The 110,116-nt window shown below is 64.4% G+C and carries 120 protein-coding genes, 2 tRNA genes and 1 pseudogene (2 of these 123 cut by a window edge); 95 read left to right on the top strand and 28 right to left on the bottom strand.

The genetic code is table 11. The features are described 5' to 3' along the window. The 5 genes from ccoP to ccoS all read left to right on the top strand — a co-directional run. Window positions 1–868: the 3' portion of a cytochrome-c oxidase, cbb3-type subunit III gene (gene ccoP, locus G579_RS0100855; protein ID WP_028988679.1), read on the top strand. The gene continues 41 nt to the left of window position 1, outside the view; 868 of the gene's 909 nt are visible here — the last part of the coding sequence; the start codon falls outside the window, past its left edge; the stop codon is at window positions 866–868. A 173-nt stretch (window positions 869–1,041) separates the two neighbouring features. Continuing rightward, window positions 1,042–2,463 (top strand): cytochrome c oxidase accessory protein CcoG, encoded by a 1,422-nt coding sequence (gene ccoG / locus G579_RS15050; RefSeq protein WP_051180664.1) that lies wholly within the window; start codon window positions 1,042–1,044, stop codon window positions 2,461–2,463. Further along, the gene (locus G579_RS15045) at window positions 2,464–2,961 is read left to right on the top strand and encodes a FixH family protein (protein ID WP_051180663.1); all 498 of its coding nucleotides are present in this window, start codon (window positions 2,464–2,466) and stop codon (window positions 2,959–2,961) included. 15 nt (window positions 2,962–2,976) lie between these two features. Continuing rightward, the gene (locus tag G579_RS15040) at window positions 2,977–5,526 is read left to right on the top strand and encodes a heavy metal translocating P-type ATPase (protein ID WP_211218617.1); all 2,550 of its coding nucleotides are present in this window, start codon (window positions 2,977–2,979) and stop codon (window positions 5,524–5,526) included. Next, a complete protein-coding gene (gene ccoS / locus G579_RS0100835) occupies window positions 5,523–5,759 on the top strand; it encodes a cbb3-type cytochrome oxidase assembly protein CcoS (protein WP_028988678.1) in 237 nt (78 codons plus the stop codon). Before G579_RS15040 ends, ccoS begins: the two co-directional genes overlap by 4 nt. Window positions 5,760–6,010: 251 nt before the next feature. On the opposite strand, the gene G579_RS17980 is transcribed toward ccoS, so the two are convergent. Continuing rightward, entirely contained in the window at window positions 6,011–8,617 is a 2,607-nt protein-coding gene (locus G579_RS17980) for a CHASE domain-containing protein (protein WP_051180662.1), read from the bottom strand. Between the two features lie 268 nt (window positions 8,618–8,885). On the opposite strand from G579_RS17980, the gene G579_RS0100820 reads away from it, so the two are divergent. Continuing rightward, window positions 8,886–9,218, top strand: coding sequence for a hypothetical protein (locus G579_RS0100820; protein ID WP_155989686.1), 333 nt, complete (start codon window positions 8,886–8,888; stop codon window positions 9,216–9,218). Window positions 9,219–9,225: 7 nt separating this feature from the next. Here G579_RS0100820 and G579_RS15030 read toward each other — a convergent pair whose 3' ends face one another. The 5 genes from G579_RS15030 to ftsY form a co-directional block, all read right to left on the bottom strand. Continuing rightward, window positions 9,226–10,185, bottom strand: a complete 960-nt coding sequence (locus G579_RS15030; RefSeq protein WP_051180661.1) for a M23 family metallopeptidase — start codon at window positions 10,183–10,185, stop codon at window positions 9,226–9,228. A 281-nt stretch (window positions 10,186–10,466) separates the two neighbouring features. Next, window positions 10,467–11,324 (bottom strand): RNA polymerase sigma factor RpoH, encoded by an 858-nt coding sequence (gene rpoH / locus G579_RS0100810; protein WP_028988676.1) that lies wholly within the window; start codon window positions 11,322–11,324, stop codon window positions 10,467–10,469. 98 nt (window positions 11,325–11,422) lie between these two features. Then, window positions 11,423–12,325 carry a permease-like cell division protein FtsX gene (ftsX, locus tag G579_RS0100805; protein WP_028988675.1) on the bottom strand — a complete coding sequence of 301 codons (903 nt, stop codon included), beginning with the start codon at window positions 12,323–12,325 and terminating at the stop codon, window positions 11,423–11,425. Then, entirely contained in the window at window positions 12,322–12,990 is a 669-nt protein-coding gene (gene ftsE, locus G579_RS0100800; protein WP_028988674.1) for a cell division ATP-binding protein FtsE, read from the bottom strand. Before ftsE ends, ftsX begins: the two co-directional genes overlap by 4 nt. Before the next feature lie 5 nt (window positions 12,991–12,995). After that, entirely contained in the window at window positions 12,996–14,225 is a 1,230-nt protein-coding gene (ftsY, locus tag G579_RS0100795; RefSeq protein ID WP_038017376.1) for a signal recognition particle-docking protein FtsY, read from the bottom strand. A 167-nt stretch (window positions 14,226–14,392) separates the two neighbouring features. Here ftsY and G579_RS0100790 point away from each other — a divergent pair, with 167 nt between their 5' ends. The 5 genes from G579_RS0100790 to G579_RS0100770 all read left to right on the top strand — a co-directional run bounded on the left by G579_RS0100790 (window position 14,393) and on the right by G579_RS0100770 (window position 18,579). Then, complete coding sequence (locus G579_RS0100790; RefSeq protein WP_051180660.1) at window positions 14,393–15,787, top strand: M16 family metallopeptidase; 1,395 nt, start codon at window positions 14,393–14,395, stop codon at window positions 15,785–15,787. Beyond that, window positions 15,777–17,102, top strand: a complete 1,326-nt coding sequence (locus tag G579_RS0100785; RefSeq protein ID WP_028988671.1) for a M16 family metallopeptidase — start codon at window positions 15,777–15,779, stop codon at window positions 17,100–17,102. Before G579_RS0100790 ends, G579_RS0100785 begins: the two co-directional genes overlap by 11 nt. After that, complete coding sequence (rsmD, locus tag G579_RS0100780) at window positions 17,099–17,662, top strand: 16S rRNA (guanine(966)-N(2))-methyltransferase RsmD (RefSeq protein WP_028988670.1); 564 nt, start codon at window positions 17,099–17,101, stop codon at window positions 17,660–17,662. The genes G579_RS0100785 and rsmD overlap by 4 nt, the downstream gene beginning before the upstream one ends. A gap of 25 nt (window positions 17,663–17,687) precedes the next feature. Next, a complete protein-coding gene (gene coaD, locus G579_RS0100775) occupies window positions 17,688–18,212 on the top strand; it encodes a pantetheine-phosphate adenylyltransferase (protein WP_038017370.1) in 525 nt (174 codons plus the stop codon). A gap of 112 nt (window positions 18,213–18,324) precedes the next feature. Beyond that, the gene (locus G579_RS0100770) at window positions 18,325–18,579 is read left to right on the top strand and encodes a YfhL family 4Fe-4S dicluster ferredoxin (RefSeq protein ID WP_028988668.1); all 255 of its coding nucleotides are present in this window, start codon (window positions 18,325–18,327) and stop codon (window positions 18,577–18,579) included. On the opposite strand, the gene G579_RS15025 is transcribed toward G579_RS0100770, so the two are convergent. From G579_RS15025 to hemA, 5 genes are all read right to left on the bottom strand, one after another. After that, on the bottom strand, window positions 18,576–20,588 hold the full coding sequence (locus tag G579_RS15025; RefSeq protein ID WP_081662482.1) for a dynamin family protein: 2,013 nt from the start codon (window positions 20,586–20,588) through the stop codon (window positions 18,576–18,578). The two genes, G579_RS0100770 and G579_RS15025, sit on opposite strands and share 4 nt — an antisense overlap. A 48-nt stretch (window positions 20,589–20,636) precedes the next feature. Next, a complete protein-coding gene (gene mutM, locus G579_RS0100760) occupies window positions 20,637–21,449 on the bottom strand; it encodes a bifunctional DNA-formamidopyrimidine glycosylase/DNA-(apurinic or apyrimidinic site) lyase (protein ID WP_028988667.1) in 813 nt (270 codons plus the stop codon). Window positions 21,450–21,896: 447 nt separating this feature from the next. After that, the gene (gene prmC / locus G579_RS0100755; protein ID WP_230973763.1) at window positions 21,897–22,793 is read right to left on the bottom strand and encodes a peptide chain release factor N(5)-glutamine methyltransferase; all 897 of its coding nucleotides are present in this window, start codon (window positions 22,791–22,793) and stop codon (window positions 21,897–21,899) included. 15 nt (window positions 22,794–22,808) lie between these two features. Continuing rightward, window positions 22,809–23,903, bottom strand: coding sequence for a peptide chain release factor 1 (gene prfA, locus G579_RS0100750; RefSeq protein WP_038017366.1), 1,095 nt, complete (start codon window positions 23,901–23,903; stop codon window positions 22,809–22,811). Then, on the bottom strand, window positions 23,900–25,162 hold the full coding sequence (gene hemA / locus G579_RS0100745) for a glutamyl-tRNA reductase (protein WP_028988664.1): 1,263 nt from the start codon (window positions 25,160–25,162) through the stop codon (window positions 23,900–23,902). The genes prfA and hemA overlap by 4 nt, the downstream gene beginning before the upstream one ends. A 237-nt stretch (window positions 25,163–25,399) precedes the next feature. Between hemA and G579_RS15020 the strand changes: the two genes are divergently transcribed. The 27 genes and pseudogenes from G579_RS15020 (at window position 25,400) to G579_RS18850 (ending at window position 47,164) form a co-directional block, all read left to right on the top strand. Next, complete coding sequence (locus tag G579_RS15020) at window positions 25,400–27,172, top strand: tetratricopeptide repeat protein (RefSeq protein WP_155989684.1); 1,773 nt, start codon at window positions 25,400–25,402, stop codon at window positions 27,170–27,172. Beyond that, complete coding sequence (lolB, locus tag G579_RS0100735; protein ID WP_162142945.1) at window positions 27,169–27,840, top strand: lipoprotein insertase outer membrane protein LolB; 672 nt, start codon at window positions 27,169–27,171, stop codon at window positions 27,838–27,840. Before G579_RS15020 ends, lolB begins: the two co-directional genes overlap by 4 nt. A 6-nt stretch (window positions 27,841–27,846) precedes the next feature. Further along, window positions 27,847–28,701: a 4-(cytidine 5'-diphospho)-2-C-methyl-D-erythritol kinase gene (ispE, locus tag G579_RS0100730; protein WP_028988662.1), complete on the top strand. Its 855-nt coding sequence runs from the start codon at window positions 27,847–27,849 to the stop codon at window positions 28,699–28,701. Between the two features lie 38 nt (window positions 28,702–28,739). Beyond that, window positions 28,740–28,814 (top strand) — tRNA-Gln (locus G579_RS0100725). Window positions 28,815–28,953: 139 nt separating this feature from the next. After that, a complete protein-coding gene (locus G579_RS0100720; protein WP_028988661.1) occupies window positions 28,954–29,901 on the top strand; it encodes a ribose-phosphate pyrophosphokinase in 948 nt (315 codons plus the stop codon). Window positions 29,902–30,004: 103 nt separating this feature from the next. Further along, entirely contained in the window at window positions 30,005–30,616 is a 612-nt protein-coding gene (locus tag G579_RS0100715; RefSeq protein ID WP_028988660.1) for a 50S ribosomal protein L25/general stress protein Ctc, read from the top strand. A 15-nt stretch (window positions 30,617–30,631) separates the two neighbouring features. Beyond that, complete coding sequence (pth, locus tag G579_RS0100710; RefSeq protein ID WP_028988659.1) at window positions 30,632–31,210, top strand: aminoacyl-tRNA hydrolase; 579 nt, start codon at window positions 30,632–30,634, stop codon at window positions 31,208–31,210. A 14-nt stretch (window positions 31,211–31,224) separates the two neighbouring features. Continuing rightward, complete coding sequence (gene ychF / locus G579_RS0100705; protein WP_028988658.1) at window positions 31,225–32,316, top strand: redox-regulated ATPase YchF; 1,092 nt, start codon at window positions 31,225–31,227, stop codon at window positions 32,314–32,316. A 45-nt stretch (window positions 32,317–32,361) separates the two neighbouring features. Then, window positions 32,362–32,438 (top strand) — tRNA-Met (locus G579_RS0100700). 838 nt (window positions 32,439–33,276) lie between these two features. Further along, window positions 33,277–34,188 carry a polysaccharide biosynthesis/export family protein gene (locus tag G579_RS15015; RefSeq protein WP_038017476.1) on the top strand — a complete coding sequence of 304 codons (912 nt, stop codon included), beginning with the start codon at window positions 33,277–33,279 and terminating at the stop codon, window positions 34,186–34,188. 14 nt (window positions 34,189–34,202) lie between these two features. Beyond that, complete coding sequence (locus G579_RS0100690; RefSeq protein WP_081662479.1) at window positions 34,203–36,617, top strand: polysaccharide biosynthesis tyrosine autokinase; 2,415 nt, start codon at window positions 34,203–34,205, stop codon at window positions 36,615–36,617. A gap of 158 nt (window positions 36,618–36,775) precedes the next feature. Further along, entirely contained in the window at window positions 36,776–37,693 is a 918-nt protein-coding gene (gene galU / locus G579_RS15010; protein ID WP_051180658.1) for a UTP--glucose-1-phosphate uridylyltransferase GalU, read from the top strand. A 72-nt stretch (window positions 37,694–37,765) separates the two neighbouring features. Beyond that, window positions 37,766–38,659 (top strand): glucose-1-phosphate thymidylyltransferase RfbA, encoded by an 894-nt coding sequence (gene rfbA, locus G579_RS0100680; RefSeq protein ID WP_028988656.1) that lies wholly within the window; start codon window positions 37,766–37,768, stop codon window positions 38,657–38,659. Between the two features lie 514 nt (window positions 38,660–39,173). After that, window positions 39,174–39,722: a dTDP-4-dehydrorhamnose 3,5-epimerase gene (rfbC, locus tag G579_RS0100675; RefSeq protein WP_028988655.1), complete on the top strand. Its 549-nt coding sequence runs from the start codon at window positions 39,174–39,176 to the stop codon at window positions 39,720–39,722. A 483-nt stretch (window positions 39,723–40,205) separates the two neighbouring features. Beyond that, the gene (locus G579_RS0100670; protein ID WP_028988654.1) at window positions 40,206–40,670 is read left to right on the top strand and encodes an REP-associated tyrosine transposase; all 465 of its coding nucleotides are present in this window, start codon (window positions 40,206–40,208) and stop codon (window positions 40,668–40,670) included. A gap of 511 nt (window positions 40,671–41,181) precedes the next feature. Continuing rightward, the gene (rfbD, locus tag G579_RS0100665) at window positions 41,182–42,057 is read left to right on the top strand and encodes a dTDP-4-dehydrorhamnose reductase (protein ID WP_028988653.1); all 876 of its coding nucleotides are present in this window, start codon (window positions 41,182–41,184) and stop codon (window positions 42,055–42,057) included. Between the two features lie 262 nt (window positions 42,058–42,319). Continuing rightward, window positions 42,320–42,520 carry a DUF2283 domain-containing protein gene (locus G579_RS0100660; protein ID WP_028988652.1) on the top strand — a complete coding sequence of 67 codons (201 nt, stop codon included), beginning with the start codon at window positions 42,320–42,322 and terminating at the stop codon, window positions 42,518–42,520. Between the two features lie 252 nt (window positions 42,521–42,772). Then, complete coding sequence (locus G579_RS0100655; RefSeq protein ID WP_028988651.1) at window positions 42,773–43,000, top strand: type II toxin-antitoxin system Phd/YefM family antitoxin; 228 nt, start codon at window positions 42,773–42,775, stop codon at window positions 42,998–43,000. A gap of 50 nt (window positions 43,001–43,050) precedes the next feature. Continuing rightward, window positions 43,051–43,383 (top strand): annotated as a pseudogene (locus G579_RS15005) (type II toxin-antitoxin system VapC family toxin); the annotation flags it as partial. A gap of 44 nt (window positions 43,384–43,427) precedes the next feature. Beyond that, window positions 43,428–44,534, top strand: a complete 1,107-nt coding sequence (gene rfbB, locus G579_RS0100645) for a dTDP-glucose 4,6-dehydratase (protein WP_028988650.1) — start codon at window positions 43,428–43,430, stop codon at window positions 44,532–44,534. 138 nt (window positions 44,535–44,672) lie between these two features. Continuing rightward, complete coding sequence (locus G579_RS0100640) at window positions 44,673–44,972, top strand: nucleotidyltransferase domain-containing protein (RefSeq protein ID WP_028988649.1); 300 nt, start codon at window positions 44,673–44,675, stop codon at window positions 44,970–44,972. Continuing rightward, the gene (locus G579_RS0100635; protein WP_028988648.1) at window positions 44,969–45,463 is read left to right on the top strand and encodes a hypothetical protein; all 495 of its coding nucleotides are present in this window, start codon (window positions 44,969–44,971) and stop codon (window positions 45,461–45,463) included. Before G579_RS0100640 ends, G579_RS0100635 begins: the two co-directional genes overlap by 4 nt. Next, complete coding sequence (locus G579_RS19565) at window positions 45,460–45,582, top strand: hypothetical protein (protein ID WP_269137040.1); 123 nt, start codon at window positions 45,460–45,462, stop codon at window positions 45,580–45,582. The genes G579_RS0100635 and G579_RS19565 overlap by 4 nt, the downstream gene beginning before the upstream one ends. After that, a complete protein-coding gene (locus tag G579_RS0100625) occupies window positions 45,569–46,090 on the top strand; it encodes a nucleotidyltransferase family protein (protein ID WP_211218616.1) in 522 nt (173 codons plus the stop codon). Before G579_RS19565 ends, G579_RS0100625 begins: the two co-directional genes overlap by 14 nt. Continuing rightward, complete coding sequence (locus G579_RS0100620; protein WP_028988646.1) at window positions 46,087–46,485, top strand: HEPN domain-containing protein; 399 nt, start codon at window positions 46,087–46,089, stop codon at window positions 46,483–46,485. Before G579_RS0100625 ends, G579_RS0100620 begins: the two co-directional genes overlap by 4 nt. 149 nt (window positions 46,486–46,634) lie before the next feature. Further along, window positions 46,635–46,934, top strand: coding sequence for a nucleotidyltransferase domain-containing protein (locus G579_RS0100615; protein ID WP_028988645.1), 300 nt, complete (start codon window positions 46,635–46,637; stop codon window positions 46,932–46,934). Further along, on the top strand, window positions 46,931–47,164 hold the full coding sequence (locus G579_RS18850; protein ID WP_155989683.1) for a hypothetical protein: 234 nt from the start codon (window positions 46,931–46,933) through the stop codon (window positions 47,162–47,164). Before G579_RS0100615 ends, G579_RS18850 begins: the two co-directional genes overlap by 4 nt. On the opposite strand, the gene G579_RS0100610 is transcribed toward G579_RS18850, so the two are convergent. The 4 genes from G579_RS0100610 to G579_RS0100595 form a co-directional block, all read right to left on the bottom strand. After that, window positions 47,124–47,393 (bottom strand): type II toxin-antitoxin system RelE family toxin, encoded by a 270-nt coding sequence (locus G579_RS0100610; RefSeq protein WP_028988644.1) that lies wholly within the window; start codon window positions 47,391–47,393, stop codon window positions 47,124–47,126. The two genes, G579_RS18850 and G579_RS0100610, sit on opposite strands and share 41 nt — an antisense overlap. Further along, window positions 47,377–47,604: a type II toxin-antitoxin system RelB family antitoxin gene (gene relB, locus G579_RS0100605; protein ID WP_028988643.1), complete on the bottom strand. Its 228-nt coding sequence runs from the start codon at window positions 47,602–47,604 to the stop codon at window positions 47,377–47,379. The genes G579_RS0100610 and relB overlap by 17 nt, the downstream gene beginning before the upstream one ends. A 106-nt stretch (window positions 47,605–47,710) precedes the next feature. Next, a complete protein-coding gene (locus tag G579_RS0100600; protein WP_028988642.1) occupies window positions 47,711–48,109 on the bottom strand; it encodes a type II toxin-antitoxin system VapC family toxin in 399 nt (132 codons plus the stop codon). Continuing rightward, window positions 48,106–48,351: an AbrB/MazE/SpoVT family DNA-binding domain-containing protein gene (locus tag G579_RS0100595; RefSeq protein WP_028988641.1), complete on the bottom strand. Its 246-nt coding sequence runs from the start codon at window positions 48,349–48,351 to the stop codon at window positions 48,106–48,108. Before G579_RS0100595 ends, G579_RS0100600 begins: the two co-directional genes overlap by 4 nt. A 213-nt stretch (window positions 48,352–48,564) precedes the next feature. Here G579_RS0100595 and G579_RS15000 point away from each other — a divergent pair, with 213 nt between their 5' ends. The 14 genes from G579_RS15000 to G579_RS0100550 are packed head-to-tail and all read left to right on the top strand — an operon-like array spanning window position 48,565 to window position 62,488. Next, a complete protein-coding gene (locus tag G579_RS15000; RefSeq protein ID WP_230973761.1) occupies window positions 48,565–49,050 on the top strand; it encodes a MarR family EPS-associated transcriptional regulator in 486 nt (161 codons plus the stop codon). A gap of 18 nt (window positions 49,051–49,068) precedes the next feature. After that, window positions 49,069–50,067 carry a UDP-N-acetylglucosamine 4,6-dehydratase (inverting) gene (gene pseB / locus G579_RS0100585; protein WP_028988640.1) on the top strand — a complete coding sequence of 333 codons (999 nt, stop codon included), beginning with the start codon at window positions 49,069–49,071 and terminating at the stop codon, window positions 50,065–50,067. A gap of 3 nt (window positions 50,068–50,070) precedes the next feature. Beyond that, window positions 50,071–51,231, top strand: a complete 1,161-nt coding sequence (pseC, locus tag G579_RS0100580; RefSeq protein WP_028988639.1) for a UDP-4-amino-4,6-dideoxy-N-acetyl-beta-L-altrosamine transaminase — start codon at window positions 50,071–50,073, stop codon at window positions 51,229–51,231. Further along, on the top strand, window positions 51,228–51,923 hold the full coding sequence (gene pseF / locus G579_RS0100575) for a pseudaminic acid cytidylyltransferase (RefSeq protein WP_028988638.1): 696 nt from the start codon (window positions 51,228–51,230) through the stop codon (window positions 51,921–51,923). Before pseC ends, pseF begins: the two co-directional genes overlap by 4 nt. Next, window positions 51,920–53,044 carry a UDP-2,4-diacetamido-2,4,6-trideoxy-beta-L-altropyranose hydrolase gene (pseG, locus tag G579_RS0100570; RefSeq protein WP_028988637.1) on the top strand — a complete coding sequence of 375 codons (1,125 nt, stop codon included), beginning with the start codon at window positions 51,920–51,922 and terminating at the stop codon, window positions 53,042–53,044. Before pseF ends, pseG begins: the two co-directional genes overlap by 4 nt. Window positions 53,045–53,079: 35 nt before the next feature. Continuing rightward, window positions 53,080–53,562 (top strand): UDP-4-amino-4,6-dideoxy-N-acetyl-beta-L-altrosamine N-acetyltransferase, encoded by a 483-nt coding sequence (gene pseH / locus G579_RS0100565; protein WP_081662498.1) that lies wholly within the window; start codon window positions 53,080–53,082, stop codon window positions 53,560–53,562. A gap of 9 nt (window positions 53,563–53,571) precedes the next feature. Then, complete coding sequence (gene pseI / locus G579_RS0100560) at window positions 53,572–54,630, top strand: pseudaminic acid synthase (protein ID WP_028988635.1); 1,059 nt, start codon at window positions 53,572–53,574, stop codon at window positions 54,628–54,630. Window positions 54,631–54,649: 19 nt separating this feature from the next. Then, window positions 54,650–55,936, top strand: a complete 1,287-nt coding sequence (locus G579_RS0100555; protein ID WP_155989682.1) for a lipopolysaccharide biosynthesis protein — start codon at window positions 54,650–54,652, stop codon at window positions 55,934–55,936. Then, window positions 55,933–57,102 (top strand): hypothetical protein, encoded by a 1,170-nt coding sequence (locus tag G579_RS18845; RefSeq protein ID WP_155989681.1) that lies wholly within the window; start codon window positions 55,933–55,935, stop codon window positions 57,100–57,102. Before G579_RS0100555 ends, G579_RS18845 begins: the two co-directional genes overlap by 4 nt. Beyond that, entirely contained in the window at window positions 57,099–57,773 is a 675-nt protein-coding gene (locus tag G579_RS18440; RefSeq protein ID WP_081662475.1) for a class I SAM-dependent methyltransferase, read from the top strand. The genes G579_RS18845 and G579_RS18440 overlap by 4 nt, the downstream gene beginning before the upstream one ends. Window positions 57,774–57,789: 16 nt before the next feature. Further along, entirely contained in the window at window positions 57,790–58,872 is a 1,083-nt protein-coding gene (locus G579_RS18435; protein WP_081662474.1) for a glycosyltransferase family 2 protein, read from the top strand. Continuing rightward, on the top strand, window positions 58,859–60,133 hold the full coding sequence (locus tag G579_RS18840; protein ID WP_155989680.1) for a hypothetical protein: 1,275 nt from the start codon (window positions 58,859–58,861) through the stop codon (window positions 60,131–60,133). The genes G579_RS18435 and G579_RS18840 overlap by 14 nt, the downstream gene beginning before the upstream one ends. A gap of 60 nt (window positions 60,134–60,193) precedes the next feature. Next, a complete protein-coding gene (locus G579_RS17975; RefSeq protein ID WP_051180657.1) occupies window positions 60,194–61,186 on the top strand; it encodes a glycosyltransferase family 4 protein in 993 nt (330 codons plus the stop codon). Beyond that, window positions 61,187–62,488 carry a glycosyltransferase family 4 protein gene (locus G579_RS0100550; protein WP_028988633.1) on the top strand — a complete coding sequence of 434 codons (1,302 nt, stop codon included), beginning with the start codon at window positions 61,187–61,189 and terminating at the stop codon, window positions 62,486–62,488. Window positions 62,489–62,672: 184 nt separating this feature from the next. On the opposite strand, the gene G579_RS17970 is transcribed toward G579_RS0100550, so the two are convergent. Further along, window positions 62,673–63,095, bottom strand: a complete 423-nt coding sequence (locus tag G579_RS17970) for a nucleotidyltransferase domain-containing protein (RefSeq protein WP_051180656.1) — start codon at window positions 63,093–63,095, stop codon at window positions 62,673–62,675. 293 nt (window positions 63,096–63,388) lie between these two features. Between G579_RS17970 and wbaP the strand changes: the two genes are divergently transcribed. Continuing rightward, entirely contained in the window at window positions 63,389–64,897 is a 1,509-nt protein-coding gene (gene wbaP / locus G579_RS0100540) for an undecaprenyl-phosphate galactose phosphotransferase WbaP (protein ID WP_155989679.1), read from the top strand. Between the two features lie 334 nt (window positions 64,898–65,231). On the opposite strand, the gene G579_RS0100535 is transcribed toward wbaP, so the two are convergent. After that, on the bottom strand, window positions 65,232–65,519 hold the full coding sequence (locus G579_RS0100535; RefSeq protein ID WP_028988631.1) for a BrnA antitoxin family protein: 288 nt from the start codon (window positions 65,517–65,519) through the stop codon (window positions 65,232–65,234). Then, window positions 65,503–65,805: a BrnT family toxin gene (locus G579_RS0100530; RefSeq protein WP_028988630.1), complete on the bottom strand. Its 303-nt coding sequence runs from the start codon at window positions 65,803–65,805 to the stop codon at window positions 65,503–65,505. The genes G579_RS0100535 and G579_RS0100530 overlap by 17 nt, the downstream gene beginning before the upstream one ends. Before the next feature lie 582 nt (window positions 65,806–66,387). Here G579_RS0100530 and G579_RS0100525 point away from each other — a divergent pair. The 11 genes from G579_RS0100525 (at window position 66,388) to lnt (ending at window position 74,820) form a co-directional block, all read left to right on the top strand. Continuing rightward, window positions 66,388–66,621, top strand: coding sequence for an antitoxin MazE family protein (locus tag G579_RS0100525; protein ID WP_028988629.1), 234 nt, complete (start codon window positions 66,388–66,390; stop codon window positions 66,619–66,621). Continuing rightward, window positions 66,618–66,944, top strand: coding sequence for a type II toxin-antitoxin system PemK/MazF family toxin (locus G579_RS0100520; protein WP_230973760.1), 327 nt, complete (start codon window positions 66,618–66,620; stop codon window positions 66,942–66,944). The genes G579_RS0100525 and G579_RS0100520 overlap by 4 nt, the downstream gene beginning before the upstream one ends. 512 nt (window positions 66,945–67,456) lie before the next feature. Continuing rightward, the gene (locus G579_RS0100515) at window positions 67,457–67,747 is read left to right on the top strand and encodes a nucleotidyltransferase family protein (protein WP_028988627.1); all 291 of its coding nucleotides are present in this window, start codon (window positions 67,457–67,459) and stop codon (window positions 67,745–67,747) included. Window positions 67,748–67,755: 8 nt separating this feature from the next. Then, a complete protein-coding gene (locus G579_RS0100510; RefSeq protein WP_038017358.1) occupies window positions 67,756–68,109 on the top strand; it encodes a HepT-like ribonuclease domain-containing protein in 354 nt (117 codons plus the stop codon). Window positions 68,110–68,423: 314 nt separating this feature from the next. After that, window positions 68,424–68,714, top strand: coding sequence for a nucleotidyltransferase family protein (locus G579_RS0100505; RefSeq protein WP_028988625.1), 291 nt, complete (start codon window positions 68,424–68,426; stop codon window positions 68,712–68,714). Then, window positions 68,711–69,028: a HepT-like ribonuclease domain-containing protein gene (locus G579_RS14985; protein WP_408033208.1), complete on the top strand. Its 318-nt coding sequence runs from the start codon at window positions 68,711–68,713 to the stop codon at window positions 69,026–69,028. Before G579_RS0100505 ends, G579_RS14985 begins: the two co-directional genes overlap by 4 nt. Window positions 69,029–69,464: 436 nt before the next feature. Then, entirely contained in the window at window positions 69,465–70,829 is a 1,365-nt protein-coding gene (gene miaB, locus G579_RS0100495; protein ID WP_038017465.1) for a tRNA (N6-isopentenyl adenosine(37)-C2)-methylthiotransferase MiaB, read from the top strand. A 36-nt stretch (window positions 70,830–70,865) separates the two neighbouring features. Next, on the top strand, window positions 70,866–71,858 hold the full coding sequence (locus G579_RS0100490; RefSeq protein ID WP_038017355.1) for a PhoH family protein: 993 nt from the start codon (window positions 70,866–70,868) through the stop codon (window positions 71,856–71,858). Then, the gene (gene ybeY, locus G579_RS0100485) at window positions 71,830–72,363 is read left to right on the top strand and encodes an rRNA maturation RNase YbeY (protein ID WP_155989695.1); all 534 of its coding nucleotides are present in this window, start codon (window positions 71,830–71,832) and stop codon (window positions 72,361–72,363) included. Before G579_RS0100490 ends, ybeY begins: the two co-directional genes overlap by 29 nt. Continuing rightward, entirely contained in the window at window positions 72,360–73,235 is an 876-nt protein-coding gene (locus G579_RS0100480; RefSeq protein WP_028988621.1) for an HlyC/CorC family transporter, read from the top strand. The genes ybeY and G579_RS0100480 overlap by 4 nt, the downstream gene beginning before the upstream one ends. A gap of 76 nt (window positions 73,236–73,311) precedes the next feature. Further along, window positions 73,312–74,820: an apolipoprotein N-acyltransferase gene (gene lnt / locus G579_RS0100475; protein ID WP_162142944.1), complete on the top strand. Its 1,509-nt coding sequence runs from the start codon at window positions 73,312–73,314 to the stop codon at window positions 74,818–74,820. Window positions 74,821–75,624: 804 nt separating this feature from the next. Here the strand turns inward: lnt and G579_RS14975 are convergent. Both G579_RS14975 and pmbA read right to left on the bottom strand, forming a co-directional pair. Beyond that, window positions 75,625–76,167: a hypothetical protein gene (locus G579_RS14975; RefSeq protein ID WP_051180654.1), complete on the bottom strand. Its 543-nt coding sequence runs from the start codon at window positions 76,165–76,167 to the stop codon at window positions 75,625–75,627. Between the two features lie 451 nt (window positions 76,168–76,618). Then, a complete protein-coding gene (gene pmbA / locus G579_RS0100465; protein ID WP_028988619.1) occupies window positions 76,619–77,962 on the bottom strand; it encodes a metalloprotease PmbA in 1,344 nt (447 codons plus the stop codon). A gap of 236 nt (window positions 77,963–78,198) precedes the next feature. Between pmbA and G579_RS0100460 the strand changes: the two genes are divergently transcribed. From G579_RS0100460 to tatC, 22 genes are all read left to right on the top strand, one after another. Next, a complete protein-coding gene (locus tag G579_RS0100460; protein WP_028988618.1) occupies window positions 78,199–79,023 on the top strand; it encodes an ABC transporter ATP-binding protein in 825 nt (274 codons plus the stop codon). Then, entirely contained in the window at window positions 79,004–79,804 is an 801-nt protein-coding gene (mlaE, locus tag G579_RS0100455) for a lipid asymmetry maintenance ABC transporter permease subunit MlaE (protein WP_081662472.1), read from the top strand. The genes G579_RS0100460 and mlaE overlap by 20 nt, the downstream gene beginning before the upstream one ends. 73 nt (window positions 79,805–79,877) lie before the next feature. Then, window positions 79,878–80,375, top strand: a complete 498-nt coding sequence (gene mlaD, locus G579_RS0100450; protein ID WP_028988616.1) for an outer membrane lipid asymmetry maintenance protein MlaD — start codon at window positions 79,878–79,880, stop codon at window positions 80,373–80,375. Beyond that, window positions 80,372–81,724 (top strand): TolC family protein, encoded by a 1,353-nt coding sequence (locus G579_RS19560; RefSeq protein ID WP_028988615.1) that lies wholly within the window; start codon window positions 80,372–80,374, stop codon window positions 81,722–81,724. Before mlaD ends, G579_RS19560 begins: the two co-directional genes overlap by 4 nt. Before the next feature lie 123 nt (window positions 81,725–81,847). After that, a complete protein-coding gene (locus G579_RS14970) occupies window positions 81,848–82,477 on the top strand; it encodes an MlaC/ttg2D family ABC transporter substrate-binding protein (protein WP_038017349.1) in 630 nt (209 codons plus the stop codon). Beyond that, complete coding sequence (locus G579_RS0100435; protein ID WP_038017346.1) at window positions 82,474–82,809, top strand: STAS domain-containing protein; 336 nt, start codon at window positions 82,474–82,476, stop codon at window positions 82,807–82,809. Before G579_RS14970 ends, G579_RS0100435 begins: the two co-directional genes overlap by 4 nt. An 18-nt stretch (window positions 82,810–82,827) precedes the next feature. Beyond that, the gene (locus G579_RS0100430) at window positions 82,828–83,739 is read left to right on the top strand and encodes an ABC transporter ATP-binding protein (RefSeq protein ID WP_028988613.1); all 912 of its coding nucleotides are present in this window, start codon (window positions 82,828–82,830) and stop codon (window positions 83,737–83,739) included. Further along, the gene (locus G579_RS0100425; protein WP_230973759.1) at window positions 83,736–84,563 is read left to right on the top strand and encodes an ABC transporter permease; all 828 of its coding nucleotides are present in this window, start codon (window positions 83,736–83,738) and stop codon (window positions 84,561–84,563) included. The genes G579_RS0100430 and G579_RS0100425 overlap by 4 nt, the downstream gene beginning before the upstream one ends. 95 nt (window positions 84,564–84,658) lie before the next feature. Beyond that, window positions 84,659–84,904: a BolA family protein gene (locus G579_RS0100420; protein WP_028988611.1), complete on the top strand. Its 246-nt coding sequence runs from the start codon at window positions 84,659–84,661 to the stop codon at window positions 84,902–84,904. A 54-nt stretch (window positions 84,905–84,958) separates the two neighbouring features. After that, window positions 84,959–85,276: a Grx4 family monothiol glutaredoxin gene (gene grxD, locus G579_RS0100415; protein WP_028988610.1), complete on the top strand. Its 318-nt coding sequence runs from the start codon at window positions 84,959–84,961 to the stop codon at window positions 85,274–85,276. A 73-nt stretch (window positions 85,277–85,349) separates the two neighbouring features. After that, window positions 85,350–86,606 carry a UDP-N-acetylglucosamine 1-carboxyvinyltransferase gene (gene murA, locus G579_RS0100410; RefSeq protein ID WP_028988609.1) on the top strand — a complete coding sequence of 419 codons (1,257 nt, stop codon included), beginning with the start codon at window positions 85,350–85,352 and terminating at the stop codon, window positions 86,604–86,606. Next, window positions 86,603–87,250, top strand: a complete 648-nt coding sequence (gene hisG / locus G579_RS0100405) for an ATP phosphoribosyltransferase (protein WP_028988608.1) — start codon at window positions 86,603–86,605, stop codon at window positions 87,248–87,250. Before murA ends, hisG begins: the two co-directional genes overlap by 4 nt. Then, window positions 87,247–88,545 carry a histidinol dehydrogenase gene (gene hisD / locus G579_RS0100400; protein WP_028988607.1) on the top strand — a complete coding sequence of 433 codons (1,299 nt, stop codon included), beginning with the start codon at window positions 87,247–87,249 and terminating at the stop codon, window positions 88,543–88,545. Before hisG ends, hisD begins: the two co-directional genes overlap by 4 nt. Next, a complete protein-coding gene (gene hisC, locus G579_RS0100395) occupies window positions 88,542–89,624 on the top strand; it encodes a histidinol-phosphate transaminase (protein ID WP_028988606.1) in 1,083 nt (360 codons plus the stop codon). The genes hisD and hisC overlap by 4 nt, the downstream gene beginning before the upstream one ends. Then, window positions 89,621–90,214, top strand: a complete 594-nt coding sequence (hisB, locus tag G579_RS0100390) for an imidazoleglycerol-phosphate dehydratase HisB (RefSeq protein WP_028988605.1) — start codon at window positions 89,621–89,623, stop codon at window positions 90,212–90,214. The genes hisC and hisB overlap by 4 nt, the downstream gene beginning before the upstream one ends. Before the next feature lie 2 nt (window positions 90,215–90,216). Beyond that, window positions 90,217–90,885: an imidazole glycerol phosphate synthase subunit HisH gene (hisH, locus tag G579_RS0100385; RefSeq protein ID WP_038017342.1), complete on the top strand. Its 669-nt coding sequence runs from the start codon at window positions 90,217–90,219 to the stop codon at window positions 90,883–90,885. 55 nt (window positions 90,886–90,940) lie between these two features. Further along, entirely contained in the window at window positions 90,941–91,672 is a 732-nt protein-coding gene (gene hisA, locus G579_RS0100380; RefSeq protein ID WP_028988603.1) for a 1-(5-phosphoribosyl)-5-[(5-phosphoribosylamino)methylideneamino]imidazole-4-carboxamide isomerase, read from the top strand. Next, window positions 91,673–92,428, top strand: a complete 756-nt coding sequence (gene hisF / locus G579_RS0100375; protein WP_028988602.1) for an imidazole glycerol phosphate synthase subunit HisF — start codon at window positions 91,673–91,675, stop codon at window positions 92,426–92,428. Next, a complete protein-coding gene (gene hisIE / locus G579_RS0100370) occupies window positions 92,428–93,135 on the top strand; it encodes a bifunctional phosphoribosyl-AMP cyclohydrolase/phosphoribosyl-ATP diphosphatase HisIE (protein WP_028988601.1) in 708 nt (235 codons plus the stop codon). The genes hisF and hisIE overlap by 1 nt, the downstream gene beginning before the upstream one ends. A gap of 70 nt (window positions 93,136–93,205) precedes the next feature. Further along, complete coding sequence (gene tatA / locus G579_RS0100365; RefSeq protein ID WP_028988600.1) at window positions 93,206–93,436, top strand: twin-arginine translocase TatA/TatE family subunit; 231 nt, start codon at window positions 93,206–93,208, stop codon at window positions 93,434–93,436. A gap of 32 nt (window positions 93,437–93,468) precedes the next feature. Next, window positions 93,469–93,861, top strand: coding sequence for a Sec-independent protein translocase protein TatB (gene tatB, locus G579_RS17965; RefSeq protein WP_051180653.1), 393 nt, complete (start codon window positions 93,469–93,471; stop codon window positions 93,859–93,861). 71 nt (window positions 93,862–93,932) lie between these two features. Beyond that, the gene (tatC, locus tag G579_RS0100355; protein ID WP_028988599.1) at window positions 93,933–94,820 is read left to right on the top strand and encodes a twin-arginine translocase subunit TatC; all 888 of its coding nucleotides are present in this window, start codon (window positions 93,933–93,935) and stop codon (window positions 94,818–94,820) included. A gap of 61 nt (window positions 94,821–94,881) precedes the next feature. On the opposite strand, the gene G579_RS14960 is transcribed toward tatC, so the two are convergent. Continuing rightward, complete coding sequence (locus G579_RS14960; protein WP_051180652.1) at window positions 94,882–96,099, bottom strand: Do family serine endopeptidase; 1,218 nt, start codon at window positions 96,097–96,099, stop codon at window positions 94,882–94,884. A gap of 315 nt (window positions 96,100–96,414) precedes the next feature. Here G579_RS14960 and petA point away from each other — a divergent pair, with 315 nt between their 5' ends. The 7 genes from petA (at window position 96,415) to G579_RS19555 (ending at window position 103,063) form a co-directional block, all read left to right on the top strand. Further along, entirely contained in the window at window positions 96,415–96,996 is a 582-nt protein-coding gene (petA, locus tag G579_RS0100345; RefSeq protein WP_028988598.1) for a ubiquinol-cytochrome c reductase iron-sulfur subunit, read from the top strand. A gap of 24 nt (window positions 96,997–97,020) precedes the next feature. Then, window positions 97,021–98,217, top strand: a complete 1,197-nt coding sequence (locus G579_RS0100340; RefSeq protein ID WP_230973758.1) for a cytochrome b — start codon at window positions 97,021–97,023, stop codon at window positions 98,215–98,217. Further along, on the top strand, window positions 98,217–98,912 hold the full coding sequence (locus G579_RS0100335; protein WP_028988596.1) for a cytochrome c1: 696 nt from the start codon (window positions 98,217–98,219) through the stop codon (window positions 98,910–98,912). The genes G579_RS0100340 and G579_RS0100335 overlap by 1 nt, the downstream gene beginning before the upstream one ends. Before the next feature lie 145 nt (window positions 98,913–99,057). Continuing rightward, window positions 99,058–99,642, top strand: coding sequence for a glutathione S-transferase N-terminal domain-containing protein (locus tag G579_RS0100330; protein WP_230973757.1), 585 nt, complete (start codon window positions 99,058–99,060; stop codon window positions 99,640–99,642). 14 nt (window positions 99,643–99,656) lie between these two features. Further along, window positions 99,657–101,411 carry an AMP-dependent synthetase/ligase gene (locus G579_RS0100325; protein WP_028988594.1) on the top strand — a complete coding sequence of 585 codons (1,755 nt, stop codon included), beginning with the start codon at window positions 99,657–99,659 and terminating at the stop codon, window positions 101,409–101,411. Between the two features lie 108 nt (window positions 101,412–101,519). After that, window positions 101,520–101,720, top strand: a complete 201-nt coding sequence (locus tag G579_RS0100320) for a DUF2905 domain-containing protein (RefSeq protein ID WP_028988593.1) — start codon at window positions 101,520–101,522, stop codon at window positions 101,718–101,720. Between the two features lie 2 nt (window positions 101,721–101,722). Beyond that, window positions 101,723–103,063, top strand: coding sequence for a CCA tRNA nucleotidyltransferase (locus tag G579_RS19555; protein WP_269137039.1), 1,341 nt, complete (start codon window positions 101,723–101,725; stop codon window positions 103,061–103,063). A gap of 52 nt (window positions 103,064–103,115) precedes the next feature. Here G579_RS19555 and G579_RS0100310 read toward each other — a convergent pair whose 3' ends face one another. Further along, window positions 103,116–103,379: a hypothetical protein gene (locus tag G579_RS0100310; RefSeq protein WP_051180650.1), complete on the bottom strand. Its 264-nt coding sequence runs from the start codon at window positions 103,377–103,379 to the stop codon at window positions 103,116–103,118. Window positions 103,380–103,906: 527 nt separating this feature from the next. Between G579_RS0100310 and G579_RS0100305 the strand changes: the two genes are divergently transcribed. Together G579_RS0100305 and G579_RS14950 are read left to right on the top strand one after the other, a co-directional pair. Next, window positions 103,907–105,292 carry a sigma-54 dependent transcriptional regulator gene (locus G579_RS0100305; protein ID WP_051180649.1) on the top strand — a complete coding sequence of 462 codons (1,386 nt, stop codon included), beginning with the start codon at window positions 103,907–103,909 and terminating at the stop codon, window positions 105,290–105,292. Window positions 105,293–105,455: 163 nt separating this feature from the next. Continuing rightward, the gene (locus tag G579_RS14950; RefSeq protein ID WP_051180648.1) at window positions 105,456–106,538 is read left to right on the top strand and encodes a hypothetical protein; all 1,083 of its coding nucleotides are present in this window, start codon (window positions 105,456–105,458) and stop codon (window positions 106,536–106,538) included. 88 nt (window positions 106,539–106,626) lie between these two features. On the opposite strand, the gene G579_RS0100295 is transcribed toward G579_RS14950, so the two are convergent. The 6 genes from G579_RS0100295 to G579_RS0100270 form a co-directional block, all read right to left on the bottom strand. Then, window positions 106,627–107,550: a hypothetical protein gene (locus G579_RS0100295; RefSeq protein ID WP_028988590.1), complete on the bottom strand. Its 924-nt coding sequence runs from the start codon at window positions 107,548–107,550 to the stop codon at window positions 106,627–106,629. A 448-nt stretch (window positions 107,551–107,998) separates the two neighbouring features. Then, window positions 107,999–108,355 carry a hypothetical protein gene (locus G579_RS0100290; protein ID WP_155989677.1) on the bottom strand — a complete coding sequence of 119 codons (357 nt, stop codon included), beginning with the start codon at window positions 108,353–108,355 and terminating at the stop codon, window positions 107,999–108,001. Between the two features lie 81 nt (window positions 108,356–108,436). Beyond that, window positions 108,437–108,922 carry a hypothetical protein gene (locus G579_RS0100285; RefSeq protein ID WP_028988588.1) on the bottom strand — a complete coding sequence of 162 codons (486 nt, stop codon included), beginning with the start codon at window positions 108,920–108,922 and terminating at the stop codon, window positions 108,437–108,439. A 13-nt stretch (window positions 108,923–108,935) separates the two neighbouring features. Then, window positions 108,936–109,643 (bottom strand): C39 family peptidase, encoded by a 708-nt coding sequence (locus G579_RS0100280; protein ID WP_211218614.1) that lies wholly within the window; start codon window positions 109,641–109,643, stop codon window positions 108,936–108,938. 42 nt (window positions 109,644–109,685) lie between these two features. Further along, window positions 109,686–110,033, bottom strand: coding sequence for a hypothetical protein (locus tag G579_RS14945; protein ID WP_155989676.1), 348 nt, complete (start codon window positions 110,031–110,033; stop codon window positions 109,686–109,688). A gap of 74 nt (window positions 110,034–110,107) precedes the next feature. Then, window positions 110,108–110,116: the 3' end of a hypothetical protein gene (locus G579_RS0100270; protein ID WP_028988586.1), read on the bottom strand. It continues 897 nt past the right edge of the window; 9 of the gene's 906 nt are visible here — the last part of the coding sequence; its start codon lies off the right edge, out of view — the gene reads right to left on this strand; the stop codon is at window positions 110,108–110,110.

Raw genomic sequence — 110,116 nt, 5'->3', positions numbered from 1 at the left:
CGTGTGGGACGGGGATCTGGCGGAGTACAACAACCCGCTGCCCACCTGGTGGGTGTGGGCCTTCTACGGCACCGTCATCTTCTCGATTGTGTACTGGTTCATCTTTCCGGCCTGGCCCATTGGCAAGAGCTTCACCCCGGGCCTGCTGAAGGAGACGGTGCAGGTGAATGGCCAGGAGGTCACTTCCCACTGGAACACCCGCATCGCCCTGATCAAGGACATGCAGAAGGGTCGGGAGCAGCAGGCCAAGTTCTACAACCAGATCAGCGGCATGACTCCGCAGCAGATCAGCAAGGATCCGCAGCTCATGGGCTTCGTGCAAAGCGCCGGTGCCGTGCTGTTCGGCGACAACTGCGCCGCCTGTCACCGCGCCGGCGGCCAGGGTACCCCGGGTGTGGCTCCCGCGCTGGTGGATGACGATTGGCTCTACGGCGGTACCCTGGACAAGATCCAGGAGACCATTACCAACGGTCGCCACGGTTTCATGCCCGCTTTCGGCCAGGCCCTCAAGCCACAGGAAATCGCGGCCCTCGCCGAATACGAGCTCAGCCTGTCCGGCCACTCCACCGATGCCAACCTGGCCAAGGCGGGTGATGCGCTCTTCCACAGCGACAAGGTGGGCTGCTTCGGTTGTCACGGCGTCGAGGGCAAGGGCAATCAGATGATCGGCTCGGCCAACCTGACCGACAACATCTGGCTCTGGGCCAAGGTGGATCCCAAGACCGGCGCCCCCAGCCGCGCGGCTCTGGAAAACGTTATCAGCAACGGTCTGAATCGCGGTGTGATGCCCGCCTGGGCCGGTCGTCTGAGCCCCGATCAGATCAAGATCCTCACCGTGTACGTGCACGAATTGGGCGGCGGCCAGTAAGCGGCAGCTGGAACCCTATCTCCTGTAAGTTGGAACTGGCCCGGGTTGCTTCCTGACCTGGGCCTTTTTTGTCATTGCTCCCCCCTCGAAATTTTAAAATCAGTCTCTGCTTGGAAGAACATTAGCTTTTGATGAATGTCTAATAACAAGACTTGCTTTGCTGGAGATGCAATATGGCTACCGAACAGCCGCTTGTTTATTTTGAAAAGCGTCCGAAAATCTATCCGCGCTCCATCAAGGGCCGTTTCCGGGACATCAAGACCGCCATCCTGGGGCTCGCCTATGCCGTCTTCTTTCTGTTGCCCTTCGTGCGCTGGGATCGTGGACCCGGCTTTCCGGACCAGGCGGTGCTCTTCGATTTGCCGGGGCGGGCTTTCTACATTTTCGGCCTGACCGTATGGCCGCAGGAAATCTTCTGGCTGGCCATCCTCCTGCTTTTCGCCGCGGTGCTGCTGTTCTTCGTGACCGGCATGGCCGGGCGCGTCTGGTGCGGCTACTTCTGCTTTCAGACCCTGTGGACCGATCTCTTCTTCATGATTGAGCGCTGGATCGAGGGCGAGCGGCCGGCCCGCATGCGGCTGGACAAGGAGCGGCTCAGCGTCCACAAGATCGGACTGAAGGTTACCAAGCATTTGCTGTGGCTGCTGGTCGCCTTTGCCACAGCCTTCGCCTTTACCGGCTACTTCACCGACAGCCTGCAGCTGGCACAGGAGTTCTTCTTGCTGGAGGCGGCGGTACCGGCCTATGTGACCATTCTGATCCTGAGCGCGACCACGTACACCATGGCCGGCCTCATGAAAGAGCAGGTGTGCACCACTTTTTGCCCCTATGGCCGTTTCCAGAGCGTGATGTTCGATGAAAACACCATGATCGTGGCCTATGACAAGGTGCGCGGCGAAGGGAGCAATGGCCGGCACAAGCCGCAGAAGGGCGTCACTCACGAGCAGCGCCAGGCGGCGGGCTACGGCGACTGCATCGATTGCGGGTTGTGCGTGCAGGTCTGTCCGACGGGTATTGATATTCGCAACGGCTTGCAGTACCAATGCATCAGTTGCGCCCTATGCATCGATGCCTGCGATACCATCATGGACAGCATCAACCAGCCGCGCGGCCTGATCCGCTACAGCTCGGAAAACGAGTTGGAGCACAAGCCGACCAAGCACTGGACCCCGAAGAACATCGCCTATGTCGCCGTGCTGAGTCTGGCGGTGCTGGTCTTCGGCTACAGCATGGCGACGCGCAGCCACATGGTGGTGGACGTGCAGCAGGAGCGCCAACCGCTCTATGTGCAGCTTTCCGATGGCCGCATCCAGAACAAGTACATCGTGAAGGTGACCAACAAGCAGGCGCAACCGGCTGCGTACCGGATCCAGATGACGGGTTTGCCGCAGGCTGAGCTGCAGGTGAATCAGGAGCAGTTGGCCGTGGCGCCCGGCAAGACGGCGAAAGTCAACGTCTTCGTGCGCGTTCCGCCGCAGGCGCTGCACGAGGAAAAGCAGCACTTCGAGTTCAAGATCACAGACCTGAGTGGCCGCGAGGAGAAGATCTACACCATCGACTTCTATGCGCCGGAAAGCTTGGTGAGGGATAAATAAATGCTGAAAAGTACCGCCTTTCGGGAGTGGCGCCCCTGGGTCATCGTTGGCGGCCTGCTGTTCGTCATGGTGGTCAATGCCGGCCTGCTCTATATCGCCAACAAGGACTTCCCGGGTGTCGTGGAGAATGATTACTACGACAAAGGCATGTATTACAACGAATACTTGTCGCGCATGGAGCAGCAGCGCCTCCGCGGCTGGAAGCTGAATCTCGGTTGGGTGCAGGAGCCGCAGGTGGGCGAGCCCGCCACGCTGCGCTGCCTGGCGGTGGACAAGCAGGGCAAGCCCCTGAGCGGCGCCAAGGTGGAGGTGAAGCTGCTGCGTCCGGGCGAGCCCAAAGCGGATCAGCGGCTCGTCCTGCATGAAGTAGCCCCCGGCGACTACCAAGGCACGATAAACTTGCCGCGGCCAGGCAACTGGGACCTGCTGCTGCAGATGCAGCGTGGCCAGGACACCCATGAACAGCAGGCGGAAGTGTGGGTGGTTCCCGCTGGTTAGCTTAGGAGCGCTTGAGTGAAAACACTGAGTGCGTCAGCGGCCGAGCGGACGGCGACGGCAGCTCCGGTCGCTGCCGGGGAGGCCTGCTTCCACTGCGGTTCTCCCAATCCGGCCGGCAGCCCGTACCGTGCCCGCGTGGACGGGCAGGAGCGTGAGTTCTGCTGTGCCGGTTGTCAGGCCGTGGCCGAGGCCATCGAGCAGGCCGGACTGGGGGACTATTACCGCTACCGCACCAAGCCGGCGGACCGCGCCGACAGCGTGCCCGAGTTCCTGCGCAATCTCAGCCTCTACGACGAGCCCGCGGTGCAGAAAAGCTTCGTCCGCAGCACGGGGGAGCACGTCAAGGAGGCGGCCCTGATCCTGGAGGGCATCACCTGCGCCGCCTGTGTCTGGCTCAACGAGCGCCACCTGCGCACCGTGCCGGGCGTCCTGGACGTCACCATCAACTATTCCACCCAGCGCGCCACGGTGCGCTGGGACGACAGCCAGATCAAGCTCTCCGAAATCATCGCCGCGGTGGCCGCCATCGGCTATCGTGCTCACCCCTTCGATCCCGGCAAGCGCGAGCAGGTCATGGAGCGCGAGCGCCGGGGCATGCTGCGCCGCCTCTTCGTGGCCGGCCTGGGCATGGCCCAGGTGATGATGCTGGCGGTGGCCCTCTATGCCGGGGATTACTACGGCATCAGCCCCGACATGGCGGAGTTCTTCCGCTATGTCAGCCTGCTTTTCACCCTGCCGGTGGCGCTGTACTCGGGCTGGCCCTTCCTGGTCGGCGCCTGGCGCGATCTGCGGCGCCTGCAGCCGGGCATGGATGTGCCGGTCAGCCTCGGCATCATCGCCGCCTTCGCCGCCAGCGTGTGGGCCACGCTGAGCGGCCAGGGGCCGGTCTATTACGACACGGTGACCATGTTCATCTTCCTGCTGCTGGGTGCCCGCTTCCTGGAGATGAGCGCCCGGCGCAAGGCTGCTCACGCGTTGGACGTGCTGAGCCGGGTTATTCCCGCCTTGGCGCGGCGGGAGCGCGAAGGGACGGCGGACTGGGTGCCAGTGGCCGAGATCGTGCCCGGGGACATGCTGCTGGTGCAGCCTGGCGAGACCATCCCGCTGGACGCCGAGGTGGTCGAGGGCTGCAGCGACGTCAACGAGTCCCTGCTGACCGGTGAAAGCCGGCCGGTGCCGAAGCGGCCCGGCGCGCAGGTGATCGGCGGCACGGTGAATGAGGACGGGCCGCTGCGCATCCGCGTGCTGCGCGTGGGCGAGGATCTGGTCATCAACGGCATCGCCCGCCTGCTGGAGCGCGCCCAGGCCGAGCGGCCGCCCATCGCCTATCTGGCGGATCGGGCCTCGCGCTGGTTCGTGTCCATCGTGCTCCTGCTCGCCCTGGGCGCGGGCTTGTGGTGGTACCAGATCGATCCGGTGCGAGCCTACTGGATCGTGGTGGCGGTCCTGGTGGTGACCTGTCCCTGCGCCCTGGGCCTGGCGACGCCGGTGGCGGTGACGGCGGCCACCGGCCGCTTGGCGCGCGAGGGGGTGGTGAGCACGCGCGGGCATGCCCTGGAGAGCATGGCGCGGGTCACGCACGTGGTCTTCGACAAGACCGGCACCTTGAGCGAAGGGCGGCATCGGGTGCGCCACGTCCTGCCGGCGCCCGACGGGGATGAGGCAGCATTGTGGACCGTCGCTGCCGCGCTGGCGCAGTTGTCCGAGCACCCGCTCAGCCTGGCCCTGCTGGCGCATGCCAAGGAGCGGGGCATTGCTGTCGAGCCCGCGCGCGCCGGCCGCAATGTGCCCGGATCCGGCATGGAGGCGACCCGGGACGGGGAGGTGCAGCGCCTGGGCAAGCTGGACTTCGTGGGCGAGATCGCCGGCGAATTGCCGGCCGACTGGCGCGCTCTGGTGGCGGCCTGGCAGGCGGAAGGACTGAGTCTGGTGGCGGTCGGCCGGCACGGCGCCTGGCTCGGCCTTTTCGCCTTGGGCGACAGTTTGCGCCACGAGGCGCGGCAAACGGTGGCGGATCTGCAGGCGGCGGGCTACGAGGTCTGGCTGCTGAGCGGCGATCACGCGGGCGCGGTGGCCTTGGCGGCAGCGGATACCGGCGTTGCCCATTGGCGGGCGGGCTTGCGGCCCGAGGACAAGCTGGCGCAGTTGCGCGCCCTGCAGGCGGCGGGCGCGGTGGTGTGCATGGTGGGCGATGGGGTCAACGACGGTCCGGTGCTGGCCGGGGCGCAGGTGAGCATGGCCATGGGCGCCGGCACGGCGGTGGCGCACGCGGGCGCCGACATGATCCTGCTCTCCAACCAGTTGCAGCAGATTCCGGCCACCTTGCAGCTGGCCCGCGACACGCTTCGGATCATCCGGCAGAACCTGGGCTGGGCGGTGGGCTATAATGTGATCTCTCTGCCGCTGGCCATGACCGGCGTGCTGACGCCGTGGATGGCCGCCATCGGCATGTCGGCCAGTTCGCTCATCGTGGTGGCCAACGCCATGCGCCTGGTGCGCAGCGAGGCGGGGGAGCTGGGCGCGGCCCGGCAAGGCACTCTGCTCAAGGAAAGGAGGACCGCATGAACGTCCTGTATTTTTTCATCGGGGCTGCCGTCGTGGGTGCCATCGGTGCGGGTCTCGTGTTTTTGTGGGCCATGAAGTCCGGTCAGTTCGATGACCTGGAGGGGCCCGCCTACCGCATTTTATACGATGATGACGATCCCATGATCCCGGCCAACCGCAGGCGCAGTCAGGGCGAAGCCGGGGCCGGCGAGGCGCAGGCCGACGAAGTTGACTCCGGAAAGGCGGGCACATAGACTAACGGGGTTTGTGATTTTAAATTTCGTTTGCATTGGGGAGCTTGCATGTTCAGACAGTTGCCTTTGATGATCGTGTTCGCGCTGGTCGCGTTTTCCTGGTTCAGCCTCGCTTCGGTGCTGGTCGCCGGCTAAGCGCCCGCTTCGCGATACCTTGACGCCCCGCCCGGCTACAAAGCCGGGTGGGGTGTCTGCTTTTTGTGTATGCAGCGTGCTTGCCGTGTGCATCTGCGGTATGCGGGGCATAGCCGTCAGCCGGGCTGCTCCGCCATGCCTTGGCGCGTGTGCCCGGGTTCCGGCGTGGCGGGCAGGGTGAAGTAGAAGGTGGCGCCCTGGCCGACGGCGCCTTCGGCCCAGATGCGGCCGCCGTGGCGATCGATGATGCGTTGCACGATGGCCAAGCCGATGCCGGTGCCCTCGAACTCGCCGGGGCCGTGCAGGCGCTGGAAGGGACCGAAGAGCTTGCCGGCATAGGCCATGTCGAAGCCTGCGCCGTCGTCGCGTACGAAGTAGACCCGCTCCCCGGCTTCCTCCCGCGCGCCGAATTCGATGTGCGCCCGCTCGTGCTTGCCGGTGAATTTCCAGGCGTTGCCCAGCAGATTCTCCAGCAGAATTTCCAGCAGCTTGGGATCGCCATGCGCCGTCACCCCCGGAGCGATGGCGAAGCTTGCCCGGCGCTCCGGGTGGTCGGCTTGCAGCGTTTCGGCAATTTCTTGCGCGAGTTCGCTGAGGTCGACTGCCTCCCGGTGCATTTCGCTGCGGGTGATGCGCGACAGGTTCAGCAGGTCGTCGATGAGCTGGCCCATGCGCTGGCTGGCCCGGCGGATGCGTGCCAGGTAGTCCCGGCCAGCGGTATCGAGGATACCGTCGTAGTCTTCCAGCAGCACCAAACTGAAGCCGTCGATGGCGCGCAGCGGCGCGCGCAGGTCGTGCGATACCGAGTAGTTGAAGGATTCCAGTTCGGCGGTGCGTTCCCGCACCCGCTGTTCGAGCCCGGCGTTGAGTTGGCGGATTTCTTCCTCAGCCCGCTTGCGTTCGGTGATGTCGGTGAAGGAGACCACCGTCCCGTGCGGGGCGGGCTCCGACCCGCGGAACAGGGGCTGCGCGTTGACGGAGAGCCAGACGAGGGCGCCATCCGGCCTGCGCACGCCCATGACCGTGGCCTCTTGGGGTTGTCCGCTACGCAACGCAATCATGGCTGGGTGGCTGTCGCCCGGGAAGGGGGAGCCGTCCTCATGGATGACTTGCCACTGCGGGTCGGTGGAACTGCGGCCCATGAGCTGTGCCATGCTCAAGCCGAGGAGGCGCGCCGCGCTGGCGTTGCAGTCCACGATGCGGCCGCTGCGGTCGTGCAGGACGATGCCCTCGGTCAAGGCGGTGACCACCGAGCGGTAGCGGGCCTCGCTTTCGCGCAGCGCCGCCTCCGCCCGCTTGCGCTCGGTGATGTCTTCGACCACGGCGATGACATAGGCGGGCCGGCCGGCGCTGTCGCGCACCAGCGAGCGGGATTTGTGAATCCAGATGACCGTGCCGTCCTCGCGCAGGTAGCGCTTTTCCTTGACATAGGAGCTGCTTTCGCCGATCAGCAGCCTGTGCATGTCGGCCAAGTCGGCCGCCAGATCGTCGGGGTGGGTGATATCCTGGAAGCGCCTCTCCAGGAGCTGTCCGCAGGCATAGCCGAGGATGTCGCAAAGCTTCTGGTTTACCTGCAGAAAGCGGCCGTCCAGGGCGATTTCGGCAATGCCCGCCGCCGCCTGGTCGAAGGCGGCACGAAAGCGCGCCTCGCTGGCCTGCAGGGCGGCAGCCCGGCTCCGGGTGAGGGTCAGCGCGCCAGTCAGGACGAAGAGCAGGCCGCTCGTAACCAAGCCGCCGAAAAGGACGATGAGCGGTTTGCGGGTGTCGATCGTCGCTTCGAAGGCGGAGCGGCTTTTCATCTGCAGCGTCCAAGCATGCCCGGCAATCTCCAGCGGTATGGTGCGGGTGAAGACAGGCGGGGGGCGATGCGCAGCGGGGGTGGGGTCGGGCCGATCGTCGTACATCATGGCCCCTGGGGCCGTGTTGCGACCGTCGAAGATCTCCAGGTCCACGTCGCGGGCACCCTCGCCTAGCACCCCGCGCATCAGGTCGTTCATGCGAAAGGGGCTGTAGACGAAGCCGGTGATGGCTTCGCGACGTGCTTCGACGGTGTCGGGCTCCTGCCCGTGGCGGTAGACGGGGAAGTACATCAGGAAGCCGGCCTGCTGCTGGCGCTGGCCGGTCTCCTGCACCAGGGTGACCTTGCCCGACAAGGCCGGCTTGCCCGTGTCCCGGGCCCGGGCCATGGCGGCACGGCGCACCGGTTCGGCGAACATGTCGTAGCCGAAGGCCTGCAGGTTGCGCCCGGCGAAGGGCTCCAGGAACGAAATGGGATAATACACCGGCCGCTCGCCGGCCGGCTTGACGGCATAGTCGGGAAAGCCTTCCGCCCGGACGGCGTCGACGTGCCGCGCCAAGGCCGCTTCCGGCACGCGCACGGCGAAGCCGATGCCTTCGATGCCGGGATAGTTTTCCAGGGTCTCCAGGTTGTCGACGTAGGCATGCCATTCCGCACGGGTCACCTTGTCGGAGGCGGCAAAGAGGGCGACGCCGCCACGCAGGGCCTGGCCGTAGTGCTGCATGCGGGTCTGGATGGCCGAGCGGATCTGCTCCACGCGGCTGTCGAAGCGGATGAGCGCGGTTTCCAGCACGTCCTGCCGGGTCAGATACCAGGCCCATGCCGTGATGGCCAGGGAAACGGCGAGCACCAGCCAAGCCGCAGGCACCCGCAGGAAGTGGCGCACGGACAGGCCGCCATTGCCGGCTTGGCGGGATCCGTTCATCCGGGCACCATCATCGGGGACATCGGCCGGCCGCGGCTGCCGGGAGCGGGGTAATGGGCATGGAAAGGGTGCTTGCTGGCCAGGTTGGATGCGGTTGTACGGGGATGTGGCATGGACAAGCAGTATAGCATGCCGATGCCCGGCCTTCATGGATTCGCGAAAGCCCCGCGCGGACGGCCCTCGACCAAAGGAGCATGACCAGGCGAGGGGGTGGTTTTATGATGCGCTGAGTCCTTTCACGTGTACGGTGATGGCCAGAGGCGCAGCCATGACGGCGTATCGGAAATTGCTGCTGGAACAGGAGATATGCACCGCTATCCGGCAACGGCGGGTGCTGCGCTTTCGCTATGCCCGGGAGTTCACTTACCGTGCCTTCGAGCCCTACGTGGTCTACCGCTCCGGTACCGGCCGCATCGTCGTCAGCGGCATGCAGACGGCCGACGACGCCAAGCCGCAACGGGAGCCCGAGCCGCGCAAGTTCGAGCTTGGGCTGATCCGCAATCTGCACGTGACCGGGCAGTGCTTTGAGACGGTCGAGGGGTTCAGTTCCTACGGACCGGAGTTCGGTGGTCAGGTCCTGTGCGCCGTCGACCGGCGCTGACCCGGATTCATTCGGCGCGGGGGCGAGCGCCGTCCGCGGCTTTGGCGCCGCTGCCGGTGGACGGCTGTCCACTATCGGGCAGCGCGGCGCCGGCTTCCTGGGCAGCCAGTTGGCGGGCGGGATTCCGGTAATCGGCGTAGAGCACTTCGCCCGCCGCCGGCACGAAGGTGCCCCGGTCCGCGGTATAGAACTGGAACGGCAGCGACACCACCTGGTTGCCCGCGTTTCTTTGCACCGAGAAGTGCAGGTGCGGCCCATCCGAGTAGCCGCTGGTGCCGGCCAAGCCGATGAGCGCGCCGGCTTCGACCCGCTGGCCGGGAACGACCGGGATGCTGTCGCGCAGCAGGTGGAAGTATTCGGCCCAGGTGCCGTCGTCGTGCAGGATGCGCACGTAGTTCGCCTTGTCCCGGAATTCCTCCGCCTTGCGGCCGTCGCCGTAGCGGCTGACCGCATCCATCACGATGCCGCCGCGCGCCGCGAGCACGGGGGCGCCTTTGGGCATGGCGATATCCACCGCGTAGCGGGAGTCGGGCGTGTCGTGGGTGATGACCGGGCCGCCCGGGGCCTGGGTCAGCTTGTACTGCTCGCCGTCGGCGAAGGGCAGCCGGTAGACGGCATCGGCGGCGGGACTGGCCGCCGGATCGCCGATGCACCAGTCGTACTTGTAATCGTAGGACCAGGGACGGCTGGGCTCGGCGCGGGCGATGTCGGCGACCCGGACGCTGCTTTGCGGCGGCACCAGGAAGTCCAGGATGCCCCCGGGGGCGACCGAGGCGTTTTGACTGCCGGTAAAGGTCAGCTTCAGCTGCACCGGAGCCAGGCCGGTGTTGGTGGCGACGATGGCGGCGCGGTCTTCGGCTTTTTGGGTTTCGATGCTGAAGGGATAGCCGGCGGCGCCGGCGCTCAGGGGCAGATGACACAGGCCCATGAGCAGGGCGAACTGCAGGGGGAGGGTTCCGAACTTCATGATGCAGCAAACTCCAACAGCTTTTTATTCGGGTCGCGCCGCTCGGCGGCGCGGGTTCGTTCAGGGAAATAGCCCAGCTTCGGTCAAATGCAAGGCGGGTTCGTCAAAAAATTGACGATGCTGGCGCGTCGCAATGGAGCGCCGGAAAAGCGCGGTGTCCCCAGGCCAGCCCGCCCTCCCGGCAGTACCGTCCCGTGGGGAAAATAAGCAACCCCTCGGCCCGGACGGGCGGAGGGGTGTCGGCAAGACGCCGCTGGGACGCCTGAACCGGGCGCGCGGGATCAGCCTTCCTGCAAGGGGCCCAGGTACTGCTTCAGCTTGCCCATGGCCTGCTTTTCCAGCTGGCGCACGCGCTCGGCGGAGACTCCCAGCTCGTCTCCCAGCGCCTGCAGGGTCTTGGGCTCTTCCCGCAGCCAGCGGTTCTGGATGATCACGCGGTCGCGTTCCGGCAGATGCTCCAGGGCTTCCGCCAGCGAGGCATGCTGGCGTTCGTCCCAGTCCTTGGCGGTGAGCTGCTCGACCGGGGACGGCGACTCGTCCACCAGGTCGGCCACATAGGTATAGCCCGGCGCGTCGCCGTTTTCGTCGGGCTGTTCCAGCGGCAGGTCGCGCCCGCTGAGGCGGGACTCCATCTCCAGCACTTCGGCCGGGCTGACCCCCAGCTCGGCGGCCAGCGCCTGGCTCTCCTGCTCGCCGATCCAGCCCAGCTTCTGCCGACTGCTGCGCAGATTGAAGAACAGCTTGCGCTGGGACTTGGTGGTGGCCACCTTGACGATGCGCCAGTTGCGGATGATGAACTCCTGGATTTCCGCCTTGATCCAGTGCACGGCGAAGGAGACCAGGCGCACGCCGCGATCGGGATCGAAGCGCCGCACCGCCTTCATGAGGCCGATGTTGCCTTCCTGGATCAGGTCCGGTTCCGGCAGGCCGTAGCCCCGGTAGCCGCGCGCGATGCGCACCACGAAGCGCAAGTGGCTCATGATGAGCCGGTAGGCGGCGTTGAGGTCGTTGTGGTCGCGCAGGGCGCGGCCCAACTGGATTTCTTCTTCCAGGCTGAGTATGGGTTGGCTGTTCACCGCGCGCAGATAGCTGCTCATGTCCTCGGCAGACGGCGCAAGCGTGATAGGCAATGTGTTCATCGATACCCTCCCACTCCCATAAGCTGAGCTTCTTAGACCGGCGAGACTATCAAAAGTTTATATCGTACCAACAGGTCCGCTTTGTTGATCATGCCCCATCATTGAATCGCCCGCAAGTGCCGCTGCGCGGCCAGCGCCGAGCCCAGCCAGCCGAGCAGGGCGCCGCCGAGCACCAGGGCGCCGCCCTGCTCCGGCGATAGATAGCGGAGCCGGAAGATGGCGCCGTAAAGATTGGCCAGGTGCGCCGTGGGATCCTGCAGGAGCGCGATGCCGATCACCACGGTGGCCCAGGCCAGGGCGCCGGCCAGCGCTCCCTGGATGAAGCCGTGGTACAGAAAGGGCAGGCGCACGAAGCTGTTGCTGGCGCCCACCAGCTTGGCCACGGCGATTTCCTCGCGGCGATTCATGATGTTCAGGCGGATGGTGTTGCCGACGATCAGCACCACGCCGACGGCCAGCAGCACGGCGAGGATGCTGACGGCGCGCTCGGCCAGATCCAGCATGGCCTGCAGGCGCGCCACCCAGTCGAGATCGTACTGGGCCGTGTCCACCCGCGGGTCCTCGGACCAGCGCTGCACCAGCGCCTGGATCTGTTGCGGGCGGTAATGAGTCGGATCGATGCCGACCACCAGGGAAGCGGGCAGGGGATTGTCCTCCAGCGCATCCAGGGCGTCGCCGAAGCCGGACAGCTGTTTGAACTCCTGGCGGGCCGCCTCCTTGTCCACGTACTTGACCTCCCGGATGCCCGGCAGGCGGGCGATTTCGGCCCGCAGCGCCTGCGCTTCTGCCGTGGAGACCTCGTCTTTCAGAAAAAGCGAGACCTGCGCCTGCTCCTCCCAGGCCGACAGCAGATTGCCGGCATTGTGGAGCAGGACATAGAGCCCGGCGGGCAGGGCCAGTGCGATGGCCAGCACGCTCAGCGTCATGAGGCTGCCCACGGGATGGGTCACCAGATGACGCAGGGAGCTGCCGAGGGCGTCCCAGTGGCGGTACAGGCTCATGGGCGGGCCTCCTGATTTTGCAGGCGGCCATGCTGCAGGGCATAGACGGGACAATCCAGACGCTCCACCTGGCCGAGATCGTGGGTGGCGATCAGCAGGGTCATGCCGTGCCGGTTGAGATTGCGGAAAAGGTCCATGATTTCGCTGCTCAGTTGCGGGTCCAGGTTGCCGGTCGGTTCGTCGGCGATGAGCACCTTGGGGCTATGGACGATGGCGCGGGCGATGCCCACCCGCTGCTGCTCGCCGCCCGACAGGCTCAGGGGCGAGTCCTGCTCCCGCCCGCTCAGGCCCACCTGATCCAGGGCGGCGCGCACCCGGCTTTTGATATGGGCGCGCCGCACCCCCGCCACCTGCAGCGTCAGCGCCACATTGGCGAAGACGCTGCGGTCCGCCAGCAGCTTGTGGTCCTGGAACACGATGCCCAGCTGGCGGCGCAGTTGCGGGATGTGGCGCCGCTTGAGCTTGGCCAGATCCTGGCCGTCGAGTAGCAGGGTGCCGCGGCTGACGGTCTCGATGCGGGCGATGAGCTTCAGGAGCGTGCTCTTGCCCGCTCCCGAGGGGCCGGTGAGGAAGGCCATCTGCCCCTTGGGCAGATGCAGGTCGATTTCCTGCAGCACGTTGCGGCCGCCGGGATAGTGCTTGCTGACGTTGATGGCGCGGATCATGGAGCTCACTGCCGGGTGGTCGTGCTGAACAGGGCCTCGACGAAGGCCTCCGCGTCGAAGGGGCGCAGATCCTCGGGCTTTTCGCCGACGCCGATGTAGCGGATGGGGATGGGCAGCGCCTTGGCGATGGCGGCGATGACGCCGCCCTTGGCCGTGCCGTCCAGCTTGGTGATGCAGATGCCGGTCAGGCCCACGGCTTCGTGGAACTGCTTGGCTTGGTTGATGGCATTCTGGCCCGTGCCGGCGTCGAGCACCAGCCAGATCTCGTGGGGCGCCTGCGGATCGAGCTTGCCGAGCACGCGCTTGATCTTTTTCAGCTCCTCCATGAGGTTGCTCTGGGTGTGCAGGCGTCCGGCGGTGTCGGCGATCAGCACGTCCGCCTGCCGGCTCTGGGCGGCGGCGAAGCCGTCGTAGACCACCGAGGCGCTGTCGGCGCCGGTATGCTGGGCAATCACCGGCACGCCGATGCGCTCGCCCCAGCGCTGCAGCTGCTCCACGGCGGCGGCGCGGAAGGTGTCGCCGGCCGCCAGCACCACCTTGCTGCCCTGCGCCTGCCAGGCGGCGGCCAGCTTGCCGATGGTGGTGGTCTTGCCGGCGCCGTTGATGCCCACCATCATCAGCACCCGGGTGCCTTGGCCGCGGGGCGGCTGCCAGGGCTGCGCCCGCGGCCGCAGGATGTCCAGCAGCGACTGGCGCACCGCCTGCGCGAGGGCGGCGGGGTCGGTCAGGTCCTTGCGCCGGACGCGCTCGGTCACGTTGCGGATGATTTCATTGGTGGCCTCGACGCCGATGTCGGCGCTCAGGAGCAGGCCTTCCAGGTCCTCCAGCAGTTCGTCGTCGATCTGCTTCTTGCCGAAGGTGAGGCGGTCAATGCCGTTGACCAGCCCTTCGCGGGTGCGGGTCAGGCCGTCCTTGAGGCGGGCGAAGAAGCCCTTCTTTTCGTTTTCCGCCGCCGGCTCGGCCGGCGCGGCTTCGGGAGGCGGCGCCTTCCGGAACATTCCCCGCAGTCCCGGCTCGGCCGCCGGTGCGGCTGCCGCCTCCTCCGGCTCGGCGGGCGCGCTTTCCGGCTCGGGTGCCGGGGCTTTCTTGAACAGGCCGAAGAGGCCCTTCTCCGCTTCAGGCGCCGGCGTGTCCGCAGGTTGCTCGGGAGCTTGGGGCGCCGCTGCCGGCGGCTCGGACGGCTCGGTTCCGCTCTCCGGTGATTTGCCCTTGTTGCGCTTGAAGAAGTCGAACATATGAATTTTCCGTAGCCAGGCTTGTCAGTGTCGGGGTGATTGCGGCTAATATAGCCGCCAGGGCGTGCGCAGCCAGTCTGGAAAAGCGCCGGGGCCGGCGTGGGCCGGTCGCGGGCGATGGAAATCGGTGCTGTGGCTGGTCGAACACATACACATTGAGGATCACTATGACGCAAAGACGGAAAATATCAAGACCTCATGTCGCGGCGGCCTTCGGCCTGTGGCTCGGCCTGGCGCTCGGCGGCGGTGCCGCCGCCGAGCCCGTGACCGAATTCACCCTGCCCAACGGGCTGCGGGTGCTAGTCAAGCCCGACCACCGGGCGCCGGTGGCCACCGCCCAGATCTGGTACAAGGTGGGCTCCAGCTACGAGAGCGGGGGCTATACGGGCCTGTCGCACGTGCTCGAGCACATGATGTTCAAGGGCACCACCCAGCTCGGCCCGGGCCAGTTCTCCCGCATCATCGCCAGCCAGGGCGGACGCGAAAACGCCTTCACCGGGCTCGATTATACCGCCTATTTCCAGCAGTTGGCCGCCGACCGCCTGCCCATCAGCTTCCGCCTGGAGGCGGACCGCATGCAGAACCTGCTGCTGCGTCCCGAGGATTTTAAGAAAGAAGTCGAAGTGGTCAAGGAGGAGCGGCGTCTGCGCACCGAGAACAATCCCCGGGCCAAGACCCAGGAGATGCTGATGGCCACCGCCTACGTGGCCAACGGCTACCAGCATCCGGTCATCGGCTGGATGGGCGACCTGGACAGCCTGCGGGTGACCGACCTGCGTCCCTGGTATCAGCAATTCTACGCGCCCAACAACGCGACCCTGGTGGTGGTCGGCGACGTCAAGCCGCAGCAGGTCAGGGCCCTGGCGGAGCGCTACTACGGTCCGCTGAAGCCGCGCCGGGTGCCCGAGGTCAAGCCCAGGCCCGAGCCCCGGCAGCAGGGAGAACGGCGGGTGCAGGTAAAGGCGCCGGCGCAGCTGCCCTATCTGCTGGTGGGCTATCACGTGCCCAACCTGCGCCGGGACGGCCCCAACGAGGAAGCCTACGCCCTGGAGGTGCTGGCCGGCGTCCTGGCGCAGGGCAAGAGCGCGCGCCTGGAGCAGGACCTGGTGCGCAAATCCCAGGTGGCCAGCAGCGTGGAGGCGGGCTATGATCTGGTCAGCCGCGATCCGGGACTCTTCTACCTGGGCGGCACGCCGGCCCAGGGCAAGCGCCCCGCCGATCTGCTGGCCGCGCTCGATGCGCAGATCCAAACCCTGCAGGAGACCCCGGTCGGCGAGGCCGAGCTGGAGAAGGTCAAGACCCAGCTGGCGGCGCAGGAGGTCTATGGGCTGGATTCGGGCTTCTATCAGGCCATGCGCCTGGGCACCTACGAAACGGTGGGCCTGGACTGGCGCATGGTGGATCAGTACGTGCCCGGCATCCGCGCCGTGACGCCGGCCCAGGTGCAGGCCGTGGCGCGCAAGTACCTGGTGCCGGCCAACCGCACCGTGGCCGAGCTGGAGCCCTTGCCCATCGACCCGAACACCCCGCCCGCCGAGGGAGATCTCAAGCATGCGCATTAAGTTTTTCGCCTTCCTGCTGCTCTGCCTGCCGTTGCCCGCCCTGGCGGTCGATATCCAGACCTGGCGCCTGGACAACGGGGCGCGGGTGCTCTTCGTGGAGAACCATGAAATTCCCATGGCGGCCATGCGCGTGAGCTTCGATGCCGGTTCCGCCCGCGACCCGGCGGCGCTGCCGGGCCTGGCTTCCTTTACCGCGGGCCTGCTGGAGGAGGGCGCCGGCAAGTTGAGCGGCGACGCCCTTGCCGAAGCGCTGGACCGCACCGGCGCGCAATTGAGCGCCTTTGCCGATCGCGACCAGGCGGGCATTCAGCTCAAAACCCTGAGCGATCCCAAGCTGCGCAATGCCGTAGCCGAACTGGCCGGCCTGATCCTGACCCAGCCCACCTTCCCCGAGGATGCCCTGCAGCGCGAGCGGCAGCGCACGCTGGCGGCCATCGCCCAAGGGGAAGAGGACCCGGATACGGTGGCGGAATGGAAATTCTATGAGGCCGCGTACGGCCAGCATCCCTACGCCCATCCGGTGATCGGCACGCGCGCCGCCGTGCCGCAGTTCAGCCGGGCGGCGGTGGCGGAGTTCTACCGCCGCCATTACACCGGCGCCAGCGCGGTGGTGGCCGTGGTGGGCGACCTCAGCCGGGCCGAGGCGGAGGCCTGGGTGCGCCAGGTGGTGGGAAGCCTGCCCAAGGGCGAGCCGCTGCCGGCTCTGCCGAGCGTCCCGTCCTTGGCGGCGGGCAAGCTGCTCCACATCGCCATGCCCGTGAACCAGACCTATGTGCTGATGGGGCAGCCGAGCATTGCGCGCCTGGATCCCGACTACTTTCCCATGCTGGTGGGCAATTACACCCTGGGCGGCGGCGGCTTCAGTTCGCGGCTCATGGAGGAGGTGCGCGAGAAGCGCGGCTTGTCCTACAGCGTTTACAGCTACAATTTGCCCCTGCGCCGGGAGGGGCCCTTCCAGGCCGGTCTGCAGACCGCTACCCAGCAGGCCGGCGAGGCCTTGAAAGTCATGCGCCAGGCCATGAGCCGCTACATCCAGAGCGGCCCCACGCCCGCCGAGCTGAAAGCGGCCAAGGACAACCTGACCGGCGGCTTTCCCCTGCGCATCGATTCCAACGCCAAGATTCTGGAGTACTTGAGCCTCATCGGCGTGTACGGGCTGCCGCTCGACTATCTGGACACCTTCCGGCAGCGGGTGGAAGCGGTGAGCGCCGAGGACATCCGCCGGGCGCTCGCCCGGCACCTGGACCCGGCGCGCATGGTGGTGGTGGCCGTCGGCACCCAGCCGCCGGGGCCGGACTTCGTCGCCGCCAAGTGAGCCTGCGCATCATCGGCGGTCAGTGCCGGGGCCGGCGCCTGAAGACCCCGACCGGTCGGGGGGTGCGTCCCACCGCCGACCGGGTGCGCGAGACGCTGTTCAATTGGCTGGCGCCGCGGCTGCCCGGCGCCCGGGTCCTGGACCTCTTCGCCGGCAGCGGCGCCCTGGGGCTGGAGGCCCTGTCCCGCGGGGCGCGGGAAGCGGTGCTGGTGGAAAGGGACCGGCGGCATCTGGCGGTGCTGCAGGAGAACGTCGGCCTCTGCGCCCTGCCCGGCGCCGTGGTGAAGGCCATGGATGCGCTGGCCTACCTGAAAGGGCCGGCCACGTCCTTCGACATCGTGTTCCTGGACCCCCCCTACGGGCAGAACTGGATTCCGCGGGTGGCGGCGCTGCTGGAGCAGGGCGGCTGGCTGGCTCCGGAGGCCATGATCTATGTGGAGCTGGAGGCGGAGCGGACGGCCGAACTGCCGCAGCTCGTGCCGCCCACCTGGCGGCTCATCCGGGCCAAACGCAGCGGCGGGATCGGTTATAATCTGTGTGAGCGCCAGCAGGTGGGCTGACGGCGCCGATCATGCGGGAGGATAGTTGAGCGAGAGCAAAGCCGTGCAGCGTGCCCTGTATCCCGGCACCTTCGACCCCATCACCAACGGCCACGAGGACCTGGTCCGGCGCGCGGCCCGGCTCTTCGAGGAGGTGGTGGTCGCCGTGGCCAAGGACACGGACAAGCAGCCCGTGTTCCCGCTGGCGCAGCGGGCCAGCCTGGCGGCGGCCGTGCTGGCGGACCTGCCCAACGTGCGGGTCCTGACCTTCGAGGGACTGCTGATCGACTGCGTGCACCGGGAGGGCGCCAACGTGATCCTGCGCGGCCTGCGCGCCATCTCCGATTTCGAGCACGAGTTCCAACTGGCCTCCATCAACCGCCGCATGGACCCGCAGATCGAGACCCTGTTCCTGATGACCAGCGATCAGCACACCTTCCTGTCGTCGAGCCTGGTGCGGGAGATCAGCCGCCTCGGCGGCGACGTGAACGCCTTCGTTCACCCGCTGGTGGCCGAGGCGCTGCTGGCCCGCTACCGCCAGGTGGCTGATAACGCGCCCTCTTTGATGTAAACTGTCTGCACTTGCTCTGCGGCGTGTGGCGCAGTCACCCGAAGCCGCGGCGGCAGGTCGGCCCGCCCGGCGGGCGTTTGTCTGCTACCTGTTGCGCTGGAGAGGAAAGCCCATGGCCCTCATGATCACCGATGAATGCATCAACTGCGACGTTTGCGAGCCGGAATGCCCCAACGGGGCCATTTCGCAGGGGGAGGAGATCTACGTCATCGATCCCAATCTGTGCACCGAATGCGTGGGGCACTACGATACCCCCCAGTGCGTGGAGGTGTGCCCCGTGGAGTGCATTCACGTCAGCCCTGACCACAAGGAAAGCAAGGAACAGCTTCAGCAGAAGTTCCTGGTGATCACGGGGCAGGCGGGCTAGCCCGCGCTGCCTCCCTGGACAGCGGCGGCCTGCGGCGGGACCGAGGCGTTGCCGGGGCCGGGCTGTTCTTCCAGCAGTTGCTTGAGCGGCGCGTAGGCCGCCTTGAGTTGGTTTTGTTGCTTGCGCTTTTGCGCGATTTCCTCGATCACCTGGCCGATGCGCGTGTCCAGGCTGCCCAGGACCTGCTCGATCTGCTGCAGATTCTGCAGCTGCTGCTGCACCCGCTGGGTGTGCAACTCCAGCTGCTTTTCCATCACCGTGATGACCTCGTCCACCCACACCTGAGCCTGGCTCAGCGTTTCGGCCACGAAGTCCCGGACCCGCTGCGCCACCGTCAGGAATGCCTTGCGCACCACCGCGCTCTGGGTGTTCACCGCGATCTCCAGCCGCTTGCCGAAGCTTTCATAATGCTCTGCCATCTCCATGAGCTCGGCCCGGCGCGGCATGATGGCATAGGGCAAGGCATTCAGGTGGGGCAGGCCATAGCGGCTTTCCAGGTCGCTGTAGCTGATCAGCATCAGCGTGTTCAGGCGCTCCGCACCGTGCAGGGCCTTTTCGAAACGGCTCAGGGTCTCCGTGAAGAACTGCCGCAGGCGCTCCTGGATGCCCGCCGTCGTCCAGGCGCTCAGCATTTCGTTTTTGGCGTTGCTGATCACCAGGTCGATGGCGACCGGATCCAGCAGGGAGAACAGCAGGTGCTCGGCCTGGGAGAGAAAGTCGCGCTTTTTCTGCTCGAAGCGCAGGCGATCCTGCTCGAACTGGGTGATGGTCTGCCGGTGGGCGGCCAGCAGCTTGGGCACTTTGTCCTCGGTCTGGTCCTTGAGGGCGAAGAGGGAGTGGTGGTTCTGTTCCAGATCTTTGATCTGGTTGGTCAGGAGCATCTGCTGGTCGGCGAAGATGCGGTCGATGGTGGTCCGCACCTCGTCGCAGATCTTGCGCCGCTTGGCCGGGATCAGGTTGTGGGCGATGGCCAGTTCCAGCGCCTCGATCCGGCTCTTCTCCACCAACTCCTCGTTCTGCTTGATTCGACCGAGCAGGGCCTTCTGCGCCGATACGGCGAGTACCTGGGCGGTGTCCACGCCCAGGCGCTCCGCGGTCCGCCGGACCTGCTCCTGGATTTCCTCCTCGATCTCCTCGGGGTCCTTGAGCTCGTCCCACAGGGTGTCGATCTTGTTGAGCACCACCAGATGGTTCTGGCGCGGGTTGCGGGCCAGGTAGTTCTCCCAGATGTCCAGGTCGCTCTGGGTGACGCCGGTGTCCGCGCCCAGGATGAAGACGATGGCGTTGGCCTCCATCAGCATGGCCAGGGTCAGCTCCGGCTCGGCCCCGATGGCGTTCAGGCCGGGCGTGTCCAGGATGGTGAGCCCGGCGGCCAGGACCGGATGGGGCAGGCAGATGATGCCGTGGCGCCAGCGCGGAATCTGCACCTTGCCCAGGCCGCAGGGGGGGCAGACGGTATTCAGCCGATCCTTGCGGGTCTGGTTCAACGGCGGGCACAGGCCGATGCGGCGCGCCTCCTCCACCCCCACGCAAATGGTGTCGGTCAGGTGCTGCAGGGCGGCGGTGCGCTGGCTGGCCTGTTCCAGCGGCAGGGGAAACTTTTGCCAGATGCTCTGGTTCTTTTTCAGGTCCTTGATGGTGTGATCGAGGCCGCGGCTGGCGATGGGCAGCAAGCGCATGCCGGGCACGCCCATGGGCGCATGCTGGATCTCGACCGGGCACATGGTGGTCTGGCCCGAGGCGGAAGGCAGCAGACGGCCGCCGTAGTTGCTGAAGAAAAGGGCGTTGATCAGTTCCGACTTGCCCCGGGAGAACTCGCCCACGAAGGCCACGCGCAGCTGGTCGTTGGCGATGCAGTGGGCCAGGTTGCCCATGCGCAGCAGGGCACTGCCCGGCAACAGACCGCTGTCGGCGATGAGACGTTCGAGAGTTTGGATCTGCGTGGCGACGGCGTTGCGCCATTGATTGAAAGCGGCAAGCTGGACAACGATGGGCTGTTGCTCTTCCATGGGCACCCTGTGTGGCGTTCGTCTCGTTATTCTGGTGTTGTCGTTCTTCTAGTGCTGGCAGCGGGCACAAAAAAAGCTGCTGCGCTGCCCGATCCGCTGCTGGCGGACGGCGCCGCCGCAACGGGGGCAGGGCAGATCCGCCCGGCCGTATACCTGTAGAGATAGAACAAAGTAGCCCGGTTTGCCACTCGGGTCGGTGAAATCGCGCAGAGTCGTGCCGCCGGCGGCGATGGAGGCCTCCAGTACTTCGCGGATGGCGGCGGCCAGGCGTCCATAGCGCTCCCGTCCGATGCGGCCGGCGGCACGCGCCGGATGGATGCCTGCCCGGAACAGGGCCTCGCTGGCGTAGATGTTGCCGACGCCGGTCACCACCCGCGCATCCATGATGAAGTTCTTGACCGCCTGCTGGCGCCCTTGGGCGCGCTCATACAGGTAGTCCCCCGTGAACGCCTCGTCAAAGGGTTCCGGGCCCAAACCGGCGATGAGCGGATGGCTGCGCCAGTCGGCGGTCCACAGCACGGCGCCGAAGCGGCGCGGGTCGTTCAGGCGCAGCATGCGGCCGTCATCCAGCATCAGGTCCACATGGTCGTGCGGACGGGCGGGACTGTCGCCCGGCAGCACCCGCAGGTTGCCGGACATCCCGAGGTGGATGAGCAGGGCGCCGGCATCCAACTCCAGCACCAGGTACTTGGCGCGCCGCCGCACCGCCTGGATCTGCCGGCCGCGCACCCGCTCGGCCAGGTCGGCGGGCACCGGCCAGCGCAGATTGGGGTTGCGGACGGTGACATCTGCGATGCGCCGGCCGGTCAGATGCGGCGCGATGCCGCGGCGGGTGGTCTCGACTTCGGGCAGTTCGGGCATGGGCGTTTGGCTTTGCTCGCGTAAGGAGGTGCGGGGAATTGTGGAAGGAGTGAGGGGTGGCTGCAAGCCGGAGCGGCCAGACCCGCGATGCTCGGGCGGCCGGCACGGCGGATTGCGAGCAAGCTCGCTCCTACGATCCTTGTGCGCGCCGGTCCGGCGCGACGCCGAGGTGGAGCTCCCCCTGCCATCCCGCTGTCGCCGCCGGCCATAGGGGCGGACTGGCTCGCGATCCGCCGTGGCGGCCGCCCGTTAATCGCGAGCAAGCTCGCTCCTACATCCTGCGCCCGCCGCGCTCCCCGGAGAACCTCTTCCGCCCGGAAAGGGCAAGGTACGGGCCGTGGGAGCGGGCTTGCCCGCGATAGCGCGCCGGCCGGCTGGGTGATCGCGAGCGAGCTCGCTCCTGCAATTTGCGGCGGCTGCCTGGCTTGGCGAGGTGTCGCATGCGTTTCAGCCTTGGCGCTCCCCCTGCCAAACCCCGCCGCTCACCCGCTCCCGCCCTCCCAGGTCCCGCCAGGTCTCCACCTCGGCAAAGCCGCGCTGCGCGAGCAGAGCCCGCACGGCGGCTCCCTGCTCCCAGCCGTGCTCCAGCAGAAGCCGGCCGCCGGGGTGCAGGCGCTGGGGGGCGTGTCGAATGAGGTGGCGGATGTCGTCCAAGCCGTCCGGGCCGCTGACCAGGGCTGCCTGCGGCTCGAAGCGCAGTTGCGCCAGGTGCGGGTCGGCGGCGGCGATGTAGGGGGGGTTGCTCAGGATGAGATCGAAGCGCAGCTCGGCGGGCAGGGGACTGAACCAGTCGCCGAGCAGCCAGTGCACGCTTAGGCCCAGGGCGCGGCCATTGGCCTCCGCCACCGCCAGGGCCGCTGGGCTGCGTTCGACCGCCCAGACTTCCGCCTGCGGCCGCTCGGCGGCGATGGCCAAGGCGACGGCGCCGCTGCCGGTGCCAAGGTCCAGCGCGCGCGCCGGCGATGTCGGGGGCAGGGCTGCCAGCGCCTGCTCCACCAGGGCCTCGGTGTCCGGACGCGGGATGAGCACCGCCGGGCTCAGCGCCAGTTCGAGGCTCCAGAAGCCGCCGCGTCCGATGAGGTAGGCCACCGGCTCGCCGGCCCGACGGCGTTCGAGCAGAGCCGTGAAGCGCGCCGCGGCCTCGTCAGTCAGGCGGTATTCGGGCTCGCGCCGGAGAAAACCCCGGTCCCGCTCGAGCGCGTGGGCCAGAAGCAGCTCCGCATCCAGGCGCGGCGTGTCGGAAACCGCCGCCAGTTGCGCCTGCGCCGCTTGCAGTGCCTGCTTGACGGAGCGACCCGCGCTCGGTGAGGCGCGGTCGGCCGTGTCGCCGTTGTCACCTTTCACCCTTCACCGCCCACGTCACTCCCCGCCCAGCGCTGCCAACTGATCCGCCTGATACTCGTTGATCAGCGGCTCGATGAGCGGGTCCAGGTTGCCGGCCAGGACCTGGTCCAGCTTGTAGAGGGTCAGATTGATGCGGTGGTCGGTGACGCGGCCTTGGGGGAAGTTGTAGGTGCGGATGCGTTCGGAGCGGTCGCCCGAGCCGACCATCAGCTTGCGCGCGCTGGCCTGGGCGCTGCTCTGCTTTTCCTGCTCGATCTCCAGCAGCTTGGCCGCCAGCAGGCTCATGGCGCGCGCCCGGTTCTTGTGCTGGGAGCGATCCTCCTGGCAGGCCACCACGATGCCGGTGGGCAGGTGGGTGATGCGCACCGCCGAGTCGGTCTTGTTCACGTGCTGGCCGCCGGCGCCGCTGGCGCGGTAGGTGTCGACGCGCAGGTCGGCGGGGTTGATGTCCACGGCGGTGACTTCGTCGGCCACGGGCAGCACGGCCACCGTGCAGGCGGAGGTATGAATGCGGCCCTGAGTCTCGGTTTCCGGCACCCGCTGCACGCGGTGACCGCCGGACTCGAATTTCAGGCGCGAGTAGGCGCCGCGCCCGGTGATCTCCACGATGGCCTCCTTGTAGCCGCCCAGGTCCGACTCGGAAGCGGAGACTATCTCGGCGCGCCAGCCGCGATTCTCCGCGTAGCGGCTGTACATGCGCAGCAGGTCGCCGGCGAAGAGGGCGGCTTCCTCGCCGCCGGTGCCGGCGCGGATCTCGAGGAAGATGTTGCGTTCGTCGTTGGGATCCTTGGGCAGCATGAGCTTCTGCAGCTCCAGGGCGAGCGCGTCCAGGCGCTGCTGGATGTCCTCGGCTTCCTGGACCGCCAGCTCGCGCAGCTCGGGATCGCTCTCGGAGGCGGCCATGCTGCGCGCCTGCTCCAGTTCCTCGCTGGCCTTGCGGTGACGCGTCAGCGCGTCCACCATGGGGCTCAGCTCGGCGTGCTCCCGGGACAGTTGCTGGAAGCGGGTCTGGTCCTGGATGATCTGCGGGTCGGCGAGCAGGCCGTTGACCTCTTCGAAGCGCTCGGCGAGACGTTCCAGCTTTTCCTGAAGGCGGGGGTTCAATGTCATGGGTTCTTGTCGAGATCGAAGAGCATGTGCAGGGCGGCCACCAGGCCGCTGCTGTCGGCACCCTCGCCGGCGGCGCGCAGGGCCACGGTGGGTTGGTGCAGGAGCTTGTTCATGAGCCCCTGGGACAGGTATTCGAGTACCTGCTCCGGGTCCTGACCCTGGTGCAGATGGCGCAGGGCCCGCTCCAGCTCCTGCCGGCGCAGGCGGTCGGCATGTTCGCGCAGCAGGCGGATGGTGGGCACCGTTTCCAATCCCTGGCGCCAGCGGCCGAAGGCCGCGACCTCCTCGGCGATGATCTGTTCCGCGGCCGCGGCGGCGCTGCGCCGGGCCTGCAGGTTTTCCTGGATGATGTCCTGCAGGTCGTCGACGGTGTAGAGATAGATGTCCGGCAGTTCCGCCACCTCGGGCTCGATGTCGCGCGGCACGGCGATGTCGACCATGAAGATGGGGCGGTGGCGGCGCGCCTTCAGGGCGCGTTCGACGCTGCCCTTGCCCAGGATGGGCAGCGGGCTGGCGGTGGAGCTGACCACGATGTCGGCCTGTTCCAGCGCGTCGGGGATCTGTTCCAGGCTGATGACGCGCGCGTCGAACTCCTCGGCCAGGGGCAGGGCGCGTTCCACGGTGCGATTGGCCACGGTCATTTGGCTGACGCCCTGCTCGCGCAAATGGCGCGCCACCAGTTCGATGGTCTCGCCGGCACCGATGAGCAGCACTTGCTGGGAGTACAGATTGCCGAAGATGCGTTTGGCCAGGCTCACGGCGGCGAAGGCGACGCTGACGGCTTGGCCGCCGATGGCGGTTTCCGTGCGCACCCGCTTGGCCACGGAAAAGCTCCAGTGGAACAGGCGGTTGAAGAGGGGGCCGACGCTCTGCGCCTGGCAGGCCTGCTGATAGGCGGCCTTGAGCTGGCCGAGGATCTGGGGTTCGCCCAGCACCAGGGAGTCCAGTCCGGCGGCGACCCGGAACAGGTGGCGGACCGCCTCGTCGCCCTGATGCAGGTAGAGATAAGGTTGTAGCGCTTCGCTGGACAAATGGTGGTATTCTCCCAGCCAGCGGGAGACGCTGCCAGCTTCCTCCGAATTGGTGCTATAGTACAGCTCGGTGCGATTGCAGGTGGACAGTATCACGGCTTCCCGCGCGCCGCTGCGGGCCAGCAGGTTCTGGTGGGCGGCGCCGAGCAGATCGTTGGCAAAAGCCACCCGTTCGCGCACATCGACGGGCGCGGTGGTGTGGTTCAATCCAAGGGAAAATATGTTCATGTCCTGCCGTAATGGGTGGGCACGCTCGGCTGCCGCCTTGCCCCTTGCCCAACGTGCTGCCATATTCGGCGCGTTTCTTTGCGTGGGGCGAAATGATCGGTGGGCGCAACCCGTCAATTTTCCGAAAAGCGCACCCGCAATGCAAGTCGATCGGCCGGACGGGGATGAGCCGCCGGCTGCCTCGGCCGCGGCATGCCGGGCGACTGCCGCAATGTCATCGGGTCCAAAGGAAAGCCTGTGAAAGAGAAATACTTACGGATGGCTGTGCTGCTGCCGCTGCTCATGACCTTGGGCGGGTGCGCGGCCATGGCCGGCAAGCCGCAGGCGGCGCAGCAGGACGCCAAGGAGGCGAAGGAGGCGAAGGAGGCGAAGGAGGCCAAGGAAGCGGCCAAGCAGCCATCCGAGGCGCGCGTCGCCCAGGCCGAGGGCAAGCCCAGCCTGCTGACCGGCCAGGGCATGTTCGATCTGCTGCTGGCCGAGTTCGCTCTGCAAAGCGGCAATCTGCCCCTGGCGGCGGAAGCCTGGAAGCAGGCCGCGGAAGTCACACCGGATGCGGTGGTGCTGGCGCGAGCCACTCGTGCCCTGACCCAGGTGGGCCGGCTGCAGGATGCCCTCCCGCTGGCCCGGCGCTGGGCCGCGCTGGCGCCGGACCAGCCTGAGCCCACCCAGTATCTTGCCGCCCTGCTGGTCAGCACGGGCCAGCGGGAGGAGGGGGTGCGCCTGCTGCAGAGTCTGCTGGAGCGCTACCCCGAACGCGCCGACGTATACTTGCAGCTGAGCGAGATCCTGGCGGCCAATGGCCAGCTCCAGCAGGCCGAGCTGGTGCTGCAGGATTTCGTCAAGCGTAATCCCGAGATGCCGGCCGCCTACTATGCGCTGGGCCACCTGCAGATGCGCCGGGGCCAGGATGCGGCGGCCGTCGAGGCGTTCCGCACCGCCCTGGCCAAGCGCCCGGACTGGGACGATGCCGCCCTTGCCCTTGCCGTCGCCCTGGCCCGCGGCCAGGGTGACCAGGACGCCAGCCGTTTCCTGCAGGAGTATCTGGACAAGCACCCCGGTGCCCAGGACGTGCGCCTGTATCAGGCCGCCCTGCTCCTGCGCCAGGAGCGCTGGGACGAGGCCTACGCCGCCTATGAGCGCATGCGCCAGGATCAGCCGGACAATCCCGACGTGGCGCTGGCGCTCGGGCTCATCGACATGCAGCGTGGGCGCTGGGACAGTGCCGAGGTGCAGCTGCGGCGCGCCCTGGAGCTGGCGCCGGAGCAGGTCACCGCGCGCTACTACCTGGGCCGCCTGAATGAGGAGCGGGGGCAGGCCGCCCAGGCTCTGCAGTGGTATGCGGACATCAACAAGGGGAGCCTCTATCCCGAGGCGCAGCTTCGCATGGCGCAGCTGGAGCACAAGCTCGGCAATGCCGCGGCGGCGCGCGCCCGGCTCGCCGCGTTGGAGAAGCAGTTTCCGGATCTGATCCAGGTGCCCCTGATGCAGGCGGAGCTGGCGCTGGAGGACAAGCAGCCCCGGCAGGCGCTGGCCATAATCAACGGGGCGCTGGCCCGTCAGCCGCGCCAGGGCGATCTCCTGTACCAGCGCGCCGCCGTGCATGAGCGCCTGGGCGACTACGCCGCCATGGAGCGGGACATGCGCGAGGTGATCAAGCTGGAGCCGCGCAACGCTCATGCCTACAACTTCATCGGCTACAGTCTGGCCGAGCGCGGCGTGCGGCTGCCGGAGGCCGAGTCGCTGCTGCGCAAGGCGTTGGAGTTGGCGCCCGAAGATCCCTTCATCCTGGACAGCATGGGCTGGGTCCTGCACCGGCAGGGCAAGAGCCGCGAGGCCGAAGCCTACCTGCGCAAAGCGCTGGAGCGGCGTCCCAACGACCCCGAAATCGCCACCCACCTGGGCGACGTGCTCTGGGCGTTGGGCCGCAAGGATGAAGCCCGCATGGTCTGGCGCGCCGCCGCCCAGGCCGATCCCGGCCACGCCGCCCTGCAGGAGCGTCTGAAGCAGTGAAGATCCGGAAATGCTTATCTGTTACATATCGCGTCAGGCTGCGGCTGGCCGCGCTCGGGGCGTGCGCGCTGCTGGTCCAGGGCTGCGCCACGGTACCGCCAGGGCCGCTGCCGCCGTTGCCGCCGGCTGAGCGCGAGCTCGTGCTGGCGAAGCTGCAGTCCTGGTCCGCGGAAGGGCGGGCGGCAGTGCAGGTCGGCAACGACGGCAACAGCGTGGGCTTCCAGTGGCAGCGCGACAACGGGGCCGAGGTCCTGCGCATGACCGACCCGCTGGGCCGGACCGTGCTGCTGCTGAGCCAGGATGCCCAGGGCGCCTATGCGAAGTTCGCCGACGGCTACGAGGTGCGTGGCAGTGACATGGCTGCGCTGCTGGCCCAGCGCTCGCCGCTCCCCTTGCCGCTGGAGGGACTGTCCTACTGGCTGCGGGGGCAGCCCGAGCCGGGCCAGCCGGCCGCGGTGACCCACGACGCCGAGGGCCGGCCCGCGACTTTGCGGCAGGGGGATTGGGAGGTGCGGTACCAGGACTACACCCCGGTGGAAGGCGTCTATATGCCGGCGCGCCTGCTGGTCAGCGGGCCCAATCAGGTGACGGTCAAGGTGCTGGTGCGCCGCTGGGATCTGCGCTTTGCCGCCCCGCTGCCCACCGCTGCGGCGCGGCCCAACGGCTGAAGACCCATGGCTGAGGAGTTGGTTTGGTATCCGGCGCCGGCGAAGCTGAATCTCATGCTGCGCGTCGTCGGCCGGCGCGACGACGGCTATCATCTGTTGCAGACGGCCTTTCAGTTCCTGGGGCATGGCGACCGGCTCGCCTATCTTTCCTTGCCCGGGCGCGGGCCGCGGCGCCTGAGCGGCCTGGACGGCGTGGCGCCGGCGGATGACCTCTGCGTGCGGGCGGCGCAGCTGCTGCAGGACGAAACCGGCCAGCGCGAAGGGGTGGGCATCCACCTGGACAAGCACCTGCCGCTCGGCGGCGGCCTGGGCGGCGGCAGCTCCGACGCCGCCACCACCCTGCTGGTGCTCAACCGGCTGCTGGATCTCGGTCTGAGCATGGACGAGCTGGCCGAGCTGGGCTTGCGCCTGGGAGCGGATGTGCCTGTTTTCGTGCGCGGCCGGGCGGCATGGGCCGAGGGGGTGGGCGAGGCATTGCAGCCGCTGCCCGACCTGCCCACGCCTTGGTACGTGGTGGTGCATCCCGGCGTGGCCGTGTCCACGCGGGAAGTTTTTTCCGCGCCGGAATTGACACGGTCCCATTCACTGCTCACAATACGCGACTTCTTGGAGGGGGCGCAGGAGAACACCTTGCAGCCCGTGGTGCAGGCGCGCTATCCCGCGGTGGCGCAGGCCCTGAGCTGGCTGGCGGCGCAAGGCGCCCGGGACGCGCGGCTCACCGGCAGCGGTGCCTGCGTCTTCGGCGCTTGCGGCGATGCGGAAGCGGCCCGGACTGTCGCTGCCCGCGTCCCCGCGCCCTGGACGGCCTTCGCGGCCCCGGGCGTCAATCGCCATCCTCTACACGAACAGCTCGGATTGTAGTAATTTATTGCAGTTTTGCAGGGATTTCCCGAGGTCATTGGGGCGTCGCCAAGCGGTAAGGCACCGGATTTTGATTCCGGCATTCCTAGGTTCGAATCCTAGCGCCCCAGCCATTTGAAAGTCAGCCCGGGTGTTCGGCGTCGGACAGAATGCACTGCGAAAGAGCAGGCGCGGTACGGCCTGCTTCATTTTTGCGCGGCGGCCGGCCCGGCTGATGCCAGGATGTTCATGCTTTGAGGGAGAATCAACACCATGGCCTACGGCAGCTTGATGGTGTTCACGGGCAATGCGAACCCTTCCTTGGCAGCGGCGATTGCCCGCTATCTCCACATCCCGCTCGGCCGGGCGGAGGTCGGTGTTTTCAGCGACGGCGAGGTCTTCGTCGAAATCCTGGAAAACGTGCGCGGCAAGGATGTCTTCGTGGTGCAGCCCACCTGTGCGCCCACCAATGACAATCTGATGGAGCTGCTGGCCATGATCGACGCGCTCAAGCGCGCCTCGGCCAACCGCATCACCGCTGCCGTGCCCTACTACGGCTACGCGCGCCAGGACCGTAAGTCGCGCGCCCGCACGCCGATCACCGCCAAGCTGGTGGCCGACCTGATCACCACCGCCGGCGCCGACCGCGTGCTGACCATGGATCTCCACGCCGACCAGATCCAGGGCTTTTTCGACGTGCCGGTGGACAACATCTACGCCTCGCCCATCCTGCTCGGCGACATCTGGCGGCGCAACTACCCGAACCTGATCGTCGTCTCGCCCGACGTGGGCGGCGTGGTGCGGGCCCGCGCCATCGCCAAGCGCCTGGAAGTGGATCTGGCCATCATCGACAAGCGCCGACCGCGTCCGAACGAGGCGCAGGTCATGAACATCATCGGCGAGGTGGCCGGCCGCACCTGCGTGCTCATGGACGACATGGTGGACACCGCCAAGACCCTGTGCGAGGCGGCCGCGGCACTGAAGGAGCACGGCGCCGAGAAGGTGTTCGCCTATGCCACCCACCCCGTGCTGTCCGGCACTGCGGTGGAGCGCATCGAGGGCTCGGCCCTGGACGAGGTGGTGGTCACGGATACCATTCCGCTGAACGAACGGGGACAGCAGTCGTCCAAGATCCGCACCCTGAGCGTGGCGGAATTGCTGGCGGAGACCATCCGCCGCATCTCCGACGAGGATTCCGTCAGCTCGCTGTTCATGGAGTAACCCGCTCTGCCGCCGGTCAGGCGGCAGGGTTTTGTTTGGCAATGGGGAGAAAGGTTTCGTCAACCCTCGCCCCGCTCATATAGACGCTAGAGGAGTAAACACAATGACTGAATTCGCTTTGAGCGCCCAACTGCGGGAAGAGAGCGGCCGTCGGGCCAGCCGGCGCATGCGCCGGGGAGAGCGCCTGCCGGCGGTGGTCTACGGCGGCGGCGAGCCCGCCCAGTCCATCAGCCTGGAGCACCGCGAGGTGGCCAAGCTGATCGAGGATGAGCGCGCCTTCTCCCACATCATCAGCCTGAAGACGGACGGCGCGGCGCAGGACGTCGTGATCCGCGATCTGCAGATGCATCCCTACAAGCCCCGCATCCTGCATGTGGACCTGCAGCGCGTGAAGGCCGGTCAGCAGATCCTGGTCCACGTGCCCCTGCACTTCGTCGGCGAGGCCGAGTGCGTCGGCGTGCGCCTGGGCGGCGGCCAACTGCATCACATCCTGGTCGAGGTCGAGGTGAGCGCGCCGGCCGACCGCCTGCCCGAGTTCATCGAGGTGGACGTGGCCAAGCTGGACAAGGGCCAGACCCTGCACCTGTCCGATCTGCAGCTGCCCGCCGGCGTGACCATGCCGGCCCTGGCCCACGGCGACGACAAGGCGGTGGTGAACGTGTCCGCTCCCCGCGGCGCCGCCGAGGAAGCACCGACCGAAGAAGGCGCCGCCTAAGCCGCGCTTGCACCGATGTCCGCATCCTGGCTGCTGGTCGGTCTGGGCAATCCCGGCGCGGAGTACGACAGAACCCGGCACAACGCCGGGTTCTGGTTTCTGGAGGCGTTGAGCCGGCAGGCCGGCGTCGCCCTGCGCGCGGACAAGTCCCACCATTGCCTGAGCGGCCGCCTGCGGGTGCGGGAGGCGGACGTCTTCCTGTGCCTGCCCCAGCTCTACATGAACAAGAGCGGCCTGCCGGCAGCCGGCATGGCGCGCTTCTACCGCATTCCGCCGGAGCGCATCCTGGTCGCCCATGACGACCTGGACCTGGCCCCCGGCGTGGTCCGGCTCAAGCGCGGCGGCGGTCACGGCGGGCACAACGGCCTGCGCGACCTCGACGCCCATCTGGGCACGCGCGAGTATCTGCGCCTGCGCATCGGCATCGGCCATCCCGGCCATCGGGATCAGGTGGTATCCTACGTGCTGGGCCGACCGACGCCGGCGGAGGAGGAGTTGATCCGCGAGGCGATCGACCGGGCCCTGGGCGTGCTGCCCGACATCCTGGACGGCCGCCTGGAAGCCGCCATGCAGGTCTTGCACAGTGCCAAATAATCCGCGGAGATAGCATGGGATTCAAATGTGGTATCGTGGGTCTGCCCAACGTCGGCAAGTCCACGCTCTTCAACGCACTGACCAAGGCGGGCATCGCCGCCGAAAACTACCCCTTCTGCACCATCGAGCCCAACGTGGGCATCGTGGCGGTGCCGGATCCGCGTCTGGATGCCTTGGCGGAGATCGCGAAGCCGGAGCGGGTGGTGCCGGCCACCATGGAGTTCGTGGACATCGCGGGCCTGGTGGCGGGCGCTTCCAAGGGTGAGGGGCTGGGCAACAAGTTCCTGGCCCACATCCGCGAAACCGACGCCGTCGCCTTCGTGGCCCGCTGCTTCGAGGACACGGACATCGTGCACGTGGCCGGCAGCGTGGACCCGGTGCGCGATCTGGACATCGTGCTCACCGAGCTGGTGCTGGCGGACATGGAAACCGTGGACAAGGCGCTGCAGCGCGCCCAGAAGAACGCCAAGAGCGGCAACAAGGACGCCCAGGCCGAGCGCGACTTCTTCGAGCGCCTTTTGAAGCACCTGGATGCCGGACACACCGCCCGCAGCCTGGACATGGACGCCGACCAGGCCGCGCGCCTGAAGCCCCTGTGCCTGCTCACCGCCAAGCCGGCCATGGTGATCGCCAACGTGGCCGAGGACGGCTTCCAGGACAACCCGCTGCTGGACGCCGTGCAGGCCTGGGCGGCACGGGAGAAGGCCAGCGTGGTGCCCGTCTGCGCCGCGCTGGAAGCGGAGATCGCCGAGCTGGATGAGGCGGACAAGGTCGAGTTCCTGCGGGAGATGGGGCTCTCGGAGCCGGGCCTGAACCGGGTGATCCGGGCCGGCTACGACCTGCTGGGGCTGCAGACCTACTTCACCGCCGGGGTCAAGGAAGTGCGCGCCTGGACCATCCACAAGGGCGACACCGCGCCCCAGGCCGCTGGCGTGATCCACAGCGACTTCGAGCGCGGCTTCATCCGTGCCGAAGTGATCAGCTATGCCGATTTCATCCAGTACCGCGGCGAGCAGGGCGCCCGCGAAACCGGCAAGGCGCGCCTGGAGGGCAAGGAGTACGTCATGCAGGACGGCGACGTGGTGCATTTCCGCTTCAACGTCTAGGTTGACAGGCGCGCGCTTAAACCGGAAAATACAGCTAATCCAAAAGGCGCTTTAGCTCAGTTGGTTAGAGCAGCGGAATCATAATCCGCGTGTCCGGGGTTCGAGTCCCTGAAGCGCCACCATCTCCCAGGGCCGCATGTCAATGCGGCCCTTTTTGCATGCTCACTCCGTCCTCACCCCCATTCACCTGTCTTCGCTGAGTTCGCTTTCCGCCTGCAAAGCTTCTTTCCGCTGTCTGTCCCCTATGTCGGCAAGCTGCAGCGCCATCCAGCAAGCACCGCAAGCGGGTTCTTGCCGTCTTGCAACGTAAGTCCTAGGACCATTGCCTCAATGGGCGGCGGCGCGGGATCGGTAGAATGCTCCTGCCATGGGGCCGCGCCGTACTGCCAGCCTGTTGCCTCTTGAATTTATCGCGTTTTTGCAGGCCGCGCGAAACGAGCAGGCGCTCGGTCGATGGTCTGATATTTTCTCCTTATGAAACATGCAAGATTAGCCAAACACCCGTTTGGGGAGGCAATGAGCTTGGCCGCTCTTGCATGTTTGATGCAGGACGGATGAGCGGCCGCGTCGGCGGGACATCACTGTGCTGATGCGCGCCGACAAAAATAAATATGTGGCTTCATTGTATTTTCCGGCGGCAGAAAGACCGCTATCAACCTTAATCCCAAGCTTAAAAAGCGAAACTCCTGGATTCTGAAGCATCAAAGTGGTTCGGCCTCGCATGCAAACGTATTTGCTGCGATTTTGCATTGGGCGCTCTGGTAAATGAGGGGGGATACCTTGAACACCAAGCTAGGAGTATCTACAGCGCTGTTTGGCATTGCTTCGCTCGTGGCCCTTGGGGGATGTGCGGCCAACAAACCTGCAATGCAGGCAGGTGAGTCGGTGACCTCCGCCAAAGAGATTGCCCTGCCCAGTCCGGTGCGATCGCAGCATGCGGAGTTTCTGGAAAGAACCATCATGCAGTCCAAGCTGGATGAGCAGGAGGGCCTGACCTATCGCGTGGGTCCGGGCGATCTGCTGCGCATCGACGTTTACCGCCATCCCGAGCTGTCCAGCATGAATGCGCCCATCCTGTCCGGCAGGGGGGCGGGCACCGTGGTGGACAACGACGGCACCATTCAGGTGCCGCTCCTCGGCCCGGTGCCGGTGGCCGGCAAGACCACCGCGGAGATCCGGACACTGTTGCAGCAGCGCTTGTCCGAATACATCAAGGATCCTTCCGTCTCCGTGCAGGTGCAGAACAACGGCAGCATGCGCTACAACCTGATCGGCGAGTTCGCCCAGCCGGGCCTGAAGTTTTCGGACCGTCCGCTTCATCTGATGGAGGCGCTGGCGCTGGGCGGCTCGGTCAATCTGGCCAACGCCAACCTGCGTGGGGCTTACATCGTGCGCGACGGGCAGAAGCTGCCCATCAACTTCTACCGCCTGTTGCGCCAGGGGGACCTCTCCCAGAACATCCGCCTGCGCGCCGGCGATACCATCTTCATTCCCGACAAAAGCAGCGAACAGGCCTTCGTCTTCGGCGCCGTGTCCAAGGGCGGCGCGGTGCCGTTCACGAACGGCCGCCTGGATCTGCTGCAGGCATTGAGCCTGGCCGGCTTGAGCTCGACCGACATTACCCGCGGCCGACTCGAGGATATTCGCATCATTCGGGCGGAGGGCGACCGGGCCACGTTCATTACGGTAGACGCCTCGCGGATCATGCGCGGCGAGGCCGCGCCGTTCCTGCTCGAGTCGGGCGACATCGTGTATGTGCCGCTGAGCAAGGTGGGCAGCTGGAACGAGGTGATCGGCCAGATCGTGCCGTCGCTGCAATTGGTTTCCAGCCTGCTCAATCCGTTTGTGCAGATCAAATTCCTGAGTGATTAAGCGAGCGTGCCGCCATGAATACAGTGACCATTGCCAAAGAGATTGAAAGCAAGCCGTTCGTAGCCGAGCCAGCCACCGCTCCTGCGGAACGCCCTGAAATCGACTTTGCCCAGGTCCGCTCTGCGCTTGCGGACAATGTCTGGTGGATCGTCGCCGTCACCCTGGCGGTGGCGGCCCTGGTAACCCTTTACACCCTGCGCTCGCCGATGCAGTTCCAATCCATTGGCAGCCTGTATCTGGGTGACACCGGCGGCAAGGAGCAGACCGGCGAAGGGGGGATGAGCCTCCGCTCGACGGATCGCCCGGCCGCCCTGCAGGCCGAAATGGAAATCCTGAAAAGCCGCACCCTGGTGAACAAGGCCGTGCTGGAAACCGGTCTCAACGCCTCGGTGACCTCGGACCAGGACAAGTCCATCACTGTATGGCGCTGGATGACCAGCGGCAAGGACCGGCGCGTGCTGGAGCCGGGGCCGACCGCCATGAAGGCCCGCTTCGCCACCGTGTCCAGCCCTGATCTGTCGGGCAAACCCCTGCAGATCACCTTCCAACGGGACGGCCGCTACCAGATCCGGGATGAGAACAAGCGCCTTCTGGGCGAGGGCGAGCTCGGCAAGCAGATGAACGGCCAAGGGGTGAGCCTGCGCCTGGATGCCGCGCACGCCAACTATGTTCCGGCCGCCGGGGCGCAGTACACGCTGACCGTGGTGAATCCCAACCAGATGTACGAAGAAGTGATCGGGAAATTCGAAACCACGGTGCCCAAGGGCAGCGAAGACAAGTCCGCCAACGTGGTGAGCCTGGCCTACACGGACAGCACGCCAGCCAAGGCGGAAGGATTCCTGGACCAGTTGATGAAGAACTACCTGGCCCAGAATCTCCAGTGGAAGACCGAGGAGGCGGCGGCGACCGAGAGCTTCGTCCGCGATCAGCTGGCGGGCGTGCGCAACGAGCTGGCCCAGGCCGACCAGCGCCTGGCCGACTTCAAGCGGCGCAGCGGCGTGGTGATCATGAGCGAGGAGGCCAACGCCCGCATCCGGCAGCTCGCCGACTACGAGACCCAGCGCACGGCGGCACGCTTGCAGGCTTATGCCCTGCAGCAGATCAACAGTGTGCTCAGCCGGCCCAATGCGCCCATTGAGGCGTATCTGCTCAGCCAGGTGGGTGACGACGTGCTGAGCGCCATGAGCACCAATCTGAACAAGGCGCAGGAGGAGCTGAGGAAGCTGCGTGCGGACTTCACCGACCGCTCGCCGCAGGTGCGGCAGGCCCAGGCCGTCGTGCAGCAGCAGCAGGAGGCGATCCGGGGCTACATCGCCAACCGGAGCAAGATGGCCAACATGCAGGTTGCCGATCTGAACCGGGTGATCGATGAGTCCAACAGCAAGCTGAAGACCCTGCCCGAAGCCGAGCTGCAGATCGCTTCCCAGACCCGCCTGACCGAGGTGCTGGGCAAGACCTACCAGTTCCTGCTCGAGAAGCAGCAGGAAGCGGAACTGGCCAAGGCTGCCACCATCTCCAACAACCGCATCCTGGATCGGGCCACCGCGCCGGAGCAGGCGGTGCGGCCGCAGCTGAAGCGCAATATCCTGCTGGGCACGCTGCTGGGCCTGTTCCTGGGAGTCCTGGCGGCCCTGCTGCGCTCGCGCTTCGCCAGCTCCTTCCAGACCGAGGAGGAAATCCGCCAGCGCTTCGCCCAGGTGCCGTTGCTGGCCACCGTGCCGCATGGCGAACTGCGGGCCGTGCCCGGTAAAAACGTCACGCGCTACGACGCGGCGATCGACACGGACATCTACTCCCACTTCGCGGAGGCATACCGATCCCTGCGGGCCAATCTGTACTACACGGATCCCAACGGCATCAACCGTGTGGTGCTCATGACCTCCAGCGCGCCCGGCGACGGCAAGACCACGGCGGCCTTCAATCTGGCCAACACCCTGGCCCAGGACGGCAAGCGCGTCCTGCTGGTGGACGCCGACCTGCGCAAGCCCGCCCAGCCGGGCAGCGCCCAGCCGGCCGGCTTGAGCGAAGTGCTGAAGGGCGAGCGCAACTGGCGGCAAGTGCGCCAGAGCTTCAAGCAGTCGCCCAACGGCGTGGTGGACGTCATCAACGCCGGCACGCTCTCGCCCAACCGCACGCAGCTGCTGTCCAGCGAGAAGCTGGGCGAACTCCTGGACGAAGCCAAGCAGGATTATGACTACATCCTGATCGACTCCGCTCCGTATCCGCTGGTCTCGGATGCCATGCTGCTGGCCCAGCACGCCGACCGCATCCTGTCGGTGGTCCGGGTCAAGAACTCGCCGCGGCGGCCGACCATCGAGCATGTCCGGCGCTTCGGCAACATGGAGAAGCCCTACGGCCTGCTCATCAACGACGTCAGAATGGCTGACGTGTACGGCTACGGCTACAAGTACGCCAACAAGTACACCTAAGCCGCCACCGGCCCGCGGGCGGCAGGCCGCCCGCGGGCAATACTCGGACACACCCGGGCCGCCCGTTGCCAAACACGGCGGCCCTCCATTCAAAGCGTCGTTTCCGAGGCGCCCAGTGGCGCTTCACACTCGGGTTCAACTCAAATCAGGATTTGCTTATGACCAAGATACGCAAGGCGGTATTTCCGGTGGGTGGATTGGGGACGCGGTTTTTGCCGGCGACCAAGGCCAGCCCGAAGGAGATGCTGCCGATTGTCGACAAGCCGCTGATCCAGTATGCCGCCGAGGAAGCCATTGCCGCCGGCTGCGACCAGCTCATCTTTGTCACCGGGCGCGGCAAGCGCGCCATTGCCGACCACTTCGACGTCTCCTACGAACTCGAAGCGGAACTGGAAAGCCGCGGCAAGCAGGCGCTCTTGGAGCAGGTGCGCAAGATTCTGCCCAAGCACGTCTCGGCGGTGTTCATCCGCCAGGCCCAGCCGCTGGGGCTGGGGCACGCGGTCTACTGCGCGCGCCCGGTGATCGGCGACGAGCCCTTTGCCGTCTTGCTGGCCGACGACCTCATCCTGGCCGAGCAGCCGGTACTGGCGCAGATGGTCGAGCGCTTCGAGCGCTACAACGTCGGTCTTCTGGCGGTGCAGGAAGTGCCGCGCGCCGAGACCAAGCACTACGGCGTGGTGGACGGCAAGCCCTGGGACGAGCGGCTGCACCATGTTGCCGGCCTGGTGGAAAAGCCCAGTCCCGAGACGGCGCCCTCCAACCTGGCGGTGATCGGCCGCTACATCCTGCCGGCGCGCATTTTCCATCACCTGGAGCACACCCCGACGGGGGCGGGCGGCGAGATCCAGCTCACCGACGCCATTGCCCGGCTGCTCGAAGAAAAGCAGGTGCTGGCCTACCAGTTTGCCGGTCAGCGCTTTGACTGCGGCGACAAGCTCGGCTACCTCAAGGCCACCCTCGAATACGCCCTGCGCCACCCGCAGGTCGGCCAAGCCTTCGCCCAATACCTCAGCCACTACTGCCAGGAACTGGGCGGCGACGGCGCCCCGGCCAAGCCCAAGGCCGCCCGTGGCTAAGCCCTTCGGCGGATTGCGTTTCCTGGCCCATGCAGCTTAACTGCTTCAATTACTAAAGAAACAGCGCACCTTATGAATCCCCTTTCCCGCAAAGGCATCATCCTCGCCGGCGGCTCCGGCACCCGTCTGTATCCCATCACCCGGGCGGTCAGCAAGCAGCTCATGCCGATCTATGACAAGCCCATGATCTACTATCCCTTGTCCACGCTGATGCTGGCGGGGATCCGCGAGATCCTGATCATCTCCACGCCCGAGGACCTGCCGCGCTTCGAGCAGCTCCTGGGCGACGGCAGCGACTGGGGCCTGAGCTTCTCCTACGCCGTCCAGCCCTCGCCGGACGGCCTCGCGCAGGCCTTCATCATCGGCCGCGAGTTCCTGGACGGCGCTCCGAGCGCCCTGGTGCTGGGCGACAACATCTTCTACGGGCATGACATGAGCGAGGTGCTGCAGCGGGCCTGCATCCAGGACCGCGGCGCCACCGTTTTCGGCTATCACGTCAAGGACCCGCGCGCCTACGGCGTCGTGGAGTTCGACGCCGACGGCCGCGCCATCGGCCTGGAGGAAAAGCCGGCCCAGCCGCGCTCCAACTACGCCGTGACCGGGCTCTACTTCTACGACAACCTGGTGGTGGACATCGCCCGCGAGATCAAGCCCTCGGCGCGCGGCGAGCTGGAGATCACCTCCGTCAATGAATGCTATCTGCAGATGGGCCTGCTGCAAGTGGAGATCCTGGGCCGCGGCAGCGCCTGGCTCGACACCGGCACCCACGAATCCCTGCTCGCCGCCAGCCAATTCATCGAGACCATCGAACAACGCCAGGGCCTGAAAGTCGCCTGCCCCGAGGAAATCGCCTACCGCATGGGCTACATCGACGCCGCCCAGGTGGAACGCCTGGCCCAGCCCCTCAAGAAAAACGGCTACGGCCAATACCTGCTGCGCATGCTGCAGGAAAGGGTGTTGACGTGAATTCTGCCGGAACCTGCGTGGACACGGACCTTGTGGGAGCGGGCTGGCCCGCGATTGATGCGCCGGCCGGCTTGACCTGTAGGGGCGGGCTGGCCCGCGATTTTGGGCGGTCGCGGCCGGTTATCGCGGGCCAGCCCGCTCCTACGCACTCCAGGCCGGCCGACGCCCTGCACACCCTCTTCGCTGGGAAGGGCGAACGGTTCCTTCTCGCGCCGGGAGCGGGCCGGGGTGAGGGCATGCAGCCCGGAACCGTGGGAGCGGGCTGGCCCGCGATAACCACCGCCCTTCGCCGCGCTGCCTCCCCGCAGCCCGATACCGTAGGAGCGAGCTTGCTCGCGATTGGCGCCCGGACGCCCGGAAAATCATCGCAGCCCGCCTGGTCTATGGCACCTTTGACCAAACCACGGAAAGGCCGAACCACATGCGCGCTCTGATCACGGGCCTCAAAAACCACTTGCTACGGAAAGGCTAGGCTCTGCCGAGCCTCCCAATCACGAGTCACGAACCACGACCAATGAAATTCACCCCGACCGCCATCCCCGACGTGATCCTGGTGCAGCCCGACGTCTTCGGCGACCACCGCGGCTTCTTCATGGAAACCTGGCATGCCCGCAAATTCGCCGAGGGCGGCATCGACGCCGCCTTCGTCCAGGACAACCACTCCCGCTCGGCCCAGGGCATCCTGCGCGGCCTGCACTACCAGGTCCGCCAGCCCCAGGGCAAGCTGGTGCGGGTGGTGGCGGGGGAGGTCTTCGACGTGGCCGTCGACCTGCGCCGCGGCTCGCCCACCTTCGGCCATTGGGTGGGCGAGCTGCTGTCGGCGGACAACAAGCACCAGCTCTGGGTGCCGCCCGGCTTCGCCCATGGTTTCTACGTCACCAGCGACACCGCCGAAGTCGTCTACAAATGCAGCGACTTCTACGCCCCCGAGCACGAGCGCTCCCTGCGCTGGGACGACCCGGACCTGAACATCGACTGGCCCCTCGTCAATGGCCAGCCCCCCGTGCTCTCGGCCAAGGACGCCGCCGGCGCCCTGCTGAAGGAGGCCGAATGCTTCCCCTGAAGCCGCGCCGCAAGCCGGATGCCGTTGCAGGAGCGGGCTTGCTCCCCACAGCGCGTTCCGCTGTCGCCGTAGGAGCGGGATGGCCCGCGATCAACGCTCCCTTTCGCCGCGCTGCTTCCCCGCAGCCCGGGCTTGTAGGAGCGAGCTTGCTCGCGATCAACCATACCCGCCCTGCAGCCATGGCCGCATATGCACGAACAGCCTCGTCCGCGATCCTGCCGCGCCGCAAACCCGATCCCGTAGGAGCGAGCTCGCTCGCGATCAACGCTCCCCTTCGTCGCGCTGCTTCCTCGCAGCTCGATACCGTAGGAGCGAGCTCGCTCGCGATCACACGTCCGGCCCGCCCCGCAGCCGCGGGCTCGCCCGCACTCCCTGCCGCCGCATTTCTCCCTCTCTCACTGGGAGCGGGCCAGGGTGAGGGCATGCAGCCCGTAGGAGCGGGCTCGCCCGCGATCACACATTGCCTTGACCCAATCCGCCCCCATGCCTAGCCAAACTCCGCCCCACAGCCAAAGCCTGCGCAAAGGCCGGGTCTCCGAGCCGGGGCGGCTATACCTGCTCACCTCGGCCACCCACCAGCGCCGCCCGCTCTTTCGCGACTGGCAGGCCGGCCGGGCCCTGGTCGCCGAGATCCAGCAGGCGGTGGCCTCCCGGCGAGTCGGCTCCCTGGCCTGGGTCATCATGCCCGACCACTTCCACTGGCTGCTGGAGCTGAAAGAGGCATCGCTGGACGCGCTCATGCGCACACTGAAATCCCGCAGCGCCATCGCCATCAACCGCCACCTGGGCGAGGATGGCCAAATCTGGCAAAAAGGCTATCACGACCACGCCCTGCGCGCGGAAGAAGACGTGCAAGGCGTGGCGCGCTACATCATCGCCAATCCGCTGCGCGCGGGCTTGGTGAAACGCATCGGGGACTACCCGTTCTGGGACGCGAAATGGCTATGACAGCACACACCGCATCGCGGGCAAGCCCGCTCCTACACAGCAGCGGTGCATCCCCCCGATCCAGAATGATCGGAGGAGCGAGCTCGCCCACGACCAACGCCCCCCTTCGTCGCCGGCAACCCGATCCCGCAGGAGCGGGCTCGCCCGCGATCAACATCCGTTTCCGCCCCAATGCTTTCTCGCGGCCCAGGACCGTAGGAGCGGGCTTGCCCGCGATCAACGCTACCCTTCACCGCAGTGCCTCCCGGCAACCCGACCCCGTAGGAGCGAGCTCGCTCGCGATCGCCACTCCCCTTCGCTGCGCTGCCTCCCCGCAGCCCGGGATTATGAAAACCGGCTCGCCCGCCATAAGCATCCGTTTACGCCGAGGCACATCCCCACAGCCCGATCCCGTAGGAGCGGGCTTGCCCGCGATAGTCACCTCACTTCGCCGCGCTGCTCCTTCCCAGCCCGGAACCGTAGGAGCAAGCTCGCTCGCGATAACCACCCCCACCCCAGCGAGCCCCATCCCATGAAAGTCCTCATCACCGGCGCCACCGGCCAGCTCGGCCAGGAACTGCAGCGCAACGCCCCTCCCGGCTGCGAGCTGCTCGCCGTGGACAGCCGCACCCTGGACATTAGCCAGCCCGACGCCGTCCGCCACACGGTCGCGGCCTTCCGCCCTACGCTCATCGTCAATGCCGCCGCCTACACTGCCGTGGACAAGGCCGAAAGCGAGCCCGAGCGCGCCTTCGCCGTCAACGCCCAGGGCCCCGGCTACCTGGCCGACGTCGCGGCCCGCGCCGGCGCGCGCCTGATCCACGTCTCCACCGATTTCGTCTTCGACGGCAGGCAATCCTCGCCCTATCAGCCGGACGATCAGCCCAACCCCCTCGGCGTCTACGGCGCCAGCAAGTGGGAAGGCGAAAAGCGCATCAACCAGATCACCGGCGGCCAGGCCCTCATCCTGCGCACCGCCTGGGTCTACTCCGCCTTCGGCGCCAACTTCGTCAAGACCATGCTGCGCCTCATGCGCGAGCGCGACAATTTGGGCGTGGTCGCCGACCAGATCGGCACGCCCACCTGGGCCCGCACCCTGGCCGAGGCCGTCTGGGCCGCCGCCGCGCGCCCCGAACTGCGCGGCACCTACCACTGGACCGACGCCGGTGCCGCGAGCTGGTACGACTTCGCCGTCGCCATCCAGGAAGAAGCCCGGGCGCTCGGCCTGCTGGATCGCGCCGCCGCCGTCCGGCCGATCCGCACCGCCGACTATCCCACGCCCGCCCGCCGCCCGGCCTACAGCGTCCTGGACAAAAGCACTACTTGGCACGCCCTCGCGCTCTCCCCCCAGCACTGGCGGGACGGGCTCAGGCATATGCTGAAAAGCTTGGTGCGGGAGCAAACGTGACCAATTTCGCCCGTTTCCCGTATGGCTTGACTGCGCATGCGGCACTGATGCTTACCGAGCGAGGCATATCACAGGAATGGCTGATCCGGGTCTTGGTTAACACGCAAAAGACAGAATTGGATCAACATGATCCAGCCCTGCGCCACGCATTGGGCCGTAAGCAGAACGCGAAGATCGAGTGCTGCGGATCGCATATAATCACACCTCTGAAACCGTGGCGAATTGTGACCGCCTATTTTGATAGGACCCAAAGGAACAGGCTATGAGAGTGCACTTCGATGAAAAGGCGGATGTCTTATACCTGCGTCTCGGCGAGTCAAGAATTGTGGAATCCCAGGAAGTACAGCCAGGCATCGTGCTTGATTTCAATGAACAAAGCCAAGGCGTTGGCATTGACATCCTGGGAGTGCAAGGTCGTGTGCCGCAGGCCAATTTGCGGCAGATTCAGTTTGAAGTGGCTTAAGAAAATGGCTCAAGAGCTCCCTGTAGGGGCGAACTTGCGCGCGATCAACGCCCGCTGTCGCCGAGGTGCATCCCGGCGGCCCGGAGTCGTAGGAGCGGGCTTGCCCGCGATAACCGCTCCCCTTCGCCGCAATGCCTCCCCGCAGCCCGATCCCGTAGGAGCGAGCTTGCTCGCGATAATGGCCAATCCCGGCCTTCTCCCATCGGCCATGGTAAACTAAGCTTGGCCGACAAATGTTGCTTGGAGAGTGCGATGGCTACCATAGTCAATGTACACGAAGCGAAAATCCATCTATCCCAACTGATGGAAAGAGCACACGCGGGTGAGGAAATCATTCTGGCCAAAGCCGGCAAGCCGTATGCCCGGCTCTTGCCCATCGAGCGCGGCCAGCCGCGCAAGCCTGGCTTGGTTAAGGGCCGGGTAGGCGAGGCCTTTTTCGAGCCCTTGCCTGCCGAGGAACTGGAGGGCTGGGGCCAGTGAAAGTCTTGCTGGACACCCAGGCACTCCTGTGGTGATTCTTTGATGACCCCAAACTGTCGACAAAGGCACGCGAGATCATCGCCGATCCGGATAATTTGGTCATGATGAGCAGCGCATCCGCCTGGGAAATCGCCACCAAGTATCGGCTCGGTAAATTGCCCGAGGCTGGCGAAGCCGTGCATCAGTTGCCCCAGCTCCTGGAACGCGCCCAGATCAGTGTGCTGCCCATCACGGTGGTGCACGCCCTGAAAGCCGGTCTTTTGCCTGGCCCGCATCGGGATCCGTTCGATCGCATGCTGATCGCCCAGGCAGCTCATGAAGAATTGCCCTTGGTGACTCTCGACCCCGCCTTCAACCAATATGAGATCGAGTTGATCTGGTAATCCCATGGCCGAATATTTGACTTTGACCAAAGACCCCAATGCCTATGCCACACTCCCGTAAGCTGCTCGTCACCGGCGGCGCCGGCTTCATCGGCGCCAACTTCGTCCACCACTGGGTCAAACGGCACCCGGCCGACCGCATCGTCGTCCTCGACGCGCTGACCTACGCCGGCAACCTCGCCAACCTCGACCCGGTCAAGGACCATCCCGGCTTCCGCTTCGTGCACGGCAACATCTGCGACCAGGCCCTGGTGGACCGCCTCATGGGCGAGGAGCGCATCGACACCATCGTCCATTTCGCCGCCGAATCCCACGTGGACCGCTCCATCCTCGGCCCCGACGCCTTCATCGAGACCAATGTCGTCGGCACCCACGTGCTGCTGAAGGCGGCCAAGAAGGCCTGGCTCGACCGCGACGACGCGCCTTCGAGCCCGCGCTTTCACCATGTCAGCACCGACGAGGTCTACGGCTCCCTCGGCCCGAGCGACCCGGCCTTCACCGAAAGCACCCCCTACGCCCCCAATTCGCCCTATTCGGCCAGCAAGGCGGCCAGCGACCATCTGGTCAGGGCCTACCACCACACCTACGGCCTGCCGGTGACCACCAGCAACTGCTCCAACAACTACGGGCCCTACCACTTCCCGGAAAAGCTCATTCCGCTGATGATCGTCAACATCCTGAACGGCAAGCCCCTGCCCGTGTATGGTGACGGCATGAACATCCGCGACTGGCTCTACGTGGAGGATCACGCCTGGGGCATCGAACTGGTGCTCAAGAAAGGACAGGTGGGTGAGGTCTACAACATCGGCGGCAACAACGAATGGGCCAATATCGACATCGTCAAGCTGGTATGCCAGCTCCTGGACGATGCCTTCGCCCAAAATGCCGATCTCAAACGGCGTTTCCCGCGCTCGCCCGCCGTCCACAACCAGGCCGCGAGCCTGATCACCTATGTCAAGGACCGCCCCGGCCATGACCGGCGCTATGCCATCGACGCCGGCAAGATCATGCGCGAGCTCGGCTATGCGCCGCAGGAGAGCTTCGAGACCGGCATTCGCAAGACTATCCAGTGGTTCCTGGACAACGAGGCCTGGTGGCGGGCGGTCATGGATGGCAGCTACATGGAGTGGGTCAAGCAACAGTACGCCTGAGTAGTCCTGCGGGATCAGGGACTTGCCTGGACGCGGGCCGCTGGCGCGGCGCAAAACGCGCTGTTACTATGGAATACCTCACAGCCCGGGAATTGCAAATTCGGTGGTATAAAAAGCAGAAATGAGCGAAATACTCCCATGCGCCTGAGCCCCGAGCAGATCGCCACCATTCGTGCCGCCGCCCGCGAGACCTTCGGCCCCGAGGCCCGCGTCTGGCTCTTCGGCTCGCGGGTGGATGACCAGGCACGCGGCGGTGACATCGACCTCATGTTCGAATCAGCCGAGCCCATCAACAATCCCGCGCTGCTGGCGGCGCGTCTTTCCGCCAGAATCTCCCGCAGGATGCACGGCCGCAAGGTGGACGTACTGCTCGCCGCACCCAACCTCAGGCGCCTGCCCATCCACGAGATCGCCTTCACCGAAGGGCGGGTATTATGAAGCTCGACCCAAAAATCGCCTTGCGGCTGCAATTCCTCACGCGTGTGGTGCGCAAGGAGTGTCAGCATCTCGCGAGCACGGATCAGCGTCTGTTTTCGGAGCCCTTCACCCTGGAGCGCGCCCGGCAACTCGAAGCCAAGCCCGATCTGGCGGAACGGGTAGACGCCTTCGTCAGCCGCTTCGCCCGTCTGCAGGACACCCTTGGCGACAAATTGCTCCCTGTGCTTCTGACCGCCCTGGGGGAAACGCCTGGCGCCGCGATTGACAACCTCGACCGGGCCGAGCGCCTGGGGCTGATTGCCTCTGCTGATGAATGGATGACCCTGCGCAAGCTGCGCAACCAGATGGTGCATGAATATGTGGAAGATCTGAGCGTGCTTACGAGCGCGTTGCAGACGGGTCATGAATTCACGCCAATGATCACGGCTGCGGCCAACAACATGATCCTTGAAGTCGAGCGCCGAGGCTGGGTCAGAGAAGATTCCGCATGATACCGAAGATGATGGATTCCTTATATTCCTATGCCCTGACTCCCGAGCAGATCGCCACCATCCGCGCCACCGCCCGCGAGACCTTCGGCCCCGGGCGCCAGATAGGTGAAAACGCCTGAAGTTTCGGGGGACAACATGCTCAAAGAACAATTCAGCACCTTGCAGGGTGCCCTGCATCGAGCCTGCCTGGACTACTACGGCGAGCGCCTCGTCAGCCTGGCCGTTTTCGGCTCTGTCGCGCGCGGCACCATGCGGCCCGACTCAGATATCGACTGCCTGATCGTGGCCGACCCCCTGCCGCGCGGGCGTATGGCCCGCATGCGCGAGTTTGCTGCCGTCGAGACCGCCATGGATGACGCCCTGCGGGCCGCCGGCCGCCGCGGTGTGCAAACCTCCCTCTCCCCGGTGTTCAAAACCCCCGGCGAAGTACGGCAGGGAAGTCTGCTCTTTCTCGACATGGTCGAAGAAGCCCGTATCCTGTATGATTGGGGCGATTTCCTGCGCGCCTATCTCGACAATCTGCGTGAGCGCTTGCGTGAGCTGGGTGCCCGCCGGGTCATGCGGGGCGGCGGCTATTACTGGCAACTCAAACCCGATCTCAAACCCGGCGAGCTGATTTCCTTATGATGCATGTCACCCTGGCCCGCAGCTATATGGAAAAAGCCATCAAACGCCGTCGGGTGCTGGAGGTTTTGCTGGAAGAAGACGCTTTTTCCGACGTCGTGCGCGAAGCCCAGGAGATGGTCGAACTCGCCCTCAAAGGCATGTTGCGCCAGGTGGGCATCGACCCGCCGAAATGGCACGACGTGGGGCCGCTGTTGATCGACCACGCGGAACACTTTCCCACCGTATCCGGTAGCGACCTCCAGCAACTGGCGGCAATCTCCAAGTGGTTGCGCAAGGAGCGGGAATTCGCCTTTTACGGCGACATTGATTTCATTCCTACGGAAGAATACACCCGCTCGGATGCCGAACGGGCCATTCATGATGCCGGTTCGTGGTGGAAACTGCCCGTCGCGTGATTCTTCCCGACGAATAATGATCGAAATAATTGAAGCGCCCCCATGCGCCTGAGCCCCGAGCAGATCGACACCATCCGCGCCACAGCCCGGGCGGCTTCAATTGCAAATTCGGTATAGTATAGAAAAACAGAAGTGAGCGAGGTATTCCCATGCGCCTGACTCCCGAGCAGATCGACACCATCCGCGCCACCGCCCGCGAGACCTTCGGCCCAGAGGCGCGCGTCTGGCTGTTCGGCTCGCGCGTGGATGATCACCTCAGGGGCGGGGATCTCGACCTACTGATTTCTTCCGATACCAGCATTCCGGATCGGGAACGCAAACGGCTAGGCTTCGTGGCCCGCTTGCAGTTGCGTTTGGGCGATCAGCCCATCGATGCCCTGGTGCTCGATCCCAATGTACCGCGCCAGCCGATTCACGAACGCGCTTTGCATGAGGGTGTGCCCTTATGAGCACCGAAGACCGCCTGCCGCGAACCCGCTTTCTCGATACGCTCGGACTGGTTCGGCATGAAGGCAAACACCTCGCCTACAGCCTGGGCCGCGTGTTCTCCCAGCCAGTCAATGGCGCCTGGGTGAAAGCTCTGGAGCAGTATCCCGAGCAGATCGACACCATCCGCGCCACTTTCGTTGCAGCGCGTTTCAGCGGTACACCTCGCGGCGATTACCGATGCGCACGATGAGCACTGTCAGCCTGCCATCCTCTATGCTGGCAATGAGCCGATAGTCACCTACACGGTATTTCCAGAATTCACCCAGGCGTGACCCCTTGAGCGCCTCCCCGATTGCACGCGGATCATCCAGACGCGCCACGCGCTCAGAGAGGAACTTCAAGATTCGGCGTGCAATCTGTGGATCGAGCTGATCAAGATCTTTTTGAGCCTGAGACGACAGTTCAACCTTCCACGCCATAGCGCTTCATCACGTCTTCAAGCGGTGTGGTTTCGGCTCGGCCCGCTCTGATTTCTTCCAGCTCGCGCTCGGCCAGGTACAGGTCTTCCAAGTCGTCCAAGTGCTGCACCAGTGCCTCGCGGATATAAAAGCTCTTACTGCGCCCGGTCAGAAGCGCCAACTGGTCAAGCCGGGTTTCCACGTCCTCGGGCAACCGGATTGAGATAGCCATATTGCCTCCTCCTGAAACTATGTAATACAAGTATTGCGCAGGACGAAGCAAGCTGCAACAGACACCCGCGCCACCTACTCGAAACCGCCCCGGTCTGACGGACGGCTCAGCCCTCCCAATCCTCGACACGCAACCCCGGCATCCGCCCAAACTCAGCGGTATTGTGCGTCACCAGAATCAAATCGCGCGCCTTCGCCTGGCCCGCAATCAAAACGTCATACGGCCCGATCGGTGTTCCACCCAGGGCGAGAATGGCCCGGATCTCGCCAGCCTGCCGCGCATCTTCCGGGTCGAAGTCCAGCACTTCAAAGCGCAGGCTCTCGACCAGGGCGACATTGCGTGCCGTGCGCTGGCTCTTGAAAGCGTCATAGAAGAGTTCATGCAGGACAATCGAAGAAATGCAGATTTCGCTGGGCCTGTGCTGGCGCACGCGCAGCGAGGGAGGTGAGTCGCGATCCTTCAACAAGGCGATGATGATATTGGTATCGAGCAGATAGCGGCTCATTGGAACAAAGAATCCAGCCCTGGGCGGTCCTGCGGATCGGGCTGCTCGCTCGCAGCCTGCACGAAATCCTCATCCAGACTGCCAGCAATGGCATCCAGCCAGGCCCAATCTTTCGCGATTGGCTCCAGAATCACCGCACTCCCATGGCGACGAATACGCACCGTGTCCGCATCGAAGCGGAAATCCTTGGGCAGTCTGACCGCCTGCGAGCGGCCAGTCCAGAACACCTTTGCAATATCCATGCAAAACCCTCCAGGTGATATGTATCAAAATGATATATCGCATGGGGGCTTGTTGCAATCTTCTTGACCCGTCTGTGTCGGCCTGTTTCAATCATAAAATCCGATAGCGAGGTATTCCCATGCGTCTGACTCCCGAGCAGATCGACACCATCCGCGCCGCCGCCCGGTTGACGCCACCGCCTCAAGCTGTTTAAATCCTGCGATGTTCACCGGATGAACGTCGCCATGCCCAGCACACCGCAGCAGCCTGTTACCCAGCAAATCAGCCCGCATCAGGGGCCGGATCAAGCCGCCGCTGTGCCCGCCGTCCTGGACGACGCCACCCGTTACCAGCTCCTGCGCTTGCTCAACGAGCGCCCGCACATCTCCCAGCGCGAACTCGCCAGCCAGCTCGGCATCAGTCTCGGCAAGACCAACTACTGCCTGAAGGCCCTCATCGCCAAGGGTTGGGTCAAGGCCGGCAACTTCCGCCGTAACCCTGACAAGCGCGCCACCTACGCCTATCTGCTGACCCCTAGTGGCATCGAGGAGAAGGCCCGCGTCACTGTAAGCTTTCTGCAGCGCAAGATGGCGGAGTTCGATGCGCTCCGTGCGGAGATTGAGCACCTTCGTGTGGAAGTGCAATACAACGCACAGAATCCTCTTGAAGAGAGCAGGGCGAGAATGCCTGCCAGCGCTGGCGGCGCCCATAAATCATAATGTATCCGAAGGAACTGCATGCTGACTAACAAATCCATCCTCGTTACAGGCGGCACGGGCTCATTTGGGCACACCTTTGTGCCGATGACGCTGGCCAAGTACAATCCGCGTCGCTTAGTGATCTACTCGCGTGATGAGATGAAGCAGTGGGAGATGGCCAAACTCTATGGCAAGGATGAGCGCGTGCGTTTCTTCATTGGTGACGTGCGCGACAAGGACCGCCTCGCGCGCGCGCTTCACGGCATCGACTATGTCGTCCACGCGGCCGCCACCAAAATCGTGCCGACGGCGGAATACAATCCCTTCGAGTGCGTCAAGACCAATATCAATGGCGCCATGAACCTCATCGATGCCTGCATTGACCAGGGCGTCAAGCGGGTGGTGGCCCTATCGACTGACAAGGCCAGCAGTCCCGCGAACCTGTATGGCGCAACCAAGCTGGCGTCAGATAAGCTTTTTGTCGCCGGCAACTCGTATGCCGGCAGCGAGGACACCCGCTTCGCCGTGGTGCGTTACGGCAACGTCATGGGCTCACGCGGGTCGGTCATCCCTTTTTTCCTGTCCATTGCCGATCAAGGCGAACTGCCGATCACCGATGAGCGCATGACGCGCTTCATGATTACGCTGGAGCAGGCGGTCAAGCTCGTCTGGCACGCCTTTGAAGATATGATCGGCGGCGAGATCTACGTCAAAAAGATCCCCTCCATGAAAGTGACCGATATCGCGCGGGCCGTTGCGCCGGATGCGCGCCAGGCGATCATCGGCATCCGGCCGGGTGAAAAGCTCCATGAGCAGATGATTGGCGCCGAGGATGCACCGCATACTTACGAATACGCGGATTATTACAAAATACTGCCGGCGATTCACAACTGGAGTGAGGATCCAGTCCGCATCAATGGCGGGCAGAAGGTCATGCCAGATTTTACCTACTGCTCGGACAACAATACCGAGTGGATGTGCATCGAGACCTTGCGTGCCTGGATTGCCCAGAATCACAGTAAAATCGGCAAGATCTGAACCATGATCCCCTATGGTCGACAGGATATCTCCGAATCTGACATCCAGGCTGTCGTGGATGTGCTGCGTTCGGACTATCTCACCCAGGGTCCCGTAGTGCCGCGTTTCGAGAAGGCAGTGGCCGAATACTGCGGTGCGCAGCATGCTGTCGCCGTCAACAGCGCCACCTCGGCCCTGCACATCGCTTGTCTGGCCATCGGTCTTGGGCCGGGTGACCGGCTCTGGACCAGCCCCGTTACCTTCGTCGCCTCGGCCAACTGCGGCCTGTACTGCGGGGCTGAGGTGGATTTCGTCGACATCGACCCGCGTAACTACAATCTTTGCCCGCAAGCCCTGGAGCACAAGCTGATCGAGGCAGAGCGGGAAGGCCGGTTGCCGAAGATCGTGGTGCCCGTCCACCTGGCCGGCCAGCCCTGCGACATGCAGGCCATCCACGCCCTGAGCCAGCGCTTTGGCTTTCGCATCATCGAGGACGCCTCGCACGCCATCGGTGGCAAGTATCGGGGCGAGCCCGTCGGCAATGGCCGCTACAGCGATATCACCATCTTCAGCTTCCACCCGGTAAAGATCATCACTACCGCCGAGGGCGGTATGGCCCTGACCAATGATGATGAACTAGCGCACCGCATGGCACTGCTGCGCAGCCACGGCATCACCCGTGACCCGGTGCAGATGACTCAGGCACCCGAGGGCCCGTGGTACTACCAGCAAATCGATCTGGGCTTCAACTACCGCATGACCGAACTGCAGGCCGCCCTAGGCCTCAGCCAGATGGAACGCCTGGATGAGTATGTAAGCCGCCGCCATGCCCTGGCTGAGCGCTATGACGAGCAACTCGCCGATCTGCCCCTGACGCTTCCCTGGCAGCACCCGGACAGCTACTCCGGCCTGCACCTCTATGTAATCCGCCTTAAACTGGATAAGATCGGCAAGTCCCATCGCGAAGTTTTCGAGGCATTGAGAGAACAGGGCATCGGCGTCAATCTGCACTACATCCCCGTGCACACCCAGCCCTACTACCAGCGCATGGGTTTCAGGCTCGGTAACTACCCCGAAGCCGAGCGCTACTACGCCGAGGCCATCAGTCTGCCCATGTATCCGACCCTGACCGAAGCGCAGCAGGATCATGTCATAACGACCCTGAAGAAGGTGCTCCAGGCATGAGGCTCGCCATCATCCCTGCCCGCGGTGGCAGCAAGCGCATCCCGCACAAGAACATCAGGCCCTTCGGCGGCAAGCCGATGATCGCCTGGTCGATCGAGGCGGCGCTGCAGAGTGGCTGCTTCGACCAGGTGGTCGTCTCCACGGATGACGCCGAGATTGCCGAGGTCGCCCGAGCCCATGGAGCAGCCGTGCCCTTCATGCGCCCCGCCGAACTGTCGGATGACCACACCGGAACCATCCCGGTCATCCGCCATGCCATCGAGTGGTTCCAGCGCCAGGGAACAGCGCCCAAACAGGTCTGCTGCATCTACGCAACAGCGCCGTTTGTCCGCAGTGACGATATCCGAAAAGGCCTTGAGATCCTGGACACGGCCGACTGTGAGTACGCCTTTCCCGTCACCAGCTACGACTTCCCCATCCAGCGCGCCCTTCGGCTCACGGCGGAAGGCCGGGTGGAAATGTTCCAGCCCGAACACTTCAACACCCGCTCGCAGGATCTGGAGGAGGCCTACCACGATGCCGGCCAGTTCTACTGGGGCCAAAGCACGGCATGGCTGGTGGGCAAGCCAATCTTCTCCCCGGCCGCTGCGCCCGTGATCCTCCCGCGCTACAGGGTGCAGGACATCGACACCCCCGAGGACTGGGAGCGTGCCGAGTGGCTGTTCAAGGCCATGAAGGAGGCCGAGGCATGACGGCAAACCGCCCCATGTCCGTGGTCTTCCGTGTCGACGCCTCGCTCGATATCGGCACCGGCCACGTCATGCGCTGCCTGACTCTTGCCGACGCCCTCGCCGCCAGTGGTGCGGAATGCTGCTTCATCTGCCGCGAACACCCCGGCCACCTGATCGAGCACATCCGCGGCAAAGGTTACCCCGTCCATGCACTCCCTATAGGAGCGAGCGCGCTCGCGATGCGAGGAGAGCCGCAGGCCATGGACCATCCCCATCATGCCCACTGGTTGGGTTGCCCCTGGGAAATGGATGCGGCGGAAACCAGGGCCATCCTCGATGAAGATGAGCCGGACTGGCTCGTGGTCGACCACTACGCCCTCGACGGCCGTTGGGAACAGGCACTGCAAGGCTGCTATCAGAAGCTCATGGTCATCGACGACCTGGCCGATCGTCCCCATGTCTGTGACCTGCTGCTCGATCAGAACCTGGGGCGCGAACCGGGCGACTACGAAGCGCTGGTGCCCGCACATTGCCAGCGCCTCATTGGACCTCAATATGCCTTGCTGCGTCCCGAGTTCGCCGCCCTGCGCGAATACAGCCTGCAGCGGCGCCAGACACCGGCACTGAAACGCCTGCTCATCACCATGGGCGGCATCGACCAGCCCAATGCTACCGGCAAGGTGCTCGAAGCCCTGAAGGCCAGCCCGCTACCTGACGACTGCCAGATCAGCGTGGTCATGGGTGCGCAGGCGCCGTGGCTCGAGCAGGTGCGCGCCCTCGCAGCCACCATGCCCTGGCCGACCGAGGTGAAAGTCAATGTCACTGAAATGGCCCAGGTCATGACTGACAGCGATCTCGCCATTGGTGCGGGCGGCAGTACATCATGGGAGCGTTGCTGCCTGGGGCTGCCCACTCTGCTCGTAGTGCTGGCAGAGAACCAGTTGGCAGGAGCGCGCACGCTCCACAACAGCGGGGCTGCGCTGACACTCGGGGGGCCCGCAGACCTCCAGGAGCAACTGGCACCCGCCCTGCACGCACTGCTGAGAGACGGACACCTGGTTGAGATGAGCCGCAACGCGCGCGCGATCACCGATGGTCATGGCACCGAGCGGGCGCTCCAGTACATGGCGTTCCGGGCATGATGCAGGCCCCCAGCATCCAGGATCGTATGCGCTTGATGACATCCGATGATCTGCAACGGGTACTCTCCTGGCGCAACCATCCGGATGTCCGTCGCTACATGTACACCAATCACGAGATCACCCTGTCTGAACATCAGCGCTGGTTCGAGCAGGCCTCAAGGGACCCCGAGAAACACCTGCTGATCTTCGACGTACATGAGGATCCAATGGGTTTTGTTCAACTGCATCAGCCGCGTGGCGCTCCCATTGCCGAATGGGGCTTCTACGCAGCACCCGATGCCCCGAAGGGGACAGGGCGGCGCCTCGGGCAGGCCGCGTTGTGCTATGCCTTCGAACAGCTCGGATTGCACAAGCTCTGCGGCCAGGCTCTGGCCTACAACGAACCATCCATTCGTTTTCATCGCGCCCTTGGATTTGAGCAGGAAGGACTGCTCCGCGATCAGCACCATGACGGACAGCGCTTCCATGATGTGCTTTGCTTCGGGTTGCTGGCCTCCGAATGGCAGACGACTGACTGAGAGAATCCCATGTCCAACCTCCCAGAAATCCGCATTGCCGGACACCGCATTGCCGCAGACGCACCACCCTACGTCATCGCCGAACTGTCCGCCAACCACAATGGACAACTCCAAACTGCCTTGCGCGTCATCGAGGAAGCCCAAAGAGCCGGAGCCGATGCGGTCAAGCTGCAAACCTACCGTCCGGATACGATCACACTTGATTGCGACAGTGAAGACTTCAAGATCCACGGTGGGCTTTGGCATGGTCGCACCCTGTACGAGCTGTATCAGGAAGCCCACATGCCCTGGGACTGGCACAAGCCGCTGTTCGAGCATGCCCGCAAACTAGGCATCACTCTTTTCAGCTCGCCCTTCGACAACACCGCCGTCGACCTGCTTGAAGACCTCAACGCCCCGGCCTACAAGATCGCCTCCTTCGAGGCCGTTGATCTGCCACTGATCAAGTACGTCGCCAGCACCGGCAAGCCGATGATCATCTCCACCGGGATGGCCGATGTCGATGAGATTCAGGAGGCCATCGATGCCGCCCGCGCAGGCGGCTGCAAGGAACTGGCCATTCTCCATTGCGTGAGCGGTTATCCGGCCCCGGCCGCTGACTACAACCTGAGAACCATCCCTGACATGATCCAGCGTTTTGGTCTGGTTACCGGTTTGTCTGACCACACCCTGGATAACACCACTGCCATCGCGAGTGTCTCCCTGGGGGCATCGATTATCGAAAAGCACTTCACGCTTGATCGGCAAGGCGGCGGCCCGGATGACAGCTTTTCCCTCGAACCCCCAGAACTCGCAGCGCTCTGCCGGGATAGCAAAACGGCGTGGGAGTCTTTGGGGAAGGTGGACTACGGACGTAAATCGAGCGAACAGGGGAATGTGCAGTTTCGGCGCTCGCTCTACTTCGTAAAGGACCTCAAGGCAGGGGATGTGATTACAATGGAAGCAGTCCGCAGTGTCCGGCCGGGGCTTGGCGCGGCTCCAAAGCTCCTGGATAGCATCATTGGCAAGCAGGCCGCATGTGACATAGCAGCCAATACCCCCGTGCGGTTGGAGTGGGTCAGAAACTGATGTGCTCAGGGCATGGCAAATGACTGCTTCAGCAAAGCTGGGCCATATGACATGGGTCAGACTGGCAGGGTTCCGTTCAAATATGTTGAATGTGATCCTGCGAGCAACCACCCTGGCCAGCAAATTTCTATTGCTCGTTTATTTGGCCCGCGTGTTGCCACCTGAACAGCTGGGCGTCTATGGGATTTTCACGGCCACGGTAAGTTATGCATTATATCTCCTCGGGCTGGACTTCTATGCCTATGCCCAGAGAGAGATGTTGGACAAGCCACGCGAGGCGTGGGGTGGGGTCATTCGAGATCAATTCATCTTCTACGGCCTTGCCTATCTCGGCATCCTGCCCTTGCTGCTGCTTGTTGTTTTTGCTTCGGGTAGTCTGCCCTGGTCGCTTCTGGGCTGGTTTTTTCTGATCCTGAGCCTGGAGCACCTATCGCAGGAATTATACCGGTTACTGGTGATTACCCAGAAGCATGCCCTGGCCGGCTGGGTTCTGTTCCTGAGGACCGGAGCTTGGGTGTACCTGAGCCTCGCACTAATTTGGGCAGTACCGGATCTGCAAAACCTCGCATCCGTATGGATGGGTTGGGTGTTTGGTGCGGGTGCCAGTGTGGCTGTCGCATTATACGGGCTTAGAGAGTTCCGTATCGGTAGCCAGAAAGAGCAGCCGATCCATTGGGCATGGATGAAGAAGGGCGTCCTGGTCGGAATGAAGTTTTTGCTAGGCACACTAGCTCTGCGAGGCATGTTTACATTTGACCGCTACATATTGGACTGGACATGGGGCAAGGAACAGGTCGGTGTTTACACCTTCTATATGGGTATTGCCAGTGCTGCACTGTCCTTCATCGATGCAGGCATTATTATGCAGGTTTATCCCAAAATCATGCATGCTATCCAGAGCCACGATGTGCAGGCATACCACAAGGCAATGAAAGAGCTAAGCCTGGGTATGGTGCTTATCGGGACTGCTATTTTGATAGCAGTATGGCTGTTCATTGGGCCTGTGATTAACTTTGTGGGACATCCTGCTTATCAAAGCTCAATTGGCACCTTGTGGGCTCTGCTAGCGGCTATTCTGGCATACTGCTTTGCGCTTATCCCGCACTATCCACTATATGCAAGACGCTATGATCGGGTAATTCTGGGGGCAAACCTGGTGGGATTTCTTGTGTTTTCCCTTGCAGCCATATGGTTTGTGAAGGCATTTTCGGGTTTTGGTGTGGCTTTGGCGATGTTTCTTGGAATGGTCAGTATCGGAGTGGTAAAAAGCGCTGTGCTGCTCCGATGCCCTGTGGAGCATAAATGAGCTTTCGGATCAGTGAAGGTTTGGCAGATCAAATCCTCTGGTACTTTGACACTGGAGTGGAGGGATTTAAATTATCAAAGCAAGTTCACGCGGCATATGCAAAGCACCACATACTGGCAAGAGTTTTTTCTATCTTTACTCCGATGTATGCCCCAAGGAAAAGGTTTAAATATGTGTTCCTCGGCACGAAGTTTAAATCTCTCCTGAAGAGTCTGGATTCACACCAGGTGCTTGTAATAGGTGGCCTTGGAGACATGGCCTTCTGCCTAAGAAACAACATCAGATTTGTACTAGATAGTGAGTACAAAGGATTGCTTTACCAAGCTTCTTTATGCGAGCCTGCCGAAAGCGAGCAGTGTATAATCAAGTTGGTAAATGTCATAAGCCGGAGTTTGTCCCGGTTCCAACCAGAGGCTTTAGTAGTGACTAATGATTCTCTACCCTTGGAAAGGGCCTGGATTGCTGCTGCCAGAAGAATTAAGGTAAAAAGTGTTTGCATACAGCATGGGGTATTCTCTGCAAGATCGCAAGCCCTTGCCGATGGTCGCTTTGCCGATGCCATGTTGGTCTATGACAGGTTCCAGAAGAAAATAGTTGCGCGCGGCAGTCGAAATCCTGAAATGGTCATTCCGATTGGATACCACTCGGATGTCATCAAGTTGCCACTTCGCGATCCAAGTGAGCGCAAGGTTTGCATCCTTGGGCAACCATGGATCCAATACTATGGATCGGAGAACTATCTAGCGGTAATTAAGAAGATAATTGACCCTCTTAAAATGGCGGGCGTGCCAGTTGTATACAAGCCCCACCCAGGCGAAATAGGGGGGGCGTACCTGTCAGACGTCGGCTGCGCCTTATTTCATGGTAGGCTAGAAGATGCTGTTGCAGAATTTGATGTTTTTGTATCCCTGACTTCCACCGCATTAATGGAAGCGTCCTTGGCAGGTAAAATATCTGTCCAGATCTATGACGCTGCATTCTGTTGTGAAAGATTCGATGAGCTTGGCTATGCGCATGTCATAGATGAAAAGCAGATTTCCCGTCTGACGGAAGCTGTAAGAAGCTTGAATGCCTTCGATAACAGCGAGATTGTTGAGAGAAGCAACGCAGCATCTGTCTCGGAGCGTTTCAGGCAGGGATTGTGCAGCATGGAGAAGGTATTATGAGTATCAGGTCGACCCTGGAAGAAATCTATGCCGAGAAAGATAGCCCAGGCTACTACGCTGCCGCAAGAAGCGAGATATTGGGCATGTTGCCGAGCCACGTAGAACGGGTTTTGGAATTGGGGTGCGGTGAGGGTGCGACACTTGCACTGCTAAAAGATAAGGGGATGGCAGATTGGACTTGTGGTGTTGACATCAACCAAGCTGCGCTCACGGTGGCACGAAGCAGGGGGGTGGATCAGGTGATCCAGGGTAATATCGAGGAGTCGGAACTGGGCATCCCTGCGGAAAGTTGCGATGTTATTCTTTGTCTTGACGTTCTTGAGCACCTGGTGAATCCTTGGAAAGCGATGAATGTGCTCTATGGATTGCTTAAGCCCGGTGGGGTATTCGTTGCCAGTATACCTAATGTGAGGTTCATTAAGACTTTGCTGCCGTTGGTTTTTATGGATCGATGGCAGTATGAAGAAAGCGGGATTCTGGATAGAACGCACTTGCGTTTTTTTACCAATACCAGTGCTGTTGAACTTGTAAAATCCTGCGGTTTGAAAATAGAGGCGGTAAGGGCAAATCGCAGCAGTAAATGGCCAGTAAGGATTGCGAGCATGGTTACACTTGGTGCAGTAGACAAGTTTACGGCATTCCAGTATTTAATATCTGCAAAGAAGATATAACAGCCATGGGGGCTTTATGCAAGTCAAGATATCTGTCTGTATACCATCCTATAACAGAGCGAAATTTTTGCGGCCCTTATTGGACTCGGTATTGGCACAAGACTACGACCCATATGAGATCATAATATGTGAAGATTTGTCCCCCGAGAGGGAGGAGATCCGTGAAGTGGTGAATGAGTATCTTAGAAAGCTGCCAAATAAATTGTTCTATTTCGAAAACGAAGAGAATCTTGGGTATGATGCCAATCTGAGGAACTTGATAAGTAAGTCAAGCGGTGATTATTGTTTCTTTATGGGCAATGATGACTTGATGTGTAAAGGTGCCTTGTCCACTGTTGCTTCTGCAGTCGAAAGGCACGGAGACGTCGGGGTGTTTCTTCGAGCCTATTCTTGGTTTGACCGGATACCAGAAGAAATTAACCAGACAGTTCGTTATTTCCCGGATGAGCGCATCTTTCAGCCTGGTTCTGAGACAGTCGCGACATTTTTCAGAAGGGTGGGGGTAATCTCGGGATTTGTTGTCAATCGGCAGGCAGCTACTAGGTATGCTACCAACCAATTTGATGGAACCTTATATTATCAGATGCATCTGACGGGAAACATCCTCCTCGACATGAGGGGTGTGCATTTGCCCCAAACCTTGGTTTTGTGCCGCAATAGTGAGCCGCCTGACTTTGGTAACAGTTCGAAAGAGAAAGGAAAATATACCCCTGGGCGATATACTCCGGAAGCTCGCCTCAACATGATAAGAGGAATGTTGCTGATTGCACGTAATTTGGAAGATGTGCGAAAAACGAGCGTCTACAAAAAGATAGTCCAAGATATTGGCAACTACTTCTATCCTTATGTTAGGGACCAAGCTGATTTGCCGCTTGGCATTTATCTAAAATACTGTTTTTCTCTCGCCCGGTTGGGTTTTTGGCGAAATCCTATGTTTTATATTTATTGTGCCATGGTTCTATCGTTGGGCTCCGGTAGGATTGATGCTGTGACAAGGTTTGTTCGTTGCCGCTTAGGGCATTCGCCCCGAATTGGCCGAGTGTACGGCGGAATTGCATCTTTACCGGAAAGTTTGGATAAAAGTAGTGAACATCTTTAATCTATATGGCCGGAATCGTAATAGCGCTACATTTCTGGTTGGGCTGCTTGTAATTATTGCGCTGTATTACAACTCTTACAGATATCCATTGATGTTGAACTCCGCAAATACGAGCCCCACTTACTCTGATACTCCGGCTTGGATATCTTTAGGAAAGTACATAGTTATGTATTCTGCTATGTTCTTTTATACGCTTGTGTTGTTTCTGCGGAGGAAGAGAGTTGGAAGTCTGAATATTTTCTTTTTTTTGTCTCTTTTTTACCTTTCTATTGTGCCAATAATATATGGTGCGTTTTTGGGAAGCTTGGCTTTCGTCGAATTGGGGGTTGTGCTGGCTCTTGCTGTGCATTTGGGATTGTTTGGTGCCTCGGCGCTAGATTGGCAGCGTGTATCTCGAATTTTATCTTGGGGGGTTTTTGCGGCAATATTTGTTGATATCCTGCAAGTTTTTCTTTTCATTATTTATGGTAGGCTTCCGGCTCTTGCTTATGCGGATTCAATTTCTGTTAGATTTGGCAGTTTCTTGGATGATCCTAATGGATTCGGCTTGTTAATTGCGATTTTCTTAGGGTTTTCTACCATCTATTATGGTGGATTGTTGAGAGTTGTGGTTTTCGGGCTACTTTTGGTTGCATTGCTTCTAACGCAATCTTTAACTGCAATTATATCGGTGCTGGTGGCATTTATACCTTTCATTTCTGTGTTTTTGAGAGGGCGTCCCAGAAGGTTGATTTTATTCTGGAGTGCGTTAACTGTTTTCTTTCTATCATTGGCGGCCTTGCTGAGTCTCAATTATGCCACGGTTTCAGGTATATTTATGGCCTATATGCAGACGAAGGAGGGAAGTATTGATACTCACCTGGACTCTTTTGCTACGTTGCACGCCATGACTTTCATTCGTCTAATTGGGTTGGACCCTGCAGATCAGTGGGGAGAGTCAGGATATGTAAACCTATTAGGTTCTTTCGGTATTCCTTATTTATTATTTTATGGTTCTGTTCATTTGTACGGTGCTTATTTCTGCTTTAAAAAGCTGGTCAGCACTGATTCAAGTTGGTCTGCTGAGAGGGCGTTTTGGTCGGCTGGATATTTTTTTCTCGCTGCAATAAGCGTGGCCAATCTTAATCTTCCTGTCGGTGTTATATATCCTGTAAATATGTTAGGGGCTATTTTCCTTGGTGTTGTTGCGTCGACAGGCAGGAGGCCTATGAATTGTAAAAATGAACTTGGATCTCTGAAAAATGCCGTGGATGGTGTATAGAGCGCCATTTGTTCAGCGATTTCCTGGTACCCTCGAAATGCATTATGTTAGGTGCTGTAAATGATATTTGCTGACTTTCGATGGATAGGGGATCATGGTATAGGTCGCTTCGCTCGAGAAGTGCTACGCCGTTTACCCCATGTAGAGCCGCTCAGACATCCCCTACCACTACTGCATCCTCTGGAACCTTTAATAACCACAGCTCTGCTCTTTTACAAACGGCCTAAGGTTTATTTCAGTCCCGGATTCAATCCTCCTTTATCTTCTCCTATTCCCCTTGTCTTTACCATTCATGACTTGATTCATTTGCGATTTTCTGAGGAGTCGACTAAGGCTAAGAAATTATATTATCAGGGCTTTATACGCCCTTCTGCCCGTCATGCTGCTAGAATTCTGGCCGTATCAGGGCATGCGAAGAACGAAATTATGGAGTGGGCTGGCATAAATGAAGAGCAGATCCAAGTGGTTGGCAATGGCGTGAGTTCTGAATTCTGCCCTTACGGGCGCATTTATACTCCGGGCTACCTTTATCTACTCTATGTGGGCAATCGTAAACCTCATAAAAACTTACGTAGGCTTTTAGAAGCTTTTGCCTGCTCCCGGTTGGGTAAGGAGTTGCGATTAGTGTTGAGTGGGGATCCAGATCAAAACACATTTGAGCAATGCCGTAGGCTTGGTATTGAATCTATGGTGGTGTTCGCAGGGAAAATTCCGGAACAGGACTTACCAGCCTACTACCGTGGCGCACTGGGATTGGCCTTTCCTTCGCTCTATGAGGGATTTGGCCTGCCGCTCTTGGAGGCAATGGCTTCGGGCACACCCGTGTTGACTTCTAATGTGACTTCATTGCCTGAAGTGGCGGGGGGGGCTGCTATTCTGGTGGACCCGTATGATGTGGAGTCCATTGCAGACGGTTTGCGACGCCTGGTTGAAGATAAGGCCTTGCGTGAAACTTTGCGGTCCAAGGGCTTGGAGCGTGCAAAGTTGTTTAGCTGGGATCGCACTGCGGAGCTGACATGGCAAGTATTGCAAGAAGCTGCGGAGCAGGAATAGATGCGTACCGCTCTCATCCACGAATGGTTTGCCAGCTATGCCGGCTCAGAGCGCGTCGTTGAGCAGCTTTTGGCGTGTTATCCTGATGCCGATTTATACAGCCTCGTGGATTTTTTGCCAGCGCGGGGTCGAAATTTCATCAGAAACAAGCCGGTCCATACTTCTTTCATCCAGAATTTCCCCTTCGCTCGCACCAGATTCCGTCATTATCTCCCCCTGATGCCTCTGGCCGTGGAGCAGTTCGATTTCTCTGGCTATGATGTTGTAATTTCTAGTTCTCATGCTGTGGCCAAGGGGGTCCTGACGGGGCCGGATCAGCTCCATATCAGCTATGTCCATTCCCCCATGCGCTATGCCTGGGACTTGCAGCATCAGTATCTTCGCGAAGCCGGGCTCGACAAAGGCATCAAGGGCTGGCTGGCACGCTGGATGCTGCACAAGCTGCGCATGTGGGACGTGCGTACCGCGAATGGGGTGGATGTTTTCATAGCAAACTCTCATTTCATCGCTCGGCGCATCTGGAAGGTGTACAGGCGCGAGGCGGAGGTGATTTATCCGCCAGTGGATGTAGAATCTTTCCCCTTGCACGAGGAAAAGGAGGATTTCTATCTCGCGGCATCCCGCATGGTGCCCTACAAGCGTATGGATGTGATTGTGGAAGCCTTTGCCACCATGCCAGACAAGCGCTTGGTGGTGATCGGCGACGGGCCGGAGTTCGAGAAGGTAAAGGCCAAGGCCGGGCCGAATGTGGAACTGTTGGGCTATCAGGGTTCTGAGGTGCTGCGCGATTATATGCAGCGGGCGAAGGCGTTTGTCTTCGCGGCGGAGGAGGATTTCGGCATCATGCCGGTGGAGGCGCAGGCCTGCGGAACGCCGGTGATTGCTTTTGGCAAGGGCGGGGCCCTGGAAACCATTCAGGGGGTGTGGGCTCCAGACGGGAAGAACTTGGATCGCGAGCGAGCTCGCGCCTACGATAGGGTGCCTGAGGGTGAGCCGGAAGCGGCGGTGGTTGAGAAACTTGTTGGATCTGTTGGATCGCGAGCAAGCTCGCTCCTACACGGAGCGGAGCGGGCGTCTGCGCCTGATCCCGCTCCTACAGGGGTGTTTTTTGGCCAGCAGAGTGTAGACGCGATTACGGCAGCGCTGAAATTCTTTGAGCGGGAGGCCAGCGAGCGCTTTACGCCTGTTGCCTGCCGGGAAAACGCCTTGCGCTTTGCGCCGGAACGCTTTCGGGCTGAGTTCATGGCTTTGGTGGAGCGGGAATGGGCGGCGTTTCGGGAGCGGCGGGGTGGCGGGAGATAACGAAAATACGGGTGGCGGCGGAAGGCAGTCGCGAGCAAGCTCGCGATCAAAGTGGCTTGAGTCGCCTGGCAACGCTTCAACAGGCTAAGGCTGGCATTTGTAATCTCATTCTTGAGTTGCCCGACCGTGACGGGCCTGCGATTGCCTGGCTTCCAGCATCCACTGCCGAGCTTTTCCCAGGGTGTCACTTGCGCTCATGGAGCGTCCTCCCTTCCCGCAACGCGTCCAGGACCAGATGTGGGCTTCCTTGGCGCAGGATTTCCTCGACCTCGGTTGGCGTGAAGGGCAGAATGTCCGCTTGGAAGCGTCGGTCTGTCCGGGCGCGGGCGTCCATGGCCCAGGCTTGGCGCCGGGAAAAGTCCCAGCCCGCGAACAGGTCGCCGATGACGAGCAGGTCCACGTCGGAGGCGCTGCTGGCATCGCCGCGTGCCGTGGAGCCGAAAAGGATGATTTTTTCAATGCGGTCTGCCGCACCCTCCAGCATGGCCGGCAACAGCTCATGCACAGTCCAGTCGATCCGGGCGGTACTCTGCCGATGCCGGTTTGCCTGGATGGCGCGGTGGAGATTGCGGGCGGGTTGGCGGAGGTCTGGAGTCGGGAGCGCCATGGGTTGCCGCCTTGGTGTGACTGACTGGATGATGCCCGCCCCGGGAGTCGATTTGGGAGAATGTTCTTTTCATTGCAATATGTTTTCAGGGGCTTTGGCACAAGTTGGCGGCGGTTGCCGTGAGCTGCCAATCGCGAGTGAGTGCACCTAAGGGCGGAGGGCTGTCGTCGCTTGTGCTACGATGCCAGCCAGGGTGCTGAGCGGATGCTTGATTTGCCTCACGTTGAAAGGCAAAGTAACCCTTATCCGGCTGGTATGGGGCAGCACAATATTAATACAGGGATTCTCTGACCATGAGAGTGCTGGAAGGGCCTGTCGGCGAGGCGCTGGGTAGCTGGATCCGGCGGCGGATCGTGGCGCGCCTGGGGCGCCGGGACAAGCTGCTGCTGATGGGCGGCGATGCCGTGGCGTTGCTGGCCGCGTTTTTCCTCGGGCGCCTGGGCGCCTGGTGGTGGAGCGATCTGTCGCTTCTCGATTCCTATCTGGTCTGGTGGGAGCAGCAGGGCGCGGTGCGGCTTTTCGTTTTCCTGGGGCTGGTGGCGGTGGCGCTGCTGGGCTTCTGGAACCTGGGCCACTATACCCAGCGCAAGCCCTTCTGGGACGAGCTGCGCGAGACCTGGCGGGTATTGCTGGGTTTGGCGGCGGTGGATGCAGTGCTGGTGTTCCTGGGACGCTGGGATTTCTCGCGGGTCTGGCTGATCACCGCTTGGGCCTTTTCCCTGGCGCTGGTGCCGTTTTTCCGGGTGCAGATCAAGTGGGCGCTGATCCGCGCCGGGCGCTGGATGCGGCCCACCGCCATCCTCGGCGTCGGCCAGAACGCCCGCGACGCGGCGGCGGCGCTGCGCAGCGAGCCGCTGCTCGGCTATGACGTGGTGGCCTTCCTGGCCCCGCCCGGCGATCAGGACGATCTGCCGGAGCACGTGGAGCTGGCGGACCGCTGCGTGCCGGTGCTGGCGCTGGGCGAGAATCCCCATGCGGTGCTGGATTACCTGGGCAGTCCGCATCTGGTGGTGGCGCTGGAGGAGGGCGGCCTGCCGCAGCACCAGCGCATGCTCAAGCGCCTGAGCCTCTGCTATCAGGACATGAACATCGTGCCGGCCTTCGGCGGCCTGCCCATCCTGGGCATGGAGATCACCCACTTCTTCAGCCATGAAGTGCTGATGCTGCGGGTGCGCAACAACCTGGCGCGCCGCGGCCCGCAGATCATCAAGCGCAGCTTCGATATTGTCGGCTCCGCCCTGCTGTTGATCCTGCTGTCTCCTGTCTTTGCCTATCTGGCCTATCGCGTGCGCCTGACCGGCGGCCCGGCCATCTACGGCCACGCCCGCGTGGGCCAGCACGGCAAATCCTTCCGCTGCTACAAGTTCCGCTCCATGGTGCCCAACGCCGACGAGGTGCTGCGCGAGCTGCTCGCCACCGATCCGCAGGCGCGGGCGGAGTGGGAGCGCGACTTCAAGCTGAAGAACGACCCGCGCATCACGCCCATCGGCGCCTTCCTGCGCAAGACCAGCCTGGACGAGCTGCCCCAGCTCTGGAACGTGCTGCGCGGCGAGATGAGCCTCGTCGGCCCGCGCCCGGTGGTGACGGCCGAGCTGGAGCGCTACGGCGACGAGCTGGCCTACTACCTGGAAGCCCGGCCCGGCATGACCGGTCTCTGGCAGATCAGCGGCCGCAACGACGTGGACTACGGCTTCCGGGTGTATCTGGACACTTGGTACGTGAAGAACTGGTCCCTGTGGTACGACGTCGTCATCCTCATGAAGACCTTCAACGTGGTCTTCGGGCGCAAGGGGGCGTACTGAGCCGCTGGGGATGCTGGCGGTGCGCGTCGGAACCGACTGCGCCCATGTAGTGCTTTGCCAAGGCGTACTGAGCCACTGGCGGATGCTGGCGGTGTGCGGGTGCGGGCGTGGAGTGTTGGAGCATTGATCGCGGGCAAGCCCGCTCCTACGCTTGGTGCCGGTACCGTGTTGTTGCGCCGGCGATACGCGCCAACCCGCTCCTGCGCTGCGCGCCGGATGCCGTAGGAGCGGGCTTGCCCGCGATAACCACCGCCCTTCGCCGCGCTGCGATCTCTCAGCTTGGAACCGTAGGAGCGAGCTTGCTCGCGATCATGATGCCGGCTGAACAGACAGCTCAGCGCCGCTCCGGCCCCTTTTCCATTTCCGCCGCCTTCTCCGACAGCCACACCTTGATCAAGGACTGGTACGGCACATCCATGCGCGCGGCGATGATGCGGATGCGCTCCAGCAGCGGCTCGGGCAAGCGCAGCGAGATCGCTTTGGTGGAAGGCTTCAGGTGCGGGAAGCTGGCGCGCTGTGCCCGCGACCAATCCAGGTAATCGGTCGAATCGTGGGTTTCCCAGAAAGCCTGCTCCTCCGCTTCCGAAACGAACTCCGGGATTGGCTTAGGTGGCTTGCTCATAAAATCTGCGCTCCTTCTGGTGCATTGGCCGGGCGGAGATGACCCGAATCAGCCGTCCGCCCTGGCGCAAAGTAAACGTCACATGGAGCAAGCGGCCCGCATCAGTCCGGCCGAGCGCGTGGAAGCGCGGCTCCGCCCGGCCATGTACCGCGTCCTCCAGCAGCAAGACAGGCATATTGAAGAACACCTGCTCCGCTTCCCCCTGGCTGGCGGCAGGCTTGTCAACGCTCTTGCGGGCGTTGCCTGCATCCCAATCAAAACCTTCGACAAGCTCCATGCTGATCATGTTCTGTATATAACCAAAATATACAGGGGGCACAACTCGTATCCGTTGCCGCAGCTCATGCGCACGCCGACGCTGCATCCAAGGGCGATGGAGCCGGAAATGGCACGAAGCCGTCCGCCTCGCATGGGTAAGGCGCGTCAGCATTGGGGAAAAGCCGCAAAAGCGGGGTCAACGGGCAATAGCCTCATCGCGGGCAAGCCCGCTCCTACGTTGCGTGCCGGATGCTGTGGGAGCGGGCTTGCCCGCCATAAGCACCCGTTCTCGCCGTGGCATCTCCCCACCGCCCGAAACGGCGGGCTTGCCCGCGATGCCGATGCCGGCCGCCACCCATCGTGGGCCCGTTTGCGTTTGCACCCGCGTCCCCACGTGCCACGACCGATGATCGCGAGCAAGCCCGCGCCGACGTTGCGGGCCGGACGTCGTGGGAGCGGGCTGGCCCGCGATCAGCCTTTCCGCTGTTCTGTAAAATCCGTCTTCAATTGACCTTCTCGCTACAGAAAAACTGCATCCTTGCACGTTTGACCACCCGATGGCCAAGCGCTATCGTTACATGTAACATCGTGCGGGTGCGGGGAGACGGCCATGGAAATTGATCATCAGCAAGCGAGAGCGCGGGTGCGCCGATACCGGCAGCGCTTGCGCGCGGCGGGGCTGCGGCCCGTGCAGATCTGGGTCCCGGATACACGCGCGCCCGGTTTCGCCGAGGAGTGCCGCCGCCAGTCGCTGCGCATCGCCGGCAGCCCCGCGGAGCAGGAGGATTTGCGCTTTCTCGAAGCGCTGGTTGCGGAGGCGGCTGCCGACTGGGAGAACGAGTGATCCGTCGCGGCGATCTGGTCACCGTGGCGGTGCAGGGTGATTATGGCAAGCCCCGGCCCGCGCTCGTTCTGCAGTCGGATCTTTTCTCCGAGCACCCCGGCATCACCTTGTGCCTGCTCACCTCAAAGCTGCATGATGCCCCGCTGATGCGCCTGACCCTCGACCCGACCCCGGAAAACGGCCTGCGGGAGCGTTCTCAGGTTCAGATCGACAAAATCATCACCGTATCCCGCGCCAAAGTGGCGGGGCCGATTGGGCGGGTCGAGGATAAGGTCCTGGTCGAGGTCAGTCGCGCCCTCGCCTTGTGGCTGGGTATTGCTTGAGATGGTGGCGTAACGGGGCTGCGGATCGAGGGCCAGCCAAGCCTGCGCAGGGTGCCGGACGTCGTAGGAGCGGGCTTGCCCGCGATGCCGATGCCGCCGCCACCAAATTGCGTACCCGCCCGCGGCTGTGTTCGCACCTAGCTCCCTCCAGGTGCCGCGACTGATCGCGAGCCAGCTCGCTCCCACACCATCCGGCCCGCAGCGTCGGCGCGGGCTGGCCCGCGATCGATTAAGTGTCGGGCGTTGCAGGAGCGGCTCGCCCGCGATCGATATGGCGGCCAGCCCCGCCGCATCGAGATCGCCAGGCACACAGCGTAGGAGCGAGCTGGCTCGCGATAACCACCTCCCTTCGCCGCGCTGCCTCCTCTCAGCCCGCTCCTGCGCATCGGGCGCGAAACGAACGTCTTTCTCGGGACGTCCGGATGATGGCTTGCATCCCATGAACAGGCGTGGTCAAACGCATGCGCCAGTGGCAGAATGGTTCCGCAGGCTTGTCCGAAAAGGAGTGTTCAATGCGCCCTTCCTTGGCCCTCGAGCAGCATCGGGAAGTGATCCGCGCCATCGTTGCCCGACATCGCGCATACAATGCCCGCGTCTTCGGCTCCGTGTTGCACGGTGCCGACCGCGAGGGCAGCGACCTCGACTTGCTGGTGGATGCCGGCCCGGACACGTCCCTGTTGGATCTGGTCAAGGCGCAGCACGAGATAGAAAGCATCGTGGGCGTGCCGGTCGATTTGCTGACTCCGGAAGACCTGCCGGAATCCTTCCGCCCCAAGGTGCTGGCGGAGGCAAGACCGCTGTGAGTCGCTCATTGCGTGACGCCGATTATTTGCGCCATATGCTTGAAGCCATTGAGCGGGTCAGGGACTACACGGACGGCAAGGCCAGAACCGAATTCCTGCGGGAGCGGATGATGCAGGATGCGGTCATTCGCAACATCGAAATCATTGGCGAGGCCGCCAATCGGCTTTCACCGGCATTCGTGGCCGCACACGATGAGGTCGCCTGGAGCGCCATCGCCGGCATGCGGCACCGCCTGATTCACGGCTATATGACGGTCAATCTGAACACCGTCTGGAATGTGGTCGAGCGCGAGCTCCCGGCCTTGGAGAATGCGGTTCGCCTGTTGCTGGAGCGGATGGCTCCGCCAACCCCCGGCGTATGAGAGTGCGCCTCGGTCCCCCCTGCGCGGCACCCTGCGTAGGCGCGGGCTGGCCCGCGATCGATGCCGCCGTGCCCGAGCAGGAGCCGCTTCAGTTGCGACGCACCCTGCCTGTCGTCTGCTTTGGAGCGGTGTCCCGCGCTTGGCGCCGGAGCGCTTCCGCAACGAGCTCACGGCTTTCCGGGCAAGGCGATAGGGCGTCCTGACTGGCTTTGTGGCCGCTCGACTCTCAGTCCAAGCTGGTCTATGGCGGTTGCCTGCCACGCGCTATACTTTCCCTGGGTAGTCTTTCGTTTTGGAATGATGTGAGGGCGCCCGTGAAACCGTCCGTTGCTTTGGAACTGAAGCGCAGTGCAGTGCGCGCGGCGGCTGGCCGCTTTCGTGCAGCGAACCCGCGCGTCTTCGGTTCCGTATTGCACGGCACCGACCAGGAAGGCAGTGATCTCGATCTCTTGGTGGACGCGCTGCCTGGCGCAACACTGTTCGATTTGGGCGGCCTGCAAGCCGAGCTGGAGGATCTGCTTGGCGTTCGCGTCGATTTGCTGACCCCAGGCGATCTGCCGCCGAAGTTCCGCGATCAGGTGCTTGCGGAAGCCCGGCCCGTATGAGCGAGCTTAGGCTTGCTGATTACCTTGATCACATGCAGCGAGCCGCGCGGGATGCGTGCGGCTTCGTCGAAGGCTTGGGCAAGGAGGAGTTCCTTGCCGACAAGCGCACCCAGCAGGCAGTCATCATGAGCCTGGTCATTATCGGCGAGGCGGCGACGCAGGTGATGGCTCGATATGCCAGCTTTGCGGAGTCGCAGTCAGCAGTGCCATGGCGCAGCATGCGTGGAATGCGCAACCGCATCGCTCATGGGTATTTCGAGATCAACCTCGACATGGTGTGGGACACGGGCAAACGGCGCTGCCAGCATTGTTGAAACAGCTGTCCAATGTTCGTCATCGCGCGGCGGAGGATCGTCGTCCGTAGCATTGTGAAACATCACCGCCAAGGTGAGGGCGGGGCTTCAGGACAGGTACTACGTCACTCTTCCTGCGGTTGTTGGTGTTTGGCTGTTCTGAGCGATGCGTCGCGTCCGCGCCCCCTTCAAGCCGCGCTGCCGGGCGCCGTAGGAGCGGGCTTGCCCGCGATGCCGATGCCGCCCGCCCCCAAATTGCGTATCAGCCCGCGGCTGTGTTCACACCTGGCTCCCTCCAGGTGCCGCGACTGATCGCGGGCCAGCTCGCTCCCACACCATCCGGCACGCAGCGTCGGCGCGGGCTGGTCCGCGATCGATGCCGCCGTGCCCCATCTTGCGTCCCCATCCTGCCCGGCTATAATGTAAGGTCCTTCGGAATTCGCGTGTGATCACCGCCTTGCAGAAACTCTACATCAAGACCTTCGGCTGCCAGATGAACGAGTACGACTCCGCCCGGATGGCGGAGGTGCTCGGCGCTTCGCACGGCTTCGTGCGCGTGGAGGCGCCCGAGGACGCGGACGTGCTGCTGCTCAATACCTGCTCCATCCGCGAGAAGGCCGAGGACAAGGTCTACACCCAGCTCGGCTTCTGGCGGCCGCTGAAGCAGGCGCGACCGGAGCTGATCATCGGCGTGGGCGGCTGCGTGGCCAGCCAGGAGGGCGAGGCCCTGCGCCGGCGCGCGCCCTTCGTGGACGTGGTTTTCGGGCCGCAGACCCTGCACCGCCTGCCGGACATGATCGACGCCGTGCGCGCCTCGCGCCGACCGCAGGTGGACGTGAGCTTCCCCGAGATCGAGAAGTTCGACAATCTGCCGGCGCCGCGCGCCGAGGGACCGAGCGCCTTCGTGACCATCATGGAGGGCTGCGACAAATACTGCACCTTCTGCGTGGTGCCCTTCACCCGCGGGCGCGAGGTGAGCCGGCCCTTCGACGACGTGGTGGCCGAGGTGGAGGGGCTGGCCGCCCAGGGCGTGCGCGAGGTGACGCTGCTCGGCCAGAACGTGAACGCCTACCGCGGCGAGATGGACGACGGCACCGAGAGCGATCTGGCGCTGCTGCTGCATCGCCTGGCCCTGGTGCCCGGCATCGCCCGCCTGCGCTACACCACTTCGCACCCCAACGAGTTCGGCGACAGCCTGATCGCGGCGCACCGCGACATCCCGCAACTGGTGCCGCACCTGCATCTGCCGGTGCAGAGCGGGTCCGACTACATCCTGAAGCTCATGCACCGCAAGCACACGGCCGCCGAGTACCTGGACAAGGTGCGGCGCCTGCAGGCGGCGCGGCCGGGCATCAGCATCTCCTCGGACTTCATCATCGGCTTTCCCGGCGAGAGCGACGCCGATTTCGAGGCGACCATGGCGCTGATCGAGGCGGTGCAGTTCGATCAGTCCTTCTCCTTCAAGTTCAGCCCGCGCCCCGGCACGCCGGCGGCGGAGCTGCCCGACGACGTGCCGGAGCACGTCAAGGACGCGCGCCTGGCCCGCCTGCAGGCCCGCATCAACGAGCTGGCGGCGGCGCGCTCGCGCGCTCTGGTCGGCACGGTGCAGGACGTGCTCGTCACCGGCGCCAGCCGCCGCAGCGCGCGGCAGCTCACGGGCAAGACGGCCTGCAACCGCAGCGTCAACTTCGACGCCCCGGAACGATTGATAGGCCAGATGGTCAAAGTCGAGATCACGGAAGCGCTGTCCAACTCCCTGCGCGGGCGGGTGGTGCTGGTGGATGACGACCTCGACCCGGCCGCCCTGCGCCGGCGCGCCTGATGGCAAACGCGCACGATCCCCTTCTGTCCTGTATGGATGCCTCTCTTGTCCAGTTCCCTGAGTGAAATAGAGTACACGCCCGAAGCTGCCTCCGGTTTGATGCTGGCCAACATGGCCGGCGAGCTGGACAGCCACATCAAGCAGATCGAAAACCGCCTGGGGGTGGTGATCCTGGCGCGCGGCAGCCGCTTCCACATCAGCGGGCCGGAAGCCGCCGTGCAGGAGGCCAATCGCGTGCTGGCCGCGCTCTACGATTACGCCAGGCGCAATCAGGCCATCACCCCGCGCCTGGTGCACCAGACCATCCAGAGCGTGCAGGTGGAGACGCCGGAAACGGCCGAGGCGGAGACGGAGAGCCTGCGGGTGCAGACCCGCAAGGGCAGCATCCAGGGGCGCGGGCCGCGGCAGCGCCGCTATCTGGAAGCCATCCTGGCCAAGGACCTGACCTTCGGCATCGGCCCGGCCGGCACCGGCAAGACCTACTTGGCGGTGGCGGCGGCAGTGGACCAGCTGAATCGCGAGGCGGTGCGCCGCATCATCCTGGTGCGTCCGGCGGTGGAGGCGGGCGAGCGCCTGGGCTTCCTGCCCGGCGGCCTGGAGGAGAAGGTGGACCCTTACCTGCGACCGCTTTATGATGCCCTGTACGAGATGCTGGGCTTCGAGAAGGTGGCCAAGCTCATGGACCGGCAGGTGATCGAGGTCGCCCCCCTGGCCTTCATGCGCGGGCGCACCCTGAACGAGTCCTTCATCATCCTGGACGAGGCGCAGAACACCACGCCCGAGCAGATGAAGATGTTCCTGACCCGCATCGGCTTCGGCTCCAAGGCGGTGGTCACCGGCGACGTGACCCAGGTGGACCTGCCGCGCGGGCAGATGTCGGGCCTGACCCAGGCCATCGAGGTGCTGCGCGATGTGGAGGGCGCCGAATTCGTGTTCTTCCAGAACGCCGACGTGGTCCGCCACCCGCTGGTGGCGCGCATCGTCAATGCCTATCAGCGCTATGACGAGCGCACCGGCGACGCCGGCTGACCGCCCGGCGCCCCGGCTGGTGCTGCACTGGCTGGTGGACGCGGAGGCGGACCCCGCCGGGCTCCCGGCGCGCGCCTGGTCGCGGCGGGTGGTGCAGGCGGCGCTGCGCGCTCCTTCGGCGCGCTTGCAGGCGGGCCGGCCGGTCGCCCTGTCCGTCAGATTCACCAGCGACGAGGCCATGCGGGCGCTGAACCGCGATTACCGGCGGCAGGACAAGCCGACCAACGTGCTGTCCTTCCCGGCCGAGCCCCTGCCGGCGGCGCTCGGCCGGCGCGACTACCTGGGCGATCTGGCGCTGGCGGTGCCCTATGTGCTGCGTGAAGCCGCGGCGCAGGGCAAGGCGCCGCGCGCGCACTGGGCCCATCTTTTGACGCATGGCGTGCTGCACCTGCTCGGCTATGATCATGTGGAAGAAGCCGACGCGGTGCGCATGGAAGGGCTGGAGCGCAGCATTTTGGCCGATCTGGGTGTGGCCGACCCGTACCTTGAGCTTGAAACGCAATGAACGAAGACCGAAGTCCCGATGGTGAAATACGCCCCCGTTCCTGGTGGGTGCGTTTCACCCAGTCCCTGCGCGGCAACGTGGAGGATCAGGAGGACGTATTGGAGCTCCTCCGGGAGGCGAGCGAACGGCGCCTGATCGACGCCGAGGCCCTGCGCATGATCGAGGGCGTCTTCCGGGTGGGCGAAATGCAGGTGCGGGACGTGATGATCCCGCGCGCACAGATGGAAGTGGTGGAGCTCGCCGCCCCCATCGAGCAAATCATTCAACACGTGGTGGAGGTGGGGCATTCCCGCTTTCCCGTCATCGGCGAAGGCCGGGACGACATCCGCGGCATCCTGCTGGCCAAGGACCTGCTGCGGGCCTGCCAGATCAACGGGCCCAAGCAGGTGCAGCTGAGCAGCATGCTGCGCCCGGCGACCTTCATCCCGGAAAGCAAGCACCTCGACCTCCTGCTGGAGGAATTCCGCACCAACCGCAATCACATGGCCATCGTGGTGGACGAGTACGGCGGCACGGCGGGCCTGGTGACCATCGAGGACGTGCTGGAGATCATCGTCGGCGACATCGAGGACGAGTACGACATCGACGAGGACGTGATGATCGTGCCGCGCTCGGACGGCGAGTTCTTCGTCAACGCCCTGATCCCGCTCGAGGAGTTCAACGAGGCCTTCGGCACCAGCCTGGAGGGTGAGGACGTGGACACCCTGGGCGGCTACGTGGCCATGGAAATGGGCCATCTGCCGCGCATTGGCGAGCGTCTGCAGTTGGGCGACCTGGAGCTGCAGGTGCTGCGCGCCGACCGCCGGCGGGTGCACACCTTCCGGCTGGCGCGTCGCGAGCCGGACCTGGCTGCGGTCGCGCCGCCCGGCTGAGCGGATGTCCGAGCGGATTTCCGGCACGCGCGACTATCCCCCCTGGTCCTTTCCCCCGCCAGTGGGGTATTGGTCCGTGTCCGTGGCCATCCTGCTGGGGCTGTGCTGGCCGCTGGGCTTTGCGCCCTTCGGCTTCACGCCCCTGCCCATCCTGCTGCTGGCGGCCCTCTTTGCCCTGACCTCGCGCCATGGGCCGAAGGCCGCCTTCTGGCACGCCTATCTCTTCGGCCTGGCCGGCTTCGCCACCGGGCTCTACTGGATCAGCCACACGCTGCACACCTACGGCTTCCTGCCGTGGCCCCTGGCCATCGTGCTCATGCTGCTGCTGGCGGCGGTGATGGCCTTTTATCCGGCCATTGCCGTGGGGCTGGCGCGGCTGATCTTCCCCAACCGTACCTTAGCCTTTCTGGTGGGCATGCCGCTGCTGTGGGTGCTGCTGGACTGGCTGCGCGGCCATCTCTTCACCGGCTTCCCCTGGCTGTCCCTGGGCTACAGCCAGACCCTGGCGCCCCTCGGCGGCCTGGCGCCCTGGGTGGGCGTCTACGGCATCGGGCTGGTGGCCGCCTGGATGGCGGGCCTGTTGGCCTGGAGCTGGGCCGAGGAGACCCGGCGCGCCCTGTGGCTGATCGGCTTTCCGGCCGTGCTCGTGATCATGGGCTTGGCGCAGCTCATGGGCCAGGCCGAGCTTACCCGCCCGGTCGACGGCCCGCTCAAGGTGCGCCTGCTGCAGGGCAACATCCCGCAGGCGGTCAAGTGGTCACCCGAGGCGGTGGAGCCGACCCTGCGCACCTACGTGAACCTGCTCCTGCAGACGCCGCCGGGCACCGATCTCGTGGTGCTGCCGGAGTCCGCCATTCCCCTGTTCCGCGACGAGGTGCCGGAGCTGCTGCGCGGCTTGGCGCTGTGGTCGCAGCGGCAGGGCACCGCCATCATCCTGGGCATCGACGAGCGGGTGCCGCGCGGCAACGGCGTGGATTACTACAACAGCGCCCTGGCCATCACCGGGCAGGGGCCGATCCAGAGCTACCGCAAGCGCCATCTGGTGCCCTTCGGCGAGTACGTGCCCCTGCGCCCCTGGATCGGGACCGTCGTGAACCAATTGGTGCCGGGGCAGGGCGATTTCAGCAAGGGCACCAGCGTGGGTGTCCTGCGCCTGGACGGCCAGTCCACCGGCACCTCCATCTGCTATGAGGCGGCCTTCGGCGATGAGATCCGCAGCGACGTGCGCGCCGGCGCCCGCTTCCTGCTGAACATCAGCAACGACGACTGGTTCGGCGACACCATCGCGCCGCACCAGCACCTGCAGATGGCGCAGATGCGCGCGCGCGAGAGCCAGCGCCCCCTGGCGCGGGCCACCAATACCGGCATCACCGTCTTCATCGGCCCGGACGGCCGCATCCAGTCGCGCCTGCCCCAGTTCCAGACCGGCACTTTGAACGGCACCCTGCAGCCCCGCACCGGCCTGACCCCCTATGCCCGCTTCGGCGACTGGCCGGTGCTGCTCCTGGCAGGTTTCGGCCTGCTGTCGGCCTGGACCTGGCAGCGGCGCCAGCAGCGCCTGGCACCGGCGCCGGAGTTCTCGTAAGCGCGTCAATATCTTGCAGGAGCGAGCTTGCTCGCGATCAGTCGCGGCACCTGGAGGGAGCTGGGTGCGAACACAGCCGCGGGCGGGTACGCAATTTGGTGGGGGCGGCATCGGCATCGCGGGCAAGCCCGCTTTGCGGTCGAGCGTCATATTCTGCCGCGCGGGGAGGGCGTGCCGCCCTGCGTGCCGCCCGTGTTTCAGGTCGGCGAGCTTGATGTAGGAGCGGGCTTGCCCGCGATGGGGTTTTGGCCGCCACCGAATCGCGGGCAAGCCCGCTCCTACGATCCGTGCCGGCCGACGCGGGCGCATTGCCGCCGAGCATCCCTCCTCCCGCTCCCACCGAAGGATTGATTGCTCCATCTCCCTCCAGGAGCGGGCCGGGCGAGCGGCAAAGCCAACGGCTCCCTCGGGGAGAGGACTGGGGTGAGGGCCCGCGTGGGCACTGCCCCGGCATCCACCTTGGACCCCGCTGCCGCCCACGCGCATAGGAACGAGCTGCAATGGTTGGTGGCGTTGCACCGGGGAAGTAACTGCCGCCCACGCACGTAGGACGAGGATACAGGCCGACGCGCAGGCTCGGGTAGACGCAATTGCCCCCCACACGCGTAGGAGCGAGCTTGCTCGCGATCCAACCAGTTTCTCAGCCACCGCCACTTCCGGCTCCCCATCAGGCGCCCCACCGTAGGAGCGAGCTTGCTCGCGATTGGCCGCGACGCGCCAACTCCTCCTCGGGCCATCCCGATTCCGCTTGCCAGTCCTTCCCGGTTGCCGCAACGCGACTCACGACTCACGACTCACCCAAAACTAGTGCCGCCTCCGGCTCGGCATCGCCTGCGGCAGGATGCCTTCTTCCTGGAGGCGCTTGGCGGCGTAGCGGCTGCCCGTGCTTTCCCACAGTTCCTGCAGGTCCAGCAGGGAAGGCGCCCGATGGTGGGGGTTGGCGGCGCGGATCTGCGCCAGGACGTCCATCAGCGGCACGAAATGCCGGGCCAGGGCGGTGAAGATGGGTTGTGCGTCCAGTTGGCCGTAGGCGCTGCGGCCCATCTGCACGAAGTAATCCAGGCTGACTCGGCGCCGGCGGGCCTGCTCCGGGAAGAAGCCGGCGAAGAGCAGGCACTGGTCGCCCAGGCTCTGCATGGCTTCCGCGCGGGCGCGGCCTTGCTTCTGCATGCCCTCCAGGAAGGCCAGCGCGACGATGCGGCGGACCACGCCGGCATCGCGCAGGTAGCGCATGAGCATGAACACGAGATAGCTTTCGACGTCCTCGCCGAGCCGGGTCCCCAGGCGCTCTTCGGCTTCCAGGACCAGGTTGTGCCAGAGGGCGGCGGCGCTGTGATTGCTTGGCATGACTCACTCCTCTCTTGTGCTGCTTGTAAACACGAGTTTAGACATGCAAGCAGCTTGCCGGCTTCCTGGGAGGGTGCGACTGAAAGGGGAAGGTATTGCAAGGCATCGCGGGCAAGCCCGCTCCTACAACATCCGGCCCGTAGCGTCGGCGCGGGCTCGCCCGCGATTGGCGGCGGGCACCGAGGGAGAAATTTTCGAGGGGCGTTGTAGGCGCGGGCTTGCCCGCGATCGATTTGGGTGTCGGGCGTTGCAGGAGCGGGCTCGCCCGCGATCAATGCAGCGGCTGCCCCCGAGGTCGAGATCGCCAGGCACACAGCGTAGGAGCGAGCTTGCTCGCGATCGGTTGTTGCATCTAAAGGCTGGGTGCGAAAGCGGGTGCGGACTTGCCGCGATCGGCGCAGCAGGCCGATCGGGGTGCTTCGATGTCAAAAAGGGGCAAGCACAGCGCCGGTCAGGCGCCGGCGATGGTCATTTCCTCGATGAGGATGGAGGGGCTGCCGGTGTTGCCGTGGATCAGCATGTCGGCGCCCACGGCGGCGATCTGGCGGTACATGTCGCGCAGATTGCCGGCGATGGTGATTTCCTCCACCGGATACTGGATCTCGCCGTTTTCCACCCAGAAGCCGGCCGCGCCGCGGGAGTAGTCGCCGGTGACGTTGTTCACGCCGAAGCCGATCAGTTCGGTGACGAGCAGGCCGGTGCCCATGCGCTTGAGCAGCGCCGGGAAGTCCAGCTCGCCCGGCTGCAGGGTCAGGTTGTGGGCGCCGCCGGCGTTGCCGGTGCTGGTCGCGCCCAGCTTGCGGGCGCTGTAGCTGTCCAGCAGATAGCTCTGCAGCACGCCGTCGGTGATCAGGTCGCGGTTGCGGGTAGCGACGCCTTCGCCATCGAAGGGGGCGCTGCCCAGGCCGCGGAGCCGATGCGGCTCCTCGTAGATGCGGATGCCGGGCGCGAACACGGGGGTGCCCAGCGCATCGAGCAGGAAGCTGGTCTTGCGGTAAAGGCTGCTGCCGCTGATGGCGCTGCTGAAGTGGCTGAGCAGGCTGGCCGCCACCTGGTTCTCGAAGAGCACCGGCGCCCGGCGCGTGCTCAGCTTGCGGGCATCGAGGCGGCGCAGGGTGCGCTCGGCCGCGATCCGGCCGACGGTCTCGGGATCGGCCAGGCTGCCCGCATCGCGCGCCACGTCGTACCAGTAGTCGCGCTGCATTCCACCCTGCGCGTCCTGGGCGATGACCGAGCAGGAGAGGTTATGGCGCGAGGAGCGGTAGGCGCCCAGGAAGCCGTTGCTGTTGGCGTAGACCGCCAGGCCCTCGCCGCTGCCCAGGCTGGCGCCTTCCGAGTTGCTGATGCGCCGGTCGGCGCCGCGGGCGGCCTCTTCGCAGCGGCGCGCCAGCTCGATGGCGTCGTCGGCATCGATGTCCCAGGGATGATAGAGGTCGAGGTCGGGGATCTCCCGGGCCAGCAGCGCGGGGTCCGCCAAGCCCGCGAAGGGGTCGGCGGCGGTGTGGCGGGCGATGGTGCTGGCCGCGCGCACGGTTTCGCGGATCGCGTCGGCGGAGAAGTCCGAGGTGGAGGCATGGCCCTTGGACTGGCCGAAATAGACGGTGACGCCCAAGCCCTTGTCCTGGTGAAACTCGATGGTTTCCACTTCGCCCAGGCGCACGGTCACCGACAGTCCCTTGCCCTCGCTGACCGATGCCTCGGCCTGGCTCGCCCCTTGCCGCTTGGCTTCATCGAGAATCTGGGCGACCAGGTCATGCAGGAAGTCGTGCCGGGTAGGGAGCGCGGAGTGGGTCATGGGCCGTCCTGGTTGGAGTGGAAAAGCCATTAAAGACTAGCGAAATCGGGTGCTGTAGGCAAATTGGACCTTTGGCCGCCCGGGGTTGTCCGTACGTTCGCGCCATGGGCGTGCAACGCTTCCCGGACAGTCGGTTTGGCCGTGTCCTTGTCTAATTCGGCGGGAGTCCTGTATATTGTCTGACCGCTCGGTCAGCCGATTTGCGGCTGATCGAGGTACTTTGCACAGAGGGGTCCATGTCCCCGGCTCACAACAATAACATTCTGGAAATACGGAACCTCGGCTTTTTCCGCGCTGACCGCGCCATTCTGTCCGATTTGAATATCCGCATTCCGCGCGGGCAGATCGTCGCCATCCTGGGCGGCAGCGGCACCGGCAAGACCACGCTGCTGCAGCTCATGGGCGGCCAGTTGCGGCCGCGGCGGGGCGAGGTGCTGCTCGACGGCGTGGCGCTGGCCAGCCTGGGCCAGCAGGAATTGTACGAGGCGCGCAAGCGCATGGGCATGCTGTTTCAGCACAGCGCCCTACTGACCGACCTTTCCGTCTTCGAAAACGTGGCCTTTCCCCTGCGCCGGCACACGCGCCTGTCCGAGCCGGTCCTGCGCACCCTGGTGCTGATGAAGCTGGAGGCGGTGGGCCTGCGCGGCGCCCACGCGCTCATGCCGTCCCAGCTGTCGGGCGGCATGGCGCGGCGGGTGGCGCTGGCCCGCGCCGTGGTCATGGATCCCGATCTCATCCTCTACGACGAGCCTTTTACCGGACTCGATCCCATCAGCCTCGGCGTGGTGGTGTCGCTGATCAAGCGCCTGAACCAGGCCCTGGGCGCCAGCTCCGTGGTGGTCAGCCACGACGTGGCGGAGACCCTGAGCATCGCCGACTACGCCTATATCCTGGCCAACGGCCGCGTGATCGGCGAGGGCACGCCCGCGGCGCTGCGGGACAGCCGCTCGCCGCTGGTGCGGCAATTCCTCGACGGCGCCCCGGACGGCCCGGTGCCCTTCCACTACGCGGCGCCGCTGAATTACGAGCAGGATTTGCTGAATGCCCGGCCAGCCCCGTAAGCCCCAATCCTGGGACGCCATTCCCCGCTTCGGCCACTGGCTGCTGGAGGTGCTCGCCAATCTGGGCACCAGCACCCGCTTCCTGTTGCTGGTGCTCGCGGCGGTCTTCCAGCGGCACTTCAGCCTGCGGCAGCTGAGCCTGCAAGTCTACGCGGTGGGCGTGCTGTCTTTGCTGCTGATGGTGGTGGCGGCCCTGTTTACCGGCATGGTGCTGGGCTTTCAGGGCTACAATACGCTGGTGCGCTTCGGCGCCGAGGAGTCGCTCGGCACCGTGGTGGCCCTGTCGCTGGTGCGCGAGCTGGGGCCGGTGCTGACCGCGCTGCTCTTCGCCGGGCGCGCGGGCTCGGCGCTGACGGCGGAGATCGGCCTTATGAAAACCACGGAGCAGCTGGCCGCCATGGAGATGATGGCCGTCAACCCCTTTGCCTGGGTAGTCGCGCCGCGCCTGCTGGCCGGCGTGATCGCCATGCCCATCCTGGCGGCCATCTACAACGTGGTGGGCGTCTGGGGCGGCTACCTGATCGCCGTGCCCCTGATGGGGGTGGACGAGGGCGCCTTCTGGTCGCAGATGCAGGCCAACGTGAGCCTCTACGACGACATCCTCAGCGGCATGATCAAGAGCCTGTGCTTTGGCCTGGTGGTGACCTGGATCGCCACCTGGCAGGGCTACCGTTCGGAGCCGACCGCCGAGGGCGTCGGCCGGGCCACCACGCGTACCGTGGTCGGTTCGGCGCTGGCCGTGTTGGCGCTGGATTTCGTGCTGACGGCGTTGATGTTTTAGGTGAGGCGTGATTCGCGGGTCGCGAAAGCTATAGCACGATTCGCGAATCGCGGTTCACGGACAAGGAGACGGGATGGAACGTAAGGCGGTAGACTGGTGGGTAGGGATATTCGTACTGTTGGGATTGGCCGCCCTGGTCGTCCTGGCATTGCGGGTGGGCAACCTGGCTGACCTGGGGACGCGGGGAGGGTATCCTATCGTGGCCACCTTTGACAACGTCGGCGGGCTGAAGGTGAAGGCGCCTGTGAAGATGGGCGGCGTGCCCGTGGGCCGGGTGCAGTCCATCAGCATCGATCCCCAATCCTATCTGGCCGTGGTCCGGATGGAGATCGAGCCCGGCATCAAGCTGCCCACCGATACGGGCGCGAGCATCTACACCGCCGGCCTGCTGGGCGAGCAGTACGTCACCCTGGAGCCGGGCGGTTCTCCGGACTACCTCAAGCCCAACGGGCGGATCAGCCTGACCCAGTCCGCCATTTCCCTGGAGCAGATCATCGGCCAATTCCTATACAGCAAGGCCGCGGAAACGCCGGCGAGTCCGGGTTCCCAGGCAGGCGGGGAGGGACTATGAAGAAGCGCAGCTTATTGGCGGGCCTGGTGGGTGTCCTGCTGTCCGCTTCCGTCCAGGCGGCGCCCCTGACGCTGGATCAAGCCGTGGAGCGCGCCCTGAAGCAGGACCCGCGCGTGGCGGAAAGCGAGAAGCTGGTGGACGCGGCGCGCGCCCTCATCGACGAGGCCCTCGGCCACCGGGGGCTGATGATCAACGCCAATGCCTTCATCGGCCTGACCACCGCCAAGCACGGCGACATCTTCGAGCCGGGCACCACGACCCTGCGCCGCGACGCCTACGACGTGGACGGCCTGTCCGACTGGGAGTTCCTGCAGTTCCAGATCATTAAGCCGCTCTTCACCTTCGGCAAGATCGAAAACTACGCCCGCGCCGCCCAGGGCCAGGCGGACGTGCGCCGCGGCGACGTGCGCCTGCGCCGCGGCCAGACCGTCATGGAAGTGAAGAAGGCCTACTACGGCTACCTGACCGCCCGCGACACCCGGGCCATGCTGGAAGAGGTGCAGCAAAAGGTCAACGACGCCGAAAAGCTGGTGCAGAATTGGCTCGATACCGGCAGCGGCCAGGCCACCCAGGCGGATCTCTACCAATTGCAGGCCGGCCGGGCGCAGGTGGAGAAGTTCATCGCCCAGGCGCGGGCGGTGGAGAACACGGCGGCCCAGGGCTTGCGCCTGCTGGTGGGCATCCCGGCCAGCGAACCGCTGGAGCTGGCCGAGGCGCACATCACCCCGGTGGCGGATCGGACCCTGGACGGCAAGGCTCTGGGTGAGCTGCAGCTGCAGGCGCTGAACAGCCGTCCGGAAGCCGCGCAGCTGGAGGCCGGCTTGCGCGCGCGCCGCGCGCTGGTGGCGGCACGGCGCGCCGAGCTCTATCCGGACGTGTACGCGGGCGTGGTCGGCGTCGTAAGCCACGCCGGCCGCCGCGACGACCTGAAGAACCCCTTCCTCTACGACCCCTTCCACCAGTACGGCGCCACGCCCATTCTGGGCCTGCGCTGGCAGTGGCAGGGCGCGGTCACCGACGCCCGCGTGGCCGGCGCGCAGGCGGAGCTGGACGCCCTGAACCTGAAGTCCAGCTTCGCCCAGAAGGGCATTCCCTTCGAGGTGGCGGAGGCCTACAACGAGTACCAGGCCCAGCAGCAGGCCGTCAAAGCGCTGGAGCAGGGCAGCGCGGCCGCCCGGCGCTGGATGGTCGCCAGCTATGCCGATTTCGAGGCGGGCGTGGGTGACGGCGAAAAAGTGATGCGCGCCCTGCAGGGCTATGCCCTGAACCGCGCCGACTATCTGCGCGCGCTGAACGACTACAACATGGCGGCGGCCAGGCTGGATCTGGTGACGGGCCAGTATCACTGAGGCGCCGGGTCAACGGTCCGCCGCCTGGGCCGTTGAATTTCGGTATACTCCGCTGCTTGGCCGATTTGGCTGTGCTTGATACCGGATATCATTGGCTATTCACGGAAGACAAAAGGGTTGCACATGCACATCAACGTGTCGTATTTCGCGCGCTTCTTGGCGGTGCTGGCCGTCGGCCTGGCTCTGGCGGGTCCCGGCTGGGCCGCGCAGCGGCCGGACCCCGCGGTCATGGTCAAATCGACCTCCGACCAGGTGATCAAGGCGCTCAAGGAAAAGAACTACCAGGGGCCCGAGCGGCGGGCCGCCCTGCTGAAGCTGGTGGACGAGATCGTGCTGCCCCACTTCGACTTCAACCGCATGTCGCAATGGGTCATGGCGCGCAACTGGCGGACCATGACCCCCGCCCAGCAGAAGCAGTTCGTGCAGCTGTTCCGCGACCTGCTGGTGCGCACCTACTCCAATTCGCTGACCAATTACCGCGACCAGAAGATCGAGGTGAGCGGCACCACCATCGATCCGGCCAGCGGCGACGCGCTGGTGCGCATGGTGGTGCGCCAGAACGGCAACGAGGCCGACGTGCCCATCGTTTACCGCCTCTACTGGACGGGCTCGGCTTGGAAGGTCTACGACGTCACCATCGACAACGTCAGCCTGGTCACCAACTACCGCGCCTCCTTCGGGCGCATCGCCAGCCAGCAGGGCATCGATGCGCTCCTGCAGCGCCTGCAGCAGCGCGCCAAGGAGGCCGGGTGAGCGAGACCCGGCGGCCCGCCGCCGACTTCAGTTGGGCGACGGTGGGCAGCGAGCCCGTGCTGCGCCTGCAGGGCGTGTTGACGGTCTGGACCCTGGGCGACTTGCTGCCCCGCCTGCAGGCGGCCGTGCAAGAGCGCCCGCCGGTGCGGGTGGATCTGGGCGGGGTGGTGCAGGCCGACAGCGCCGCCCTGGCCTTGCTCGTCGAGCTGGCGCGGCAGAGTGTCGCCCAAGGCGGCCCGGCGCCGTTTTTTGCCGGCCTGCCGGCGAAGCTGCGGGATCTGGTGCGGCTCTACCATCTGCAGGACGTGCTGTCCTTCGACGCAGTCGCTTGAGCGGTTCGCGGAGCATCCATGACCCCCGCCATTGAAGTCCAGGCGTTGCGCAAGTCGTATCATGGCTTCCAGGCCCTCGCCGGGGTGGACCTGCGCATCGAGCCGGGCGAGTTCTTCGGCCTCCTCGGCCCCAACGGCGCCGGCAAGTCCACCCTGATCAACGTCCTGGCCGGGCTCGTGCGGCGCGACAGCGGCGCGGCCCGGGTGCTCGGCTTCGACGTGGAGCAGGACTATCGCCTGACCCGCCGGGCACTGGGGGTGGTGCCCCAGGAGATCGTCTACGATCCCTTCTTCAGCGTGCGGGAGATCTTGCGCCTGCAGTCCGGCTATTTCGGCCTGGGCCGCAACGACGATTGGATCGACGAGCTCCTGGCGGAGCTGGATCTGAGCGACAAGGCCAACACCAACATGCGCGCCCTGTCGGGCGGCATGAAGCGGCGCGTGCTCATCGCCCAGGCGCTGGTGCACCGGCCGCAGGTGGTGATCCTGGACGAGCCCACCGCCGGCGTCGACGTGGAGCTGCGCCAGAGCCTGTGGCGCTTCGTGCGCCGCCTGAACGGCCAAGGCCACACCATCGTCCTCACCACCCATTATCTGGAAGAGGCCGAGGCCCTGTGCGACCGCATCGGCATCCTGCGCAAGGGCCAGCTCATCGCCTGCGACAGCAAGGCGGCCCTGCTGGCACGCAATCCCCTGAAGACCCTGACCGTGGTCTTCGCCCAGCCGGTCGTGGTGGTGCCGGAGCTCTTGAAGCCGCTGGTCCGCAGCCACACCGGCGAGGCCCTGACCCTGCAGTACGACAGCCGGACCTGGCGCGTGAGCGAAATCCTGCTCGCCCTGCAGGCCCTGGACGTGGACATTCTCGACCTGAAGGTGCAGGAGCCGGATCTGGAGGACGTGTTCGTGAGTCTCCTGGGAGAGCGGGAATGAGCCCGGACAAGAGCAAGCCCATGCGCGCCGCGCGCGAGTACCGCGCCGCCGAGCCGCCGCGCTTCAACTGGCGCGCCGCCTACGGGCTCTTTCGCAAGGAGCTGCTGCGCTTTTCCAAGGTGTGGTTCCAGACCGTGCTCGCGCCGCTGGTCACCGCCTTGCTGTACCTGCTGGTGTTTTCCCACGTCATGTCGGGACGGCCGCCGGTGTATCCGGGCGTGGACTACGCGGCCTTCATCATCCCCGGCCTGATGATGATGTCGATCCTGCAGAACGCCTTCGCCAACAGCTCGTCGAGCCTGATCCAGTCCAAGGTGACCGGCAACATCGTCTTCGTGCTGCTTTCCCCGCTGAGCCACTGGGAATTCTTCGCCGCCATGACCGCCGCCAGCGTGGTGCGCGGCGTCGCCGTGGGCTCGGCCATCTATCTGTTTGCCATCTTCTATGTGCATTTGCCGGTCGCCCATCCGTTGACCCTGCTGCTCTTCACTCTGCTGGGCGCCGCCAGCCTCGGCGCGCTCGGCATCATCGGCGGCATCTGGGCCGACAAGTTCGACCAGATCGCCGCCTTTCAGAACTTCATCATCATGCCGCTCACCTTCCTGTCGGGCGTGTTTTACTCCATCCATTCGCTGCCGCCTTTCTGGCAGCTGCTGTCCCACTTCAATCCGTTCTTCTATATGATCGACGGCTTCCGCTACGGCTTTTTCGGCCATAGCGACGTGCCGGTCCTGCGCAGCGTGCTGATCGCTTCCGTGTTCTTCCTGCTGCTGGCGGCCATCGCCCTGATCCTGCTGCGCCGCGGCTACAAGCTGCGCCACTAGGCTGGCGGCACGGGTTGCGGGCCGGGTCCAAGCACGGTATAAGGACGGTTCGAAAGACGCCGGAACTTGGACTCCAACCAGTGAAAGGTGCAAGGATGCAGCCAGAGACCATTAAGCAGTTGATCGAACAGGGAATGCCGGGCGCCAAGGCGCAGGTGGCGGGCGACGGCCATCACTTCGAGGCCATCATCGTGAGCGACGCCTTTGAAGGGCTGAGCATGGTCCGTCAGCATCAGTTGGTCTACGCCGCCCTGGGCGATAAAATGCGCGAAGAGATCCACGCCCTGTCCATGCGCACCCTGACCCCCGCCCAGTGGGAGGCGATGCAGCAAGCGCGCTAGGCCTCGGCGCCAACCGGCCCGGTCCTGGGCTCACTCACGCAGGAGAATGCAGAGATGAAAGACATTCAGGAGCTGATCAAGGAGCAGGTGGAGCACCACAAGATCGTACTCTACATGAAGGGCAACCCGCGCATGCCCCAGTGCGGCTTTTCCGCGCGGGCCGTGCAGATCCTGCAGCAGTGCGGCGCCGACTTCGAGGCGGTGGACGTGCTGGCGAATCCGCAGATCCGCGACGGCATCAAGCAGTTCTCCAACTGGCCGACCATTCCGCAGCTGTACATCAACGGCGAGTTCATCGGCGGCAGCGACATCATGACCGACCTGTTCCGCCAGGGCGAGCTGCAGAAGCTGGTGGCGAGCACGAAGGAGTAAGCAGTCGTGAAGCGTGAAAGGTGAGCCGATCACGATTCACGTTTCACCTGTCACGAATCACGAGAAACACACGATGGATAAACTGTTGGTGCAGGCCAGCGGCCCGCTGAAAGGGGAGCTGCGCATTTCCGGGGCCAAGAACGCGGCCCTGCCGATCCTGGCGTCCACCCTGCTGGCGCGTGAGCCGGTGCATATCGGCAACGTCCCCCACCTGCGGGACGTGACCACCACCCTGGAGCTCCTGGGTACCCTGGGCGCCCGCCTCATGGTGGACGCGCAGCTGGGCATCGAGGTGGACCCGAGCACGGTCCACTCCGTCTGCGCCCCCTACGAGCTGGTCAAGACCATGCGCGCCTCCATCCTGGTGCTCGGTCCCCTGCTGGCCCGCCACGGCGAGGCCGAGGTGAGCCTGCCCGGCGGCTGCGCCATCGGCGGCCGGCCGGTCAATCTGCACATCAAGGGCCTCGAGGCCATGGGCGCCGAGATCAAGGTGGAGGGCGGCTACATCAAGGCCCGGGCCGACCGCCTGAAGGGCGCCCGCATCTTCATGGACATGGTGTCGGTGACCGGCACGGAAAACCTCATGATGGCGGCCACGCTGGCGGACGGCGTGACGGTCATCGAGAACGCCGCGCGCGAGCCGGAAGTGGTGGATCTGGCCGAGTGCCTCAACAAGATGGGCGCCCGCATCTCCGGCGCCGGCACCAGCGAAATCACCATCGAGGGCGTGGAGTCCCTGCACGGTGCCCGGCATGAGGTGTTGCCGGACCGCATCGAGGCGGGCACCTATCTGGTGGCCGGCGCCATCACCCAGGGCGACGTCATGCTCAAGCGCACCGGCGCGCACCTGCTGGATGCCGTGCTGGAGAAGCTGCGCGAGGCCGGCGCCGAGGTGGAGGAGGGGGATGACTGGATCCGCCTGCGCATGGACCGGCGCCCCAAGGCGGTGGACCTGCGTACCGCGCCTTATCCGGCGTTCCCGACGGACATGCAGGCCCAGTTCATGGCCCTGAACGCGGTGGCGGAGGGCAGCGGCGTCATCTCCGAGACCATCTTCGAAAACCGCTTCATGCACGTCCAGGAATTGCAGCGCCTGGGGGCGGACATCACCACCAACGGCCACACGGCCGTGGTGCGCGGCGTGGAGCGCCTGGTGGGCGCGCCGGTCATGGCCACCGACCTGCGCGCCTCCGCCAGCCTGGTGCTGGCCGGCCTGGTGGCGGAAGGCGAGACCCTCATCGACCGCATCTATCACATCGACCGCGGCTACGAACTCATCGAAGAGAAGCTGGGCGCCCTGGGCGCCGTCATCCGGCGGGTGGCCTCATGAGCGAATCCTTGACCATTGCCCTGTCCAAGGGGCGCATCTTCAAGGAAGCGCTGCCCCTGCTGGCGGCGGCGGACATCCACCCGCTGGAGGACCCGGAGCAGTCGCGCAAGCTCATCCTGCCCACCAACCGTCCCGACGTGCGCCTGGTCATCATCCGCGCCTCGGACGTGCCCACCTACGTGGAGTACGGCGCGGCGGACGTGGGCATCGCCGGACGCGACGTGCTCATGGAGCAGCACGATGTGGACCTCTATGAGCCGCTGGACCTCGGCATCGGCCGCTGCCGCATGGTGGTGGCCGAGCCGGCCGGCCTGGCCGCCCAGGACGATCCGCGCAGCTGGGAACGGGTGCGCATCGCCACCAAGTACCCGCACATCACCCGCAGCCACTTCAGCCGCAAGGGCGTGCAGACCGAGATCATCAAGCTCTACGGCTCCATGGAGCTGGCGCCGCTGGTGGGCTTGTCGGACCGCATCGTGGACCTCGTGTCCACCGGCACCACCCTGCGCGAAAACGGCCTGGTGGAGGTGGAGCACATCGCCGAGATCAGCTCGCGCCTAGTGGTGAACAAGGCGGCCATGAAGCTCAAGCAGCGCGCCGTCAAGGACTTGATCAAGCACCTGGAACAGAAGGTGAGCGCATGATACGCCTGGACAGCCGCACCCCCGATTTCGACCAAGCCCTGCGCCGCCTCACCGACTGGGATGCCGGCCTGGACCCGGCCGTGGAAGCCACCGTGCGCGACGTGCTGCACGCGGTGCGCGAGCAGGGCGACCGGGCCGTGCTGGACTACACGCAGCGCTTTGACCGGCTACGGGCGAATAGCCTGGCGGAGCTGGAGGTGCCCCGCGCGAAATTGCGGGAGGCGCTGGCCGGCCTGGCACCCGCCGATCGCGAGGCGCTGGCGCTGGCCGCCGAGCGCATCCGCAGCTATCACGAGCGCCAAGTGGCGGAAAGCTGGGAGTACAGCGAGGCCGACGGCACCCGCCTGGGCCAGCGGGTAACACCGCTCGCCCGGGTGGGCATCTACGTGCCCGGCGGCAAGGCCGCCTACCCCTCCAGCGTGCTCATGAACGCCATTCCCGCCAAGGTGGCCGGGGTGGCCGAGATCATCATGGTGGTGCCCGCGCCCGGCGGCGAGCTGAACCCCCTGGTGCTGGCCGCGGCCGAGCTGGCCGGCGTGGATCGGGTCTTCACCATCGGCGGCGCGCAGGCGGTGGCGGCCCTGGCCTACGGCACCGAAACGGTGCCGGCGGTGGACAAGATCGTCGGGCCCGGCAACATTTACGTGGCCACCGCCAAGCGCATGGTCTTCGGCCGCGTGGGCATCGACATGATCGCCGGGCCCAGCGAGATCCTGGTCATCAGCGACGGCCAGACCGATCCCGACTGGCTGGCCATGGATCTGCTGAGCCAGGCGGAACACGACGAGCAGGCCCAGAGCATTCTCATCAGCTGGGATGCGGACTGCCTGACGCGGGTGGCGGCCTCGGTGGACAAGCTGCTGCCGACCCTGGAGCGCGAGGCCATCGCCCGTCAGGCCTGGGACAGCCGCGCCGCCCTCATTCTGGTGCGCGACGCCGCCGAGGCCTGCGCGGTGGCCGACCGCATCGCGCCCGAACATCTGGAGCTGTCGGTGGCCGACCCGGACGCCCTGCTGCCCGCGTTGCACAACGCCGGCGCCGTCTTCATGGGCCGCTACACGGCCGAGGCGCTGGGCGATTACGTGGCTGGTCCCAATCACGTGCTGCCCACGGCGGGCAGCGCCCGCTTCTCTTCGCCCCTGGGCGTCTATGACTTCCAGAAGCGCACCAGCATCATCTACGCCAGCGCCGTCGGCGCCGACCAGCTGGGCCGGGCGGCCAAGCGCCTGGCCGAAGGGGAGGGCCTCACCGCCCACGCCCGCTCCGCCGCCTACCGGATCCGGGAAGGCCAATGAGCAACGCCGACGCGCGCCTGCGGCGCTGGCTGCGCCCGCAGCTCCTGGCCAGTCGGGCTTATCACGTGCAGGACAGCCGCGGTCTGATCAAACTGGATGCCATGGAAAACCCCTATCCGCTGCCTGAGGCCTTGCGCGAAGGCTGGCTGGCCGCCCTGCGCGACGCCGAGCTCAACCGCTACCCCGATCCCCAGGCGGGTGCGCTGTGCGAGCTGCTGCGGGAGCAGCTGCGGCTCGGCCCGGACATCGGCCTGCTGCTCGGCAACGGTTCCGACGAGCTGATTCAGCTCCTGGCCATCGCCCTGGCCGGGCCCGAGCGTGTGGTGCTGGCGCCGACTCCTGCCTTCGTCATGTACCAGGTGCTGGCCGACGCCCTCGGGATGCGCTTTGAGGGCGTGCCGCTGACCGCGGACTTCCAGTTGGACCGCGACGCCATGCTGGCCGCCATCGCCGCCCGGCAGCCGGCGGTCGTCTATCTGGCCTATCCCAACAACCCCACCGGCAACCTCTTCGATGCGGCGGTCATGCGCGAGATCATCGAGGCCGCCCCCGGCCTGGTGGTGGTGGACGAGGCCTACGCCCCCTTCAGCGGCGGGCGCAGCTTCCTCGGCGAGCTGGGCCGCTACGACAATCTGCTCCTGATGCGCACCCTGTCCAAGCAGGGTCTGGCGGGTCTGCGGCTGGGCCTGCTGCTGGGCCCCAAGCCCTGGATCGACGAACTGGACAAACTGCGCTTGCCGTATAATATCAATGTGTTGACGCAGGTCAGCGCGCGTTTCATCCTGGAACACGGCGCGGTGCTGGCGGAACAGGCGGATTGGATTCTGGCCGAGCGGGCGCGCTTGGCGCAGGCGCTGGCGGCCCTGTCCGGGATCACGGCCTATCCGAGCGATGCCAACTTCATCCTGTTCCGCGCTCCGGCGGGGCGCGGGCCCGGCATCTTCCAAGGCCTGCGCGAAAAAGGTATTCTCATCAAGAATTTGCATGGCACCCCCGGCCTCGACGACTGCTTGCGCGTGACGGTCGGGACGGCGGCGGAGAACACCGCCTTCCTGCAAGCGTTGGAGACTTTGCTATGACCCCCCGCATGGCCTCGCGCCGGCGCGAGACGCTGGAGACGCAGATCAGCGTCACCCTGAACCTGGACGGCAACGGCGAGGCGCGGCTCGACACCGGGCTGCCTTTTCTGGACCACATGCTGCACCAGATCGCCCGCCACGGCCTCATCGACCTGCAGATCGAAGCGAGCGGCGACCTGCACATCGATGCCCATCACACGGTGGAGGACATCGGCATCACCCTCGGCCAGGCGCTGCACGAGGCGGTGGGCGACAAGTCCGGCATCCTGCGCTATGGCCATGCCTACGTGCCCCTGGACGAGGCCCTGAGCCGGGTGGTGGTGGACTTTTCCGGCCGTCCGGGCCTGGAGTATCACGTGGAGTTCCCGCGCGGCCAGGTGGGCGGCTTCGACGTGGATCTCTTCTACGAGTTCTTCCAGGGTCTGGTCAATCACGCCCAGATTACCCTGCATGTCGATTGCCTGCGGGGCCGCAACGCGCACCACATCGCCGAAACCGTGTTCAAGGCCACCGGCCGCGCCCTGCGCATGGCGCTGGAGCGCGATGCTCGCAGTGCCGGGGTGGTGCCGTCCACCAAAGGTGCCTTGTGAGCATGCCGAACTCCCGGACCGCCATCGTCGACTACGGCATGGGCAACCTGCGCTCGGTGGCCAAGGCCGTGGAGCACCTGGGCGGGCGGCCGCTGGTCACCAGCGATCCGGCGGAGCTGGAGCGCGCCGACCGGGTGATCTTCCCCGGCGTGGGGGCTTTCGGGGACTGCCTGGCCGCCCTGGATGAGCGCGGCCTGCGCGAGGCGGTGGTGCAGGCGGCCCGCAACAAGCCTTTTTTCGGCATCTGCCTGGGCATGCAGCTCCTCATGGAGTCCAGCGAGGAGCACGGCCTGCACGAGGGGCTGGGCCTTTTGCCCGGCCGGGTGCTGGCCTTCCCCGAGGAAGCGCTGGCGGGTCACCGGGGCCAGCGCCTGAAGGTGCCGCACATGGGCTGGAATGAGGTGCAGCAGGTCATGCCGCACCCCATGTGGCGGGGCATTTCCCAGGACGCGCGCTTCTACTTCGTGCACTCCTACTACGTGGAGCCGGCCAGCCCCGAGCTGATCGCCGCCTTTACCCCTTACGGCTTTTCCTTTACCTCGGCCATCGCGCGGGACAACATCTTCGCCGTGCAGTTCCACCCGGAGAAGAGCCAGCGCGCCGGCCTGACCTTGCTCGGCAATTTCCTGGCCTGGGACGGCCGCGCCGAGGGCGCGGGCTGCGGCGCGTGAGCGGCATGGCGGCTCGATTCATTTTTGCTTTGACGAACACGGAGCGACGCGGATTATGTTGCTGATTCCGGCCATTGACCTCAAGGACGGCCAGTGCGTGCGCCTGAAGCAGGGGCGCATGGAGGACGATACGGTCTTTTCCGATGATCCCGTCGCCATGGCCCGGCGCTGGGTGGAAATGGGCACCAAGCGCCTGCATCTGGTGGATCTCAACGGCGCCTTCGCCGGTCAGCCCGTGAACGCGGCCGCCATCCGCGCCATCACCGCCGCCTATCCCGACGTGGAGGTGCAGGTGGGCGGCGGCATCCGCGACGAGGAGACCATCGAGGCCTATCTGCAGGCGGGCGTGCGCTACGTCATCATCGGCACCCAGGCGGTGCGCAACCCCGGCTTCGTGTCCGACGTCTGCGTCGAGTTTCCCGGCCACATCATCGTCGGCCTCGATGCCCAGGACGGCCGCGTGGCCACCGAGGGCTGGTCCAAGCTGTCCAAGCACGACGTCATCGACCTGGCCCGCAAGTTCGAGGATCACGGCGTGGAGGCCCTGATCTACACCGACATCAGCCGCGACGGCATGCTGAGCGGCCCCAACATCGAGGCCACCGTGCGCCTGGCCCGCTCCGTCAACATTCCGGTCATCGCCTCCGGCGGCATTTCCAGCATCAAAGACATCGAGGCTTTGAAGGCGGTGGAACAAGAGGGCGTCACGGGCGCCATCACCGGCCGCGCCATTTACGAGGGCACGCTGGACTTCGCCGAGGCCCTGCGCCTGGCCCAGGACGATTAGATGCTGGCCAAACGCATAATTCCCTGCCTCGACATCGACGCCGGCCGCGTGGTCAAGGGCGTGCGCTTCGAAGGGCTCAAGGACGCCGGCGATCCGGTGGAAATCGCCAAGCGCTATGACGAGCAGGGCGCCGACGAACTGGTGTTCCTGGACATCTCCGCCAGCCACGAAGGCCGCGCCACCCTGCTGGACACGGTGGCGGCGGTGGCCGGCCAAGTCTTCATCCCGCTGACGGTGGGCGGCGGCGTGCGCAGCGTCGAGGACGTGCGCCGCCTGCTGCACGCCGGTGCGGACAAGGTCGCCATCAACACCGCGGCGGTGCAGGAGCCGGAGCTGGTGCGCGCCGCCAGCCAGCGCTTCGGCAATTCCTGCATCGTGGTGGCGGTGGACGCCAAGCGCGTGGGCGATCACTGGGAGGTCTTCACCCACGGCGGACGCAAGCCCACCGGCCTGGATGCGGTGGATTGGGCGCGCCGGATGGCCGATCATGGCGCCGGGGAGATCCTGCTCACCAGCATGGACTGCGACGGCACCAAGGCCGGCTTCGACCTGGCCCTGACCCGGGCCGTGGCCGACGCCGTGCCGGTGCCGGTGATCGCCAGCGGCGGCGTGGGCAATCTGGATCATCTGGTGGCGGGCATCAAGGAGGGGCATGCCGACGCCGTCTTGGCCGCCAGCATCTTCCACTTCGGCGAGTTCACCGTCCGCGAAGCCAAGCTGTATCTGGCTTCGCACAACATCGAGGTGCGGCTCTGATGGGCTGGCGGGATGCCGATCCAGCCCTGCTGGAGGCGATCAAGTGGGACGCCCAGGGTCTGGTGCCGGCCATTGCCCAGGAGGCGCGTACCGGCGAGGTGCTCATGCTGGCTTACATGAGCCGCGAGTCCTTGGCTGCTACCCTGCGCGATGGCTACGCAACGTATTACTCTCGTTCCCGCCAGTCCCTGTGGCGCAAGGGCGAGACCTCGGGCCATCTGCAAAAGCTGGTGGACCTGCGCCTGGACTGCGACGGCGACACCCTGCTGCTGCGCGTGGCCCAGAGCGGCCCCGCCTGCCACACGGGCGAGGACACCTGCTTTTTCCGCGAGCAGGATGCCGGCGGCTGGTCGGCTGCAGCGCCGCCGCCGGCCACCGTCCTGCAGGCCCTGTGCGAGACCATTTCGGCGCGGCGCCTGGCCGATCCGGCACAGTCCTACGTGGCCAATCTCTTCGCCGGCGGACAGGACAAAATCCTGAAGAAGGTCGGCGAGGAAGCGGCGGAAACCATCATCGCCGCCAAGAACGGCGATCCCCAGGCGCTGGCCTACGAGACCGCCGACCTGTTCTTCCATGTCCTGGTCATGCTGGTGGAACGGGGCTTGCATGTAAATGATGTCCTGCGGGAACTGGCCCGGCGCGAAGGCATGTCCGGCATTGCCGAAAAGGCGGCCAGGGGCCAAGGGAACGATAGCTGGAAAAAGTAGCCTAATTGATGAATGCGGCCGTATCATGGACGGCTGCAATGTGTGTGAATTGTTGGCATAAGGAGTAAGCATGGGTACCTTCAGCATCTGGCATTTGCTCGTCGTCCTGCTCATCGCCCTGGTGATCTTCGGCGCGGGCAAGGTGCGCAACATTGGTGGCGATCTGGGCGCCGCGATCAAAAACTTCCGCAGCGCGGTCAAGGAAGAGGAAGAGACCGCCCCGGCGAGCAGCAAGGGCATCCCGGACGGCGGGCGCACCCTGGAAGCCGAGGTGAAGCACGAAGAAACGGTGAAGCGCTGAGCCGCTGCCTCAGCCCGGACGAGTAGACCGCCATGTTCAACATCGGTTTCAGCGAAATGCTGGTGATCGGCATTATCGCGCTGATCGTCGTCGGCCCGGACAAATTGCCGGAGCTGGCGCGCACCGTGGGTCGGTGGGTGGGCGCGGCACGGCGCATGGTCGCCGATGTGAAGGCCGAGGTCGACGAGCAGTTGCTGCTGGACGAGATCGCCCGCCGCAACCGCGAGATCATGGAGATGGACGCCCTGGGCATCAACAAGAAACCCGCTGAGAACCAGGCCAGCGTGCCGAGCGGCACGGCGGCAGGAGGCGAGCCCGCTCCCGGAGGGCCCGCGGCTGGGAACCCGGGTGCCGCCCCGGCAGGGGCGGAGGCGGTGCCGCCCGAGCCGGGGACTGCGCAGCCGCCCCGCCAGACCTTGCATTAGCGGTTCGGGCACCTGCCGGGCCGGCAGCACTCAAAAGAACAAGGCCCAACCACCCCTGAAAGAATCAGAGCATGAGCGACCCTGCGGATCAGCAAGCGGAAAACACCTTCATCGGCCACTTGCTGGAATTGCGCAGCCGACTGGTCAGGTCCGTGCTGGCCCTGCTGGCCGGCTTTGCCGTTGCCTATCCCTTTTCCCGGCAGATCTACGCCTTTCTGGCGGCGCCGCTGACGGCGGTCCTGCCGCCCGACAGCAAGCTGATTTTCACCAGCCTGCCGGAAGTCTTCCTCACCTACGTGAAGCTGTCCATGCTGGCCGGCTTCTTCTTCGCCCTGCCGGTCATCCTGTATCAGTTCTGGGCCTTCGTGGCGCCGGGGCTGTACCAGCACGAGCGGCGCCTGTTCTTCCCCATGCTCTTTGCCTCGGTAGCGCTTTTTTTCGGGGGCGCGGCCTTCGCCTATTACCTGGTCTTCCCGGCGGCCTTCCATTTCTTCATCAGTTTCGCCGGCGGCGACATTACCGCCATGCCCGCGGTGCGGGATTACCTGAGCTTGGCCATCACCTTCATGCTGGCCTTCGGCGCGGCCTTCCAGATTCCGGTGCTCACCGTGGTGTTGGCCAAGATCGGCGTGGTGTCCGTGGCGACCCTCAAGCGCAGCCGGCGTTACGTGCTGCTGGGCTGCTTCATCGTGGCGGCCGTGGTGACGCCGCCCGATGTGCTGTCCCAGTTCATGTTGGCGGTGCCCATGTACTTGCTGTTTGAGCTGGGGCTGGTTTTTGTCGGGATGACGAGCCGGACGGCGGAAACAGCGGCGGGTGCGGCGGCGCCGGAAGCGGAAGGGGAGGCATCTGCATCGGGCCCGGTGGACATGGACCAGGCCTTGGATGACGCGGAGCGTGAGTTGTCCGCCTTGAACGAGCAGGAGCCGCCGTCATCCACTTCCAAGGGAGAGCGCTAGCCCGCATCGAGGGTTGAGCAACGTGGCCTGGGGCCTGCCCGCAATCGCGGGGCAGGCCTTTTTATTGTGGCGGCGCCGGGGGCAGCGGCAGCGCTTCGCTGGGCACTTCGGCGATGGGCGGCGGCGGGGGGCGCACGCCTACCCGGATGGCTTTTTGCATCTTGTTGCCCTGACGCACGATGGTCAAGGTGATCTTGCTGCCCGGCTTGTAATCGGCAATGCGGTTGAGCAGTTCCTTGGCATCGCGCAGCGGCTTGCCGTCGATCTCCACGATCACGTCGCCCGGCTGCAACTGTGCCTGTGCGGCGGGGCTTTCCGGCAGGATGGCGGTGACCAGGGCGCCGCTTCCCGCAGCTAGCCCGAAGGAACTGGCGAGTGCGGGATCGAGATCCTGGGCGCCCACGCCCAGCCAGCCGCGGGTCACGTGTCCGGTTTCGATCAACTGCTTCATCACGCGCGCGGCCAGATCCACGGGAATGGCAAAGCCGATGCCCAGCGAGCCGCCGCCTTCGCGGCTGAAGATGGCCGTGTTGATGCCCACCAGATTGCCGTGCGTATCCACCAGGGCCCCGCCCGAGTTGCCGGGATTGATGGCCGCGTCGGTCTGGATGAAGTCCTCGAAGGCGTTGATCCCCAATTGCGAGCGCCCCAGCGCGCTGACGATGCCCATGGTCACGGTCTGGCCCACGGCAAAGGGGTTGCCGATGGCCAGCACCACGTCGCCCACCTGGATGTTGCGCGAATGTCCCAGCACGATGTGGGGCAGGTTGCCCAGGTCCACCTTGAGGACTGCCAGATCGCTTTCCGGATCGCTGCCCACCAGCCTGCCCTTGGCGGTGCGGCCGTCGTGCAGGCCGACTTCGATCTCCTGAGCCGCCGCCACCACGTGGGCATTGGTCAGGATATAGCCGTCAGCGCTGACCAGCACGCCCGAGCCCAGGCTGCGCTCCATCTGCCGGCGCGGGATGCTGGGCACGTTGTCGCCGAAGAACTGCCGGAAAGTGGGATCGTTGAGAAACGGGTGGGCATCCACGGCCACCACCTTGGTGGAGGCGATGTTGACCACGGCCGGGGCGGCATATTGCACGGCCTCGGCGAAGCTGACCAGGGGGTGGCGCGCAACGCGCTGGCTTTCCTTGTTGCTGGCGACCTGCATGATCACCTGATTGGGGGGCAGGATGCGCGACAGCAGGGCGGGCTTGAGAATGTAGATGAGCAGGGCGCCTGCCAGACCAATGATGCCGGCGGTCAGAAACAAGGAGGTCAGGCGTGTGCGCATAAGGGGTCCCTGGCGTGAAGAACGATGGGCGGTCCCAAGATTAAGACCGAGTCTAGTTTATGTCCAGTCGTCCTGCTCAGTATGCAATAAATATCAGCATATGGAGATTAATTAACTTAATGAACAAATAAATTATTCATTAATTGATCTAGAGATATTTTTCTAGCATGCTTAGCCGGTCAAAAATCAGGGCGAGCGTAGGATCGGGACGCTGCCGGGAGTGCCTCCTGGTGGCGTCCATTATAAATAAAAGCCCAAATGTTGTCCCCCCGGTATTTCTGGGTTTCCTTTGAACATCCTGGTATAGGAGCTTTTATGAGTGAGCAAGGCGTTGATAAGGGTAAACGGCGCTTTCTGACTGCTGCAACGACAGTGGTGGGCGCGGTGGGCGCCGGCTTTGTGGCGGTGCCGTTTATCAAGAACATGAGCCCCAGCGAGGCGGTGAAGGCGGCCGCCACGACTGAGGCGGATATCAGCAAGATGGATCCAGGGATGCAGCTGACGGTGCTGTGGCAAGGGAAACCCGTGGCGATCGTGCGGCGCACGCCCGAGATGCTGGCGACCCTGGACAAGGTGGCCGGCGAGCTGGCCGATCCCAATTCCAGCGATTCGGTGCAGCCGGCTTACGCCAAAAACAAATACCGCTCCCGCAAGCCCGAGTATCTGGTGATGCTGAGCATCTGCACCCATCTGGGCTGCGTGCCGCTCTACAAGCCCAAGCCGGGCGAAGTGACCCCGGATTGGCAGGGGGGCTATTTCTGTCCTTGCCATGGTTCCAAGTACGACCTGGCCGGCCGCGTGTTCAAGAACGTGCCTGCGCCGCGCAACATGGATATTCCGCCCTATGCCCTTTTTGACGGCGACAAAAAGGTGCTCATTGGCAAAGACCAGGCATAAGGAGAGAAACAGATGGGCAGCTTGATGAAATGGATTGATGAGCGCTTCCCGCTCACCAGCTCGATAAAGGCGCACATGACGGAATACTATGCGCCGAAAAACTTCAATATCTGGTACTACTTCGGCTCTCTGGCCATGCTGGTGCTGGTCATTCAGATCCTGTCGGGCATCTTTCTGACCATGAACTACAAGCCGGATGCCGCCAAGGCCTTCGATTCCATCCAGTACATCATGTACGACGTGGATTACGGCTGGCTGATGCGCTATCTCCACTCCACCGGCGCCTCCATGTTCTTCGTGGTGGTCTACCTGCACATGATGCGCGGCCTCATGTACGGTTCCTTCAAGAAGCCCCGTGAGCTGATCTGGATCTTCGGCATGCTCATCTACGTGGTGCTGATGGCCGAAGCCTTCCTCGGCTACGTGCTGCCCTTCGGCAACATGTCCCTGTGGGGCGCCCAGGTGATCATCTCGCTGTTCGGCGCCATTCCCGGCATCGGCGAGCCCCTGGCCGAGTGGATCCGCGGCGGCCCCGTGGTGGCGGACCCCACCGTCAACCGCTTCCTGGCGCTGCACGTGGTGGCTGTGCCCCTGGTCCTGATCGGCCTGATCGTGGCCCACCTCATTGCCCTGCATGAAGTCGGCTCCAACAACCCCGACGGCGTGGAGATCAAGAAGAACAAGGGCGCGGACGGCCATCCGGTGGACGGCATTCCCTTCCATCCCTATTACACCGTCAAGGACATCTTCGGCGTCGGCGTGTTCCTGATCGTATTCGCCGCCATCATCTTCTACGCGCCGACCATGGGCGGTGTCTTCCTGGAGCACGACAACTACTTCCCGGCCGACCCGGTGCAGACGCCGCCGGAGATCAAGCCCCTGTGGTATCTGACGCCCTTCTACGCGATGCTGCGTGCGGTGCCGGACAAGCTGATGGGCGTGATCGTGATGGCGCTGTCGCTGCTCATCCTGTTCTTCATGCCCTGGCTCGACCGCTCCCCGGTCAAGTCGGTTCGTCACCGGCCGATCTACCGGATCATGCTCATCGTCTTCGCCATCACCTTCGTGGTGCTGGGCTACCTGGGCATGAATCCGCCGTCGCCCACCTATACCATGTTGGCGCGGGTGTTTACGGTCATTTACTTCCTCTTCTTCCTGGCGCTGCCGTTCGTGAGCAAGATCGAGCGCACCAAACCGGTTCCTGAAAGGGTGACGATGTGATGAAAAAGCTAATAACGATTCTGTTGATGGGAGTGATGTGGCTGCCTGCCCTGGGGCGGGCGAGCGAAGCGGCGGTCAAGCTGGACCATCCGGAGTACACCTTCGACCGGGAGACTATCCAGCGCGGCGCCAAGATCTTCGCCGAGTACTGCTTCACCTGCCACAGCGTGAAATACATGCGCTACAACCGGCTGGTCGCCGACCTGGGCATGCCCGAGTCGGTGGTCAAGCAGGAGATCATGCGTCCCGATGGAGCCAAGATCAACGGCAACATGACCGTGACCATGTCGCATGATGATGCCGCCGCCTGGTTCGGCAAGGCGCCGCCGGATCTGAGCCTGGAGGCGCGGGCTCGCGGCGTGGACTGGATCTATACCTATCTGCGCAGCTTCTATCGCGACAACGGCCGTCCCACGGGCTGGAACAACCATGTCTTCCCCATGGTGGCCATGCCCAATGTCCTGGCTCCGCTGCAGGGCGAGAAGGACGCGAACGGCAAGGTGATCCAGGCGGGCAGCATGACGCCGCAGCAGTTCGACAAGACGGTGGCCGACCTGACTGCCTTCCTGCAGTACGTCAGCGATCCCTCCGAGCTGAAGCGGCAATCCATGGGGCCGTACGTGCTCGGCTTCCTGCTGATCTTCACCATCCTGGCTTATCTGCTGAAGCGCGAGTACTGGCGCGACGTGCACTAGGCCGATGTTTGGCGAGCCCGGCGCAAGCCGGCGGGGAAAGGGGGCAGCGATGCCCCCTTTTTTCGTGCGCAGATGCTAAAATGGAGGGACTGACAGGCAAGAGAAGGTGTGCGATATGGCAATATCAAGCAGTAAAAAGCCCATCATGACATTGTATTCCTCCGGCCTCTGCCCCTACGCCCAGCGGGTGCGCATCGTCCTCGAAGAAAAGGCCATGGAGCATCAGGTCATCGAGGTGGATCTGGCGAACAAGCCCGAGGATCTGGAGGACCTGAATCCCTACGGGCAGGTGCCTACCCTGGTCGACCGCGAACTGGTGATCTACGAGTCCAGCATCATCAACGAATACCTGGACGAGCGCTTTCCCCATCCGCCGCTGATGCCCGTGGATCCTGTCTCCCGGGCCAAGGCGCGCCTGCTCATCCTGCGCATCGACCGCGACTGGTTCATGCCGCTTTTTTCCACGCCGCAGCCTTCTGAAAAGATCAAGCAGCTCGTGCGGGACGGCCTCACCGCCATCTCGCCCTTGTTCAATTCCCAGCGTTTCCTGATGGGCGACGAGTTCTCCCTGGTTGACTGCGCCGTCGCGCCGCTGCTGTGGCGCCTGCCGCACCTGGGCATCGAGCTGCCGGCCAGCGCCAAGCCGATCCTCAACTACATGGAGCGGGTCTTCGCGCGCGACAGCTTCCAGCGCAGCCTGACCATGGCCGAACGCGACCTGCGGGGCTGACCCCGGCATTCCGCATGGATGTGAATCTGTCCACCATTTCCAGCCTGGCTGCCGGCCTCTTTCAGCGTCTGGAGCGCTGGCCCGAGCGGACCGCCGCCTTGCGGCCCACGGCCGAGGGCTATGCGCCCATCCGCGGGCGCGAGATGGCGAGCGAGGTACGCCGGTGGGCGCGCGGGCTGCTGGCTCTGGGGGTGCGCCCGGGAGACCGGGTGGCCATCATGGCGGGCAATTCGCCCGAGTGGGCCATGCTGGATTTCGCCGTTCTGTCCGTCGGCGCCGTCACCGTGCCCATTTACCCCACCTATGGCCTCACGGAAACCCTTTTCGTGCTGGAGGACAGCGGCGCCAGCCTGATGCTGGTGGATGGGCGGATGCAGCTCGAGGCCTTGCGGGACACGGCGCCGGGCTGCCTGCCGGAAGGGCGCCTGTACGTGCGCGATCCTGCCGATGCCCAACGGGCCGGCCTGCCGAGCTGGGAAGCGCTGAAGGACCTCGGCGAGCGGATCAATCCCGAACTGGTGGATGCCCGGCTGGCGGCGGTCGGCCGCGAGGACCTGGCGACCCTGGTCTATACCTCCGGCACTTCGGGCTGGCCCAAGGGCGTGATGCTGAGTCACGGCAACATCCTGGCCAACATCGAGGGTTTTCTGCGGGTGGTCCCTCTATTGCCCAGTGACCGGGTGCTGTCCTTCCTGCCCCTGTCCCATGTCTTCGAGCGTGGCACCGGCCACTTCGGCGCCTACCTGGCCGGCCTGGAGGTGGCCTATGCGGAGCGTCCGGATACCATCATCCGCGATCTGACCCGGGCGCGCCCCACCATCCTGATTTCAGTGCCGCGCCTGTTTCAGGTGCTGTATGCCCGGCTGTTGCGCGACGTGGCGGGCAAGAAGGGGCCGCTGGGCTTCGTGCTGCGCCGCGGGCTGGGGCTGGACATCGGCGGCCTGGTGACAGGGCAGGGCAAGGGCGCCAGCCGCTGGCTCGCGCTGCATCTGCTGCGCCTGGCGCTGCACCGGCGTCTGGGCGGCCGCCTGCGCTTTTTCGTATCCGGCGGCGCGCCGCTGCCGGTGGAAATCGGCCGCTTCTTCCTGGAGCTCGGTCTGCCGATCGTGGAGGGCTACGGCATGACCGAGGCAAGCCCGGTGATCTCGGCCAACCCGCCGGGCAAGGTGCGGCCCGGCACTGTCGGACCGGTGCTGCCCAATCTGGAGCTGCGCTTCGGCGAGGACGGCGAGATCCTGGTGCGCGGCCCCTCGGTCATGCGCGGCTACTGGAAAAACGAGCCGGCGACCCGCGAAGCACTGGCCGGCGGCTGGCTGCACACGGGAGACGTGGGCCGCCTGGACGAGGCGGGCTATCTGGTGATCACCGACCGCAAGAAGGAGCTCATCGTCAACTCCGGCGGCGAGAACGTGGCGCCTCAGAAGATCGAAATGCGCTTGGCCACCCATCCCCTCATCAACCAGGCGGTGGTTTTCGGGGATCGCCGCCCCTACCTGGTGGCTCTCATCCATCCCAACAGCGAAAGGCTGCAGGAAACCCTCAAGCCGAATCCCTCCGCCGAAGAGGTGCAGAGCGCGGTGCGCCAGGCGGTGCAATGGGCCTTGAAGGATCTGCCGGCCTATGAGCAGGTCCGCAAGTTCCTGCTGCTCGACAAGCCGTTGACCCAGGAGGGCGGCGAGCTCACCCCGACCCTGAAGGTGAAGCGCCGGGTGCTGTGGGAGCGCTTTGGCGCCGCCATCGACGCCCTCTACGACGGCAAGGAGGCCTAGGCCCTTTTGCGGGTTCGCGGGCCGGGACGCTGATCTAGGCTGAATCAGGCAGGCGCAGGCCTGATTCGCGCCGCATCCGCTGGCGCGCTTGACGCAGGGGGATAGGCAATGGCGAAGTGGTTCGTGACCCTGGGGGTTCTCCTGGTGCTGCTGGGTTTGCTGTGGCCCTTGCTCAGCCGGCTGGGGCTCGGCCATCTGCCCGGCGATATCCGCATCGAGAGGCCGGGCATGGTCTTTTACTTTCCCATCACCACCAGTCTGCTCATCAGCATCGTGCTCACCCTGATCCTATGGCTGCTGCGGCGCTGACGGTGCCGGCGTCCGTACGGGCGCTGGCCGAGGCGGTGGCGGGCGCCGGCGGGCGTGCCTACCTGGCCGGCGGCGGTGTGCGCGACCAGTTGCTGGGGCTGCCCGTCAACGACTGGGACCTGGAGGTCTACGGCTTGGCGGAGGCGCGGCTGGAGGCCGTCATCGCCCGTTTCGGGCGGGTCAAGAAGGTGGGCGGGCGATTCGGCGTCTACGTCCTGCAAGGCATCGAACTGGCCTTGCCGCAGGGACCCGGCTTCCAGGTAGCGCCCGATGTGCCGCCCCGCGAAGCCTGCCGCCGGCGGGATTTCACCGTCAACGCCCTGTTGTGGGATCCGCTGGCCGGTGAGCTGCTGGATTTTTTCGGCGGGCAGGCCGATCTGGACCGCCGCCGGCTGCGGCACACGGATGCCGACACCTTTGCCGAAGACCCGCTGCGCGTGCTGCGGGCGGCGCGGCTGGCCGGGCAGCTGCGCTTTCGCATCCACCCGGACACGGCGCGCCTGTGCCGGGAGCTGGCGCCCGACTTGGTCCGGGTGCCCTGGGAGCGGGTCGGCAAGGAACTGGCGGCCTGGCTCCTGCGCGGCCAGGAGCCGGCCTGGACCCTGGATGCCCTGGTCCTGACCGGCGCCCAGGCGCTGTTCCCCGAGCTGCAGGCGCTGCAGGGCTGTCCGCAGCGGCCGGATGCCCATCCCGAAGGCGACGTCTGGATCCATACGGGCCGCGTGCTGAACGCGGCGGCGGCATTGCGCAAGGGGGAAAAGGGCAGGGATCTGGCGCTGATGCTCGGTGCCCTCCTGCATGATCTGGGCAAGATTGATATGACGCGCCGCGATGCGCGGGGATGCTGGCGGGCCATCGGGCATGAAGAGGCCGGCGTGGCACGGGCCACCCTGTTCCTGCAGCGCTGGTTTCCTTCACCCGCCCTGCAACGGCAGGTTCTGGGGCTCATCCGCTGGCACGGCGGCGTTGCGGCCCTGCATCGGGACGGCGCCAAGGCCGGTGCCTACCAGCGCTTGGCGCTGCGGGTGCCCGATCCCGCCTTGCTGCTGGATTTGGCGCAGGCGGATGCGGCGGGCGCCGGCAAGGCGGAGTATCCGGCCGTGCTCCATGCGCGCGCGCAGTGGGAGCGCATGGGCCTGCTGCAAGGGCGCCCGGCCCCCTGGATTACGGGTGACGATCTGGCCGCCTTGGGACTGGTTGCCGGGCCGGGCTTCCGGCGCTGGCTCGAGTTGGCCTTCCGGATGCAGCTTTCCGGCCGTTTTGCCGACAGGGAGCAGGTGTTGGCGCGACTGACCCGGCTCGTGGAGAGGCTGGGCGCGGCTGCGGAGTCCGACAGGAGCTGATCCGGCCCATGTGCTTGCCGCGATCACGGCTGCACAGCACGGGCGAGGCAGCTCAGGTGCCCATGGCGTCGCGCTTGTGCACGGCGTGGGGCGAGCCCCACTTCTCCAGATCCTGCACCCGCACTCCCACCCACCAGTAAGGCCCGATGCTGTCCCGGCCCTGCCCGCCAACCAGGATCTGGTCCTTGCCGAGCATGATGTTGTGGATGTAATCCTCCGCTTCGCTGCGCCGTCGGAAAATGGACCAGTTGACCACGTTTTCCATCGGCTGAATGGAAGGGGCTTCGCGCATTTCATTGAGAATGGCTGTGGGCATGACGACCTCCTACCCGTTGGCGTCAGGGATACTTCTAGTATAGATCAGCGGGTCGCCGGATTGTTCGATGGAGACACCTTGCTCGCCACGCGCAGGCATGCATAAAACGCTGCTTTGTCAATGGAACTTTCGTGAGTCTTTTTTCGCAACGGCATGTTGTATACATCGATCATGCGTTGAAAGCCTTACGACGAAAGTCATAAGACCGCGCTTTGATAATGCTTTGGATTGATCTATCTTCATTGATGACAGAAAAATACATGTGAAAATCCAAACTAGAAGTGCTTTTGCCCTGGTGGCGTCGGTCTTCTCGGCAAGACGGATGTGCTACGGGCGGCAACGCGAAAACAACAAGCTTTGCAAAAGGGAAAAGTTACAGAACAAGTAGCGGCAAGCTGGACTGCTCTCTCGCGAACTCCCGCCAACCAGTACTGACATGGACCAAGTGCGCATCCGGCGTGCGTGGCAGGTGGGATGCCGTGTTCGCGTGAGGTGAAAAACAATACGTAGGGAGGAATGCTTCCATCATGGAAACGCCCAATGCCTTGTCCGTTGTTTCGTCCACGCCCATTCCCGAACGCCGCAAAATGTTGCTGCTCGCGCCCTTCAAGCTCTCCGCCGCCCCCGTGGCGGAATTTCGCGCCTCGGGCTGGGACGTGCACGTGGCCCATGATGCGAGCAGCGCCGGCGAACTGATCGAACGGTACGGATTCCGGGTCGGACTGGCCTCTCTCGAACAGGGGTACAGCACGGAGATCCACGCCCAGTTGGACAGCCTCATGACTGTGGGCGGCCCGATCAAGTGGGTTGCCCTGCTGTCGCCGGCAAGCATGCAGGATCGCGAGATCTGCAAGATGGTGATGGATCATTTCTACGATTATCACACGCTGCCGCTGGATACGCCGCGCCTGCTGGTCACCCTGGGGCATGCCTACGGCATGGCCAGCATGGCGCACCTGGTGCGGGACCGCCAAGAGGCCCAGCTTGGCGAGCAGGAGATGGTGGGCGGCAGCCCGGCAATGCTGCAACTCTTTCAGAGCATCCGCAAAATGGCGCGGGTGGACGCCCCGGTGCTGATCACGGGTGAGAGCGGCACCGGCAAGGAGCTGACGGCGCTGGCCATCCACGAACGCTCCGCTCGTGCCCGCGGGCCCTTCATCGCGGTGAACTGCGGCGCGTTGCCGGCCAATCTGATCCATTCCGAGCTGTTCGGCCACGAGAAGGGCGCTTTCACAGGCGCCTATCAGCGCAAGGTCGGCAGTATCGAGGCGGCCGTGGGCGGCACCATCTTCCTCGACGAAATCGGCGACCTGCCCCTCGACCTGCAGGTGAATCTGCTGCGTTTCCTGCAGGAAAAAACCATCACGCGCCTGGGTGGCACCGAGAGCATTCATGTGGATGTGCGGGTCTTGGCCGCTACCCACGTCAATCTGGAAAAAGCGGTGGAAGAGGGGCGCTTCCGCGAAGATTTGTATTACCGCCTCAATGTGCTGCATCTCGGGGTACCTGCATTGCGCGAGCGGCGCGAGGACATCCCGCTGCTGGCCCAGTTTTTCTTCGACAAGTTTTCCCGGGAAAAGCAGAAGGCGGTCAAAGGCTTCAGCCAGCAGGCCCTGCGCAGCATGAGCAACTACGACTGGCCGGGCAATGTCCGTGAGCTGATCAATCGCGTGCGCCGTGCCATGGTGATGAGCGAAAAACGCCTGATCACGCCGGCCGATCTGGGCCTGGAGGGCGTCGCTGCGGCACCGCGCCTGCCGACGCTGGAAGAGGCGCGTTCGGCCGCGGAGAAGGAGGCGATCCAGGCCGTGCTGCGTTTTACCCGCAACAATCTGTCGCAGACCGCCCGCCATCTGGGCGTGTCGCGCGTCACCCTGTACCGGCTGATCGAGAGGTACGCCATCGAGCTTTGACACACGCATCCGGACCCGGCCGCGCGGCTTGCACCCGCCGCGCAGCACAAGGCCACAGAAAAAGGGAGAGAAGACTGCCGAAGAAGCGCTACCATCGTTCGAGCACGTGCACCCGCGGACGGCGGGCCTGATTTTTCAACTTATAAGCTGTGAGGAAAAGAACATGAGCAAGCAAGCAACCCGCCGGCCGGCCCGGATCGCCGGGCTGGGGCTGGTGAGCGCCTTGGCGCTGGCACCGGCCGCCTATGGCGAGGACGCCACGACCACTTCACCGAGCCCGGCGGTACAGGACGAAGCCCCCACCCGGCCCGTGGGCCGGCCGCCGGAGAAGAAGGAGGATTCCCGGCCGCCGCAGATCGAGACGCTGATCAGTTCCACGGGCGTGCTGACGCCCAAGGGCAAGTTCATCCTGGAACCCTCCTTCCAATACGCCTATTCCTCCGTTTACCGCATCGGCCTGGAAGGATACACGGTGCTGCCGGCCATCCTGATCGGCGCGATCCAGATCGAGGACACCAGCCGCAACACCTACATCGCCGCCCTGACCGGACGCTACGGCCTGACCGACCGACTGGAGGTGGAGGCGCGGGTGCCTTACGTGTGGCGCACGGACAGCAGCCTGACCCGCAATGTGCAGAACGGCGGCACCAGCGAGCCGATTCTGGTGGATGCCGATGGCAGCGACATCGGCGATGTCGAGGTCGCGGCCCACTATCAGCTGAACCGCGGCGGCCAAGCCGGCTTCTACGTGGGCAACCTGCGGGTGAAGACCATCACTGGCAAGAATCCCTTCGAAGTGCCGCGCGACCCGGCCACCAATCTATTGACCGAACTGCCCACCGGCACCGGTTTCTGGAGCGTGCAGCCTAGTCTGACCGCCATCTTTCCCTCCGATCCCGCCGTGTTCTACGGCAACCTGAGCTACTCGTGGAACATCGAGCGCGACGTAGGATACGGCTACGGCAAGATCGATCCGGGCGACGCGGTGGGCTTCGGCTTCGGCATGGGCTTGTCCCTCAACGAGAAAGCCTCTTTCAGCCTCGGCTATGACCACAGCATCATCGGCAAGCCCAAGCAGAACGGCATGACGGTGCCCAATACCCGCATGCTGCAGGTGGGTTCCGTGCTCTTCGGCTATTCCTACCGGCTGACGCCCAAGACGGGCTTCAATCTGAATTTCGGCGTGGGCGCCACCCAGGATGCGCCGGATGTGCAGTTGACCTTGCGATTGCCGATCACCTTCTGACCTGCGGGTTTTCCCTCTCGCCGCTGCCGGCGTGAGGCATAAAAAAGGCCGGTGGGCTGATGCCCACCGGCCTGTCTGTCGCGCGTCTTCAGCGGTTGACGGACACGGCGACCTGCTGCTGCATGGCGTTGTTGGCGCCGTTGTTCTGCTGCACCTGGGTGATGCCGGACACCTGCTGGAAGGCGTTGTCCTTGATGGTGTTGTCCTGGCTGGCCATGATCACGGCGCTGCCGTTGCCGGCCACCGCCGCCGAGAGCGAGCTGCTGGCGAGAGCGGTGCTCCAGATGCTGTCCCACTTGTTGGCGGCCACCGCGGCACCCTGCTGCATGGCGTTGTTGGCGCCGTTGTTCTGCTGCACCTGAGTGATGCCCTCGGCCTGCTGGAAGGCGTTGTCCTTGATGGTATTGTGCTGGGGATCGAGCAGCTCGATATACTCCGCCACGGCAGCGCCGTTGCCGATCACCACGGCCTCGTGCGCCGAATGGGCGATGGCTTTGCTGGCGCCGTAATTGTCTTCCTGGTTCGCCGCCACGGCCGCACCCTGCTGCATGGCGTTGTTGCTGCCATTGTTCTGCTGCACCTGGGTGATGCCTTCGGCCTGCTGGAAGGCGTTGTCCTTGATGGTGTTGTCCTGCAGGTTGCCAAGGCTTACGGAAACGTTGCCGCCGACCAGGGCGCCGTTGCCGTCATGGGCGTAGGCGAAGTTGCTGTGCGTATGACCGTCGTCCTTGTCCTTGGTCGTGCTGGCCGATACCGCCACGCCCTGCTGCATGGCATTGTTGCTGCCGTTGTTCTGCTGCACCTGGGTGATGCCCTCGGCGTGCTGGAAGGCGTTGTCCTTGATGGTGTTGTCCTGGACGGTAGCCGCCGTCACGGCGGCATTGAGCAACACGGCGGCGCCGGCGTCGGCACTGCTGCCGGCGGCGTTGGATTCGCTCGGCCCCGTCGCCCAGGCGGAGGCGGACAGGCCGAAGAGCACAGCGGAAATGCCAGCCATCAAGGTCTTGTTCATCGCATTCTCCTCACTAGTTGAATGAAAACAAATATGGTCGTGGTGCCTTGCTTGTCGTCCCACCCATTAGCCGTAAATTGACTTCATGGCATGCTCTATTCAGCAAAGCTTGTGCCAAGGTTGTCTTTTTTGGCTAACTTTTTGTTTTTTATGATTAAAGTTTGCTTTCGAAAGGCCTGCGAGCGGAAGTGCTGGATGCATGCGTTGCAACTGTGTAAAGGAGATTTAACACCCGCTGGTGTCGCGCCCGCGCAATGGCGGCAGCATGCGAGATAAACACAGGCCTGCCGCCAGAACACGCGAGTTGTTCAGCATTGGTACAGCAGTAAACAGGCTGGCCGCGTGCGGCATCCGGCGTGGCGCCACGGAGTGCCGCATGCGCTGGAGGTCGCGCTGCAAGCGCAAAGGACGCCCCGCAACGGGGCGTCCTAGTTGGCGCTGCAATGCATCAGGGTAGTTTGGGAGAGCGGGGCAGGGCGAGGTTCGAAACGGGATTTTCCTGTTGGTGCTTGCGCGGACGGGCGCTTTCATCCCACAGGATCACCGCCAGCTCCTGGTAGGAACGACTCATGGCCGGCATCTGCTGGGAGAAGCCGAGACCGCTGTCCCGGGCAAGGTCGGCGTTGTTCAGCGCCGCGGTGCCGAAGGCGGCCATGGCATCAGCAGGCTGGGCAAGCGCTTGTTCTTCAGCCAGGGCATGCAACGGGCAGCCGGCCAGGATCGCCCAGGCGGCCGCCCCCAGGACCAAGCGCCGGCGGGGGTGTCCCTGCCGGCCGCCTGGCCGCGCGATATCTCTGCGCATCATTCCAACCATGGCCTTTCTCCGGTGTGACATGGGCACAATGATGTTGCGTTATTCGATAACTTCGCGGACCAGACGTTGGTCTCAGGGACGCAGGAGCAGGGCTTGGTTGTCCAGCATGGCGCCGAGCTGCGTCGAGCGCTGGTATGCGCTGGTGTTGGCGACCTGCATGTTGAGTGCCGTGAAGTGCTGAATGACCTGGGAGTCCAGGTTGTTCTGGATGACGGTCAACAGCGCCTGCGTGTCTTTGAAGGCCTCTGGCGACACGGCGTTCCCGTTGCCGATCTGGATGAGATTGCTGTGCTCGATGCCGTTGAGGGTGGACTGCGCCTGCAGCGCGCCGTTGACGTAGGTGGCCGTTTCCAGGCTGAAGTTGATTTGCAGTCCGTTGACCAGGAAGCCGCCGCGCATTTGGTCCAGTTCCTCGTGGCTGACGGTCTGCAGGCCGGCAAAGCCTGTCTGGGCCAGGGCCGGCAGGGGCGTCAGCGGCAAGGCGGTCAGCAGGGCCGCCGCACACAGGTGTCTGTAGATGCGAAAACAAGGTGCTGCCACCCCGTCTGAAGTGCTCATGTGATCTCTTCCCCTAAAAGTCGTTTTTGCCAGGCAGGAGCAAACTGAAGGAGGCCAGGGCCTCACGGCTCACGGCCAAACCCAGGGGCGCCCGGGGGACCTGTTGCCAGACATCCTCGCTGTTGAAACCGCTGTGTGCCAGCATGCCCGCCTTGGCGGCGTGGATGACGAAAAGAATGCCGTTCCAACTGGATTCGAAATCGGCGCGCGGCATGCGCCGCAGGCCCAGAGCCGGATCGCCGACCAGTACCTCGTCGCGCGAAACGCCCTTGACCACCACGAAATGCATGTAGCCGTTGATATTTACAAGCACGATGGCCGGTACGCCGGTCTCGGCCAGCTTATCCAGGGACACGCGGAAGCCGTCGGCCCGATAGCCGTGGCTTTCCAGGTAGCGTTTCATGTCCAGCAGCGAAAAGCCTTCCTTCTGGATCTTTGCCTTGTCGCCGGCCTCGTACATGGCCTTGAAGGTGTCTTGCTCCGTGGTGGGCCGCTGATAGTTGTAGGTCAGCAGGGTAGCCAGGGCCGCCGAGCCGCAGCTGAAGTCGTACTGCTGCTTGACCACGCTGCGAAAGCGCATTTCCTTCAAGCTCTTCACGCCGACATTGAAGCTGCCGCCCACGCCGTTGAGCATGGTCATGCCTGCTTCAGCGCCGGGAGCACCGAGCAGCAGGGCGATGGCTAAGGCAAGCATGGGGCGCATGGGGCGATCGAAGGACATGCTCTCCTCCCGAATGGAGGCGGCCCCGGGCGGGGCCGCGATTCACTGCATGGTGATGCTGACGATTACGGCATTCTGAATGATCACATTGTTGCCATTGTTCTGGATTACGTTCACGATCCCGCTGGCGCCGCCAAAGGCGCCACCTTCGATCGCATTGCTGCCGGTGAAGCTGGAATACACGCTGTTGCCGTTCGAACTGGCCTTCATGAGTTCGTTGATGTCGACCCCCGGGGCGAAAGTGCCCCGCTGATGGCCCAGTTCCGCTTCGGAAACGGCGTGACCCATGGCGAAGCTGTCAACCGGCGCATCGGCCAGCGCAGCCCCCCCGCTCAGCAGGGTGCCCAGCAGCGTCCCGCTCAACAGTGCTCTACGCGCAAACTGTTTCATGACGCCATTCCTTCTCCCAAAGTTGCCTGTCGGGGAAGAAGCCGGTGGGCTGGCGCCCACCGGCCGGATCGCCCTCAGCGGTT

The organism is Thermithiobacillus tepidarius DSM 3134 (assembly GCF_000423825.1).
In the GTDB taxonomy this organism is placed as follows: Bacteria; Pseudomonadota; Gammaproteobacteria; order Acidithiobacillales; family Thermithiobacillaceae; genus Thermithiobacillus; species Thermithiobacillus tepidarius.
Note: the sequence above shows the minus strand (reverse complement) of the source record. Positions and strands in the feature narration are given on the sequence as shown.

Coding starts and splice junctions, on each gene's coding strand:
- ccoG (WP_051180664.1), top strand. CDS start 1,042: ATGGCTACCGAACAGCCGCTTGTTTATTTTGAAAAGCGTCCGAAAATC.
- G579_RS15045 (WP_051180663.1), top strand. CDS start 2,464: ATGCTGAAAAGTACCGCCTTTCGGGAGTGGCGCCCCTGGGTCATCGTT.
- ccoS (WP_028988678.1), top strand. CDS start 5,523: ATGAACGTCCTGTATTTTTTCATCGGGGCTGCCGTCGTGGGTGCCATC.
- G579_RS17980 (WP_051180662.1), bottom strand. CDS start 8,617: ATGAACGGATCCCGCCAAGCCGGCAATGGCGGCCTGTCCGTGCGCCAC.
- G579_RS0100820 (WP_155989686.1), top strand. CDS start 8,886: ATGACGGCGTATCGGAAATTGCTGCTGGAACAGGAGATATGCACCGCT.
- G579_RS15030 (WP_051180661.1), bottom strand. CDS start 10,185: ATGAAGTTCGGAACCCTCCCCCTGCAGTTCGCCCTGCTCATGGGCCTG.
- rpoH (WP_028988676.1), bottom strand. CDS start 11,324: ATGAACACATTGCCTATCACGCTTGCGCCGTCTGCCGAGGACATGAGC.
- ftsX (WP_028988675.1), bottom strand. CDS start 12,325: ATGAGCCTGTACCGCCACTGGGACGCCCTCGGCAGCTCCCTGCGTCAT.
- ftsE (WP_028988674.1), bottom strand. CDS start 12,990: ATGATCCGCGCCATCAACGTCAGCAAGCACTATCCCGGCGGCCGCAAC.
- ftsY (WP_038017376.1), bottom strand. CDS start 14,225: ATGTTCGACTTCTTCAAGCGCAACAAGGGCAAATCACCGGAGAGCGGA.
- G579_RS0100790 (WP_051180660.1), top strand. CDS start 14,393: ATGACGCAAAGACGGAAAATATCAAGACCTCATGTCGCGGCGGCCTTC.
- G579_RS0100785 (WP_028988671.1), top strand. CDS start 15,777: ATGCGCATTAAGTTTTTCGCCTTCCTGCTGCTCTGCCTGCCGTTGCCC.
- G579_RS0100770 (WP_028988668.1), top strand. CDS start 18,325: ATGGCCCTCATGATCACCGATGAATGCATCAACTGCGACGTTTGCGAG.
- G579_RS15025 (WP_081662482.1), bottom strand. CDS start 20,588: ATGGAAGAGCAACAGCCCATCGTTGTCCAGCTTGCCGCTTTCAATCAA.
- mutM (WP_028988667.1), bottom strand. CDS start 21,449: ATGCCCGAACTGCCCGAAGTCGAGACCACCCGCCGCGGCATCGCGCCG.
- prfA (WP_038017366.1), bottom strand. CDS start 23,903: ATGACATTGAACCCCCGCCTTCAGGAAAAGCTGGAACGTCTCGCCGAG.
- hemA (WP_028988664.1), bottom strand. CDS start 25,162: ATGAACATATTTTCCCTTGGATTGAACCACACCACCGCGCCCGTCGAT.
- ispE (WP_028988662.1), top strand. CDS start 27,847: ATGGCTGAGGAGTTGGTTTGGTATCCGGCGCCGGCGAAGCTGAATCTC.
- G579_RS0100720 (WP_028988661.1), top strand. CDS start 28,954: ATGGCCTACGGCAGCTTGATGGTGTTCACGGGCAATGCGAACCCTTCC.
- G579_RS0100715 (WP_028988660.1), top strand. CDS start 30,005: ATGACTGAATTCGCTTTGAGCGCCCAACTGCGGGAAGAGAGCGGCCGT.
- pth (WP_028988659.1), top strand. CDS start 30,632: ATGTCCGCATCCTGGCTGCTGGTCGGTCTGGGCAATCCCGGCGCGGAG.
- ychF (WP_028988658.1), top strand. CDS start 31,225: ATGGGATTCAAATGTGGTATCGTGGGTCTGCCCAACGTCGGCAAGTCC.
- G579_RS15015 (WP_038017476.1), top strand. CDS start 33,277: ATGCAGTCCAAGCTGGATGAGCAGGAGGGCCTGACCTATCGCGTGGGT.
- G579_RS0100690 (WP_081662479.1), top strand. CDS start 34,203: ATGAATACAGTGACCATTGCCAAAGAGATTGAAAGCAAGCCGTTCGTA.
- galU (WP_051180658.1), top strand. CDS start 36,776: ATGACCAAGATACGCAAGGCGGTATTTCCGGTGGGTGGATTGGGGACG.
- rfbA (WP_028988656.1), top strand. CDS start 37,766: ATGAATCCCCTTTCCCGCAAAGGCATCATCCTCGCCGGCGGCTCCGGC.
- rfbC (WP_028988655.1), top strand. CDS start 39,174: ATGAAATTCACCCCGACCGCCATCCCCGACGTGATCCTGGTGCAGCCC.
- G579_RS0100670 (WP_028988654.1), top strand. CDS start 40,206: ATGCCTAGCCAAACTCCGCCCCACAGCCAAAGCCTGCGCAAAGGCCGG.
- rfbD (WP_028988653.1), top strand. CDS start 41,182: ATGAAAGTCCTCATCACCGGCGCCACCGGCCAGCTCGGCCAGGAACTG.
- G579_RS0100660 (WP_028988652.1), top strand. CDS start 42,320: ATGAGAGTGCACTTCGATGAAAAGGCGGATGTCTTATACCTGCGTCTC.
- G579_RS0100655 (WP_028988651.1), top strand. CDS start 42,773: ATGGCTACCATAGTCAATGTACACGAAGCGAAAATCCATCTATCCCAA.
- rfbB (WP_028988650.1), top strand. CDS start 43,428: ATGCCACACTCCCGTAAGCTGCTCGTCACCGGCGGCGCCGGCTTCATC.
- G579_RS0100640 (WP_028988649.1), top strand. CDS start 44,673: ATGCGCCTGAGCCCCGAGCAGATCGCCACCATTCGTGCCGCCGCCCGC.
- G579_RS0100635 (WP_028988648.1), top strand. CDS start 44,969: ATGAAGCTCGACCCAAAAATCGCCTTGCGGCTGCAATTCCTCACGCGT.
- G579_RS19565 (WP_269137040.1), top strand. CDS start 45,460: ATGATACCGAAGATGATGGATTCCTTATATTCCTATGCCCTGACTCCC.
- G579_RS0100620 (WP_028988646.1), top strand. CDS start 46,087: ATGATGCATGTCACCCTGGCCCGCAGCTATATGGAAAAAGCCATCAAA.
- G579_RS0100615 (WP_028988645.1), top strand. CDS start 46,635: ATGCGCCTGACTCCCGAGCAGATCGACACCATCCGCGCCACCGCCCGC.
- G579_RS18850 (WP_155989683.1), top strand. CDS start 46,931: ATGAGCACCGAAGACCGCCTGCCGCGAACCCGCTTTCTCGATACGCTC.
- G579_RS0100610 (WP_028988644.1), bottom strand. CDS start 47,393: ATGGCGTGGAAGGTTGAACTGTCGTCTCAGGCTCAAAAAGATCTTGAT.
- relB (WP_028988643.1), bottom strand. CDS start 47,604: ATGGCTATCTCAATCCGGTTGCCCGAGGACGTGGAAACCCGGCTTGAC.
- G579_RS0100600 (WP_028988642.1), bottom strand. CDS start 48,109: ATGAGCCGCTATCTGCTCGATACCAATATCATCATCGCCTTGTTGAAG.
- G579_RS0100595 (WP_028988641.1), bottom strand. CDS start 48,351: ATGGATATTGCAAAGGTGTTCTGGACTGGCCGCTCGCAGGCGGTCAGA.
- G579_RS15000 (WP_230973761.1), top strand. CDS start 48,565: ATGAACGTCGCCATGCCCAGCACACCGCAGCAGCCTGTTACCCAGCAA.
- pseB (WP_028988640.1), top strand. CDS start 49,069: ATGCTGACTAACAAATCCATCCTCGTTACAGGCGGCACGGGCTCATTT.
- pseC (WP_028988639.1), top strand. CDS start 50,071: ATGATCCCCTATGGTCGACAGGATATCTCCGAATCTGACATCCAGGCT.
- pseF (WP_028988638.1), top strand. CDS start 51,228: ATGAGGCTCGCCATCATCCCTGCCCGCGGTGGCAGCAAGCGCATCCCG.
- pseG (WP_028988637.1), top strand. CDS start 51,920: ATGACGGCAAACCGCCCCATGTCCGTGGTCTTCCGTGTCGACGCCTCG.
- pseH (WP_081662498.1), top strand. CDS start 53,080: ATGACATCCGATGATCTGCAACGGGTACTCTCCTGGCGCAACCATCCG.
- pseI (WP_028988635.1), top strand. CDS start 53,572: ATGTCCAACCTCCCAGAAATCCGCATTGCCGGACACCGCATTGCCGCA.
- G579_RS0100555 (WP_155989682.1), top strand. CDS start 54,650: ATGACTGCTTCAGCAAAGCTGGGCCATATGACATGGGTCAGACTGGCA.
- G579_RS18845 (WP_155989681.1), top strand. CDS start 55,933: ATGAGCTTTCGGATCAGTGAAGGTTTGGCAGATCAAATCCTCTGGTAC.
- G579_RS18440 (WP_081662475.1), top strand. CDS start 57,099: ATGAGTATCAGGTCGACCCTGGAAGAAATCTATGCCGAGAAAGATAGC.
- G579_RS18435 (WP_081662474.1), top strand. CDS start 57,790: ATGCAAGTCAAGATATCTGTCTGTATACCATCCTATAACAGAGCGAAA.
- G579_RS17975 (WP_051180657.1), top strand. CDS start 60,194: ATGATATTTGCTGACTTTCGATGGATAGGGGATCATGGTATAGGTCGC.
- G579_RS0100550 (WP_028988633.1), top strand. CDS start 61,187: ATGCGTACCGCTCTCATCCACGAATGGTTTGCCAGCTATGCCGGCTCA.
- G579_RS17970 (WP_051180656.1), bottom strand. CDS start 63,095: ATGGCGCTCCCGACTCCAGACCTCCGCCAACCCGCCCGCAATCTCCAC.
- wbaP (WP_155989679.1), top strand. CDS start 63,389: ATGAGAGTGCTGGAAGGGCCTGTCGGCGAGGCGCTGGGTAGCTGGATC.
- G579_RS0100535 (WP_028988631.1), bottom strand. CDS start 65,519: ATGAGCAAGCCACCTAAGCCAATCCCGGAGTTCGTTTCGGAAGCGGAG.
- G579_RS0100530 (WP_028988630.1), bottom strand. CDS start 65,805: ATGATCAGCATGGAGCTTGTCGAAGGTTTTGATTGGGATGCAGGCAAC.
- G579_RS0100525 (WP_028988629.1), top strand. CDS start 66,388: ATGGAAATTGATCATCAGCAAGCGAGAGCGCGGGTGCGCCGATACCGG.
- G579_RS0100515 (WP_028988627.1), top strand. CDS start 67,457: ATGCGCCCTTCCTTGGCCCTCGAGCAGCATCGGGAAGTGATCCGCGCC.
- G579_RS14985 (WP_408033208.1), top strand. CDS start 68,711: ATGAGCGAGCTTAGGCTTGCTGATTACCTTGATCACATGCAGCGAGCC.
- G579_RS0100490 (WP_038017355.1), top strand. CDS start 70,866: ATGCCTCTCTTGTCCAGTTCCCTGAGTGAAATAGAGTACACGCCCGAA.
- ybeY (WP_155989695.1), top strand. CDS start 71,830: ATGACGAGCGCACCGGCGACGCCGGCTGACCGCCCGGCGCCCCGGCTG.
- G579_RS0100480 (WP_028988621.1), top strand. CDS start 72,360: ATGAACGAAGACCGAAGTCCCGATGGTGAAATACGCCCCCGTTCCTGG.
- G579_RS14975 (WP_051180654.1), bottom strand. CDS start 76,167: ATGCCAAGCAATCACAGCGCCGCCGCCCTCTGGCACAACCTGGTCCTG.
- pmbA (WP_028988619.1), bottom strand. CDS start 77,962: ATGACCCACTCCGCGCTCCCTACCCGGCACGACTTCCTGCATGACCTG.
- G579_RS0100460 (WP_028988618.1), top strand. CDS start 78,199: ATGTCCCCGGCTCACAACAATAACATTCTGGAAATACGGAACCTCGGC.
- mlaE (WP_081662472.1), top strand. CDS start 79,004: ATGCCCGGCCAGCCCCGTAAGCCCCAATCCTGGGACGCCATTCCCCGC.
- mlaD (WP_028988616.1), top strand. CDS start 79,878: ATGGAACGTAAGGCGGTAGACTGGTGGGTAGGGATATTCGTACTGTTG.
- G579_RS19560 (WP_028988615.1), top strand. CDS start 80,372: ATGAAGAAGCGCAGCTTATTGGCGGGCCTGGTGGGTGTCCTGCTGTCC.
- G579_RS14970 (WP_038017349.1), top strand. CDS start 81,848: ATGCACATCAACGTGTCGTATTTCGCGCGCTTCTTGGCGGTGCTGGCC.
- G579_RS0100430 (WP_028988613.1), top strand. CDS start 82,828: ATGACCCCCGCCATTGAAGTCCAGGCGTTGCGCAAGTCGTATCATGGC.
- G579_RS0100425 (WP_230973759.1), top strand. CDS start 83,736: ATGAGCCCGGACAAGAGCAAGCCCATGCGCGCCGCGCGCGAGTACCGC.
- G579_RS0100420 (WP_028988611.1), top strand. CDS start 84,659: ATGCAGCCAGAGACCATTAAGCAGTTGATCGAACAGGGAATGCCGGGC.
- grxD (WP_028988610.1), top strand. CDS start 84,959: ATGAAAGACATTCAGGAGCTGATCAAGGAGCAGGTGGAGCACCACAAG.
- murA (WP_028988609.1), top strand. CDS start 85,350: ATGGATAAACTGTTGGTGCAGGCCAGCGGCCCGCTGAAAGGGGAGCTG.
- hisG (WP_028988608.1), top strand. CDS start 86,603: ATGAGCGAATCCTTGACCATTGCCCTGTCCAAGGGGCGCATCTTCAAG.
- hisD (WP_028988607.1), top strand. CDS start 87,247: ATGATACGCCTGGACAGCCGCACCCCCGATTTCGACCAAGCCCTGCGC.
- hisC (WP_028988606.1), top strand. CDS start 88,542: ATGAGCAACGCCGACGCGCGCCTGCGGCGCTGGCTGCGCCCGCAGCTC.
- hisB (WP_028988605.1), top strand. CDS start 89,621: ATGACCCCCCGCATGGCCTCGCGCCGGCGCGAGACGCTGGAGACGCAG.
- hisH (WP_038017342.1), top strand. CDS start 90,217: ATGCCGAACTCCCGGACCGCCATCGTCGACTACGGCATGGGCAACCTG.
- hisA (WP_028988603.1), top strand. CDS start 90,941: ATGTTGCTGATTCCGGCCATTGACCTCAAGGACGGCCAGTGCGTGCGC.
- hisF (WP_028988602.1), top strand. CDS start 91,673: ATGCTGGCCAAACGCATAATTCCCTGCCTCGACATCGACGCCGGCCGC.
- hisIE (WP_028988601.1), top strand. CDS start 92,428: ATGGGCTGGCGGGATGCCGATCCAGCCCTGCTGGAGGCGATCAAGTGG.
- tatA (WP_028988600.1), top strand. CDS start 93,206: ATGGGTACCTTCAGCATCTGGCATTTGCTCGTCGTCCTGCTCATCGCC.
- tatB (WP_051180653.1), top strand. CDS start 93,469: ATGTTCAACATCGGTTTCAGCGAAATGCTGGTGATCGGCATTATCGCG.
- tatC (WP_028988599.1), top strand. CDS start 93,933: ATGAGCGACCCTGCGGATCAGCAAGCGGAAAACACCTTCATCGGCCAC.
- G579_RS14960 (WP_051180652.1), bottom strand. CDS start 96,099: ATGCGCACACGCCTGACCTCCTTGTTTCTGACCGCCGGCATCATTGGT.
- petA (WP_028988598.1), top strand. CDS start 96,415: ATGAGTGAGCAAGGCGTTGATAAGGGTAAACGGCGCTTTCTGACTGCT.
- G579_RS0100340 (WP_230973758.1), top strand. CDS start 97,021: ATGAAATGGATTGATGAGCGCTTCCCGCTCACCAGCTCGATAAAGGCG.
- G579_RS0100335 (WP_028988596.1), top strand. CDS start 98,217: ATGAAAAAGCTAATAACGATTCTGTTGATGGGAGTGATGTGGCTGCCT.
- G579_RS0100330 (WP_230973757.1), top strand. CDS start 99,058: ATGACATTGTATTCCTCCGGCCTCTGCCCCTACGCCCAGCGGGTGCGC.
- G579_RS0100325 (WP_028988594.1), top strand. CDS start 99,657: ATGGATGTGAATCTGTCCACCATTTCCAGCCTGGCTGCCGGCCTCTTT.
- G579_RS0100320 (WP_028988593.1), top strand. CDS start 101,520: ATGGCGAAGTGGTTCGTGACCCTGGGGGTTCTCCTGGTGCTGCTGGGT.
- G579_RS0100310 (WP_051180650.1), bottom strand. CDS start 103,379: ATGCCCACAGCCATTCTCAATGAAATGCGCGAAGCCCCTTCCATTCAG.
- G579_RS0100305 (WP_051180649.1), top strand. CDS start 103,907: ATGGAAACGCCCAATGCCTTGTCCGTTGTTTCGTCCACGCCCATTCCC.
- G579_RS14950 (WP_051180648.1), top strand. CDS start 105,456: ATGAGCAAGCAAGCAACCCGCCGGCCGGCCCGGATCGCCGGGCTGGGG.
- G579_RS0100295 (WP_028988590.1), bottom strand. CDS start 107,550: ATGAACAAGACCTTGATGGCTGGCATTTCCGCTGTGCTCTTCGGCCTG.
- G579_RS0100290 (WP_155989677.1), bottom strand. CDS start 108,355: ATGATGCGCAGAGATATCGCGCGGCCAGGCGGCCGGCAGGGACACCCC.
- G579_RS0100285 (WP_028988588.1), bottom strand. CDS start 108,922: ATGAGCACTTCAGACGGGGTGGCAGCACCTTGTTTTCGCATCTACAGA.
- G579_RS0100280 (WP_211218614.1), bottom strand. CDS start 109,643: ATGTCCTTCGATCGCCCCATGCGCCCCATGCTTGCCTTAGCCATCGCC.
- G579_RS14945 (WP_155989676.1), bottom strand. CDS start 110,033: ATGAAACAGTTTGCGCGTAGAGCACTGTTGAGCGGGACGCTGCTGGGC.